Source organism: Bradyrhizobium sp. ISRA430, assembly GCF_029909975.1.
Taxonomy (GTDB): domain Bacteria; phylum Pseudomonadota; class Alphaproteobacteria; order Rhizobiales; family Xanthobacteraceae; genus Bradyrhizobium.
In genome coordinates, this window is sequence record NZ_CP094516.1 from 7387088 (window position 1) to 7502430 (window position 115343).

Annotated in this window: 98 protein-coding genes, 2 tRNA genes and 6 pseudogenes (2 of these 106 running past the window's edge); 77 read left to right on the forward strand and 29 right to left on the reverse strand. The window is 57.6% G+C overall.

Annotated elements, in window-relative coordinates; genetic code table 11:
* From MTX21_RS34780 to MTX21_RS34790, 3 genes are all read right to left on the reverse strand, one after another.
* Positions 1-1404: the 5' portion of a hypothetical protein gene (locus MTX21_RS34780; protein WP_280968983.1), read on the reverse strand. 405 nt of this gene lie to the left of the window's left edge; only the first 1404 of its 1809 coding nucleotides appear in the window; the start codon lies at positions 1402-1404; its stop codon lies beyond the left edge, outside the window.
* A gap of 321 nt (positions 1405-1725) precedes the next feature.
* Positions 1726-3006: a carbohydrate porin gene (locus MTX21_RS34785; RefSeq protein WP_280968984.1), complete on the reverse strand. Its 1281-nt coding sequence runs from the start codon at positions 3004-3006 to the stop codon at positions 1726-1728.
* Between the two features lie 633 nt (positions 3007-3639).
* Entirely contained in the window at positions 3640-3999 is a 360-nt protein-coding gene (locus MTX21_RS34790) for a hypothetical protein (RefSeq protein WP_280968985.1), read from the reverse strand.
* A 197-nt stretch (positions 4000-4196) separates the two neighbouring features.
* On the opposite strand from MTX21_RS34790, the gene MTX21_RS34795 reads away from it, so the two are divergent.
* Positions 4197-5003, forward strand: coding sequence for a hypothetical protein (locus MTX21_RS34795; protein WP_280968986.1), 807 nt, complete (start codon positions 4197-4199; stop codon positions 5001-5003).
* Between the two features lie 413 nt (positions 5004-5416).
* On the opposite strand, the gene hemN is transcribed toward MTX21_RS34795, so the two are convergent.
* Entirely contained in the window at positions 5417-6751 is a 1335-nt protein-coding gene (hemN, locus tag MTX21_RS34800; protein ID WP_280968987.1) for an oxygen-independent coproporphyrinogen III oxidase, read from the reverse strand.
* A gap of 955 nt (positions 6752-7706) precedes the next feature.
* On the opposite strand from hemN, the gene MTX21_RS34805 reads away from it, so the two are divergent.
* From MTX21_RS34805 to MTX21_RS34825, 5 genes are all read left to right on the forward strand, one after another.
* A tRNA-OTHER gene (locus tag MTX21_RS34805) sits at positions 7707-7767 on the forward strand.
* 4 nt (positions 7768-7771) lie between these two features.
* Positions 7772-7845, forward strand: a tRNA-Thr gene (locus tag MTX21_RS34810).
* A 66-nt stretch (positions 7846-7911) separates the two neighbouring features.
* The gene (locus tag MTX21_RS34815) at positions 7912-8586 is read left to right on the forward strand and encodes a hypothetical protein (protein ID WP_280968988.1); all 675 of its coding nucleotides are present in this window, start codon (positions 7912-7914) and stop codon (positions 8584-8586) included.
* Between the two features lie 39 nt (positions 8587-8625).
* Complete coding sequence (locus MTX21_RS34820; RefSeq protein ID WP_280968989.1) at positions 8626-8958, forward strand: hypothetical protein; 333 nt, start codon at positions 8626-8628, stop codon at positions 8956-8958.
* Positions 8959-9181: 223 nt separating this feature from the next.
* Entirely contained in the window at positions 9182-9328 is a 147-nt protein-coding gene (locus MTX21_RS34825; RefSeq protein WP_280971336.1) for a hypothetical protein, read from the forward strand.
* 530 nt (positions 9329-9858) lie between these two features.
* Here the strand turns inward: MTX21_RS34825 and MTX21_RS34830 are convergent.
* Positions 9859-10518 (reverse strand): hypothetical protein, encoded by a 660-nt coding sequence (locus tag MTX21_RS34830; protein WP_280968990.1) that lies wholly within the window; start codon positions 10516-10518, stop codon positions 9859-9861.
* 554 nt (positions 10519-11072) lie between these two features.
* Positions 11073-11336, reverse strand: a complete 264-nt coding sequence (locus tag MTX21_RS34835) for a hypothetical protein (protein WP_280968991.1) — start codon at positions 11334-11336, stop codon at positions 11073-11075.
* 571 nt (positions 11337-11907) lie between these two features.
* Here MTX21_RS34835 and MTX21_RS34840 point away from each other — a divergent pair.
* Positions 11908-12654: pseudogene (locus MTX21_RS34840) on the forward strand (IS256 family transposase); the annotation flags it as partial.
* 77 nt (positions 12655-12731) lie between these two features.
* Here the strand turns inward: MTX21_RS34840 and MTX21_RS34845 are convergent.
* Positions 12732-14093 (reverse strand): IS1182 family transposase, encoded by a 1362-nt coding sequence (locus MTX21_RS34845; RefSeq protein WP_280965647.1) that lies wholly within the window; start codon positions 14091-14093, stop codon positions 12732-12734.
* Positions 14094-14165: 72 nt separating this feature from the next.
* On the opposite strand from MTX21_RS34845, the pseudogene MTX21_RS34850 reads away from it, so the two are divergent.
* Positions 14166-14624: pseudogene (locus tag MTX21_RS34850) on the forward strand (transposase); the annotation flags it as partial.
* Between the two features lie 223 nt (positions 14625-14847).
* Here the strand turns inward: MTX21_RS34850 and MTX21_RS34855 are convergent.
* Together MTX21_RS34855 and MTX21_RS34860 are read right to left on the reverse strand one after the other, a co-directional pair.
* A pseudogene (locus tag MTX21_RS34855) lies at positions 14848-15966 on the reverse strand (IS630 family transposase).
* Between the two features lie 445 nt (positions 15967-16411).
* Positions 16412-17128, reverse strand: coding sequence for a sulfite exporter TauE/SafE family protein (locus MTX21_RS34860; RefSeq protein ID WP_280968992.1), 717 nt, complete (start codon positions 17126-17128; stop codon positions 16412-16414).
* 1357 nt (positions 17129-18485) lie between these two features.
* Between MTX21_RS34860 and MTX21_RS34865 the strand changes: the two genes are divergently transcribed.
* Complete coding sequence (locus MTX21_RS34865; protein ID WP_280970893.1) at positions 18486-19214, forward strand: LuxR family transcriptional regulator; 729 nt, start codon at positions 18486-18488, stop codon at positions 19212-19214.
* A 361-nt stretch (positions 19215-19575) separates the two neighbouring features.
* Here MTX21_RS34865 and MTX21_RS34870 read toward each other — a convergent pair whose 3' ends face one another.
* The 3 genes from MTX21_RS34870 to MTX21_RS34880 form a co-directional block, all read right to left on the reverse strand.
* Positions 19576-20301: an outer membrane beta-barrel protein gene (locus MTX21_RS34870; RefSeq protein WP_280968993.1), complete on the reverse strand. Its 726-nt coding sequence runs from the start codon at positions 20299-20301 to the stop codon at positions 19576-19578.
* Between the two features lie 841 nt (positions 20302-21142).
* A complete protein-coding gene (locus MTX21_RS34875; RefSeq protein ID WP_280968994.1) occupies positions 21143-21388 on the reverse strand; it encodes a hypothetical protein in 246 nt (81 codons plus the stop codon).
* 655 nt (positions 21389-22043) lie between these two features.
* Positions 22044-22424, reverse strand: a complete 381-nt coding sequence (locus tag MTX21_RS34880) for a NolY (RefSeq protein ID WP_280968995.1) — start codon at positions 22422-22424, stop codon at positions 22044-22046.
* A 1582-nt stretch (positions 22425-24006) separates the two neighbouring features.
* Here MTX21_RS34880 and MTX21_RS34885 point away from each other — a divergent pair.
* Positions 24007-24228: a hypothetical protein gene (locus MTX21_RS34885; protein WP_280968996.1), complete on the forward strand. Its 222-nt coding sequence runs from the start codon at positions 24007-24009 to the stop codon at positions 24226-24228.
* Positions 24229-24729: 501 nt separating this feature from the next.
* On the opposite strand, the gene MTX21_RS34890 is transcribed toward MTX21_RS34885, so the two are convergent.
* From MTX21_RS34890 to nodD1, 5 genes are all read right to left on the reverse strand, one after another.
* Positions 24730-25842 (reverse strand): branched-chain amino acid ABC transporter substrate-binding protein, encoded by a 1113-nt coding sequence (locus tag MTX21_RS34890; protein ID WP_280968997.1) that lies wholly within the window; start codon positions 25840-25842, stop codon positions 24730-24732.
* 337 nt (positions 25843-26179) lie between these two features.
* Positions 26180-26893 carry a MerR family transcriptional regulator gene (locus MTX21_RS34895; protein ID WP_280968998.1) on the reverse strand — a complete coding sequence of 238 codons (714 nt, stop codon included), beginning with the start codon at positions 26891-26893 and terminating at the stop codon, positions 26180-26182.
* 121 nt (positions 26894-27014) lie between these two features.
* Positions 27015-27224, reverse strand: a complete 210-nt coding sequence (locus tag MTX21_RS34900) for a hypothetical protein (protein WP_280968999.1) — start codon at positions 27222-27224, stop codon at positions 27015-27017.
* Positions 27225-27868: 644 nt separating this feature from the next.
* Positions 27869-28849, reverse strand: a complete 981-nt coding sequence (gene nodD2 / locus MTX21_RS34905) for a transcriptional regulator NodD2 (RefSeq protein ID WP_280969000.1) — start codon at positions 28847-28849, stop codon at positions 27869-27871.
* A gap of 641 nt (positions 28850-29490) precedes the next feature.
* Complete coding sequence (gene nodD1, locus MTX21_RS34910; protein ID WP_280969001.1) at positions 29491-30435, reverse strand: transcriptional regulator NodD1; 945 nt, start codon at positions 30433-30435, stop codon at positions 29491-29493.
* Positions 30436-30889: 454 nt separating this feature from the next.
* On the opposite strand from nodD1, the gene MTX21_RS34915 reads away from it, so the two are divergent.
* From MTX21_RS34915 to MTX21_RS34975, 13 genes are all read left to right on the forward strand, one after another.
* Positions 30890-31216: a hypothetical protein gene (locus MTX21_RS34915; RefSeq protein WP_280969002.1), complete on the forward strand. Its 327-nt coding sequence runs from the start codon at positions 30890-30892 to the stop codon at positions 31214-31216.
* 54 nt (positions 31217-31270) lie between these two features.
* Positions 31271-31903, forward strand: coding sequence for a NodA family N-acyltransferase (locus MTX21_RS34920; protein WP_280969003.1), 633 nt, complete (start codon positions 31271-31273; stop codon positions 31901-31903).
* Between the two features lie 44 nt (positions 31904-31947).
* Positions 31948-32559 (forward strand): chitooligosaccharide deacetylase NodB, encoded by a 612-nt coding sequence (gene nodB, locus MTX21_RS34925; protein WP_280970894.1) that lies wholly within the window; start codon positions 31948-31950, stop codon positions 32557-32559.
* 16 nt (positions 32560-32575) lie between these two features.
* Entirely contained in the window at positions 32576-33952 is a 1377-nt protein-coding gene (gene nodC / locus MTX21_RS34930; RefSeq protein ID WP_280969004.1) for a chitooligosaccharide synthase NodC, read from the forward strand.
* Positions 33953-33963: 11 nt separating this feature from the next.
* Positions 33964-34593 carry a nodulation methyltransferase NodS gene (nodS, locus tag MTX21_RS34935; RefSeq protein WP_280969005.1) on the forward strand — a complete coding sequence of 210 codons (630 nt, stop codon included), beginning with the start codon at positions 33964-33966 and terminating at the stop codon, positions 34591-34593.
* A 13-nt stretch (positions 34594-34606) separates the two neighbouring features.
* On the forward strand, positions 34607-36316 hold the full coding sequence (nodU, locus tag MTX21_RS34940; protein ID WP_280969006.1) for a nodulation protein NodU: 1710 nt from the start codon (positions 34607-34609) through the stop codon (positions 36314-36316).
* A gap of 1 nt (position 36317) precedes the next feature.
* The gene (gene nodI / locus MTX21_RS34945) at positions 36318-37238 is read left to right on the forward strand and encodes a nodulation factor ABC transporter ATP-binding protein NodI (protein WP_280969007.1); all 921 of its coding nucleotides are present in this window, start codon (positions 36318-36320) and stop codon (positions 37236-37238) included.
* Between the two features lie 3 nt (positions 37239-37241).
* On the forward strand, positions 37242-38030 hold the full coding sequence (locus tag MTX21_RS34950; RefSeq protein ID WP_280969008.1) for an ABC transporter permease: 789 nt from the start codon (positions 37242-37244) through the stop codon (positions 38028-38030).
* Positions 38031-38303: 273 nt separating this feature from the next.
* Positions 38304-39413: a nodulation protein NodZ gene (locus MTX21_RS34955; RefSeq protein WP_280969009.1), complete on the forward strand. Its 1110-nt coding sequence runs from the start codon at positions 38304-38306 to the stop codon at positions 39411-39413.
* Entirely contained in the window at positions 39410-39598 is a 189-nt protein-coding gene (locus tag MTX21_RS34960) for a hypothetical protein (protein ID WP_280969010.1), read from the forward strand. The genes MTX21_RS34955 and MTX21_RS34960 overlap by 4 nt, the downstream gene beginning before the upstream one ends.
* Positions 39599-40249: 651 nt before the next feature.
* Positions 40250-41086, forward strand: coding sequence for an SDR family oxidoreductase (locus tag MTX21_RS34965; RefSeq protein WP_280969011.1), 837 nt, complete (start codon positions 40250-40252; stop codon positions 41084-41086).
* Positions 41087-41261: 175 nt separating this feature from the next.
* Positions 41262-43076, forward strand: coding sequence for a nif-specific transcriptional activator NifA (nifA, locus tag MTX21_RS34970; RefSeq protein ID WP_280969012.1), 1815 nt, complete (start codon positions 41262-41264; stop codon positions 43074-43076).
* A 434-nt stretch (positions 43077-43510) separates the two neighbouring features.
* Complete coding sequence (locus tag MTX21_RS34975) at positions 43511-43918, forward strand: carboxymuconolactone decarboxylase family protein (RefSeq protein ID WP_280969013.1); 408 nt, start codon at positions 43511-43513, stop codon at positions 43916-43918.
* A gap of 377 nt (positions 43919-44295) precedes the next feature.
* Here MTX21_RS34975 and MTX21_RS34980 read toward each other — a convergent pair whose 3' ends face one another.
* Positions 44296-45267, reverse strand: coding sequence for an SDR family NAD(P)-dependent oxidoreductase (locus MTX21_RS34980; RefSeq protein ID WP_280969014.1), 972 nt, complete (start codon positions 45265-45267; stop codon positions 44296-44298).
* 118 nt (positions 45268-45385) lie between these two features.
* Between MTX21_RS34980 and MTX21_RS34985 the strand changes: the two genes are divergently transcribed.
* The 6 genes and pseudogenes from MTX21_RS34985 to MTX21_RS35005 all read left to right on the forward strand — a co-directional run bounded on the left by MTX21_RS34985 (position 45386) and on the right by MTX21_RS35005 (position 53380).
* Positions 45386-46315: an AraC family transcriptional regulator gene (locus tag MTX21_RS34985; RefSeq protein WP_280969015.1), complete on the forward strand. Its 930-nt coding sequence runs from the start codon at positions 45386-45388 to the stop codon at positions 46313-46315.
* A 305-nt stretch (positions 46316-46620) separates the two neighbouring features.
* A pseudogene (locus MTX21_RS40175) lies at positions 46621-46893 on the forward strand (hypothetical protein).
* 375 nt (positions 46894-47268) lie between these two features.
* On the forward strand, positions 47269-48804 hold the full coding sequence (locus MTX21_RS34990; protein WP_280971418.1) for an MFS transporter: 1536 nt from the start codon (positions 47269-47271) through the stop codon (positions 48802-48804).
* A gap of 4 nt (positions 48805-48808) precedes the next feature.
* The gene (locus tag MTX21_RS34995; protein ID WP_280969017.1) at positions 48809-49861 is read left to right on the forward strand and encodes an HlyD family secretion protein; all 1053 of its coding nucleotides are present in this window, start codon (positions 48809-48811) and stop codon (positions 49859-49861) included.
* Positions 49862-50975: 1114 nt separating this feature from the next.
* Complete coding sequence (locus MTX21_RS35000; RefSeq protein ID WP_280969018.1) at positions 50976-51719, forward strand: ferredoxin reductase; 744 nt, start codon at positions 50976-50978, stop codon at positions 51717-51719.
* A gap of 1031 nt (positions 51720-52750) precedes the next feature.
* A complete protein-coding gene (locus tag MTX21_RS35005; RefSeq protein WP_280969019.1) occupies positions 52751-53380 on the forward strand; it encodes a LuxR C-terminal-related transcriptional regulator in 630 nt (209 codons plus the stop codon).
* A gap of 431 nt (positions 53381-53811) precedes the next feature.
* Here the strand turns inward: MTX21_RS35005 and MTX21_RS35010 are convergent, their stop codons facing one another.
* Positions 53812-55185, reverse strand: coding sequence for an alginate export family protein (locus tag MTX21_RS35010; protein ID WP_280969020.1), 1374 nt, complete (start codon positions 55183-55185; stop codon positions 53812-53814).
* 393 nt (positions 55186-55578) lie between these two features.
* Here MTX21_RS35010 and MTX21_RS35015 point away from each other — a divergent pair, with 393 nt between their 5' ends.
* The 21 genes from MTX21_RS35015 to MTX21_RS35115 all read left to right on the forward strand — a co-directional run bounded on the left by MTX21_RS35015 (position 55579) and on the right by MTX21_RS35115 (position 76518).
* Positions 55579-56433, forward strand: coding sequence for a fumarylacetoacetate hydrolase family protein (locus MTX21_RS35015; RefSeq protein WP_280969021.1), 855 nt, complete (start codon positions 55579-55581; stop codon positions 56431-56433).
* Positions 56434-56464: 31 nt separating this feature from the next.
* A complete protein-coding gene (locus MTX21_RS35020; RefSeq protein ID WP_280969022.1) occupies positions 56465-57382 on the forward strand; it encodes a glyoxalase in 918 nt (305 codons plus the stop codon).
* 120 nt (positions 57383-57502) lie between these two features.
* A complete protein-coding gene (locus MTX21_RS35025; RefSeq protein WP_280969023.1) occupies positions 57503-58246 on the forward strand; it encodes an SDR family NAD(P)-dependent oxidoreductase in 744 nt (247 codons plus the stop codon).
* Between the two features lie 17 nt (positions 58247-58263).
* On the forward strand, positions 58264-58650 hold the full coding sequence (locus tag MTX21_RS35030; protein ID WP_280971337.1) for a nuclear transport factor 2 family protein: 387 nt from the start codon (positions 58264-58266) through the stop codon (positions 58648-58650).
* A gap of 116 nt (positions 58651-58766) precedes the next feature.
* Entirely contained in the window at positions 58767-59336 is a 570-nt protein-coding gene (locus MTX21_RS35035) for an NAD(P)H-dependent oxidoreductase (RefSeq protein WP_280969025.1), read from the forward strand.
* Between the two features lie 62 nt (positions 59337-59398).
* Positions 59399-60337 carry an L-lactate dehydrogenase gene (locus MTX21_RS35040; RefSeq protein WP_280969026.1) on the forward strand — a complete coding sequence of 313 codons (939 nt, stop codon included), beginning with the start codon at positions 59399-59401 and terminating at the stop codon, positions 60335-60337.
* A gap of 85 nt (positions 60338-60422) precedes the next feature.
* Positions 60423-61538: an adenylate/guanylate cyclase domain-containing protein gene (locus tag MTX21_RS35045; protein WP_280969027.1), complete on the forward strand. Its 1116-nt coding sequence runs from the start codon at positions 60423-60425 to the stop codon at positions 61536-61538.
* 154 nt (positions 61539-61692) lie between these two features.
* Positions 61693-62601 (forward strand): LysR family transcriptional regulator, encoded by a 909-nt coding sequence (locus MTX21_RS35050; protein WP_280969028.1) that lies wholly within the window; start codon positions 61693-61695, stop codon positions 62599-62601.
* 289 nt (positions 62602-62890) lie between these two features.
* On the forward strand, positions 62891-64648 hold the full coding sequence (locus tag MTX21_RS35055; protein WP_280969029.1) for a CocE/NonD family hydrolase: 1758 nt from the start codon (positions 62891-62893) through the stop codon (positions 64646-64648).
* A 72-nt stretch (positions 64649-64720) separates the two neighbouring features.
* Entirely contained in the window at positions 64721-65170 is a 450-nt protein-coding gene (locus tag MTX21_RS35060; RefSeq protein ID WP_280969030.1) for a DoxX family protein, read from the forward strand.
* 174 nt (positions 65171-65344) lie between these two features.
* Positions 65345-66508, forward strand: coding sequence for an amino acid ABC transporter substrate-binding protein (locus MTX21_RS35065; RefSeq protein WP_280969031.1), 1164 nt, complete (start codon positions 65345-65347; stop codon positions 66506-66508).
* Positions 66509-66559: 51 nt separating this feature from the next.
* Positions 66560-67426: a branched-chain amino acid ABC transporter permease gene (locus MTX21_RS35070; protein ID WP_280969032.1), complete on the forward strand. Its 867-nt coding sequence runs from the start codon at positions 66560-66562 to the stop codon at positions 67424-67426.
* The gene (locus MTX21_RS35075; RefSeq protein WP_280969033.1) at positions 67423-68382 is read left to right on the forward strand and encodes a branched-chain amino acid ABC transporter permease; all 960 of its coding nucleotides are present in this window, start codon (positions 67423-67425) and stop codon (positions 68380-68382) included. The genes MTX21_RS35070 and MTX21_RS35075 overlap by 4 nt, the downstream gene beginning before the upstream one ends.
* Entirely contained in the window at positions 68379-69110 is a 732-nt protein-coding gene (locus MTX21_RS35080) for an ABC transporter ATP-binding protein (RefSeq protein ID WP_280969034.1), read from the forward strand. The genes MTX21_RS35075 and MTX21_RS35080 overlap by 4 nt, the downstream gene beginning before the upstream one ends.
* Positions 69103-69810: an ABC transporter ATP-binding protein gene (locus tag MTX21_RS35085; RefSeq protein WP_280969035.1), complete on the forward strand. Its 708-nt coding sequence runs from the start codon at positions 69103-69105 to the stop codon at positions 69808-69810. The genes MTX21_RS35080 and MTX21_RS35085 overlap by 8 nt, the downstream gene beginning before the upstream one ends.
* Positions 69811-70957: 1147 nt before the next feature.
* Complete coding sequence (locus MTX21_RS35090) at positions 70958-71797, forward strand: fumarylacetoacetate hydrolase family protein (RefSeq protein WP_280969036.1); 840 nt, start codon at positions 70958-70960, stop codon at positions 71795-71797.
* Between the two features lie 61 nt (positions 71798-71858).
* The gene (locus tag MTX21_RS35095) at positions 71859-72992 is read left to right on the forward strand and encodes an ABC transporter substrate-binding protein (protein ID WP_280969037.1); all 1134 of its coding nucleotides are present in this window, start codon (positions 71859-71861) and stop codon (positions 72990-72992) included.
* A 166-nt stretch (positions 72993-73158) separates the two neighbouring features.
* The gene (locus tag MTX21_RS35100; RefSeq protein ID WP_280969038.1) at positions 73159-74043 is read left to right on the forward strand and encodes a branched-chain amino acid ABC transporter permease; all 885 of its coding nucleotides are present in this window, start codon (positions 73159-73161) and stop codon (positions 74041-74043) included.
* Between the two features lie 3 nt (positions 74044-74046).
* Entirely contained in the window at positions 74047-74979 is a 933-nt protein-coding gene (locus tag MTX21_RS35105; RefSeq protein WP_280969039.1) for a branched-chain amino acid ABC transporter permease, read from the forward strand.
* 7 nt (positions 74980-74986) lie between these two features.
* Positions 74987-75769, forward strand: a complete 783-nt coding sequence (locus MTX21_RS35110; protein ID WP_280969040.1) for an ABC transporter ATP-binding protein — start codon at positions 74987-74989, stop codon at positions 75767-75769.
* A gap of 2 nt (positions 75770-75771) precedes the next feature.
* Positions 75772-76518, forward strand: a complete 747-nt coding sequence (locus MTX21_RS35115) for an ABC transporter ATP-binding protein (RefSeq protein WP_280969042.1) — start codon at positions 75772-75774, stop codon at positions 76516-76518.
* Positions 76519-76537: 19 nt separating this feature from the next.
* Here the strand turns inward: MTX21_RS35115 and MTX21_RS35120 are convergent, their stop codons facing one another.
* The 4 genes from MTX21_RS35120 to MTX21_RS35130 all read right to left on the reverse strand — a co-directional run bounded on the left by MTX21_RS35120 (position 76538) and on the right by MTX21_RS35130 (position 79777).
* Positions 76538-77203, reverse strand: coding sequence for an FCD domain-containing protein (locus MTX21_RS35120; protein ID WP_280969043.1), 666 nt, complete (start codon positions 77201-77203; stop codon positions 76538-76540).
* Between the two features lie 467 nt (positions 77204-77670).
* Positions 77671-77838 carry an iron-containing alcohol dehydrogenase gene (locus MTX21_RS40180; protein WP_341510448.1) on the reverse strand — a complete coding sequence of 56 codons (168 nt, stop codon included), beginning with the start codon at positions 77836-77838 and terminating at the stop codon, positions 77671-77673.
* Positions 77839-78008: 170 nt separating this feature from the next.
* Positions 78009-78638, reverse strand: coding sequence for a CE1759 family FMN reductase (locus MTX21_RS35125; protein ID WP_280969044.1), 630 nt, complete (start codon positions 78636-78638; stop codon positions 78009-78011).
* Positions 78635-79777, reverse strand: coding sequence for an LLM class flavin-dependent oxidoreductase (locus MTX21_RS35130; protein ID WP_280969045.1), 1143 nt, complete (start codon positions 79775-79777; stop codon positions 78635-78637). Before MTX21_RS35130 ends, MTX21_RS35125 begins: the two co-directional genes overlap by 4 nt.
* 422 nt (positions 79778-80199) lie before the next feature.
* Between MTX21_RS35130 and MTX21_RS35135 the strand changes: the two genes are divergently transcribed.
* The 3 genes from MTX21_RS35135 (at position 80200) to MTX21_RS35145 (ending at position 84175) form a co-directional block, all read left to right on the forward strand.
* The gene (locus MTX21_RS35135) at positions 80200-81789 is read left to right on the forward strand and encodes a Na+/H+ antiporter (RefSeq protein WP_280969046.1); all 1590 of its coding nucleotides are present in this window, start codon (positions 80200-80202) and stop codon (positions 81787-81789) included.
* A 202-nt stretch (positions 81790-81991) separates the two neighbouring features.
* Positions 81992-82966 carry a transporter gene (locus MTX21_RS35140; RefSeq protein WP_280969047.1) on the forward strand — a complete coding sequence of 325 codons (975 nt, stop codon included), beginning with the start codon at positions 81992-81994 and terminating at the stop codon, positions 82964-82966.
* Between the two features lie 609 nt (positions 82967-83575).
* Positions 83576-84175: an NAD(P)H-dependent oxidoreductase gene (locus tag MTX21_RS35145; protein ID WP_280969048.1), complete on the forward strand. Its 600-nt coding sequence runs from the start codon at positions 83576-83578 to the stop codon at positions 84173-84175.
* A gap of 36 nt (positions 84176-84211) precedes the next feature.
* Here the strand turns inward: MTX21_RS35145 and MTX21_RS35150 are convergent, their stop codons facing one another.
* The 3 genes from MTX21_RS35150 to MTX21_RS35160 form a co-directional block, all read right to left on the reverse strand.
* Positions 84212-84973 carry a glucose 1-dehydrogenase gene (locus MTX21_RS35150; RefSeq protein WP_280969049.1) on the reverse strand — a complete coding sequence of 254 codons (762 nt, stop codon included), beginning with the start codon at positions 84971-84973 and terminating at the stop codon, positions 84212-84214.
* 252 nt (positions 84974-85225) lie between these two features.
* Positions 85226-86734: a malonyl-CoA synthase gene (locus MTX21_RS35155; protein WP_280969050.1), complete on the reverse strand. Its 1509-nt coding sequence runs from the start codon at positions 86732-86734 to the stop codon at positions 85226-85228.
* 89 nt (positions 86735-86823) lie between these two features.
* Complete coding sequence (locus MTX21_RS35160; protein ID WP_280969051.1) at positions 86824-87609, reverse strand: enoyl-CoA hydratase/isomerase family protein; 786 nt, start codon at positions 87607-87609, stop codon at positions 86824-86826.
* A 97-nt stretch (positions 87610-87706) separates the two neighbouring features.
* On the opposite strand from MTX21_RS35160, the gene MTX21_RS35165 reads away from it, so the two are divergent.
* Both MTX21_RS35165 and MTX21_RS35170 read left to right on the forward strand, forming a co-directional pair.
* The gene (locus tag MTX21_RS35165) at positions 87707-88369 is read left to right on the forward strand and encodes a GntR family transcriptional regulator (RefSeq protein WP_280969052.1); all 663 of its coding nucleotides are present in this window, start codon (positions 87707-87709) and stop codon (positions 88367-88369) included.
* A gap of 41 nt (positions 88370-88410) precedes the next feature.
* Positions 88411-89922, forward strand: a complete 1512-nt coding sequence (locus tag MTX21_RS35170) for an aldehyde dehydrogenase family protein (protein WP_280969053.1) — start codon at positions 88411-88413, stop codon at positions 89920-89922.
* 320 nt (positions 89923-90242) lie between these two features.
* Here the strand turns inward: MTX21_RS35170 and MTX21_RS35175 are convergent, their stop codons facing one another.
* The 3 genes from MTX21_RS35175 to MTX21_RS35185 all read right to left on the reverse strand — a co-directional run bounded on the left by MTX21_RS35175 (position 90243) and on the right by MTX21_RS35185 (position 93187).
* Complete coding sequence (locus tag MTX21_RS35175; protein ID WP_280969054.1) at positions 90243-90587, reverse strand: VOC family protein; 345 nt, start codon at positions 90585-90587, stop codon at positions 90243-90245.
* Between the two features lie 233 nt (positions 90588-90820).
* Positions 90821-91789 carry a PDR/VanB family oxidoreductase gene (locus MTX21_RS35180; protein ID WP_280969055.1) on the reverse strand — a complete coding sequence of 323 codons (969 nt, stop codon included), beginning with the start codon at positions 91787-91789 and terminating at the stop codon, positions 90821-90823.
* A gap of 42 nt (positions 91790-91831) precedes the next feature.
* Positions 91832-93187: an MFS transporter gene (locus MTX21_RS35185; protein WP_280969056.1), complete on the reverse strand. Its 1356-nt coding sequence runs from the start codon at positions 93185-93187 to the stop codon at positions 91832-91834.
* A 267-nt stretch (positions 93188-93454) separates the two neighbouring features.
* Between MTX21_RS35185 and MTX21_RS35190 the strand changes: the two genes are divergently transcribed.
* The 22 genes and pseudogenes from MTX21_RS35190 to MTX21_RS35295 form a co-directional block, all read left to right on the forward strand.
* Positions 93455-94429, forward strand: a complete 975-nt coding sequence (locus MTX21_RS35190; RefSeq protein WP_280969057.1) for a LysR family transcriptional regulator — start codon at positions 93455-93457, stop codon at positions 94427-94429.
* Between the two features lie 178 nt (positions 94430-94607).
* Positions 94608-95774 (forward strand): Rieske 2Fe-2S domain-containing protein, encoded by a 1167-nt coding sequence (locus tag MTX21_RS35195; protein WP_280969058.1) that lies wholly within the window; start codon positions 94608-94610, stop codon positions 95772-95774.
* A gap of 44 nt (positions 95775-95818) precedes the next feature.
* Positions 95819-96130 (forward strand): hypothetical protein, encoded by a 312-nt coding sequence (locus MTX21_RS35200; protein WP_280969059.1) that lies wholly within the window; start codon positions 95819-95821, stop codon positions 96128-96130.
* A gap of 806 nt (positions 96131-96936) precedes the next feature.
* Positions 96937-97284 carry a hypothetical protein gene (locus MTX21_RS35205; protein WP_280969060.1) on the forward strand — a complete coding sequence of 116 codons (348 nt, stop codon included), beginning with the start codon at positions 96937-96939 and terminating at the stop codon, positions 97282-97284.
* Between the two features lie 244 nt (positions 97285-97528).
* Complete coding sequence (locus tag MTX21_RS35210) at positions 97529-97927, forward strand: hypothetical protein (RefSeq protein WP_280969061.1); 399 nt, start codon at positions 97529-97531, stop codon at positions 97925-97927.
* Between the two features lie 160 nt (positions 97928-98087).
* On the forward strand, positions 98088-98591 hold the full coding sequence (locus MTX21_RS35215; protein ID WP_280969062.1) for a MarR family transcriptional regulator: 504 nt from the start codon (positions 98088-98090) through the stop codon (positions 98589-98591).
* 748 nt (positions 98592-99339) lie between these two features.
* Complete coding sequence (locus MTX21_RS35220) at positions 99340-100278, forward strand: transporter (protein WP_280969063.1); 939 nt, start codon at positions 99340-99342, stop codon at positions 100276-100278.
* Between the two features lie 223 nt (positions 100279-100501).
* Positions 100502-100942, forward strand: a complete 441-nt coding sequence (locus MTX21_RS35225; RefSeq protein ID WP_280969064.1) for a nuclear transport factor 2 family protein — start codon at positions 100502-100504, stop codon at positions 100940-100942.
* A gap of 176 nt (positions 100943-101118) precedes the next feature.
* Positions 101119-101711: pseudogene (locus MTX21_RS35230) on the forward strand (IS66 family transposase zinc-finger binding domain-containing protein); the annotation flags it as partial.
* A 1134-nt stretch (positions 101712-102845) separates the two neighbouring features.
* Positions 102846-104648: an FAD-dependent monooxygenase gene (locus MTX21_RS35235; RefSeq protein ID WP_280969065.1), complete on the forward strand. Its 1803-nt coding sequence runs from the start codon at positions 102846-102848 to the stop codon at positions 104646-104648.
* Between the two features lie 170 nt (positions 104649-104818).
* Complete coding sequence (locus tag MTX21_RS35240) at positions 104819-106156, forward strand: ABC transporter substrate-binding protein (RefSeq protein ID WP_280969066.1); 1338 nt, start codon at positions 104819-104821, stop codon at positions 106154-106156.
* An 18-nt stretch (positions 106157-106174) separates the two neighbouring features.
* Positions 106175-106894 carry an ABC transporter ATP-binding protein gene (locus tag MTX21_RS35245; RefSeq protein WP_280970895.1) on the forward strand — a complete coding sequence of 240 codons (720 nt, stop codon included), beginning with the start codon at positions 106175-106177 and terminating at the stop codon, positions 106892-106894.
* Positions 106891-107595, forward strand: coding sequence for an ABC transporter ATP-binding protein (locus MTX21_RS35250; RefSeq protein WP_280969067.1), 705 nt, complete (start codon positions 106891-106893; stop codon positions 107593-107595). Before MTX21_RS35245 ends, MTX21_RS35250 begins: the two co-directional genes overlap by 4 nt.
* A 7-nt stretch (positions 107596-107602) precedes the next feature.
* Positions 107603-108469 (forward strand): branched-chain amino acid ABC transporter permease, encoded by an 867-nt coding sequence (locus MTX21_RS35255; protein WP_280969068.1) that lies wholly within the window; start codon positions 107603-107605, stop codon positions 108467-108469.
* Positions 108470-108561: 92 nt separating this feature from the next.
* Positions 108562-109560 (forward strand): branched-chain amino acid ABC transporter permease, encoded by a 999-nt coding sequence (locus MTX21_RS35260; protein ID WP_280969069.1) that lies wholly within the window; start codon positions 108562-108564, stop codon positions 109558-109560.
* Between the two features lie 30 nt (positions 109561-109590).
* The gene (locus MTX21_RS35265) at positions 109591-110457 is read left to right on the forward strand and encodes a fumarylacetoacetate hydrolase family protein (RefSeq protein WP_280969070.1); all 867 of its coding nucleotides are present in this window, start codon (positions 109591-109593) and stop codon (positions 110455-110457) included.
* Positions 110458-110478: 21 nt separating this feature from the next.
* A complete protein-coding gene (locus tag MTX21_RS35270; protein WP_280969071.1) occupies positions 110479-111441 on the forward strand; it encodes a VOC family protein in 963 nt (320 codons plus the stop codon).
* Between the two features lie 58 nt (positions 111442-111499).
* Entirely contained in the window at positions 111500-111742 is a 243-nt protein-coding gene (locus tag MTX21_RS35275; RefSeq protein WP_280969072.1) for a transcriptional regulator, read from the forward strand.
* Between the two features lie 130 nt (positions 111743-111872).
* Positions 111873-113600, forward strand: coding sequence for a class I poly(R)-hydroxyalkanoic acid synthase (gene phaC / locus MTX21_RS35280; protein WP_280969073.1), 1728 nt, complete (start codon positions 111873-111875; stop codon positions 113598-113600).
* A 35-nt stretch (positions 113601-113635) separates the two neighbouring features.
* Positions 113636-114358, forward strand: a complete 723-nt coding sequence (gene phbB, locus MTX21_RS35285; RefSeq protein WP_280969074.1) for an acetoacetyl-CoA reductase — start codon at positions 113636-113638, stop codon at positions 114356-114358.
* Positions 114359-114428: 70 nt separating this feature from the next.
* Positions 114429-115129 (forward strand): annotated as a pseudogene (locus MTX21_RS35290) (CoA transferase subunit A).
* 9 nt (positions 115130-115138) lie between these two features.
* Positions 115139-115343 carry the 5' portion of a 3-oxoacid CoA-transferase subunit B gene (locus tag MTX21_RS35295; protein WP_280969075.1) on the forward strand. Its footprint extends 452 nt past the window's final position, so the window shows 205 of its 657 coding nt (coding positions 1-205); its start codon is at positions 115139-115141; its stop codon lies off the right edge, out of view.

The following is a 115343-nucleotide window of genomic DNA, read 5'->3' on the forward strand; positions in this document are numbered from 1 at the left end:
CGAGGGGTCAGGGGGATCCTCCGATTGCCGGTGAAGCTCGTTACGCAACTCCTTTTCCAGCTGCTGAAGCTCCTCTGAAGGCAGGGAAACTGGCAAGGGGATAGCTTGGTCATCAAGATGGTCGCGCAGGCGCCGAAGCTGCTCCTGAGGAAGCTGCTCTGGATCGACCGCGACCTGTCCGTCGAGGAGAGCCGACGGGACAGGTTGATTGTCGTGTCCCTCCTGATGCTCCTCTTGCCGACTAGCTTCGTACGACGCGCGGTGCTGCGCAGCGGCGCTGTCGATGCGTGTCGGTTCTGTCAGTAAAGTGCCTTCGGGATTGATGAGCGCCACGTTCTGAGGGGAAGGATTGAGCTTAGCGCGAGTACGCCCCGGACGCACGATGGGCACGACGCCCCCCGTCGACCGAAAGGTCCGCAGATGCTCTAATGCTTTAATGAGTCTATTGCTACTAGAGGCACCGCTGAACTCGCGCACGTCACTGCCATCGCTCAGCGATTTGCCGTCTAGCCGAGCAACAATGCTTGGTTTATTTTTTGCGAAGAGCCAACGGCTATAGCCGATAAGAGAACCTGCATGCTGCTTCGCCGTAACGGAGGCCGTCCCGCCCGCAATAAGCGCCTCCTCAAGCCTGAAGATATCGGCAGCATCCTCCGGATAAAGAGGTCGCCTGTCCCACTGCCCCCGGACTATGACGCCCGTTGAGGCGATCGGCATTGCTCCGCCACTTCCTCCTGAAGCGGCGCTTGCGGTCGGTTTCCGATATACCAGAACTTCTTCCAGATCGTTCAGCGTCCTCTGTCTTTTCGCTGCTCTCGATTGAGCTGTGTCATGTTCATGATTGATGGGGAGCTCCTCACTTGCCAGGAGATTGCTCTGGGCCCGTGGATCGATCGCCTCATCCGGGGATTGCCGGCCATCGTTAGATGCGTCTTTCGCTGAGGGGAGCGCGCGCGGTCGCCCGCGACAAACCAAATGACCGGAATCATGATACGCACGAAGGACGCTTACGCCTGTCTTCATGAGGGCGTCATTTGGAAAGTAGGTATCTAGGTGATTAACCAGGGACTGGTGGTTCCTTAGATCAGTCGTTTGGCCACGGGCGCGGAGATCATTCGCCAGTCGACGAAGTGCCTGAGTATAAAGCCTGACCGTATTCGGTTGCGGATTCTTCTGATCCACATAGTGAGCAATCGCCTTGTCGATAAGGCCCCGGTCTTCTGTAGATAGATGGGGATAGAAGCCTCGATCGCCAACGGGAGCGGGTTCGGCCTGCTTTGCCTCAGCCAAGTGCTGCTCAAAGCCGTCTTGTCCGGCCTGGCTCGTCTGCGGCTCTTGCGGCACGTCGTGCTGCACCTGCGACCAATCTGGCACGTTAAACGGGTCAAAATCTTGCGGGTCCACGCTAACCTCACTCCAGGATCACCTGAACAGGTCTGCCTAGTCGAGCAAGCTTTCGAGAACCTGACTTGGCTATGGTTCCGCAGCGGAGAGTTATCGCGGTGACTAACCTGGGAAATGACCGCGTTCGGGACCAGCTTCTCCTGAACACTCCGCCTCGCCTTGCTTGGGGTCCAACGAGATCTTTTGTCCATAAGCTCTTACAGCTGGCGCACCCCTAGATGGGCTCATCTCGCGCAGATGCAGCCGGTCTCCTCAACAAGTTCGCGAAGCTCAGGTCCCATGCGTCACGAGATGGCGGAATCAGGATGGCGTCTGCCATGATCAGAAGAATATCAACGTAGATACCAGCAGATTGAGCGCGTGTTCAGTTTGGGGCGTGTGCGTGATGCTTGTGGGGTTATGAATGTATGATAGTCCCACGCCTGCATATATTCCCGGAGCAAGATGGGCGGTATATGTTCCGGTGATTGCCGTGGTATCACGATGCACAAGCTGGCCTTTAGCCAGGGCAGCATCCACCGCAAATTTGCTCCAGCTCGTGTTACTAGCAACGATTGCAATCAGATCACTGGGCCGGCTATCAAAAGGCCCTTTCGCATAAAGACGAAGCTCGTAATATTGGCTGATCCTGTTGAGGTCAGGCGGAGCTCCCATGATGGAGAAGCCGCCATAGATGCCGCGAGACGGCGTCCCACTCGCGTCAATCTGCCAGAGCTGCCTGTCCGCAGCGATGTAGTGAAAATTATTCCCACTCTCCCTTTGTTGCTTGGGGTCCGCCAAATTCGTGTAGCGGCTACTGTTCAAACCAACGCCCGCCCGCAGCCACGTGTCGGCTACGCCGGGAGCAGCCTTGCTCTTGTAGCCGGCTTCTTCAACGAGAAGGATGCCCGCATTGGCCGTGCTCCAGTTCAAGCCGGTGGGATTCTCGGTTATGTGGGCATAGGCACCATCTGGGCTGATTGAGCGCTGGACGGAGACCTTGTTGTACAAGCGATCGTCAAAATTGTACTTCAAGTTGACCGCCGGCGTCGGCGCAGCATTGGTGCTCATCCCTGCCTGGAACAAGGCAGACATGTTCGATCCTGTAATTCCTCCGAACAATGTGCCGGTGAACTCATTTTGGTTTCTGAGGTAGCCAAGTTTGAGTTCTAGCGTCCTGTCGAAGAAAGTCTGGTAGTAGGCGAGCGTATTGATTCCCACTCGATCTGGTCCCGGGCGCTCCCACGTCCAGTATTGCTGCTCGGCTCCTACGACAATCTGTCCGTCGGCAATGCCAAACCGGCTGAGATCGTAGGTGACGATCATGAAGTTTGCCGACGCGAAGGTCGGATTCTGGCCCATATAGAGCTGGTTTGCGATAGTGCTTCTGGCTGCATTCGGCAGCTGGTTGTTTGCAAAGCTGTTGTGTGTCCAGCCGATGTAGCCAATGCCGACATCTGCCAGCGCCGATCTAACGCCGTCCGTGTCCTGATCAATCGTGTCCGCAGGGCCAGGTATGTTGAGCCACATCCCTTTTTCACGCAGATTGTTGTACCTTTCGAAGGGATCTATCGTCTTTTGCCGTCTCGTCTGAGTAGCCTTGTCCGCATTGCCGCGCTTCACGAAAGGCACTCCGGGACCTGCTGCTGGCGGCGGGGCAGAAGGGCGGATTGTCTGACGGATCAGGTCGATCCGGAGCTTTGCGGCCCGATCGGAAGTCTTTCCTCTTTTGCTGGCCTGATCCACAGGGTGGTTACTAGGATCGAGTCCGCTCGCGGTTTGTGCCAGTACGGAATTGCCGACCAGACAAACCGCTAGCGAAAGCGCGACAACAAGCCCAGATTGCTTTCCCCTTGGCCTGAAATTGAAAGAAAGTGCTGCCGTAGCCGAGTATGTCCGAGGCGAGGTCGTCGCAAGAAGGCAATCACGCATGGCGTACTTCGGGTCCATGTCTGCCGGCCATGAATAGATTGAACTGCGGCCTGATTGGCCCAGAGTGAGCTCCCGGCGTTTTCGCGTCCGAGGGCAAGGGGGACGAGCCAGAACTCGATCCATCCGAAGAGAACCACCAAGGCTTCCTGAACCTCTCAGCTCGTGGCGCGATGATGATCTGGTCCGAAACTTTGCTTGTGCATGACGCCGGTGCGCCGAGAGCCAGCTGAGAGCGCAGGCTCGGCAAATGCTCACGACGAGCGCGCGGGGGCTTGCTGTCCTGGCCACCAAAACATTGCGAATGTCCACCCTGCTCACTGCGAGTCAGGCGAGCCTGGCGGTGTCGCGCATTTGCATCGAAGGCGGCTTTCTGGACGAAACAGCAGCTGCCGGGAAGCAAGGCTCGCCGTGCAAGAGGCTTGGCTTCACGAAGCGCTTCGTTGGGATCGTTGTCAGCGAAACACGATACAATCGCCAGGCTTGAAGGCCGAAGAGCCTTTGAATTTGCGCGCGCGGCAACCACAGCAGAACATCCAACGTGATGGCCCACGAGGCCGGAGGAATCAGCCATCGAGCGGCTTCGGCGGGTATCGGCGAGCCGTTGCTGGCTGCCGTCAGCGCGGCACAACCTGTCTTGCATCCGAATCCTTGACGAGCGCGGCGTTCGTTGGTCTCGCTTGCCACGAGCCCATCATCTCGAACAATCTGCCGGAATTAGTAGTTGACCAGGTGCAGTGCTTGCCGGTCCAATCGGCCATTGCGGCTCGGCCGATCAGCCGTGGCGCTCACGTGGCGCTTCCCGGATGAAGTTGCTGGTCTCGGCAAGGCGTGAGGCGGGGCTCCATCGTACACACTGCAGAATCAGTTGACGGTTTGCATTCGTGCCGTGGCACGCTAAGAAAATCTGCAAAGTTCTTCTGAATGATGAGAAAAGCGCCATCGCCGGCGAAGATGAGTACCATTGCTCGCTGGTGACGCTATCATGGAGAACGCGCAAATTGTCGCGTTGCGTTGCTCAAGAAGTAGCGTTTCATAGGAGCAGGGCAGCCGACGGCAAGCTCGCCAAGATTGATTATTGTCGACGCTGGCAGCTCCTGGAGCGCGTGAGCATCGCAGGCTATCGCGTCGACAAAACAAGCCTGGTGGAATGGGATCTTGAGCGAGGGACAATGGACTTGATTGATCAAGCGGCCGCTTCAGACTTGCGGCCGCCCTTGCACGGGCCGTCAAGACGGATTCTCCCGGTTTTGGTGCTCCCGCTTGTCCTCGTTGGCTCGTGTGCTGCTGGCGCCTGGCTTTGGGCTGACCTTGAAGAGTTTGTCGAGGCGCCGGAAGCCCAGGACGTCGCTTCAACGATGAGCCTGTCACTGGAGGACAGGGCATCCTTGTTTGAGATAAAGTGGGCACAGCAGAAAACTGGCGATGAGATCGCAGTACTCAACAGCCGGATCAATGCCCAGCGGGATGACCTCAAAGGGATCCTGGATCAGATCACCATGCTGACTTCGCGGATCGATTCGCTGCAGAGTTTAACAGCTGTCCCTTCTGCTGCTTCCGAGCCTCCTTTGTCGTCAGCCCGGGCTGTTTCGAGCGCCGCCAGGAAACGCTTCGGGCGGTCCAAACCACAGGGACCTATTTCCGTCGGAGGCGCGCCAGTGATCGCCGGACCGAAGACAGCCGAGCCTTGAGGTCTGAGACGCTGCAGGCGTGGTCGAGTCTCCAACTGTGCTCGAGGAGGCGGGCCGTAGCTTCGCAAAGCTGGCTCCAGCCGTAAAATACCCGAAGCTTGTGCGGGCGCCGGCGTCTCCAGCGGCATGTCGCTGAAGCCGTCACGATCATAGAGCACTCAAGGGGAGGTGGGGCAGAGCACTTTCCGCATGATCGAGGCGTGGCTCTGAACGGCGGAGCGCGCTGCGCCTCTCCTTACAATCAGCTCCCTTTTTAATCAGCCTTCGACAGTTTTGAGACCATATCTGAACGGTCGTGTCATCACACCGCCGCCGCATCCTCGAAATCTGGCCTGTCTGCCCGAGGCGCTTCTTCGGATCGCTCCCTCGCCAAGAGCTTAGAGGTTTGGGATCTGCTCACATGCGTGGCTGAGTTAATAGGGGGTACGGTCGAGATAAGTGTCGAACGCGGCAGCAACAGCGCGAATGACAAACCGGTGCTCCTGCTTGACCCGAATGAATCCCTCTTCAATCTCCACTATCCCGTCTTCGGCAAGCATTCCCAGGCGGTCGGCCGAATCGAGAAGAGGCATCGGATCAAATCCGTGAGCAGCACAGATTGCTGGTACGTCGACCTGCAAATCGCACATCAGACGCTCGATGATTGCGGCGCGGAGGCGATCTTCGGCGGTGAGACAGTAGCCTTTTGAGGTTGCCAGACGGCCAGCCTGAATGTGTTGGTGATAGGAGGCGGTTGCGATCTCGTTCTGGACGTAACCGTCACGCAGACGGCCGATGGCTGACGGACCTAAGCCGATTACGGTTTTGCAGGTATCAGCCGAATAGCCCAGAGAGTTGCGGCGCAGCCGACCAGCTTTCTGGGCCAGCGCGAGCTCGTCATTGGGCAGGGCGAAATGGTCGAGCCCGATCTGGCGGTAGCCGGCCGAGACCAGCGTATCTGCAATAGCCGCGGCTTGCTCAGCGCGGGCGACATTATCCGGCAGCGCCGTCTCATCGATCTGGCGCTGACGCTTCATATAGGAGGGGACGTGAGCATAGCCGAAAACCGCAAGCCGGTCTGGCCGCATGGCCAGAGCTGTCCGCGCGGAGTCCACGCAGGACCGCACCGTCTGATGTGGCAGTCCGAAGAGAAGGTCGAAATTGATGCGGCTTATGCCATGCTGGCGTAGACTTTCGACGACCGAAGCTGTGAGCTCCTCGCTCTGGACTCGGTTGACCGCCCTTTGGACCACGGGGTCGAAGCTTTGCACGCCGATGCTCGCGCGGTTGATCCCCGCCGCTTCCAACGTTTCCACCATCTCGGCCGTGACCCCACGCGGATCGATTTCTATGGCGATGGTAGCTGATTTGCTGAATGCAAAGCAGTGGCGCAGAAGTTCCATCAAGGCCAGAAAATCGCTCGGTGCAATGGTGGTCGGCGTCCCGCCGCCGAAATGCACGTCGCTCACCGGCAGAGCGCGCGGCACTTGCTCTGCGACCAAGCCTATCTCGTCCCGCACTGCTGCCAAGTAATTGCGGACCGGTCGCTCGCCGCGAGTAAGGCTTGTAGGGAAGCCGCAATACCAACATATAGAGCGACAGAACGGAACGTGGATGTAGAGCGATACGGGCTCGTCGGGCGGCAGCCGCCTCAGCCATGTCTCACAAGTTTTGGCACCGACCATCGCGGAGAAATCCGGTACGGTTGGATAGATGGTGTACCAAGGCAGGCGAACATCGCAATACTTGTTTAGAAGGGAGATCTGCAAGACTTCACTTTCCCATGCTCAAACAGCATGAAGCTGACCGATGCCCTCTCTTGTGTCTTTGCGTTATGTCAAACCCGCCTAGTGGTTTCTGAGATCTGGTCCCGTTTTCGATGTTACTGCCAACGCAGCTTAGGGGCAGTGCAGGGAGTGAGAGCCGCTCGTTGGCGATTATCGGGACGTTTAGGTATGAATGTTCTCCTGCGAGCAGGTCAAAGCGGCTAGACGAACCCGACGAGCCTGCGCGAACGATCAATCGCTCATCCGAGGGCACGTCGTCTCGCATTCGCTGACGGCCAGTCATTTTTGCGACGAAAACATGGACCTGTAGGTCTCACCAGGAGCCAGCTGAGCTTGCCGCTGGATCTTCAAACCGCCTTTTTCAAGCAAAAGCCGTTTTGGTTGCTCACAGAGTTTAACGGATGCCTCCCATCAAAGGCCGGCGTGCCACGGAAGTTAAGTTGGTCGCTAGATGAGAGCGCGAGGAGCGCAATAGCAAAACGTGACGCGACGTGCGATTCAAGTCTTTTGGCGCAGCTGACGAAAACAAGTATTGATCCCTAGTATCGAACGCATGAGCCTCAATTCCGCCACGCTGGTTGTCTCATTGCCACAAGCATCATCACGGATGTACTGATGATGTTGGGGCGACCCCAGCGCACTTTCAGCCCCCCGGCGAAGTGCGTCGGGGCGCCTTGCTTCAGCGGCGTCTCGTCGCTGTCTAATGCAGCTCATCAACTCACAACGAATTTGGACGTCTTGCTGATGGCAAAGCGAATCCCGGCCAGATGCATCGGACGAGACACTATCTGCAATAGTTTCTATTCTGCTTCATCAACTGGGTTGTTTTCTTTTTAAAATCGCCTTTGCAGCTATCGATCCCTGCCAGATCGCGCATATCTATTCAGGCAGCGGACGTTGTTGGCCGGGATAATCCCGGCCGTTTGTCAATTTCCTCGCCGGCGTGGCGCAGCGCATGGTAACGACGAAGGTCGCTGGTTCAAATCCTGCCGCCGGCACAATGCCCGCGTAGCGCACTGTAGAGCAGCCCCTTCGTAAGGGGCAGGTCGGGGGATCAACCACTCCCGCGGGCTCCAGTTGCACGCCATTATGGCTCTAGCAGCGGTTGATCACGCCCTGGGTGAGGGTGTAGCCTGAAACTCATGAGAATTTTGAAGAAGATTGGAAACCGCATCCTTTGGCAATTGCCGCCATCGGAGACGATTACGGGATACGAAAACCCGGAACTCGTTGATTTGATCGTTCAAAAGACGAAGCGTCTTTTGGATCAGCCGATCGCGCCATGGCCTGAAATGGCGAATTTCAGATCCGTCCTGGATTTCGGCGGAAGCTGCGGCATCCACTATTTCCGGGCGAAATCAACCTCGCCCGAAGTGCGCTGGGCCGTCGTCGAGACGCCCGCCATGGCTGAGCGCGCCAAACAGTTTGAGAGCGACGGGCTCAAGTTTTTCACCAGCATTGCCGGGGCTCAGAATTGGCTCGGCGAGCCGGATGCGGTGTTCTCGGAGGGCGCGCTCCAATTTACTCAAGATCCGGAAACCCACCTCGCGGATCTCTGCGGACTTGGTGCATCGAGTATGATCTGGCAGCGTGTTTCGCTCTCGCGGAACGGACGGCAGGTGTCACGTCAGTCGAGCCTCCTCTCCGAAAATGGACCTGGGTTTATCGTCTCGCGCAAGCGCGTCGAATACCAAATCATCCGGATACCGGAATCTGTTTTTTTGCAGCCCATCGGGACTACGACCTGCTGTCCGCGCAAGGTTCGCAAGACGATCGTTCTGGCGAGACTTTCGTATTTCGACGAAAGCGCGCGCTAGCTCGCCGAAGCCATCAAGGCTCAAGCGCAGGCCTTCGAGATGGTGAACCAGCGGATCGAGTTCTATCACGAGAGCAATATCGAGAGGCTGAAGGATCTTGTCACGGTCGTCGGTTCGCAGGCCGAAGCGGTGCGAGTCAATACCGGGATCGTCACTGAGCTCGCAACAGCATTCAGTCCGCTCTGCAAACCTGACGGACACGAAGGCCAAGGTCGATCTCTTGTCGGGCAAGATCGAAGGGGTGTTGTCACGGAGGACTCGATGAACCTTCGTTCGATCCTGCGCAAGATGCGCATCCTTTATCCGTTCGACGTCGAAGAGGTCGACCAGGCAGAAGCAGAGAATGCTCTGCGAGACCATGACCCGCGATGAGCCGCAGGTATCCGAGAGGCGCAAGGCAAACTCTTGGAGTCGATAGCGTACTCGCGGTTGTCGAGCGAGACGGCGAGCAATCCGGACATTTTGGCCGGACTGGTCCACGACATGAAGTCGATGAGGGCTGGCGCAGAAAAGGGGACGCATTGAAATGCTGATGTCATGATCCCTCGAAGGGACGTTCGGAACGCTGTTCGTTTTGCTCCTCTTCGCGTGCTTCATGTTTGGCCTCTACATTGCGCGCGAGGTCAGGAAGAACGGCTTTCAGCGCATGCGATTGCAGGCCGCCATTTCGATTTTCGTGTTCGCGAGCGGGGTCTGCATCATCACCGGCCGAGGTGGTGGTGGCTACACACGACACGGATAGAGGGCGAGCCCATCCTTCATCTCGGCGCGATCGTCACGGTTCTCGGCATCATCTGTGTCATCCGCGTGTTCGCCCCCGATGACTGGGGCCGGAATGTCTGGATAGGCTCAGTGCTGTTCGCGATCGCGACGGCGGTCCTGTTTTTCTACATCTGACGGTGGATCGAAGAAGCGAGGCCCGGCAACAGAGGCGAATCCGAACCGGGCCTCGCGACCGCCGATCACCTCGCGGGATAGACCGGCGAGCAGGAAGGATGTCGCATGGCAAGCTGCCTTTGTGCGCGATATGCGCTTTTTGACGCGAGATTACTGCAGACCGTCCCGTCAGCGGGCAGCTTTCCTGCGCAGCGCATGCCTGCGCTGTAGATAACTGCCGGTCCTCCTCGGCGCCGGCAGACCCCGGGGCGATGCGCACGCATCACTCCTCCCTTGGACCTCCACCCCGCAGCCCGAAAGGGTTGCGGGGCTTTTTTTGTGCCCGCGCGCGAGCTGAATGCGAGGCTTGACTAGGTGATGGATTAAAGAGCTACGCTAAGGCGCCCGCTCGTCGGATTTGCTCGGTAGCACAAGCCAGTAGGACCGGCCGTTTGAACGTGGGTCGCTGTTGTCGCTTCTGGAGAAGAAGACATGGCCAGGTTGCAGCGAGTAGCGTCCCAGACCATGCTCGGAAACCAAATAGCCGCGGGCATGAGGCCATGCGAGCGGCTTATCATCCTCATATAGCACAACCGGCGATGACTGCGTGTCGTTGTCATCGTCGGCATAAGCCTCGAATTGCTGGGGGATGGGCGCCGAATAGACAAAGCCATCTGGATAGATCCTATACGGCGTCGGAAGTTTGTAGGCGCCCGGGGACGGCGGCGGTTTCGGCGGTAGATAGTCGCGCTCGCTGTATGTGACCAGCAGTATATTCAAGAGCGCAATGCACAGTGCGGATACGATCGGCCAGAATGGCACCGTCCTTTGCTTGGCAGTTTGACCGGCCGCTTCTTCTTCAAACCTATTTGCGAGCGTCGATAGAAACTCTCTTGCGGCCGGGTCGCAACCAGTAGCCATTTCCCGAGCCTGCAATGCTAGCTTTAAAAGATTATACGCCATGAACTGTTCAAAATGTTGTCGCTCGATCTGCAATTGCGAATAGGCGTTTGGTTGCTTCGACACCAGGACGGCCGATTCGCTAATCGTCTTCACGCTTCAGAACGGCAGCTTCCAAAGGAAATAGAGAAGCGCAGCGAAGGCTCCCCAATCAATCTTAGCTTGATAGTCTACCACCTGGCTGTCCGGTGCACGAAGAAACCCCAGCCGGGGCTGGCGCGGCTAGGGCTTCGGATGCGTGCCCGTGTTGAGGCGGACACCGCCGGAGCCTAGCCGCCCTCAAACGGTGCTTTTCGGCGGAAGGATTCGCTCTATAACGAAAAACTGCGCAAGAGGCGTCAAGCACGCTCGATGCCTACATCGATGTTACCTCGGTTCTGGAACACGAGGTCCACCGGCTCGATTTGGAGGGCGAGAAGTTTCCGGGCGAGGGCGTCGACGCCCGCCAACTCTAGCGAGGCGCAGCCGTGCGACCTCCACAGATCATCAGCCGGGGTCCTGATCCGTTTATGGATCATTTGCTCGGCTTGTCGGACGGCTAGCCATCGTACTTGACCTCGTGGATCCAATCCTTGCCGGCTGGCACAACCTTCCTGGCTTCCGGCTTGCAGAACTCGAATTGTTTAGCCATGCCAGAGATTTATGCGCGGTCAGGCTAAAAGCGAGTCCGCTCCGTTGAGAATCCGGACGTAGGTTCCGCTCTCATGCATGAAGAGGATTTTGCGCTCGACCAGCAGATCCAGGCCGGCCCGATATTCGGCGGGGCTGCCCTTGTCGCGGAACAGGAAGGGATAGTTGATCTTCTCGATGTGCAGTCGCCCATCCTGGACCGGCTGCACCTCTCGGCAGATCTCGAGTAGCCGGCGCGCTGCGGCTTCCGGCTTCGCATACGGCCGATCCGCGGTCATCTTCATGCGCCGATCCCCGGTGCGCGGTGCGGATGTGGTCGGTGACCGTGGTGTTGGTGATCTCGGCGCCGCAGAAGCAGTGCGAACGGCCATCCCGGGTCTGCGCCGGCATCCGGCAATGCTCACCCCACATCCGGTATTTCCACGCCGTGGCATCGCGATCGTCGCGCCAAGCGTCGTAATTTGCCTCGGTCAGAGTCGGCTCGAGCTCCTTCCACGGTCGCTCGAAAGCGGCGCGGGCGGCCTCAAACGAGGCGGCCGTGCCGTTCCTGTGTGTCTTGACCGCTGTGCCTGGATGGAAACCCCAGCTTCGTGGCCGAGGGGCTCATTGCCGCGCCTTCGCATCCATGTCATCTCGAATTGCCTGCGACTTTCTGGCGCTCAGCACATCATCTTTCCCTGACATTCTCCATGAGAACGGGTCGTGTCCCCAGTGATGGTGTAGCTCGGTAGAGCAAAGCCGTCCGCACGCGCGCCCTACAATAGCGCCGTAGCGGGCGGACGGCTTTGCGGTGGTCACCGGCGATTCGCCGGTAGGGTCGGGTTGCTGACACCAACCTGATTCGAGGAACCACCGATGACCGACGAGATGATGAACCTGCGGACGCTCGTGGAGAAGACCCCTGATGCGGATCTGCTGCGCGAGATGATCGGCTTTGCCGCCCAGCGCCTGATGGAGCTGGAAGTGGAAAGCCAGACCGGAGCCGCCTATGGCGAGAAGAGCCCCGAGCGCCTGGCCCAGCGCAACGGCTACCGCGACCGCATTTGGGAGACCCGCGCCGGCGCGGTCGAACTGCGCATCCCCAAGCTGCGCAAGGGCTCCTACTTCCCCGGCTTCCTGGAGCCCCGTCGCATGGCCGAGAAGGCGCTTACCGCGGTGGTGCAGGAAGCCTACGTGCAGGGCGTCTCGACCCGCTCGGTCGACGATCTCGTGCAGGCCATGGGCATGAGCGGCATCTCCAAGAGCCAGGTGAGCCGGCTCTGCGCCGAGATCGACGATAAGGTGAAGGCGTTCCTCGCCCGTCCGATCGAGGGCGACTGGCCGTATTTGTGGATCGACGCCACCTACGTGAAGGTGCGCCAGCAGGGCCGCATCGTCTCGGTCGCGGTGATTGTCGCGGTCGGCGTCAACAGTGACGGCCGGCGCGAAGTTCTCGGCATGGATATTGGCCCGTCCGAGGCCGAGACGTTCTGGACCGCGTTCCTGCGCAAGCTCGCGCGCCGCGGCCTACGCGGCGTCAAGCTGGTCGTGTCTGATGCCCATGAGGGCATCAAGGCCACCGTCGCCAAGGTGCTCAACGCCTCCTGGCAGCGTTGCCGCGTGGGGTCGTTGAAGAAGTGGCCAATAGATTTCGCGCGATGCAGCGACCGGCCCCGTCGTGGCCCTCGCATCAAAACCCGCTACGGGGCGATCTGAAGCCGCAAACGCACTATGAGGACAATCCAAGGCAGAATAAGCGCAAGCAGAGCGGCTGCCAGCCGCTTCAGATTGATGGCGGCGGCCGTCAGGTAGGCTTGGATCTTCATGTTCGGTAGACCGCGCCGTATGGCGCGCGCTAGTCCGTGCCAGGTTTTGGCTTCGCCGTGGAAGCCCTCTGAGCGCCAGCGATGGCGTTGATAGAGCCGTCGATCCTGCTTACTCCATCGCTCGCGACGGCGGCGGGCGCGGAGCAGTGCCGGATAATCGTCACCGACAACGACCGCTTTGTTAACTCGCCCTTTGGATAGGCAATCGCCCTTGAGCGGACACCGGGCGCAATCCTTCGCCTTCGAGTAAAAGAAACGGCCGTGCTTGATGGGCCGCGCGGGGCGCAAGATACGTCCTCGCGGGCACTTCAAGATGTCGTTCTTGGCGTCGTACCGGAAGCGTCTGAGCGGTACGCGACTCTTGATTGGTTCGGCTTTAGCTGGGATCAGGGCATCGATGCCGCGCCGCTCGAGCGCACCGTAGACTTTAGCGTAGGCATATCCCGCGTCGGCGGTGACCACCTTGATGTCGATGCCCGCAATCGCTTCAACCTCATCGACTTGCGGCTCGATCATCTCCCCTTCGTTCGTTTGTCCAGTCGTGACCGCGACGTCCAGAATAACGCCGACCTTGTCATCGACGGCAGTGTGCTGCTTGTAAGCGGGCTCCAGCCGCCGGTTTCGGGCATTGGTGGCCATTGTCGCATCCGGATCGGTGGTGCAGATCTTCTTGTACTTGCCGCTTTGCCGGCCCTTCCTCTCAGCCTCGCTTTCATCTTCGCTTTGATTCTCGCTCAGCACATCCACCACATGCTGCTCGGTGAGGCTGTCCCAACTCACGTTGGCGCGGATCAGCGACGCATCGATGTGAACCACTTCGGCTGTTGCGATCTTGGCCTTCAGGCAGGCCTCGACCGTGCGTTTAAAGATCCTACGGAATCGCTCTTCGCCCCAGCGCTGGCGGATGCGCGTCAGGCTGGAATGGTGCGGTAGCTGCTCGTGCAGGCCATAACCAGCAAACCAGCGAATGGCGATGTTGACCTGAGCCTCACGCATCAGCTTGCGATCGTGTACGATGCCGGTGAGCAGACCCGCGAGCATCAGGCGTACCGCGGCTTCTGGATCGATGCCTGGCCGACCGTCGTTCGCGCAATAGCAGTCGGAGACCTCTTCCCTTAGCCAAGATAGGTCGAGCACACGATCGACCCGCGCCAGCACGTGCTCATCTGGGACGAGCTGTTTGAGCGAGCCAGTGATGAAGAGCTCCAACTGATCCCGCTCCTTGCGCCCCAGCATCTCGTTTGCTCCGCCGATCGCGAATCGCCGACGAAAACGAAATCAGCCAATTGCAGCTTTTTCAACGACCCCCGCGTCCACTTCATGCGCAACGCGCTCGCGCATGCCGGCAAGAGCGGCCGGCGTGTCGTCTCCGCCTTCATCGCCACCGCGTTTGCCCAGGACGATGCCGAGGCCGCAAAGACCCAATGGCGAAAGGTCGCCGACCAGCTCCGCCCCAAGCTCCCCAAGCTCGCCGGCTTCCTCGACGAGGCCGAGACCGATGTGCTCGCCTACATGACCTTCCCGCCCCAGCATCGGACCAAGCTGCACTCGACCAACCCGATCGAGCGCCTCAACGGCGAGATCAAGCGCCGCACCGAGGTGGTCGGCATCTTCCCCAATGAGGACGCCATCGTTCGCCTCGTCGGTGCGATCCTGCTCGAGCAGAATGATGAATGGGCCGTCCAGCGCGCCCGCTACATGACGCTGGAAACCATCGCGCCGTTGAGCGATGATCCCGCCGTCAGCTTCCCGGCAATCGCCAGCTGACCTGTCCGGCCCTCGCCGGCGAACGCGGTGTCCCACCGCCAGTTACACCACGCCTAGGGACACGATCTGAGAACGTAACCGACACACGCGCGGGAAATGAGATTGCGCGGCGTTGCAGTTCTACATTGAAGTAGATCTTCCAGCCCCTTACCACTCTTGAGGAAGTCGAATGCGCCCCTGGCGCGATCCGCAGGCTAGCGAGAGCTTGGCCGATCGTCTCCCACTAGTGTCCTGAACCAGAAGTTCGCAATATCGCGTTGTGTTCTGCCGGAACATTGTGTCGGCAGAAGCGCTCGATGGAAGCAAGGATGTCATCGGCGGATTTAGTCCATCGGAACGGTTTGGGATCGACCGTTGTGCCGCTCGATGAACGAGGTGATGTCAGCCCTAAGGGCTGCGACGCTGCGATAGACGCCGCGCCTGATCTTCTTATCGGTAAGGAGCGCGAAGAAGCGCTCGACCTGATTGAGCCATGACGCACTGGTCGGGGTCAGGTGCACATGCCAACGCGGCCTTTTGGTCAGCCATTTCCGGATCAGCGGGGTCTTGTGGGTGGCGTAGTTATCCATGACGAGATGGACGTCAAGTTCGCGCGGCACGGCGGCCTCGATCTCGTCGAGGAACTTGCGGAACTCGGCGGCACGGTGGCGTCCATAGCACTTGCCGATGACCCGTCCGGTCGCAATGTCGAGGGCGGCGAACAGCGATGTGGTGCCGTGCCTTTTGTAGTCATGGCTCCTTCGAGCCGGCTGGCCGGGACGCATCGGCAACATCGGCTGACTGCGATCCAGCGCCTGGATTTGAGACTTCTCGTCCACACACAGAACGATGGCGTGCGCCGGCGGCGAGACGTAAAGGCCCACGACACCGCGTACTTTGGCCACGAAGTTCGGATCGGTCGAGAGCTTGAACGTCTCCAGCCGGTGCGGCGGAGCCCGAAGGCCCTCCAGATACGTTGCACCGTCGACACTGACAGGCCGCTGGCCTACGCCATGCCGCGGGAGCTCCAATGGGTGGCATTCTCGGGGCAGTTCTCCAGCGTCCTGACGATCACCGCTTCAATGCGGGCATCGTCAATCGTGCGCGGTGCCCCCGGAGCGCGGCTTTCGTGCAGCCCGTCCACGCGCCGCTCCACAAAGCGGCGCCGCCACTTGCCCACCGTCTGCCGGTCCAGGCCCAGCTTGGCCGCCACTTCCGTGTTCTGACCTCCCTCTGCGCAGGTCAGCACAATCCGGGCTCTCAAAGCCAGCGCCTGCGCCGTCTTCCGCCGCGTTGTCAGCGACTCCAGCTCGGCACGCTCCTCATCGCTCAATGTCAGGGGGGCAAGTTGCTGGACCGCCATCAGATGCTCCGTCGCTGTTTGCCTCCCTCTTGGCACAGCGATGCGAATCTACTGCGAATCTACGATTGCGAACTTGTGACTCGGGACACTAGGTGCTCTTCTTCCTGCAGTTACTGCGCGCTAGATTAAAGTGCCGCGCAAGCCATAGACGAGATGAGGTACGCCTCATCCGCGCGCGCCGACAACATTGACCCTCACGCCAAATGGGAAGCGCAAACGGATGTGACTAGGCAAGGACCGCTCGGCTCATGACGATCAGCTGGGATGCACGAGGTGATCCGCCCCATCGTCGCTCGACCCTACAGCTTTTGTGGTCGCGTTGGCGGCTTTCAGAGTTAGGCAAGGCGCGCGGACCAGACTTAAGCTGCGGCCTCCATCATGTTGCACCCCGATCTGACTATGCTGGAACTCCTGCCAATCCCGCGAAGGATGGGAGTTGAGACTTTCAAGCGAGAACCAACTGGATGCCGGCAACGAGCAGAACCGCCACGAGGATAAATCTGATGCCTGCCGGGTTCAGGCAGTTCAGGCTGACTACCGTTCCAGCGACCGCACCCGCCAGCGCGGAGATAGCGTAAAGAGCCAAATCCGGAGAGGGAAATTGGCCGCTGAAAAGAGCTCCAACGAAGCCGACTGTGGAATTTGCCAGAATAAAAGGGGGCGATATCGCGACGGTCTGCTTCGGTGATGCCAAATTCAGTGTGATGAGCGTCGGCGCGAGGAACACTCCGCCGCCCACGCCGGTCAGACCGGAAACCAGGCCAAGAGCCGCGCCAATGCTCACGCTCGCCGTGAGCGGAGTTTCGCAAACACGATCGGCAGCGCGTCCCCGCTGCATAATCATCACTGCGCTCGCCAGAAGAAGAACGAGCCCGGTGAGCGTCTTGTACATGTGGTCCTCGAGCACAATCAAGCCACCGGCAAGCGACGCTGGCATCGACGAAAAGAGAAGCGGGCGCAGGATTGCCCAGTCAACGACCTTGTTGCGGTTGAAGAGCCACGTAGAATAAGCCGCGACGACAATGTTGAGACCAAGCGCCGTCGGGCGCATCTCTGTCGATGACATACCAAAAAATGCCATTAGCGAGAGGAATGCAGTGCCACCAGCCTGGCCAACGCTCGCATACAGCAGTGAGATGATCGCGAAGAGCAGAGAAGCCATGCTTCACCGATCTTGGCGGCGATCTTCGCCGTTTTCCACCGAGCCCATCATGATTCGTGCATCAGGTGCGGTCTAATTGTGTTTCTGCTTGGGGACGGATCTAAGCGCTTCGCGGGGATCGCTGGCCGGAGGTGCAGTCAGTTCTTATCGAGTGCCATGTGTGGACCGTCTCATCAATTGCCGAAGTTGGTACTTGACTGGCTGGAATAGGGCTGCGGTTAGGCCGTGAGGAGGCGCCACTCGAGGGGGTCGCCCATGTGAGCTGCATTTCTTGGTGTACTCACCTCGTGCCGCGCCTCGCAATGGTGCTGTCGCCTTTCCTCCGCATGTCAGAAATGCTTCGACGCACCTACCTCGCACCCAACCGTGCGCGTTCGAAGCCCTTTCTGCGACGTTTGATTTTGGTGAAATCAACAGTTGGTATGACACTTGCTAGTCTGGCGCGGGTCCTCTCCCTGCTGGAGAAGCGCATGCAAAGTGTCCTCCGCATCAAGCAGATCGCGCGGCTACGAGTATCTCTCGTTGCGCCTTTGACGTGGCCCGTTTCTGCACGTTCGGCTCGTTTGTGCCAAGCCTGCCGGACGGATTCGGTGAGACGCCGCACAAGGATGCGAGGAGTATGGCTTCTGCCTCGACTGTCCCGTGTTGCTCACCGATCGCGTCACCGGCGCCGTCGCACGGCGGAGGATCGGCGAACGGTTAGCGATGGCAATTCGCAAGATCGGGAAAAGACATGACTCTGTTGTTCTCTTCGTCCCTAAGCAGAGAATGGATGCTGACAGGGCGCTCCTCGGGTCCCGCGCCGGCAAGCCGCTCAAGCTTAGCTGTATCGCGCAGATCAAAGCCCAGGATCTCGTCGTGCTCGGCCTCGAGACAAACCAAAGCGTCGTTCGAACGCGAGTGCGGTTTCTCGCCATGCAAGCTCAACAGAGCCGAGCCTCTAGCCGCTGGAGCTGTGTGGTTCTTGTCGACAGCACAGTCCAGGACCCGCGGACCTTCCATCACTGCCGGCATCATCAAAGGGGACACTGTTGGGTTCGGATCGATGGCACCGTCCTTCAACACGGATGACGGGCAACGATCTCCGATTGCGCCAGTGCGCTATCGGCGAACTGGACCGATCACTTCCGCTCAGCCTCGGAGCAGAGATGATGGCGCTATCTCGGGTGTTTGATGCGATCATGCCGGCGCATTCGGCGGCAGGGCAACGAATGGCGCCCGGCACAGCGCGAGCGCTCAGACTGCACGAATAACTAACCCTCGACTTCAGCTCATGGACTGGAATTTGGCTCCGTCTGAAACAAGCGCAATCGAACACTACGACGGGGAGCTCGATCGTCGTACTGAAGCGCCCATCATGGACCTCTTTAGTTTCACAGAATGCGCGAACCAGACACATTCGCTCAAAGCGCTGTTTGAGCTTCTTGTAGGCTGTGCCACCAAGGAAGGCTTCAGTGAAGTCGCGTACGGCGCTCTCAACTTCATTGAGCCACTTCGGCTGGCGGAGTATCCACCTCCGACTGTGGCTGTGAAGTGGCCGCCAGACTGGTGCGACCGATACTTCAAACGCAAGTACCACACTATCGATCCGGTGGTCCGGCGAACGCCGATGCTTTCGCGCCCTTTTTTGTGGGATCAACTCGCCGACCACTATCAACTTCAACCGGACGAGAGACGCGTACTGGACGAGGCGAGAGAGGCGGGGCTGAAGCACGGCATGAGCGTGCCGTTGTTTGGCCCGTTGGGGCGGATATCTGTGGTGTCGTTTGCATCTGCGTTCGACGATGCTGATCCTCAGGACCGCATCGGCCATCTCAACGCGCTGGCCTGTCTCTTTCACACCGCTTATAGCGAGATCGCTCGTCCGTGCAATGATGATGGTTGCGAAAGAAAAGTGGCATTATCGAAGCGAGAGATCAGTTGCATGCGGTGGGTGGCGGAGGGGAAATCGTCATGGGAAATCGGAATGATCCTGGGAATCAGCGAGAATACAGTCAACTTTCATGTCAAGAATACGATGCGGAAGCTGGGTGCGACCAGCCGAATTCAAGCGGTCGCTATGGCTATTCGCCTCAATGTTCTTTGAATTTTGAGGAACGGGCGCCCACTGCCAAATCGTTGGCTTCCAGCTTCTGGCATGTTGAGCATGGCACCTTCAGCGAGCTCGCAGACACGACGCTCCTCGGGGCAAGTCCGCTATCTCACGCTGCGTGAGGTTGTGGGACTTCATGAGATCGATGAATTTTCGAATCGACTGACCTGGTCCCCCAGTGTGTTGCGGGCATCTCGGCAACACAGCATCCAGCCGGTGGATCCATTGCTCAGACGAGCTCGCACCTGGTGCTTCGGAACTGGGATCTGGGGGTCGGCAGCGAGAGGAGGAGCAGCCAAGGAAAGAACCCCGACCGGTGGTCGGGGTTCCGATTCACGCAACCGCGTGGAGGTCTCTATTTGGCAAAGGGCGAGCCAAACTTGTAATTGAGCCGTGCCGTGATGAGATCGACGTCCTGGTGGGCGCGGTCAGTGCCGAGAAACGCTGGAAAGCTTATGTTGCTGCGCTGCATGAACAAGTGGTTATACTCGACGCCAGCTGACCAGTTCGGCGTGAGGCTGACTTCGGCACCGGCGCCCAGCACGCCACCCCAACGCACATCATTGCTGTTGCCAAGCTCGGTGCGAGAAGCTACCGAGTTGAGGTGATAGGTGTTGCTGGTCACCGCAGCACCACCCTTTCCATAAAGTAGGATGGCATTGAACGCGTAGCCGATATGCCCCGTGAGTAGACCGAACGCATCTGTCGTGGTGCCAACGGTGTTTGCCGGAAAGGCGGTGCTGACATTGGAGCCGCTGAAGTCGGCCCAGTTGCCCTGACCTTCGATGCCGTAGACCATGTTGAAGATGTGCCAACGATAGCCAATCTGGCCGCCAATGGTCCCGCCAGTCGAATTATGGCAGCCCTCGGGAGTGACGCCATTGAAATCCCAGCAATTGTGGCTCGTTCCCCAACCGCCATTGACACCGATATAGTAGCCGGACCAGTCGATAATCGGGGCTGCGACCGGCAGCGGTGGCGCCTTAACCTTGACGGGCTGCCCGGCCAAGTCCGTGCCGAATGCGGGAGCGGCCACACTGAGTGCGCCGAGGCTTGCGGTCAGAATCAGAAAAGTCTTCATTCGAGTTCGTTCCTTTCGATGTCCCCCCGGCGCCGTGCGTTTAACAATATGATCGCGAATTGCTGTAACTGCCGCACAACATGTCTTGGAAAGAAGTGGAGCCAATCGCACGCCGCGTCAGATTGTGGAGCGCGCAACGTGCCATGCACTGGCTCGACCGAAATGCTGGGGCCTGATACTGGCGCGCTTCGCGCAGATGCTTCTTTGAATACGATCCGTTCGTGATGGCCTGTGACGGGACGCAATGCTGCGAGCTGTTTGGCTCCCGCTGTCGCTGACTAGCGACAAGGCCAGGCTGCGCCAACACGTCCCGTGCATGCTCGTTATTCAGAGAGTTCGGCAAATGAAAACCGCTGATCGAGGACGCCTCTCGTGCGCTCAAGCTCATTCTTCCGGCAGGACGGTCGTGCTGCCGCTTGCAATCGTGAGCGATGCGGCGATGATCGATCACAGGCCTGGATCGCTTTGGCTCAGACTAATCACAAGCTTAGCACGATGTTCCTCAACCTCGACCTCGATCGACGGATGTCAAGAAGCCGCTGCGGCTGCGCTTGACGAGGCTCTTGCTTGAAGTTGCGCAAGCTCGTGCCAAGCCAAAGGTCAGGCGATAAACAGGTATGGCCTTTTTCTGGCGCCAGCGAATATTAGCGCGGCTGTCCCGTCTCGTCGCCGACTTGCTCTGGGTTCCAGGTTACTGGTCTGGGGTCACCAGAAGAGCTGCATAGGCCACAGTCGTCGCGAACGTGCTCGTCTTCAGCGGGGCTGAACATGAGTGGAGGAAGGTCAGCTCCACCACGCTCTGCCCCGGTTGTTTTCCCGCCGCGTAAGGTCCCCAAGCGCCTTATTGCTCGGTCGACGGCGCCAGTTCAGCCCGCAAGCTGCGTATCGCCTCGTTTGCCAGATTCAAAGTATTCCGTTCGCCCTTCCTTATCGAAGACTCTAGGAAAGTGCACAACCGGCTATGGAGGATCGTCTTGCGATTATGCGCCAGCAACGGATCCTTCTCAACAAAGCGCCATGCCTTATCAAATGCGACGCTCACGATAGCATCTTGCATCTGCACTTGCTCGGATAACAACTGATCCATCTCAACACTCCACGACGTCCTGATACAAGGAAGTACCTTCGCAAAAGCCAACCGAGAGTCTGTGGTTTGTCCCAGCAAGTAAGACATCAGAGCCGCAGTACGCTCGGACATCGAGCTGCTCTCGATGCTTCAATGAATTTATAGATGTTTGTTGTAGTTCCGATGACCCCGAATGTCGTATTGCCAGGCGCATTCGAATAATTCTGAAACGGTTGAAACGAGCTTGCGTTGTTCGCGCGGATTGTTGCCGCAGTCCTCTTGTTGCTCGGTATCGGTCAATAATCGACGATCGGCACCATGCCAATCACGACTAAATCCGAACATGATGAAAATGGATCGTTCCGCTCGTTTCGCAGTCTCAAGCAAGGAAGCATTTCTGGAAGCGCGAGGCGTTTTCCGGACACTGCTTGTTTGCTTTCTGACATGTGTCCGCGGGCCGTCGTCCTTTGCTCGATCCTGCGCGGCCTCCTGCTCTCGGCGGGCTCCGTTTCGAGCATGGTGGCGAACAGTTGTGATATGGAAAAGCCAGCGGTACCGGCGCGCTTATTGGCCGGTGAGCCCATAGACGTCAAGTCGCCGATCCCTGGTGCGTACGGCCGTAGCAGTCAGCCCAGCGATAGACGTTCGATAACCGCGCCATCAACTGCAGAAAAAGCTAAATGAAATCTCGGTCGGCTGCTGCACGTGACAGAATTAGTTTCGCAATCTTCATTTGGTTGGCGGGAGTTCGCAGCTCTGCCGGCAATGCCGCCACGGCCTGATCGAGAAGGCGTCCCAAAACCTGAAGGTCTTCTGGGTAGTAAACGCCACGGTCTCGCGACAGTTGCCTCGTTTGCTGGTCGCCGGTGCTGCCCCCGGTTCTCGTATCGCCGAGCTGGCCGAGCTCCAGTTCCGCCGTAATCATTTGGTTTGTGAGTGCGTTTAGCAGTCGGATCGCTTCGAGCTCGTTGCCTTCTTCGCGTATGAGGGCGGCCACGATGTCGAGTTGCAGGTCGATGCGATCCTCGAGGTCCTCTGATCGCGGGTCAAGTTCCACGGTGTTGCTCCAAAGTAGTTAAATGCAGGCAGCGGCTGAGTAACGGTTTGTCGTGCTTTCCCGTTCGCGAGACGGCAGGCTGGCGATAGAACGAATGGCTGCTGCGCAAGGCAAAGTGCGCACGCACGGTCGCCGAACGGAGAGGGTGGCAGGCATGTGCCGCGAAAGGACCGCAAAGGTGGAATGGAAGGTATAGAACGCTGCGAACGCGTTGAAGATGCCCCGTCATTTGGTTGGACCGTCGAGCCGGTCCAGTGCGTCGGGCAGTGGCAGTGACTCCAGCCAGCGGGGACACCGCTGATGACGGCAAGTCGAGAAGTGCGGCCCGAACTGCTGCGGGATTGCTTGCCGCCTGACATAGCGATCCAGACGTAACCGGAGGCCTCGACAGGCAGAGCCCCATACAGAGCGCTTGGCGCTGGACGAAGCTGTTGCTGAGGTGCGCGCCGTTAGCCGGTCCAGACCGGCCTCCTCATCATGCCAGAAAAAAATGCCCCAGCCCATACCAGGCAACCCAGAAATAACTTCCGCCACATACGTCTGCGGTTTCTCTCTGCATTGGTTGCCAGGCGCTGCCTGGCACGGTGAGGGCGCGGATGGGCTCCTGGAAGGTGGGCGCGCTGAGAGACAAGACCGGCAGATCGCGCACGTCCACGCCTCGTTCCGATGGTGATGTAAGGAGTTCTGATAAGGGATAACCGCGCCGGGATATGGTCGAAGAGCGCCGGCGCATAGAATGAGATGGGGTGGCGTCAGTCTGTAGGAAGTCGGTGTGGGGGCCGCCCGCCGACGAAGACTGGGGACGCGAGCAGAGTGAGACTCCACGATCACACGACGTGCAGGGGTGGGCAGTAAGATCGCGAGGCTGGTCTCGTCACACCGATCGACATCAGTGCCTCGTCCTGGCCGGAGGATATGTGGCTTGCGCTTAGCGTGGTCGGATAGCTGACTGCACTGCCTTGTTTGAAGGCCGCGACAGCGACGCATCGTCGATGCTGCCCGCCTGGTCATGGCAAAAAGTCCAGCCCGCACCGGCGTGGAGGGCAGTTCGCCTGCCCGAATTCTATGCAGCGCACGCATTTACCTTGGCCAAGCAGTGTGCGTGAGAGTCGATCTTCTTGCAGGGCCTTAGTATGATTGCAAAGGGGGAGGCGCCAGCGCGATAGATTGCGCGCCAGACGTTGCGATTAGCCATCCAACCGCATTTGCGCCGCACGTGCGTCGATTCCAAAGATTGATGGGTGTCGTTGGCGATGCAGCCACGAGAACCTTCAATTGGCCTGTGACTATGCTGAAAGCAAAAAGGGTCCATTGCTCACACGACATTCGTGAGATGTGCTTTCCGGAAACCGGCGATCGACTTATGGGTATTTGGCCGAAATTGGTAAAATCGAAAGTGTTGATGGGATGCATCCAGTTCGTGGATCGCGCACGAATCTCATCTCTTACATCGAACGCGGGTCAGTTAGTTTTTTTCCTGCCCTCTTGGTGCAGCGATGACCGGCCATGATTGAGAAGACAGAAAGGTCGCAGCAGTGACCGCTGGCAAATACCTGTAAATTGGACTCCAGATGTCACGAAGGTGCCAGAAAAAATCCTCGATCCCCATAAGCCGAAGGCCATGGAGTCTCGTCGGCGACTATCCACCAGCTCCGGCCTCCCGCAGATGCAGGATGACCCTGAGCAATCGCGGGCCTTCATTGAAAAGGCCCGCGAGATCGAAGCGGACGAAGAGCGTTCGGCTGCGGATGAGTTGATAAAGCGGTTCGCAAACACTCCTAATCCAAAGCTCGCCCCCAAATAGGAGCACCTGGCGGTCAGATATCGCCGAGTTTCTCCATAATGGTGTGTACCGGACGACCCTCAACCATGAGCGCCTGTGGCTTCCCGTCTGAGAAGTTGGCAGGCCAATCGAGCGTCAGGCTCCATCTGGTGCGTGGATCTGAGCTTGCACCATGTGAGTGGGTCACGAGAATGCGCAAATGGGGGTCCGGCCGTTACTTTGATGGACGTTGGCGAAGCGCCTCCACACCAAGCATGTGCTCGACCAGAAGCATCGTTAGCCGCTTCAGAGGTCCTGTGCCTGCGAGCCAGATCAGCTCGGCACGGCTGCTATTTGTCTATCATCGGACGTAGCGTCTCGCTCAGGTCGACATCGGGTAACTCTGCGACCGCTGCAACGAATGCGAAAAACGCTCCGAAAGATGCAAGTATAAGAGAGCTTGCGAGTATCGCTGCTCCAACGAGCTGAGTGCGTCTCATCATCCGTGTCACTTTGGATTTGGAGAGACGGCGTTGATGCCAATCAGTTCTGCTCGACAGTTTCAACACGGCCGTCTTGCCAGCGGTAAACCAGAAAACCAGGAGCCGCATTGTCTCCCTTTGTATCGAACCGGACTGGGCCAATCACGGTATCGATCGGCCGTGAACGAAGTGCGTTGGCGACGCGCGCAGCATTGAAAGAGCCGGTCCGGTTCACCGCCTCTGCCCATGCTTGCACGGCTGCATAGGCGTAAAGCGTGTAGCCTTCAGCGGACAGGTTGGAAGCTTTGAGTGCGGCCACCACGCCGGCCGCATTGGCATTCCTGGCGGGGTCCGGCATGAAGGTAAACAACGTGCCATTTCCAGCGCTGCCTGTAATGGCCCAGAATTCAGAGGTCATCAACGGATCGCTCGCCATGACGATGAGTCCCGCTCTTGCTTCTGACGCCTGGCGTACAAATAATCCGATTTCGGTATGATAGCCGCCAATATAGGCGACGCGCACCCGATCCTTCTTCATTCTTGAGACCAGCGCCCTGTAATCCTTTTCACCGGCTACATAGCTTCGCCGAATGACTTGTTCACCGAATCTCTGAAGCTGTGCTTCTACCACGTCGGCGATACCCTTGCCTGCGGTGCTCTTGTCGTCGAGCACTGCGATCTTGTCGTTAGGGTAGTTCCGGTGAATGTACTCAGCGGCAACGGTGCCCTGTTGATCGTCGCGGCCGCAGATCCGAAAGACAGTCTCAAGGCCGCGTTCTGTTAGCTGAGGATTTGACGAGCCTGGTGACACCTGAATGATCCCTGCTTCGGCGTAGATCTCGGAGGCCGGGATCGACGAAGAAGAACAAAAATGGCCAACGACTAGCCGGACCCGCTCTGTTGTGAGCTTATTCGCGACTGCGACAGCTTGCTTCGGGTCGCAAGCGTCGTCGGCGACACTCAATATCACCTTGGTATCGAGAAGTAGGCCAGAAGCGTTCAACGCCTCGATCGCAGCAGCCGCACCATCGCGCATTTGCGCACCGAACGCAGCGCTGCTTCCACTCATTGGGCCAGCCACGGCAATATTGACGTCGGAGCCGCGCGCAACCGAGGCGAGGGCGCAGAAGAGAAGCGCTACACTCGCAGCAGAAGCGCAACGTCCATTTAACATTGTAGAGCCCCAATGCTCGCCTGAAGTGAACCGACAGCAGCTGTGATCAGAGGTGCCTGCACGTCGAGGCTGCCTGCCAAGCGAAGCTTGCGTTATGTCGGCCAGATTGCGACCACGGTAGAACCTACAATTTGACGTTACGTGCGGTTCAAGCCCCTTTTGAAGGGAGCCTCGATCAATGCGTCAGGCAGCGCCGATCGGCGAGGTCATGACGACTGTCCGTTTGAGTCCATAAAACTGTCGGCCCGCATCAGAGTCGCCGATCAACCAAGCGTCATTGTGTTTTCAGATTGCCAGGGCCGATCGGCAATGCCGTGCGGAGCCGGTCATGAGGACGTCAGTACGGCTGATCCTCCAACCCGCCAAGGGCGAGATCGAGATATTGCATGAGGCAGGGATCCCAACCAGCCAGACTACGGGGGGCGCTTAATCGGGCAAGTACCTTCAGGATCATCGAAACGCGTGAATCGGCGCCGGCGATTTCGCTGATCAGCAAGCGTGCTGCAACTGCGACAGCCTTCGCCCGCTCGCCGCAAGGATGCTCGCCCCGATCCATACAATCACGCAGGTCGTCGCGGATCCGCCGCCACCGCTCCTCGCGATCTGCAGCTAACTTGCAGGTGCATCGGGACGTCTGACTACGCGTCTCGACCCGCGACATGGCATTTAGGGTGGCAGGCAGCTCATCCACACTTACCTGGATCTCACTGTCGATGGTCATGTTGCGCAAACGATCTCGCAACAGAGTCGCTCGAGCGACTTGAAGTTCTATCCGCTCTAGATGTTTGCGCAGAAGGTCGGTGAGTGAGGTCGTGCCCTCCATAGCTTTACGGATCTCGACAAGGGAAAAGCCAAGCTCACGTAGCGCCCGAATCTGGTGAACCCGTTGCACGCTTTCGCGGTCGTACATCCGGTGGCCGCCGTCAGTACGCTCTGAAGCTGCTAGGAGCCCGGTGTGTTCATAATGGTGCAGCGTGCGTACCGTTACTCCGGTCGCCTCTGCAAGTTCGCCAATGCGCCATCGACGCCTTCGTGGTGTAGCTTTGCTCATGTTGTTCAATTTCAAAGCCTACAACCTGACGTCACGTGTGATTCAAGCTATTTCAAAGCTCTAGCCGGATCGTCTTCCATTCCAGCGCGAGAGTGGTGACTATCCTCAGAATGGCGGGGGATCAACCCTGAGGAGAAATGGTGATCAACAAGTTCGTCAGGCATGCCAGTTGAGCCTCGCCAGCCGCTGTACGCTCCAGGATGAGTTTGGCGATTGCTGTGCGATTTTCCGGATTTTGCATCGATGGGGGTAGCGCGGTGACCGCACTATCATAAAGGCTTCCCAGGACGGAAAGCTCTTCCGGATCGAACACGCCGCTGCATTGCTCCAACGTTCAGCTCCTTGTTTGTCATTGCGTCATGGCAGCGCACGTCGTCAAGACGTTTGGCTGCGATAGGGCCAAAAGAAGTCAGACCCGCGGCGCGGAGCGACGAAGATGCGATGTACTCCCGGGTGATGCGACAGGGCAACACGCGTGCGCGATGCTTGCTTCGACAGCGCAAGAGATCGTGGTCATGTGCATGATCGATGACCACCACGCTCACTGTGCGTGGTGGTACGACTCCTAAGAAGCCGAAGCATCTCCGCTCATCGGGAGCCACTACTGATTCGGAGAGTTGACGACGACATCCCAGCGCCGATCCTGCTGTATCGAGGCAGGTGCGCCCGGCGGCCTGGTGCAACGTACGTCCCTGTCTCTAAAACCAGGCCAACAGTCCGAGCCGCCGCTCGCACGTGGAGCCTCATGCCAACGTGCGGAAGACCTACACAACGTCGTCGTGATAGCCGTCCGCTGCGGCGATCTTTATAGAGCGACCATGAATTCCAGTGAGGCGAGCCTAAATTTTGTGCGTTGAGACATTCGTTGGGATATGAGGTTCGCAGATCTTGCGAACGTCCTTACGACAACGGCTGGCCTGGCAAGGCGTTGATCGATCCGAGTGATGTCGAGGAGGGGAGCGCACATTCTATCTGTTAGACGGATCGTGCGAAATCTCCGGCAGCATCCGCTCGTTCCGAAGTGCAGATGATGGAGGGCTCTTGTCCAGCTGCCATGCGGGTAGCCTCCTGCAACAATATCTCTCGCATCCACAGGCTTTCCGGGTCGCTATTGTGAAGCACAGGCCATTGGACCGCCTCAGTGAAGGCGGGGAATGGCTGCGGAAGCTCGGCAATCCGAAGAGGCATCGTTCCTTGGAAATGCTTTACGAGCCCTAATGGCATCGTCCCTATGCGGTTCGTGCCTACCAGCAGTGGCGGGATCATGCTGAAGCTCTGCACGAGAATGTCGATGCGCCGATTGAGACCGAGATCGAGTAGAAAGGATTCCTCGACCGGCGTCTTGCGCGAACCTCCGAGCTTAACCGCCACGTGGCCCATCGACATATACCGATCAAATGTAAGCCGCCGTAGTAGTTGGCTGTTCGTGCAGCAACCTACGCAGACGAGTCTCTCCTCGAATAGGGCCGCCCTGGGGTGCGCGCTGGACATGAATAATTCCGGCAAGATAACAAAATCGAGTTCGCCGCGGCGGAGAAGCTCATCGTGCTCATCGGTGAGCGCCACCAGTTCGAAGCTAACGGAGGGCGCTTCTCGCGCGACGCGCTCCACGACATTTCGAAAGAATACGACGGTTATAAAATCAGAAAGGCCGATCCTGAATCGCCGGTTCGATCGAGCTGGGTCGAACACGTCCCGCGCAATAATTGAGAGCTCAATCTGCGTTAGAGCCTCGCGCACTGGAGCTGCGAGTCCTTCCGCGCGTGAGGTCGGGACAAGTTCCCGGCCCCTCATCCCAAACAGCTCATCACGGAAATAGGAGCGCAGCCGGGCAACGGCTGCGCTCATGGCCGGCTGACTGAGGTTAATCTTGCGTGCCGCTGCGCTGAGGTTGCGCTCAGTCATCAGAGCATCCAGAGCGACGAGAAGATTTAGATCCAGGCCTTTGAAACGCATGTCTTCTTATCCGGCACGAACGCAATTGCGACGCATATAACGAGCAGTGACGGCTGCGTCTGGAGAGGTCCTATTGGCTCGCCCGAATGGACATCGTTTCCATCGTGCGATCGCGAAAAGACGCTCGTGCAATGACCGCAACAATGGAGAGCAAGGCGGTAGGCCGACCAGCAGCGGCCGGAAACCGTCAGGAGTCCCGAAGCTGATCGGTCTCGCCGCTTCCGGCGAGCCACGCAACAGGACCCGGTCAGTTGGTTAATGGCAGATCAACCCAGTGTTCGGCCAGCGCCGTGAGTTCGCCAAAGCGCCCAGGCGACGGCGGCGTAGCGCAGCGTTAGTCACGGCGGCCAACCTACAACCTGACGCAGTGTGTGGTTCAAGCGATTTTATCGGGCAAGCCAAACATTATCGTACTGGAGGAGGCGTGTTCTGCCGCGATAGTGCCGGGCGTCGCCTGTTTGCAGTTCAAGCGCATCAAACCTCACCTGCGAGGTCACCACGCTCACCACTCGGCAAGTCTTCGCAACCGATCGCCGTCTCTGGCAGCTTCGCCCCAGAGACGTTGAAGTGACGAAAGCGGCCGAGCACGTCGAAGGATTGTTAGCGTTTTTGGAACGTGCCGAGAGCGGCTTATGGTGAGACTAGCAGCGCCTGCGAGTTGGAGGCTCCTGATGCCCAGATGCCATGTTGGATGCTTCCTCCAGCAATATCCGCCGCATCCAAATACTCGCCGGGTCGGTATTGTGGAACGCAGGCCACTGCACAGCCTCGGTGAATGTGGGCAGGGGGAGCGGTGGTTCGACGATCCGCAGTGGCATCCGCTTTTCGAAGTGTCTGGCGAGTCGTAAGGGCATTGTGCCAATGCGGCCTGTGTCTAACAATATGGGCGGAATCAGGCTAAAGCCCTGCACAACGATCTCAATGCGTCTCTTGACGCCGTGCTCAAGCAGATACCATTCTTCGAGGTTTGGTCTGAGCGCCCGTCCGAACTTGGCCGTAACGTGCCCCATCGAAATGTATTTCTCGAACGTAAGCTGCCGCGATAGCTGCTTGTTCGCGCGGCATCCCACGCATACGAGGGTCTCGTCGAACAGCGTCGCCTTAGGGTGCGCGCTCGACATGAACAGTTCCGGCAGAATGAGAAAGTCGACCTCGCCCCGGCGGAGCAGCTCATCGGGCTCATCGGAAAATGGCAGCAATTCGAAGCGCACCGCGGGAGCTTCCTGTGCAATACGGTCCACAATTTTGCGAAAAAAGACGATCGTCATGAAATCGGAGAGAATGAACCTGAAGCGTCGGCTCGACTGAGTCGGGTCGAACGCGTCCCGCGATATGATCGAGAGTTGGATGTGCAGCAGGGCCTCGCGAACCGGACCTGCAAGCGTCTCCGCGCCAGGTGTCGGGACGAGCTCGCGACCCCTCATGGTAAATAGTTCATCGCGGAAATAGGTGCGCAGCCGCGCGATCGCAGCGCTCATAGCGGGCTGGCTCAGGTGAATTTTGCGCGCCGCCGCTGTGAGGTTGCGCTCCGTCATCAGAGCATCGAGCGCAACGAGAAGGTTTAGATCAAGTCCCTTGAACCGCATGTTGTGAGTCTATCCATCCTGTGGATGTGTTCCATCTGAACAATCGATTTTACCAAATTGCGGGATGTTGGATAGCAAACATCAGTTTGGAAAACTAATCAGGCATACCACGATGGCTGCCGCTCGTTCACGCGGGCTCAGAGAAAAACGCCTGGACGTGCGAGCAGTCGCCGCATGCGTTTCGAGGCCGGCCATGGGCGCGCCGTGTGAGCCGCGTCGCTTCTTCTCGGTGCGAAGCTCGCTCGATCGAGATGCCAGGCAGATCTCCATAAACCTTGGTATGCGTGCTCCATCCGTTTCCATATTGGAGGTTTACCCGCGTACACTTGAGAGCGCGTTCAGCTGCATTCTAGTGTTCCGAAATAGCGGCAGGCGCAGATTGCGGATGCCAAGTAATTCAGGCGGCTCTCTCCCAAATGACTCGCCTGTCCACCGCATTCAGGGCGCGTCGAAGATGCATAAAAACCAGTTTGATCTGATGCCACTCCGGTGCGCCATCGATGAGGCCCCGCGCATCGAAGGCCAGCCCTCAGACCTCAAAACGTCGACAGCGATGCTAGACGAGGCGGAAAAGCTCCGTGGTGCAGACAGGTTCTGGCTGGTCCGATCACCTCGTCGGCTTCTTCCAGGATATCTCGCGCAGGGCATTGGCCGGATGACGAGCGCGAACCATGCGATCGCTTCGTCGCAAGCGAAGGCGAACGGGGCGCTGTGGGCGCGGGGTGCCGAACTCCAAGGCATGGCAGCGCATTTCAGTGATGATCAGCGCTTCGGTGACTAGCGAGTTCACGTGACCATCTCCGCTCTTGATTCCACCGGCGCAAGGAAACCCGCCATGAACATTGCCGTATCCGGGGCCGCGGAAGCTCCTTCTGCACGCGCTCAAGTGCAGTGGAGACGTCGCTGGGAAAGCGAATTGCAGCTCACCGATCATGCCGAACTCGCCGATTTCTTCCGCAAGAGTTACGGGCCGACCGGTGCGTTCAATGCGCAGCCATTTGAGCGCAACCGAAGTTGGGCCGGGGCGAGGCCTGAGGTCCGCATTATCGGCTACGACGCGCGCGGGGTAGCTGCTCATGTCGGGCTACTACGCCGCTTCATCAAGATTGGTGGGGTCGATCTACTCGTTGCCGAACTGGGCTTGTATGCGGTGCGCCCGGATCTCGAAGGGCTGGGAATCAGCCACGCAATGCGCGTGACGTATCCGATACTGCATGAGCTTGGGGTGCCATTCGGCTTTGGTACGGTTCGGCCTGCGCTTGAGAAGCATATGACCCGACTGGTCGAAAGGCGGGGGCTCGCCACCCTTATGTCTGGCATTCGCGTCCGCTCCACGCATCCGGATGTCTATCCCAATTTGTCGCCGATCCGCATCGAAGACGTGATCGTGGTGGTTTTCCCGGTTGGACGCGCGATAAGCGAGTGGCCGGCCGGGACGATCATCGATCGGAACGGGCCTGAGTTGTGAAAGAGCCTTTCACCTTATCTGCTGTCCGTTGCGACTACGCTGACGTGAGCGGAAGTCGCCCCGTCTATTTGACCTTTGATGATGGGCCAAATCCATTTTGCACGCCAGAGGTGCTCGATGTGCTGGCGCAACATCGGATTCCGGCGACGTTCTTCGTGATCGGCACGTACGCGACCGAACAACCTGAACTCATTCGACGAATGGTCGCGGAAGGGCACGAGGTTGCGAACCACACGATGACGCATCCGGATCTATCCAGATGCGGACCAGCGGAGGTACGCGATGAAGTGCTGATGGCGAGCGAGGCGATCCGTTCGGCGTGCCCGCAGGCCTCACCCAGGCACATGCGAGCACCTTACGGCAAGTGGACACAAGAGGTGCTCGCTGTGTCAGCGAGCTCTGGTCTCACAGCTGTGCACTGGTCGGTCGATCCGAGAGATTGGTCCCGCCCCGGGGTTGATAGAATTGTGAATTCAGTACTGGCGAGCGTTCGCCCGGGTGCAATTGTGCTCCTGCACGACGGATATCCTCCTGATGAGGAGCGACCGTGCACTGATGCCACGCTGCGTGATCAGACCACGAAGGCGCTGTCACATCTGATCCCGGCACTACAACGGCGCGGGTTTGTAATCCGTCCACTCCCTCAACTTCACTGAAAAAAACTGACACCCTATGGACCTGCTCGCTACAACCAGTGCTGTCGCTGTTTCGTCTTATGCGCTGCTCTCGACGATCTACAAGAGCGCGCAAGCGCTTTATGCCCAGCCGGCGATTAACTCGTCGCTGCAGGACAACCTGGGACGATCGGAGGCGGTCCTTCCCAGTGTAGACGTCATCGTGCCATGCTTCAACGAGGATCCAATCACGCTCGCCGAATGTCTGGAGTCGCTTGCGAGTCAAGACTACACCGGAAAGCTACAGGTCTATGTGGTCGACGACGGATCTGCAAATCGCGACCTTGTCGCGCCTGTACACAAAATCTATGCGAACGATCCGAGGTTCAGCATCATCTTGCTGGCAAACAACGTTGGAAAACGCAAGGCGCAGATCGCTGCAATACGCAGCTCATCCGGGGACCTGGTGCTCAACGTCGACTCGGATACGATACTTGCCGCTGACGTTGTCACGAAGCTGGTATCGAAGATGCATGACCCGCAAATCGGTGCGGCCATGGGTCAGTTGATAGCGAGCAATCGCAGCCAAACCTGGCTGACCAGGCTGATCGATATGGAATACTGGTTGGCGTGCAACGAAGAGCGCGCGGCGCAGGCGCGTTTCGGTGCCGTCATGTGCTGCTGCGGCCCATGTGCCATGTATCGTCGCTCCGCGCTCGCCTTGCTTCTTGATCAATACGAAGCGCAATTCTTTCGTGGGAAGCCGAGCGATTTCGGCGAGGATCGCCATCTAACGATCCTCATGCTCAAGGCGGGATTTCGCACCGAATACGTCTCGGACGCGATCGCAGCAACGGTCGTCCCGGACAGCCTCGGGCCATATCTACGTCAGCAACTCCGCTGGGCCCGCAGTACCTTCCGGGACACGTTCCTTGCATTACGCCTGCTGCCAGAGCTCGATGGCTATCTGACGCTAGACGTTATCGGGCAAAATCTCGGCCCGTTGCTTCTCGCCCTTTCATCACTGGCTGCGCTCGCACAGCTCCTAATCGTCGGCTCTGTGCCCTGGTGGACGGGATTGACGATTGCAGCAATGACAATGGTCCGGTGCAGTGTGGCAGCCCTTCGTGCTCGCGAACTGCGGTTTCTCGGCTTCTCGCTCCACACACCGATCAATATCTTTCTCTTACTTCCTTTGAAGGCCTATGCGCTTTGTACATTGAGCAACAGCGATTGGCTATCGCGCAAGGTCGCCAATGTGCCGGCCGAAGGGGAAAAACAGTCTGTCATCCTGCATCCGAACACTGGACGAAGTGCTGCAAGTAAATGGGGAATGTCTGGAACAATTCGTAAGGCGGGGTTTTCGCACCGTCCATCGAGCCTGACGGCAACGAAGAGTGTTTGCGGTCGCGATCGTTCGACTGCCTGCAAGTAGGTGATTGGCTCATGATCCTGGACGCAAACCATCAGCTATTAGAGCGAGAGTTGGCTGTCGACGATCCATGGCGCCTCGACAGTAGTTCTTTCGAGCAGGAGCGATACGCGCAAATGCTCCGGATGTCGCGTTGCAATGGAGATGTCGCGTATGCCCTCGAAGTGGGATGTGCAGCCGGTGCGTTCACGGACATGCTGGCGCCGCTATGCGAACGACTCACCGTGGTCGATGTCATGCCGCAGGCGATCGAGCGAGCGCGACTACGGACCCGGAAGTGGTCACATATCACGTGGGTAAACTGCGACATTCAGCGGTTCTCGACCACTGAGCAGTTCGATTTGATCGTCGTGGCCGAGGTTCTCTACTACCTCAACGACATTGTCGAGATGCATGCGGCTATCCGCAACCTGGTGAGTATGCTTGCGCCAAATGGAGCTCTGATTTTCGGGTCCGCACGTGATGCCACATGTCAACGATGGGGTCATGCTGCGGGTGCCGAAACGGTGATCGCTCTCTTCAACGAGAGCCTATCGGAGGTCGAGCGTCTGCACTGCCACACCGAGTCGGTCAACGAAGACTGCTTGATCGTCCGGTTCCGGAAGCCGGGTCACTCGTCAGAACAATCAAACGTCGGTCACTAGACCAGGGGGTCGTATGCGCATCTGCGGCATCAAGTTAACACATGACGGGGCAATCGCTGTCGTGGAGGACGGGCGGCTTGTCTTTTGCACCGAGCAAGAGAAGTGCGGCAACGGTCCACGCTATCAAGCCGTCGAGAATCTCGATGCAGTCGTGCTCGCCTTGGCGGAGCATGGCCTGGATCCGCGGGATATCGATCAGTTCGTCATCGACGGCTGGGATGGGGAGATTGAGTCGCAGTTCCAGGTCCTAAGTGGAGCTGTGCCGATCGCGCTGAAAGGGGCGCCATATGTCGAGCGCCATGCTGAGGGCCTTCTTGATTCCGTCGACGGCTTTGGCCTGATCCTCGGAGGCAAGGTGTTTCCATATAAGAGCTACCCGCACGTCACGGGCCACGTCGCGTCAGCATATAGCACCAGTCCCTTTTCCAGCGCGGGAAAACCCGCGTTCTGTCTGGTATGGGACGGCTGCATCTTTCCACGTCTTTACTATGTCGAACCTCGGGGGGCACGGCTCATTGCATCGCTGTTTCCGATGATCGGCCATGCCTATGCTGCCGCGGGCCTTCACTTCGGCCCTTACAGGCAGCCGAACTGCTCCAGTTGGGATTTGGGCATCGCCGGCAAGCTGATGGCTTACATCGCGCTTGGCTCTGTCGACGAAAGCATCGTGGCAGTGTTTCAGGAGCTCTATGAAAAGCGCTTCGCCGCTGACACGGAGCAGGCTCGTCGCTACCGCGCGGACATCAACAATGCGGAATCGTCTCTTGCAGCTATGCACGACTTCTTCGAGGCAAGCGCATTGCGCCTGACGGGCAAGCGAGCGGAGGACGTCCTTGCGTCGTTTCATGTGTTCGTGGAAGGTCTTCTTGTCAAGGAAATGGCGATGGTTCTGCTGCGACACTCGTCGCTTCCGGGAGCGCGAAATCTATGTATCGCCGGAGGTTGCGGTCTCAATATCAAGTGGAACAGCGCGCTTCGTGCGACGGGATTGTTCGACGATGTTTGGGTGCCGCCGTTTCCGAATGACAGTGGCTCGGCAATCGGCGCTGCTTGCGGCGCGATGGCGGCGCAAAATGGCTTCGGGCCATTGGAATGGTCAGTCTACAGTGGTCCGGCCCTGCAGGACAGCGAGCTTCCGCCGGATTGGGAGGCGGCGCCGTGCAGTCTGCGTGAACTTGCGGCGATTCTCGCCGAGGACAAGCCGGTCATCTTCCTTTCCGGGCGCGCCGAGCTTGGGCCGCGGGCTTTGGGCGGCAGAAGCATTCTTGCAGCGCCGACCTCCCCGGCAATGAAGGATCATCTCAACGACATCAAGCGTCGCGAGCACTTCCGGCCGGTGGCGCCGATCTGTCTGGAGGATAGGGCGCCAGAGATCTTTAGCCCAGGTACGCCAGATCCTTACATGCTGTTCGATCACCAGACCCGGGCGGAATGGCGCGACAAGGTCCCCGCTGTCGTCCATCTTGACGGCTCGGCGCGGCTGCAGACAATCTCCCGCAACTCTCCGCACAAAGTCGCCGCGCTTCTCGTCGAATTTGAGCAACTCACGGGGATTCCGCTGCTCTGCAACACGAGCGCCAACCTGCACGGACGGGGATTCTTCCCGGATGCTGCCGCGGCCTGCCAATGGGGGCGTGTCGAGCATGTGTGGTGCGACGGCCTGCTCTGGACCAAAACGGTCGTCAAGAAGCCATCGTCTGCGGAACGACTTCTGTCAGCCTAAGATGAACATGTCCACGGTAGCGATCGACCTTGCCGGCGTGAAAAAGTCATTTGGCGACAAGGTCATCGTCAATGAACTGTCGTTCTCGGTTGCGCGCGGAGAATGCTTCGGCCTGCTTGGGCCAAATGGAGCTGGCAAGAGCACGATTGTGCGTATGCTCCTCGGCATGATTTCGCCGGACGCAGGCAAGATTACGGTCCTCAATGAGCCTGTGCCTGCCCGCTCTCGTGTGGCGCGTGTGCGCATCGGCGTGGTGCCGCAGTTCGATAACCTTGAACTCGAGTTCACCGTGCGAGAGAATCTGCTTGTGTTTGGCCGCTATTTCGGCATGAGCGCTCGCAAGATCGAGGCGGTCGCGCCATCGCTGCTCGAGTTTGCGCGCCTCGAAAGCAAGGCGGACGTGCGCGTCTCCGAGTTGTCCGGTGGCATGAAGAGGCGGCTGACACTCGCGCGTGCCCTGATTAATGATCCACATCTACTCGTGATGGACGAGCCTACAACTGGTCTGGATCCGCATGCACGCCACCTGATTTGGGAACGCCTGCGAGTTCTGCTTGCGCGTGGCAAGACGATCCTCTTGACCACTCACTTCATGGAAGAGGCCGAACGCCTATGCGACCGGCTGTGCGTGCTTGAGAGTGGATGCAAGATCGCCGAAGGCAAGCCCGACGCCTTGATCGACGAGCATATCGGCTGCAACGTGATCGAAATCTATGGCGGTGATCCACTTCAGCTCCGTGAGCTGATCAGGCCTTATGCGGGGCACATCGAAGTGAGTGGAGAAACGCTTTTTTGCTATGCGCCATACCCGGAGCAGGTCCGCGTGCACCTGCGGGGGCGAGCGGACCTTCGCGTCCTGCAGCGCCCGCCCAATCTCGAGGACGTGTTTTTGCGGTTGACCGGGCGCGAGATGGAGAAATGAGCGATGGGTGAAGCTTATGCGGCGGTTATGCCCGCTAACGCATACAACTGGATCGCGGTATGGCGTCGAAATTTTCTGGCATGGAGGAAAGTCGCGCTTGCATCGCTTCTCGGCAATCTCGCAGATCCGATAACCAATCTGTTTGGTCTCGGCTTTGGCCTCGGACTCATCGTGGGACGGGTTGAGGGGACTTCGTACATCGCTTTTCTGGCGGCGGGTATGGTCGCGATCAGCGCCATGACATCCGCGACCTTTGAAACCCTATATGCGGCCTTTGCTCGCATGGATGCCAAGCGCACCTGGGAGGCAATCCTGTTCACACAGCTCACGCTTGGCGATATCGTTCTAGGTGAACTGGTGTGGGCGGCTAGTAAGTCCGTTCTGGCCGGGACAGCAATCGGGATTGTCGCTGCCACGCTGGGTTATGCATCCTGGACGTCCATTTTCTGTGCGATACCAACAGTCGCCCTTACTGGCCTTGTCTTCGCCAGCCTGGCAATGGTCGTCATAGCTCTTGCGCCAACTTACGATTACTTCGTGTTTTACCAGTCGCTCATTCTTACGCCCATGGTGTTTCTGTGTGGCGCGGTCTTTCCGGCAAGCCAACTGCCCAGCTCATTTCAGCACTTCGCCGGCTTGTTGCCGCTCGCACATTCGGTCGACCTCATTCGCCCGGTGATGCTTGAGCGCGGCGCCGGCGACGCTGTGCTGCATGTCGGTGCGCTTTGCTTGTACGCGGTGTTGCCCTTCTTCGTGTCGACGGTCCTGTTTCGCCGCCGCCTGCTGCGTTGACATGAAATTCCGCCAAAACGCCAAAGTGAATTGATGCCTTCTCACGATGCTCTTTTGCGATAGCTCGAGGCTACTCAACCCGCCAGAGCAGCAGCTGCATGGCTTGAGGGCTATCGTACGTTCGCTGCTATCGGCTGCATGTAAGGGAGCCAGGCCATCCGACGCACAGGGTGGCATCTGGCATCCGACTGAAATCGGGCACGTCGACGCAACACCGCTGAAGAAAATACGCAAACTGTTGAAAGAACGCGGCTCACCAGGGATAGCGCTGCTATGAAGTTCTACCGACGCAGCTCGCCGGCACCGCGATTTCAGGCCATGGCGTCGGACGAGATGAGTGAGATGTCTGCAATGACGTCTCTTGTCCAAACAGGAGCCCGGGAAGAGGCAATGCAGATGGCTAGCGGTTCGAGGAATGACCGGTTTGTAGTTTCCCGACGACGTACGGGGTTCGGCGATTGCTTGTGGTCACTGGCGGCAGCCTGGCGTTTTGCAAAGCAGACAGGACGGACGCTAGCCATTGATTGGCGGGGATCTTGTTATCTCGATGAGCCATTCACCAATGCCTTTCCAGTCTTCTTCAAACCGGTTCAAGGCATTGCTGGCGTGCGGGTGATTTGCGACGACGAGATCAATCAGTGTTCATTTCCGGGACCATTCTTCCCCGCATGGTGGAACAAGCCTTCCATCGATTGCGTCTATCGCCCGGACGAGCAGATTTTCCGGGAACGCGACGAACTCGACCAACTATTCCAAAGTCAGAAAGATAGTGACGCTAACACGGTTGTGTGTGACGCTTGCCTGATGTGGCGCTGCGATCAGGAGGCCGAACGAGAAATCTTTCGGAGCATCAAGCCACGACCTGAAATTCAGGCTCGGATTGATGCTATCTACCGCGAGCACTTTGAATCGTGCAGCGTAATCGGCATCCATGTCCGGCATGGCAACGGCGAGGACATTATGGGGCATGCTCCCTACTGGGCTGACCCGGAGCGCGCCTTGCGACAGGTCTGTAATGCCATTGATAAGGCTAGGGGGTTACCCCACGCAAAACCCGTGAGGGCTTTCCTGTGCACGGACAGCGCGCTCGTCCTTGAGAAGGTTTCGACTATATTTCCTGATGTTTTCACGATCCCAAAAAGGTTCCAGGCACCTCAGACCGGCCCATTGCACAACGCCGCGCTCGGAGCCGAGGGCGGCTTTTCCGCCCTCATCGACATGTATCTCCTTGCGCGCTGCGACACCGTGATCCGTTTTCCCCCGACGAGCGCCTTCACGCGCTATGCGCGTCTCTTTGCCCCACGCGTTATAGAATTCGATTTGAACGATCCGAGCCGCTTGATCGTGATTGAACAAACCTCGCAAGAGCTCGTGACTTCATGAAAGCCATAGCCCGCCTGATCGATCTGATTGCCGCTTTTTGCATCCAGCAGTATTGGCAGATCTTTTCGGGGCGGCAATTGTCTGCCCAAAGTGATGCTCTGCCGGGAACTTCCACCGGAGAACAGACCGACGCGGCAGCCGAATATATTCCGCTGAAGTTCGACGTCGACAACAATGACCCTTAACTTGCCGCCGCCGCGTTAAAGAGGTGGAACACGTCTACGTCGTCGCCCCGGGGCGGATCCGCAAGTCGAAGCTAATCGGTGGTCGATCGCGGATGAATATATCGAAAGGGTCTCCGTTCAGCCGGCGAGTCTTGGCGGTCGGCACTCGCTGGTGCGGACGGGCGCTCTCGAGATCCACTATTTTGAGGAAAGAGTCAGTACGCCAGGTCGTGGTCCGGAATCAATCTGCCCGGCGATGTGCCAGTGCTGGACACAGCAGAGCAGGGCGCCATGAAGTCAGCATCAGTCGCCGACGAAACTAACGTACAAAGCTGGTAACGTCAGCTTTTCAGTTGAGGCGGCTACTGGCCACGGCCGCTATCCTGATCGATCGTTGCCTCGGCGAGAGGCGCTGGCCATCTTTTGGCTTTTCCGGTTGTGCGATCAGGAAAGAGAGCGCGGCTCGTAGCCTTGTGTTGACGCAGGCGAGTGTGCTCGCGACATTACGTAGCTGATGCACCATCGCTGTCACAAAGCACACGCACCGCGTCTTGAACCCGCCAAGCATTCCGCGTGCGCGACATTAGGACGCAAAACGGAAGCGGATTTACATGCATCGCAGTGGCCCAAATCCTGCTACGCGTGCGGCGCGCAGCAGGAGAGGAGGCGGGCGTGGGTCTGGATCTGCCAAATGACGATCTGATCAAAGGCCCGGTGCCCGAAACACATTTGGGTTGCCCCTTTCAGGCCGATAAACCCCGTGTTCATCGCGGAGAACAGAAGGCGATGTTGCTCACCGGAGCATCGCGCGGAATTGGGCATGCTACCGCCAAGCTGTTCTCGCAGGCGGGCTGGCGCATCATTTCTTGCGCGCGTCAACCGTTCGACGGCGAGCGATGCCCCTGGGAGGCAGGGAACGAAGATCATGTCCAGATCGACCTCAGCAATCATCGAATGCTGCCGCGCGCGATCACTGAGGTCAAGAAACGCTTGGCCGGTGCACCTTTGCACGCGCTAGTGAATAATGCCGGTGTCTCACCGAAAACGCCCGCGGGCGATCGATTGACGTCGTTGACGACGTCAATCGAGACCTGGATGAGGGTGTTCCATCTCAACCTGGTGGCCCCGATCCTGCTGGCGCAGGGTTTGTTTGACGAGCTAAGAGCCGCGTCAGGATCGATCGTGAATGTGACTTCGATTGCGGGCTCGCGGGTGCACCCGTTTGCCGGCAGTGCCTATGCGACGTCGAAAGCTGCGCTTGCGAGCCTCACACGCGAAATGGCCCACGATTATGCGCCGCATGGCATTCGCGTGAATGCGATCGCGCCCGGCGAAATCAGGACGGACATGTTATCGCCCGACACAGAAGCGCGTCTCGTGCCAAGTATCCCGCTTCGCAGAGTGGGAACCCCGGATGAAGTGGCCAAGGTCATCTTCTTCCTGTGCTCGGATGCGGCGAGCTATGTCACGGGGGCCGAGGTGCCGATCAATGGTGGGCAACATCTGTGAATCGGCCGGCCAGCTGACTTGAGCTGCAGCAGCGGTACTTATGTTCTCCGCTGACGACGCGCACGCAATCCGCAAAAATGAAATGAAGGCACACCGTAAGTTTACCGTCGTGCCATGAAAAGGTGTTACGGTTCTATGTCATCTCGTCAACACTTGGCGTTAGATCGAGAGTGACATGCAAAACGAAGCTCGCCAACCAGGACAAGGCACCAGGGAGGATGATCAAGACAACGGAGACCGCCTCATGCTGGATATCCCTTCCTCACTCGAAAGACCTGCCTCGCAACCTGAGCCGGAGGGTAAGCTCTCGGGGGAGCCGTTGCGTGAGAGCGCGCTGACCGGCATCTTCGAAATATCGAAAATACTCACCGCTCCTTGTCGGCTCGAAGTCACGTTGGCCAACGTTGTTGGTCTTCTGCAATCGTTTGTGCAGATGCGACACGGCATCGTCTCACTGTTCGACGACGACGGCATGCCGGACATTACAGTGGGCGCCGGCTGGAGCGAAGGCAGCGACGAACGTTACCGGATGCGACTGCCGCGGAAGGCAATCGACGAGATCATCGCGACGGACAGGCCTCTTGTCGCCGAGAACGTGGCCGCGGAGCCGGTATTCAGCGCTGCCGACCGGGAAGTGCTCGGCGCCTCTGATGATATGCCAGTGTCGTTCATCGGGGTTCCGATTCGCATTGATCCGAAGGTCGTGGGTACGCTGACGGTCGACCGTATCCGGGACGATAGGTCGAGTCTCCGGCTCGACTACGATGCGCGACTGCTCGCCATGATCGCCAACCTGGTGGGACAAACAGTGAAGTTACATCGCCTGTTCGCCTGCGATCGCGAACGACTGATGGCGGAGAAAGACCGGCTACAAAAGCAAGTACTAGAGCTGAGGCAACCCGCTCGGGAGCGCAAGAAGCTACACGTCCATGGGATCATTGGCGACAGTCCGGCGCTGCGCGGGCTGCTCGAGAAGATTGCGGTTGTAGCCAGATCGAACAGCACGGTTCTGCTGCGTGGCGAATCCGGTACCGGAAAGGAACTCGTAGCCAAGGCCATTCACGAATCATCGTCCCGCGCCAGGCGCCCGTTCGTTAAGCTGAATTGCGCGGCGCTTCCTGAGACCGTCCTGGAATCCGAATTGTTCGGTCATGAGAAAGGCGCCTTTACCGGTGCGTTCAGCTCGCGCAAGGGGCGCTTCGAACTTGCTGACAAAGGAACGCTGTTTCTTGACGAGATCGGCGAGATCTCAGCTCCGTTCCAAGCGAAGTTGCTGCGCGTTCTGCAAGAGCAGGAGTTTGAGCGCGTCGGCAGCAACCAGACTATTAAGGTCGATGTTCGAGTGATAGCTGCGACCAACAAGAACCTTGAAGAGGCCGTCGCAAGGAGCGAGTTCCGCGCGGACCTTTACTATCGCATCAGCGTAGTTCCCTTACTGTTGCCGCCGCTGCGCGAAAGACGCAGTGATATTCCGCTGCTTGCCAGGGAGTTCCTCAGAAATTTCAATAACGAGAACGACCGTACTCTGACGTTGGAGGCGAGTGCGATGGATGTACTGATGAACTGCGGCTTTCCGGGAAATGTCCGCGAACTCGAAAACTGCATCGAGCGGACAGCGACGCTGTGCGCCGGATCATCGATCGTGAGAAGTGACTTTGCATGCTGCCACGGCCAGTGCCTTTCCGCGATGCTGTGGAAAAGCTCGTCGGACGAGAGGCCAGACCAGCCCGCACCCATGCCACCGGTGCCCGCAAAGTCCATCATTCCGCTAGCTGAAGCGACCCAGCCTGTCGGCGGCGAACTGGCCTCACTGGGGCCTCCCGGCACCGTTCTCGTTAGTGGCGCGAAGATGGCCGATCGCGAACGTGTCATTGCGGCCATGGAAAAATCTGGCTGGGTGCAGGCAAAAGCAGCGCGCCTGCTCGGACTAACGCCGCGCCAGATTGGCTACGCGCTGAGGAAATATGGAATCGAGATAAAGCGGTTCTGAACGACGACATCGGTCGGAACTGCTACTGCCGAATAGCTGTACGAGGACGATCTCCGATAGGCAATCTCATCGCAATCTGAAGGGAATGGATCCGCCCTCGGGGGCGACTTGGCCCCGAGCGAAATCACCGCGCCCGCTTGCGGGACGAGTCGTTCGATCGGCAGTACCGTGAATTCGCGTCGGCGGTTCTCGAAGGTCGGACGCCGCTGGCGTCCGCGGCGGAGGTGCATCCGGTCGTCCGTGTGCTTGAAGCGGCCTTGCAATCCTCGCTGCAGAACGGACCGGTTCAACTTCGAGGCTGATAGTCTCGAACTTCGCGATGAAAGGCCACATCACCGTCGTCCACCAGGTGTGGAGTGCTCGCGAATGATCGGGGGCGCTTCACGCGATAACCGACCTCCAACAGATGATCTGACGTCAGAAAGGAATCGTACATGAGCGATCGATCGAGTACGACACTATTCGAACGCGGACTTGAGGTCCGACGTGCAGTGATTGGTGCATACGAAGTCGACCGATCTCTCGCTAGATCGGACGCGTTCATGATGGCGTTTCAGCGGATGGCCACGGAGTGGTGTTGGGGGGCCGTGTGGGCGCGCGACGGTCTGGATCGACGGACGCGTTCGATGCTGAACTTGGCGATTCTGACGGCCTTGGGCCGCCCCACGGAACTGAAGTCGCATGTCCGCGGCGCTGTGAGAAACGGTGTGAGCAAGGAAGAGATAATGGAGATCCTTCTCCATGCGACCGTCTACTGCGGTATTCCCGCCGGCGCCGAGGCGTTCAGATCGGCGCACGAAGCCATAGAAGAATTGAAGGAGGCATCTGATACAACCAAATAGGAGGGGGCGCGCCTACCGCTTCGACTTGCTTTGCCACTCCGTTTGCAAGCGCCGTCTGGAAGTTTGCGACGGGGTGCGCCGTGCGAAGCTGTTGACGAGGCGAGCCAACATTAGAAGTCTCGGCATATTTCCGGCGTGCGACGCGCCGGAGACCTAAGCTCTCGGTGAGAGACAATAGCGTTGAGTGTGGCACGAAGACCATTGGCACATCGGCCGCCACATAGGCGCTTTGAGCGCCGTTCGGATTCTATTTTCTTTGCGCGACGCGACGGCGTACGACCTCTAAGAGCGGTCGGCTTGGTTCGACGCCAAGCCGCTCCGTCGGTATCGATACGAGGATAGATATAGGGAGATAAGAGACGGTCCGCGAAAGCGCCTTATCCGTTGTCGCCGAACGCATTAATGCCGGTGAGTTCGGCCGAGAGCGCCCAGAGGCGGGCGGCTTGGTCCGGATCGCTCGCGTAGCTGCGCACACCTTCGAAAGTGGCTTTATCTCCCTCGGCTGGAGGAGCGACATCGCAATTCTGACAGTATAGGCCACCCAGGTCCTTCAGTTGCGGAGACGTCGCGGCCCATACCTGAGTTGCCGCTCCTTGTTGCGGCGTCTTAAACGTCGGATCAGCAGGATTACCGTTCGTGTCGATCCATCCGCGAGCGACCATCTCTTCCTTCGTCAGATGTCGTTGCAGGGGCGTGAAGATCTTACCTGGATCCAATGAGAACGCGCGTACACCTTCGCTCTTACCAAGCGCATCAAGATGCAGCGCGAAGAGCGCGTTTGCGGTTTTAGCCTGTCCATAAGCTTGCCACTTGTCGTAACCGTTAGCGAACTGCACGTCATCCCAACGAATACCCGAAATGTGATGACCGGCAGAGGATACCGCAACAACCCGTGCACCTGCGCCGCCGGTAATCGCCGGCCATAGTCCGTTCACCAGCGCGTAGTGACCTAGATGATTAGTCGCGAACTGGGCTTCCCAACCCGGGCCAACGCGAGTTTCGGGGCATGCCATTACGCCGGCATTGTTGATCACAATGTCGGCGTGTCGACGCGAATTGACAAAGCGCTTCGCAAAACGCCGGACGCTATCTAGATCTGAAAGATCCAGTTCGTCGATCTCGATGGTTGGGAGGTCGGCCAACGCATCTCGGGCAGCCGCAGGTCGCCGGGCGCCGACAAGAACGTGAGCGCCGGCTGCCACGAGCGCGCGCGTTGTCTCCAAGCCAAGGCCGGAGTGACCACCGGTCACGATGGCAACTTTTCCCGTCAAGTCATTATCCTCAAGTACGTCCCTAGTGGTTGTCCGTGGTCCAAAACCTGAACCGAGGGGGGCCTGTTTGTAAGACATCTCAATCCTCGCGAGCACATAGTTGGCGGACGATCCGCGTAGCGGGAACGACTACCGCATGGAAATCGTGCACTCCATGCGCTAAAATCCGATCTTCTTTCGTGATCGTCCGGATCGTATGTTTGACTCTCTTTCCGCCATCCTCTCCCTGCTGAGACCACGCACCTACGTTTCCGCCGGCCTTGATGCGGGCGGTAACTGGTCGCTGAGCTTCCCATCGCACGAAGGCATCAAGTTCAATGCTGTCGTGCGCGGATCATGCTGGGTCTCCGTGGACGGCCACAACGAAATCATTCACCTCGAACATGGTGATTGCTTTCTGCTAACACGAGGACGGTCGTTTTATCTCACAGCCGATCCATCCCTCGATCCGGTTGACTCGCGCCCGATCTACAAAGCCGCTGAAAACGGCATTGCGACGTGTAATGGAGGTGGCGAATTCTTCCTCGTCGGGGGGCGCTTCGCTTTCTCAGATGATTACGCCAACGTGTTATTCGGTGCACTGCCCCCGATCGTTAAGGTGAGGGAAGCCTCTAATCAGGCATCGGTGCTGCGCTGGTCGCTCGATTTGTTGGCGTCGGAAGTGCGCAGTCGACAGCCGGGCGGCATACTCGTAGCGGAGCATCTTGCGCACATCATGCTGGTGCAGGTATTGCGACTCTACTTGGCGTCGCCGACGAGCGTCGGTGTCGGATGGTTTTTTGCCCTGTCACATCCGAAGATAGGTGCGGCTATGAATGCCATGCATTCTGATCCAGCACGTAATTGGACCCTGGAACAACTCTGTCATCTGACGGGCATGTCGCGGTCGACCTTCGCGCAGAAATTTCGGCAACTCGTCGGCACGTCGCCGATCGAATACCTTACCCGCTGGCGAATGCTTGTCGCCAGCAATCGGCTTCGTAGCTCGAATGAAAATGTCGCGGTGATCGCGTATTCGCTTGGATATGAATCTGAGAGCGCTTTCAGCACCGCCTTCAAAAGAATGATGGCTTGTTCACCCCGAGAGTATCAGCGCCGAACGCTTGCGACAACAAGTGGCGCCTAGTCCGTGGTGGTGGTTGTCTACAGTCACGAGTGTGATCTCGTGTGAGAGAAGCCTTCGTTTTCGCTCAAGACCTGTTGTTAAACTATGGGGTTATTGCACGATTTTGATCAGAAAAGCAGCGGCAATCGGGGGACGCGATCGGCCTCCTGGCGGTTACCTCTTGCACCGGCCCTTGGGAAGGCCTTGATAGAACGAATCATTCGAGGAAGGACGCGCTTTGGCGGACTTGTGATCTTATCTCCGCTCTGCCGAAGCTGCTCGCCAGTTAGGGGTGAGCGGGAAGGCAGTGCGGCTATACGAGGCGCATGGCTTGCTCCGGGCCGCATCTCACCTTCCGGGGCAAGTCCGATGGTGAAAGAACCTTTGGAGCTCCCCAAGGCTTCCTGGATGTGCGCTACGGCAACGCCGACAGATCGGCCTGCGCCGAGATCTCATGGGAAGGGCACGGCTAGAATGATCTGTTCTGTGGTCGCGGATGGGACATGATGTGCACCGTGGGCAGGCTCGTTGCCTTCTACATCCACGATGGCGACGATTCAGCCTTCGTTTGCGAACTCAGTTCTTCAATACCCTGCTAGACCGATCTATCGTCGCGCGCGATCGAGCCTAAATACGCAATGTCCGTTATCGCGTCATCTCGGCCAGTGTTGTCCTAGCGAAGCGAACGCGGTGTTCGCGACGGCGCTGCTGTTAAATCGTCCATGCGGCGCTATCGTTTCCGCTAGACAAAGAAGCGGCCGCTTGGCGGTGCGCGGAAGCAAGAATCCAGCCGATCTATGTGCCTCTGCGCGCCGGGTCTTCCTCGAGCATCAGAAAGCCGAGCCCAAACAGCGGTTGCGGCAAAGCGCAACGAGGGAGTTAAGACGTTAATGTCTTTGCGGCTTTTCGGGCCCTCATCGGGAAGACCATTCTATCTAACCGCGTCGTATTTCTGCGCCTCCGTGCTGGTGTGGATGACGCAAGGGTTTGGTATGAACATGACTTCGGTCAACATACCGCAGATTGCTGGCGCGTTCGGCGCTTCGATATCAGAAGCGACATGGCTGAATGCAGCCTACATGGCTCCTAATGTCAGTCTGTCCATTCTGCTTGTCAAGATACGCAATCAGTTTGGGCTAAGGATGTTTACCGTCGTGAGCATCGTCAGTTTCTCGGCTGCAGCGTTGTTGCATGTTTATGTGGTTGACCTCAGGACGGCTGTCATACTGAGGTTCTTCGCGGGCATTGCGGCTGCACCGATGTCCACGCTAGGCATGCTCTACATGATGGAAGCATTTCCGCCTGCGCTGAAACCAACTTGGGCGATAAGTCTATCCCTCACTTGTTCAACGATCGGTAGTACCTTCACGAGACTGATCTCGACGTCGCTGCTGGATTACGGCCAGTGGAAAGCGCTCAGTACCATGGAGCTCGGGTTGGCGCTATGTTCGCTCGCCGCCGTATTAGCGCTCCATCTCACGCCTATCGCTCGTGAGAACGTGCTCGAGGTCTGGGATTTCGTTAGCTATCCCTTACTCGCCATCGGCTTTGGTTTGATTGCTATCGTTCTGGTCCAAGGCACGAACTACTGGTGGTTTGAGGTCCGCTGGATTGGAGTATGCTCCGCAGTTGCCATTGCTTCGATATGCGCAGCGCTGCTCATTGAGCTTCACCGATCAAGGCCACTGATCGATCTCCAATGGCTCACTCACCCAATCGTCTTGCGATTCGCGGTAACTTTAGTTCTCTTTCGCTTCGTCCTGTCGGAACAAACGGCGGGAGCGTACGGCCTATTCCGATCGTTCGGCCTACTGGGCGAACAGAGTAGGTCTCTTTACGTTGCAATAATAGGAGCCACGATACTTGGCGGACTCCTGTGTGGTGCGATTATGGAGGCCAAGCGTACGGCGTTGCTCCCCGCGCTCGCACTCGCCTTAATTAGTTCGGGGGCCTACGTAGATTCTCATTCAACAGTCCTGACGCGTCCGGAAAACATGTATCTGAGCCAAGCTCTGATCGCGCTCGGTGGGATCCTTTTCCTTCCTCCGGCCTTGTCGGCAGGGACGGCGCTTGCTCAGAGCAGCGGTCCGATGACGATGTCCAGTTTCGTGGCCGTTTTTCTGCTGTCGCAGAACCTGGGAGCGCTCGCGGGAAGCGCCGCATTCGGCAGTTTCGTAGTGGTTCGAGAGAGAGTTCATTCGAGTCGGCTAATTGAGCCGGTTCTGCAATCAAATCCCATCGTCGCTCAGCAACTCGATCGGATTAATAATGTCTATCGCGGGGTGCTACCGGATGATCGCCTTAGGAGTGCGGAAGCTGTGGCCAATGTGGCGCGGCGCCAATCGCAACAAGCGACAGTGCTCGCTTACAACGACGCATTTCTACTCATAGCGCTTTGTGCTGCGGGGACCTTAGGAATCCTCGTGCTGGGGATCATTTTGGGATATCGGCCGTCACGGGTGGAATCAACAACGGTGACCAACGACGCGCGGGTGTCGAGTAATTCGTAAGCACATGGAAAAATGGATAAAAACGATACTTGTATCGCTAATCGCTGTCTTTGGCGTGCTATTACTACTTCACGCATGGCAATTACCGCCCTTTCGGACGCAAGTCGTCGTGACGGAAGATGCCTATATCCGCGGTCAGGTTACTATAATCAGTCCGCGGGTCTCGGGTTATGTGACCCAAGTACCGGTTCTTGATTATCAACGGGTCAAGAAAGGTGATCTGCTGGTCCAGATCGATGATCGTATACTGAGCCAAAGGCTGCTACAAGCCGAAGCCGATCTTGCACAGCAGAGGGCCGGCCTGGCCGTATCGGAACAGAACAAGCGATCGGCGGAAGCCAAGATTCGTGCAAGCGAGGCCCTGGTCGCGAGTGCGAAGGTCGCGCTTGACACGGCACAAGCCAACTTTGACCGCACTAGCAGTCTTGAGGGACGAGGCGTGGCCACGCAGGCATCGCTCGATGCGGCTAATTCGACGCTTTCCGCTGCGCGAGCCGCCGTCGCCCAGGCGCAGGCAGCGGTTGATGTAGCTCACCAGGACTTGGCCACGATCATCGTAAACCGCTCGTCGATTGAGGCGGCGATCGATAGTGCGCAGGCAACCCATCGACTGGCCGAGATCGACGTCGAGAACACGCGCATCATCGCGCCGCGGAATGGTAAACTAGGCGAAGTTGGAGTGCAAATCGGTCAATACGTGACTGCAGGCACGCAACTGATGTCGATCGTTCCCGATACGAAATGGGTAGTTGCGAATTTCAAGGAAACCCAACTTTACAATATGGAGGTTGGGCAGCCGGTAACTTTCAAAGTCGATGCTATTCCAAATGTCGTCTATCATGGACGCATTCAAGACTACTCGGGCGCGACCGCGGCCGAATTCAGCATCCTAAAGCCTGACAATGCGACGGGAAACTTTACGAAAGTCGCGCAACGCCTGTCGATTCGGATTTCGATCGACCCCGATCAACAGCATCTCGAACGATTGCTTCCAGGTCTGTCCGTCGTCGTAAGGACGGACAAGGCCTCGGAACCATTCCTCTCAAGTGAACAGTAGTTGGCCTGCCGGCGCAGTCCTCGGCAGCCCGACCATCGCGATCTGGTTCTTGCGGCTGACGAAGGCGCGAGCGGTCGAACGACGATAATTTGTTTCGGGCTGCGTTGGCGGCAAACTGGTACTCGACATCTGACGCGTGAAGTGCGTCGACGCTCCAGCCAACGAGGACGTCGCCATTGCGAGCGACGTGGCGTGAGCTTCGGAGGCCGGACGATAGCGAAGCGACCGAGACGCTTCACGTGCACAAATCAAGTCTTCTGAGTTCTCTCCTCCCCTAGGTTCTGTTAGCAAGGCTTGTTTACGTCCTTTGGACTTTGCGAGTGAGGGTCTGCCAGGCCCTCCATACAAACGCGAGGAAGCCGCGCACCCCGCGAGACAGGGCATCGAAGTCTGCCTCAGCGCGAGCAAGCTGTCCCAGTATCTGATCGGAATGCCAGATCAAAATCTGTCCTAGCGATGTCGGTACAATTCGTCGCGTCGTACGATCGAATAGGCGCGCGCCCAGCAGGTCTTCTATTTCGCTGAGACCGCAAGAAATTGCGGATTGTGAAGTATGCAGCACCTGCGCACAGCGGCTCATACTCAGCTCGCGCCCCACCCCCTCTATCAACCGCAAGTGCCTGATCGTCAGTCTCTGTCTGAACTTCCCAGCATTCACCCATTGGACAGGAGCATCGAATCTATCACCAAAAGGTCGGACGCAAATCCATATCACGCCAGATATGAATAGGTACGCAAATGTCAAACCGTGAGGAGCTAGATCAAGGGAGAAGGGGACCTATACTGGAGAGAGCGACCTGACCGGTACCGAAGTCGCGGCAGCGTACGTCGAAGGCGGGGCCTCTGGAAAGCGGCATAGGGAGACGAGATGCCATGAGCAGTCTGAACGCGGTGCACTGGTGGATAGGGGGATAAGCCGGTATCAGCTATGGATATTCACGGTCTGCTTCCTTATCTCGCTGGGTGATGGGCTAGATTCGCAAATCATGAGCGTGACCGGGGCGGTCATGGCCCGAGATCTCAGTTTGGCGCCGGTCACCTTACGAAGCGGCTCTGTGAAGCTCGCGAACACCGCTGTGTAAGCGCGTCGAATAGTTAATGATAGGCAACGATCGTGACTGCAGCGTCGGCGCACCTCAAAGTAAGGGTCAGCAACATCTGGATCGAAGCACTAGACGTCGCTTCATTCGAGCTGCGCCCCGCGTCGGGAGACGAGCTACCCTCGTTTACCGCGGGGGCCCATATCAATGTTCATCTGCCTGGGTCGATGACCCGCAGCTACTCTCTTCTGAACGACCAGTGCGACAAGCACCGCTACGTCGTTGCCGTCCGAAGAGACGAACAAAGCCGCGGCGGATCGGTCTACATGCACGATTGCATCGCACCGGGTAGCGAACTGATCATCAGTTCTCCAAGGAACAGTTTTCCACTGGTCGAGGACGCGAAGCACGTCGTGTTTATCGCCGGCGGGATTGGCATAACACCGATTTGGGCGATGGTGCAGCGCCTGAAGTGTCTAGCTCGATCTTGGGAACTTCACTACTGCGCGAAGACACATGGACATGCCGCCTTCTACGAAGATATCAAGAGACTCTCGCGTGTGGACAATGCAACCGTCAACTTCTATTTCGGAGAGAGCAATTCCCGGAAGATAGGCATATCTTCAATCGTCGAGAGGGCGGACTCAGGCGCCCATCTGTACTGCTGCGGGCCCATCAAGATGATGAGGGACTTTCGCGAAGCGACATCGAAGTGGCCGGCGCAACAGATCACACGGAATACTTCGGTGCGGAGCCGCGAGAAGAAGCTTCACACGGGTTTGAGGTCCAACTTGCCAGATCGGGTAGAACGCTCCTAGTCGCTCCTGGCAGGAGTATTCTGGACACGTTGCACGCTCTCGGGCTGGATGCTCCCCACTCGTGCAAGGAAGGGGTGTGCGGAGCCTGCGAAACTCGCGTCCCCCGCTGGTACGCCCGATCATCGCGACCTGGTACTTACAGCGGACGAACGCGCGACCGGTCGAACGATGATGATCTGCTGTTCGGGGTGCCGCGGCGACAAACTGGTCATTGACCTATAGGAGGTCCGCGTTGACGTTGCGGCCTTCCCGAAAGGCCGTTTCCCTCGCCTTGGTCTCTGCTTGCGTTAGCCCGCAACTTTAACGCTTCGTCGTGCGCTGTCGGTCCTCAACGCTGTCGCCTGCGCTACGCACCGTTCCATTTAGCTGAACGCGGAGTTCTGTTAACGTGACTTGTTTACGTTTCGAAGTTCGCGAGTGTTGGATGAGAGGAAAGCTGCCTCCCTGCAACCGCGAGGAAAACACCCGTGAGGCTTGATTGGAGAAAATACCGGGACAGAGGCCTTGTGGGCATGAGCCCCACCGAGGGAAGGTCGGGCCAAGAGCAAAAATTTGACTGGAAGACGATATAGTTGATCTCTCTACCAGTGGACCTGACACGCAAGCGCGATGAAACTATCGCTATATTCAAAAATAAACCCGTCGAAAGTGGCGCATCTAATCGGGAAATAATACTGGCGCTCGGAGCCGCAACTTCGCGCACAGGTCGACAAGGATCGCTGATCTTAAATTCAGTCGGGGCCGCACTTCGAGATCTGCACTCCTTGTGCCAGCCTCTCACAGCTTGGGACCGGAAATGCCGAGATCTCGGCTATGGTGGTACGCAGGGCGTTTGGTGGGTAGGTCAATTTCCACAAAGCGAAGCCTTCGTTCAGGGAGCACTGGCTGACGGACAAGCTGAGCATGATCAACATCGGCGAGCACTTCGAGTGTTCCGGGCATCTATGCCAGTTGGCCTATCATCGAAGTCTGCATTCCCGTTGTGAGCCACGGCGCGTCTGGGAACACAAACAAGTACGGATGTGCGAGTGATGTCGAGTTCACGCAGTGCCGATGGTTCGAGCGTGCTGCTGTACGTCGACCGAAGCGGCAACGACCACGAATTGTTCGACATTCTTTCAGGCGCTGGCCTGCTGGTCGCGCGCTGTGACGAACCATCCGGTCTCCAGGTCGGAGTACGAAACGCTCAAGCAGGCTGTATCGTAGCCGACCTGGCGGGCGAAGCAGGATCTGCCGTCGACCTGCTTGCACGCCTCAGAAGTGGCGGATGCACGGTGCCCATCATCATCGTCATGGAGCGCGCGGATATCCCAACGGCGGTGAGGGCGCTGCGGCATGGAGCGGCGGACGTTTTCAAGAAACCCGTTGCACCTGAAGATCTGGTGCGGGCAGTCGTTGGGGTTTTAGGCGTACGCCGGCCCTACGTGAATAAGATGCAATTTCGGGGACGGCCACGCCTTACACATCGAGAGGGCGAAGTGCTGTCGCATCTAACAAGTGGAAAAAACACGAAAGAGATCGCCCGGATCCTTGGGTTAAGTGCGCGCACGGTGGAGACCTACCGGAGTAATCTGATCAGAAATCTTGCGGTGCGGAACACAACGGAGCTCGTGCGCCTTGTGATATCACGGGAAGTCCTGCAGCCGCTCTTTCAAAGATGAGCGCTCCTGCAGCCCAGCTCGCTGACGCGAGCGGACCCAAGCTCAGCGGCTTGCAATTACTTGGACTAAGTCGCAGCGCAATCTTGCCGCGCAAAAGCCAGCGAGTTTGTCGTTTTCTAGCCCAAGCACGCTCTTGCGCTCGATCTAAGATGCTTTGGAGTGGAGCGCTGGGGTGGAGCAATCCTCTATAACGACAAGGACGATGCGTCGGAATTCCCAGACCGGATGTTGAATTCTGAGGGGTCTCTTAAAGTTGCAACATCAAGGAGCCCAGAGGGCTTGCCCAGCGATCCAGCGGCGGGACCTGGTTGGATTAGCTTGCTGGCCCGCTTTCCGCCTTGGGCGTGCTGCTGCCCACGCTGGGGGAGATCAATCCAGTGCTGACGAAATCGGGAGTCTTGCTTCAGCACGTCGATACAGCATCTCGACGTCTAAAACGAATACGCAGCTGAGATGTAGCTGAAGCTCGAGTTATGGCCGCCAACCTTTAGGAGGGACCTGCTTACGTCCACGTAGACGTATCCGGCATTGATCGAGACGTGACGGTCTGCTTGCCAGAAGAGGTCGATGGAATACTGCGTGCTGCTGTATTGTCCCGGAACTCCTGCCGTCCCGGCAATCGGAATTCCCACGGACGTGTAGACGGCATCTTTGATTGTTTGTCTCCAGATGAAGTCGCAGGCCATCGTTATCTTCAGTTGATCGGTCGGCCTGAGAGTGAGCGACGGCTGCAAGTCGGCAACATTGGAGGCGCCGATCAAACCGGCTTGATTAAAATAAGCGAGCTTTGGAAAAAATCCGCCGTAAGTGCCAAGCTTGCCATCTTGCGGATTGCTGTCCCCACTGCCGACCGTCGCCTTGAAGCCACTCCGAGCCTTCCAACTGCCGACAGCTGACGTATAGCCCGTATCTGTCGAAAAGCCCCAAGCGCGGATTTCCTGTTGGCCAAAGCTTCCGAATTGCCCAAGCGCTTCCCAATCCCAGTCCCATGGGGCGGCGCCGCCGAAAACGCGTGCGCCGATGGCGTGTCGCTGCTCTACGCCCGCTCCCGCGCTAAACAGTGCATTTCTATTCTCGAATCCGAGGTAGTAGAGGTCTAGCCCAGAGTTGGGGATCACGCCTTTTGGCACCGTGGTGTACAGGCCCCAGAACGCTTGCGAGGGACTGGAGTAGTCGTCGAAAGCTCCGGCGTGCAGCAAGACCGGCCGTGTGACAAACGCGTCCAGCCGAACATCAGCGATCGAGCCGCCGATGCGGAAACCATCGAAAGCTCGGCGGACGTTGGGGGCGTCCCTTATCGAGACCAGGCGCTGTGCGCCAAACGCCAGTTCCTGACGACCAATCCGCACATCTGGATCAATATTCGCATTTCCAGTCACAGGAAGCCGAATATCGAAAAACGCCTGCTGCACGTCAGAAACATCGAAATAGGGCGGCGCAGCAAGATCTTTTCCCGGAGCAAGATGACTTCCAAGCTGCACAAATCCGCGAACGCTGTCACCAGCGTGCAGGTCTGCATGCAAAAGTACGCGATGCAACAGGTAGCTATCGCCGGTTTTCCCTGGAACACCGAAATTTCCTGCAGAATAGCTCTCGAAGCGCTCTCGCACTTCACCGCCCAGGCTCAAAAACCAGCTCGGGAAGCCAAGCGGAATGTACTTGATCGCATCCCATGGATCACTGCGTTTCGTCGGGTCACTCAAGTAACGATAGTCTTCATCGTAACGCAATGACTTGAGTGCAGGTGCCACCGTCTCCTTCACGGTCGTCTGTTGCGCAAGCGCGGCGGTCGTTCCGCTGAACATGGTGCCGAGCAGGAGGAAACCGAGCAGGATGCAAGCTCTGGCTCGTGGCCGTCCGTCTATCGCAGGTGTCACGAGGACGATCGAAGTCCAAATGCGGCGGGCACTTGCAACATCGTTCTCGCTCCATCGTGGATCTGCGGCGAAAGCACGTACGGAATTCGCATATGTAACCAGTTCCAACCGGGACGTTTAAACCTCAATCCGGTCAATGCGATTGCGCGAGCTGTCCGCTCGCCGACATTACAAGGGATTCGTACTGACCGGAGACATCTTGGTGTTCGCCGTCGCCGAACACGGGGTTCGCACGTCGAGCCCGAGGATGTAATGCCTCAGCTTGACGCTAGGTTCTCCCGCTGGCAAATCGGCCGGCACGTCATTCCGAGGAGACTAGGCGTGCGGTTTGTCAGCTACCGAAAAGATGAAAGAGAAGGTTTGGCCGTCCGCAAGGGTGGCGACCTGTTGGATCTCGGCTCAAAAAGCCTACTCGAGCTCTTGGCTGAGGGGCCGGGCGCGTTGGCTGCGGTGGCCAATTCGGCAGGAAAGGCGCTCGATCCAGCCGGCCTTCGCTTCCTTCCGCCGATTTCGCGCCCGCCCAAGATCATCTGCGTAGGTCTGAACTACGTCGATCATGCCGCGGAAAGTCCTTACAAGAACGTTCCGGATTATCCGCCATTTTTCCCCCGCTTCGCTTCGAGCCTCGTCGGACATGATGAAGCCATCCTTCGCCCTTCGGAGTCCGAACAGCTCGACTTCGAGGGCGAGCTCGTTGCTGTCATCGGAAGGGGAGGTCGACGGATATCCCGCGCGAACGCGCTCGACCACGTTGCCGGCTATTCGATCTTCAATGACGCATCTATCAGGGACTATCAGTTCAAATCGCCTCAATGGACGGTCGGCAAGAACTTCGACGGGACAGGTGCCTTCGGGCCTGAATTCGTGACGGCGGACGAATTGCCCAGGGGCGCCGCTGGCCTTCGCCTAGAAACGCGATTGAACGGTCAAGTCGTCCAGTCTGCCGATACGCATGATCTCGTCTTCAGCGTTGCCGACCTGGTCTTTTTCGCCAGCGAGGTATTCACCCTGGAGGCTGGTGACGTGATCGTAACCGGCACTCCTGCCGGAGTCGGCTTCGCGCGCAAGCCGCCTTTGTTCATGAAAGATGGTGATGTCTGCGAGATCGAGATCGAGGGTATCGGCATTCTGCGCAATCCAATTAAGGACGAGCCGCAAGCATCCATCGCGGCCTAATCAAGTCTAATTAAATCTAGGGAGGACTTCCGTGACCCCACTCGTGGTGCGCCAGAGTTACATGTCCTTGAACGTGCAGGATCTAGATGCCTGTGTAAAGGATGCAATCGATATCACGGGGCTCCAGCTGGTCGAGCGCAGCGATGCCAAAGCCATATTGAGCTCCGGTTCAAAGCACGCCGAGCTCGTCCTCTACCAGGCGACTCAAAACGCGGCGCGGTGCGTCGGACTGGAGGCGCCGGACGCTGGGTCAGTCGATCGGGCCGCGGTCAAGATTCGCGAAGCTGGATTGCGTGTATTGAGCGAGCAGCCGTCGCTCGACTGCATTTCACGCTCCGTGACATTTGCCACGTCAGAAGGGCACGTCATCGAGGTTCACACGCCAATGCCCGAGACGCAACGGCGTAGATATCCCGGGCCGGGCATTCATCCGAAAGGAATTTGCCATGTGAATCTGGCTGCGCGTGACCCGTGGACGATCTACACAGAGCTCAGCAAGGCGATTGGTCTCAAGCTATCAGAGCGTACGGTCAACAACGAATTGATTTGGCTCCGCGCGGCGGACGGGCGTCACCACACGGTTGGGATCGCGAAGAGCGGAGAACCGGGGCTGCATCACTTTGCGTGGGAGTTTGCGCAATTCACCGATTTCATGAGACTAGGTGACCTTCTCGATGCAGTCGATCGCTCAATGGTATGGGGGCCGGGCCGACATGGAGCCGGCGACAATCTGTTCACGTACTACGTTGACCCTGCCGGCTTTCTCGTCGAATGCTCTTCGGAGATGGAGATCATGCATGATGGTGCCGATTTCCAGCCGCGAGTGGTGGATTGTCCGCCCGACCTATCCAACGTGAAGCTCGTCAACCGATGGGGGACTGTGCCGCCGCGTGCCTGGTTGGAACACCATTCCCACTTCGCTCCGTGGGAGGCCCTCCAGAAGTCGTAGCAGGCATCTTTGTCGCGGGGCTTGGGATCCTAATCGGTTAGGTGAGTTGAAGATCGACTCCGGCGCCATGCTCAACGATTAGCGCGCAAGACTCGTCGATTATCGAATCGAGTGGCAAATATGGCTCTCTACGGGAAAGTCGTCGTCGTTACCGGCGCGGAATCCGGGATCGGAAGGGCTGTTTCGCTCGCATGCGCTGCCGACGGAGCGACGGTCGTTGCTGCTGGCTTAATGCTGGAAAAACTTGAGTCCACGACAGAAGAAATCCGGCGGCGTGGAGCGAAGGCGACGGCGGTCTATGCAGATATTTCAAATCCAGAAAGCGTCTCTAACCTGTTCGAGGTGACGCAACGCTCGTTCGGTAAAGTCGACGCCGCGGTGGCGAATGCCGGCATAATAGGCGACCAGACGCCGGCCATCGACTTGAGCTTGGATAATTGGAAGAGGACCATCGAAGTCAATTTGACGGGCACGTTCCTCACCGTCGCTGCGGCGGCAAGGATTCTGGTAAGGCAAGGTGCAGGCGGATCGATCCTGGCTACGGGGTCATCGGCTGCCCTCAGGCCGGTTCCCGGCCTTATGGGCTATGCGGCAAGCAAAGGAGGGGTGCATGCCATGATGCATGCCCTCGCGATTGAGCTGGCTCCGCACCGAATCCGTGTAAACACGCTAGTTCCGGGGACCACCTCCACCGAGGCGACCCGCAACATGCCGGGATATTTGGAAAAGGCTGCCCAATCGCTGCCGCTCGGGTCGGTCGTGGAAGCGGACGAGTTGGGACGATACGCCGCGTTCGTGCTCGGTGATTCATTGCCTCACATGACGGGAAGCCAGCTCAAACTCGATGCCGGTCGAACGCTCTGAAAGGGACGAGAACTCATATGCAGGCTCCTACAGCGACTACGGAGATTAAGACACTTGAAGATCGTCGCTACAAGGCAATGTTGAACAACGACGTCGCCACGCTCGATCAGTTGCTCTCCGATAAGCTCGTATACACGCATTCTAACGGTCAACGCGACACGAAGGAGCAGTATCTGGGCCACGTCGAATCGGGTCATTTCAAGTACTTCGCAATAGCGAGGCCCGAAGAGGAAATACGCGTGTTCGGTGACATGGCGATGGTCGTGGGACGGATGGTCGCGCGAGTTGCGGTCGCCGGCTCCGAAAGGCAATTGGACAATCGCTCGCTCGCGATCTGGATCCGACAAGACGGTCAGTGGAGCCTGCTTGCCTATCAGCCCACGCCCATTCCACGGACCACCTGATACGACACTTTGCGGCGGCGTGGCGAAGGGGCCGGCGAAGAAAAGTCGCCGCCACGGCAGATAAACATCAATAGGACCTGTCGCGGGCTGCCATGCTGTAGTAGGAGCACAAAGTTATGGCCGAAAGCAAGAAACTCAACGTGCTCGGCATTTCCGGGAGCTTGCGCAGGAAATCCTACAATTCCGCAGCTCTCCGAGCGGCATGTGAATTGGCGCCGGCTGGAATGACAATTTCCCAAGCCGAAATCGGCGACCTGCCTCATTACAACGAAGATATCCGGGAAGTCGGTTATCCTGCGGCGGTCGCACGCTTCCGATCGCAAGTGGCGGCAGCGGACGCGGTCCTATTCGTATCTCCCGAATACAATTATTCGATTCCGGGAGCGCTGAAGAACGCGATCGATTGGGCTTCGCGGGGTCCCCTTCAACCGTTCAACGGCATGCCGGTGGCGATTATGGGAGTGAGCGGGGGAATTCTTGGGACCTCCAGGGCCCAGTATCAGTTGAGGCAGATGCTAGTCTACCTTAACGCCTTTCCTGTCAATAAGCCCGAAGTGATGATCGGTCAGGCGACGTCTCGATTTTCCGAGGACGGGCGTCTCCACGACGAGCCGACAAGATCCATGGTCTCCGAACTCTTGCAATCGCTGATGTCTTGGGCCCAAATCATAAGACGAACGGGCTGACTAAGAAGGGTCCATGATCCAGCCCGATCGCAGACCAAAGTGACCGAAGGTCGGAGGTTCTCATGAAGGTTGGTCTCGTTGGCATTGGAGGAGTGGGTAGGGCTTGCTTACTGGCCTTGGTGACTTCCAGCAGCGCACAGGAGATCGTGGTCGTCAATAGGGACCGGGCGCGAGCCGAAGGCACCGTTACGGACATCCAGTATGGTGCAGCCCTCATTAGACCCGTGAAGCTCTTGGCCGGTGAGTATCCCGATCTTCAAGGCGCCGACCTTGTGATCGTGACCGCAGGGATCAACGAAAGGACTGGCGGTGCAACGGACAGGAACGATCCCAAGGGGCGCTTGCGCCTTCTGTCCGCAAATGCAGAAATCTACCGTGATTTGATACCGAAAATCCTGAAGGCGGCTGCAGACGCTATTCTGCTCATCGTGACGGATCCACCAGATGCGCTTGCCGATCTCGCGCGAGAGACAGCGGGGCATGAACGCGTACTGAGCGCCGGCACCTTTCTCGATACTCAACGCTTCCGATTCCATCTTGCGGAGCAGTTCGGCGTGCATCCATCGGCGGTCGAGGCGCAAGTCGTCGGCGAACACGGGATTTCGCAGGTGTTTCTGTGGTCCTCCGCTCGCATCGGCGGGGCGCCTATCCGAAAATTATTTGAAGGAAAAAGCAATCCCGACTTCTCCGACTTCAAACAACGCATCGAACGGGAGGTCCGATATGCCAACATAACCATTATCGAAGGCAGTGGGGCCAGCCAACTCGGGATCGGGCTTGTGACCGCTCGGCTCGCAAATGTCATTCTCCGCGACGAAAGGCTGGTGCTCCCAGTGGGCTCCTATCACCCAAACTACGGTACGACTTTGTCGCTTCCCACGATGTTGGGGCGGCGGGGGATCATTCGCACCTTCGATCCTGATATGGACGATGGCGAGGCAAAGGCGCTCCAGCGGAGTGCTGAAGTACTGCGCCAAGCCGTTCAGCAATCGAGAGTTTAGCCGTGACTAATCCCGCGATCGTTTGATCGACATGGCGAAGGCTCAGTAGAGATCCAGCGTGCGGCATGACTCAACGAGAGAGTGGTTGATCGAAGAGGGTCGCTATCTTCAGAGACCAGAAGCGCTGTTGTCCGGCGTCATTGATCACCTGTTGGCGAGCGGTATCCCGCTGTCCCGAGTACGGCTGTCTCCGCGCGTATTGAGCCCCGTCTCCTGGGCTACTGGGCTTCTATGGTCCCGGCGCTCCGGGAGCATCGAGAAATACGAGGTCCCTCACGACATCAGCGAGACTCCAGGGTTCGCCGGCAGCCCTTTTGACGTGATCTATCGAACCGAACGTCCTTTCCGCAGACGCCTCGATCGAATTCAACCTCGTGATCATCGCATGCTGGCCGCTTTGAAGGAAAGCGGCGAGACGGACTACCTTGCGATTCCGATGCGTTTTAGTGATGGCAGTTTGCACGCCGTGAGCTTTTCGACCGACCGCGAATCAGGATGGAAGATCTCGCATGTCGCCGCTCTTGAGGACGCCGCGCAGGGTCTTGCCATTGCCCTCGAGCCTATGGTGTTACGAAGGCAAACCCGGGAGCTCTTGGCGACCTATATCGGTCGCGAACAGGCCAGTCGCGTTTTGGACGGTCATGTTCGTCGGGGTTTTCACACCACTCTAGAAACTCCGATGATGTTCGCGGATGTCGCCGGATTCACCAGAATGAGCAACGTCGAGCCGATCGACAAGATAGTTGCGCTCTTAGACGACTATTTCGGTGCCCTATCTGATGCAGTTTCCAAGCACTCGGGAGAGGTTCTGAAGTTCATAGGCGACGGCCTGCTTTCCATTTTTCCCCCATGTAATGGTGAGAGTCCTGATATGGGGCGCAGACGGGCCTACTCTGCACTGTTGGATGCGCGTGAGAAGCTTGGCGCTTCTGGTCGATCGCTCGCATTCCGAGTGGCTTTACACTTTGGGCAGGTGGCCTACGGCAATGTGGGCGGCATCGACCGTCTCGACTTTACTGTCGTGGGTCCAGCAGTAAATCTCGCAAGCAGATTGCAGGCGGTGGCAAAGGAGATTGGCCGCGAGGTCTTAGCCACCAGAGAGTTCGCAGCTAACCTCGATGAATTCGAGGCGATTGGATCCGTTAAAGTGCGCGACTTCTCAGATGAGATTGAGCTGTTTGCGCCGCGTGTTTGGCCTTGAATTTGGAAGAAGGGGATCCCGCAAGCGTCGATCGACATCCGTGGATTGCAAGGAAATAGGAGAATGCCTCCATCCTTTCGTATAACGGGGCGGGCGGGAAACCGTATCTGAACATATGACCTAAAGTAAATTGTAACCCAGCTGAGAGGCTCCGATGCATTTTCGCAATCTGGACTTAAATCAATTGGTGAGCCTTAATGCGTTGTTGACGGAGCGAAGCGTTACGCGCGCGGCCGAAAGATTGTACGTGACCCAGTCCGCGATGAGTGCTGCACTGGCTCGCTTGCGCGTCTATTTTGGTGATGAGTTGCTTGTCAAAGTTGGTCGTCAAATGCAGCTTACGCCGTTTGCGGAACAATTATCTGGGTCTGTTCGCGAGGTGATTATCCGTGTGCAGACGGTTATATCAGCGAGACCCCAGTTAGACATTTCGAAATTATCTCATGAAATGCGCATCGTGGCTTCTGACTTCGTCGCGAGCGTACTCCTGCCAAGCGTGTTGCGAAGGATCAGTCGAGAAGCACCTGGATTGCAGGTGGAAATACTGCCGGTGATGGGCACTCGATTCTTGGAGCAGCTGGAGCGTGGAGAAATCGACATCTTGATCATTCCAGAAGCATACGCTTCGGAGGATCTCCCGTTCATGCCGTTGTTCTCGGAAAAGTATTGTTGCATTGTTGATGCTGACGCTGCTCCCCTAACATTGTCTCTGGAGGGGTACTTCAGTATGAGGCACATAGCTGTAAAGCCGTTCATGTATGATGTGGATCATCTTTCCTTTGAGGAACGTCACATCAGGCAGTCTGGAAGGCGGCGGCAGATCGATGTCACCGCACCCAATTTCACACTCATGCCGGAATTGATTGTCGGCACGAAGCGCATCGCGACGGTCCATACGCGTCTAGCACAGCAATATATCAAGCATTGGCCGCTCAAAATCCTGCCGTGTCCGATAGATATCCCGCCGTTAGTCGAGGGCATTCAAAGCCCACCACATCTGGCTGGGGTTTATGCCGTCACTTGGGTGCGAGGCCTGCTGAAAGAAGAGGCTCTGAATCTCTGACGGGCCGATCTACCTGCCGCCTTTCCGGTTATCAGGAACGTAAGATCGCAAGCGCGGTGCCTGCCATCCGACCGAGCCGAAGCGGACGCCATGACCCGTCCACTTAGCTTCGCCAGTCCTCAATGAGAGAACAGCCCGATGCATAAACGGCATTGATGCGTCGGAGCGATAACATTCATTTTCCAACGATTCACTCTCCCAGTAAGAACGCGGCATAACGAAGGCTCGCGTTGGGACTACTAGTCCCGCGGTGTGCTGTTCAAACATTCAGGAACAGTGGGAGGTGCAATTGACCGAGGATAGAGCGCAGAACCAAATCGTCCAAGACCTCGACGTCATGGTGCCAATGCGGGACGGCGCCAGGTTGGCTGTCGACGTGTTTCGTCCCGCGGAATCTGGAAAATACCCGGTCCTCTACGCCTGTGCCTTGCATAACAAGGATATGCAGCATCCCGGCATGGCTGACGTCATTCCACCGCAGCCTGCGCACTCCTCATTGTGGTTTGGCCCGATTGAGGCCGGCGACACGCGGCGGCTGCTCAAGAACGGCTATGTGCATGTGATCGCCCAATCTCGTGGTGTCGGGAAATCGGAAGGCGAATTTATGCAGGAGGAATGGGATCATTATGATCTCATAGAATGGATCGTCGCCCAGCCTTGGTGTGATGGCAGCGTCGGGATGATCGGAATTTCGGCTTTCGCCGGTGAGCAGTGGCGATCGGCGGCGCAGCAGCATCCAAATCTGAAGGCGATCTTTCCTTACGATGCGTGCTCGGCATACGGGGAGATCTGGGGCTTCCGTGATTTTCATCCGGGAGGGGTGATCCAGACAATGCCGTATCTCTTGGACGTTTTCAGTTGCGTTCACGAAAGTAGAGGAATCCCCCAAGTGCTGCCCGAACCCCACGAGACGTGGTGGAAGGAGGCAATGGCGAACCCCGATTACAAGATGTACGCCAACCTCTACAACATTCTTACCCAAAAAGGGCAGCGTTCAGGCTTGATGTATCAGGTGATGGTCGATCCTTACGAAGATGAGGCGACACTGACGAAGGCTGAGGAAAAGTTCAAGAAGATCCAGATTCCGTTTTACACGGGGTCCGGTGCTTATGCTTACACGTACAAGATGCATTGGCAGGGGGCGCAGCACTATTTCCAGAACTGCAACGCGCCGAAGAAGTTGATTTTCACCGGCCCGGCGCATGTTGAGCGTCCATTCCATTCGTACCACGATGAAATTATCCGCTGGTTCGACCATTGGCTGAAGGGAAAGCAGACGGGCATCATGGACGAGCCCGCTGTCAAGTATTGGGTCATGGGAGCCAACAAGTGGCGGACCGGGGCCGACTGGCCGTTGCCTGAGACGCAATGGAAGAAGATGTTTTTGAGCGGTTGGGAGCGTTTAACTGAGGAGGCGCCCGAGCCCTCTAGCCACACCAGCAATGCTGACAATGAGCCGGACTCGTTCGTGCAAATGCCTCTCACTAAGACGAGGAAGATTCAGAAGTTGCGCTACATGACGGACCCGTTGCCCGAGGATCTTCTCGTTGCCGGTCCGATTAGTCTGACGCTCTACGCCGCAATCGACGACGATGACACGAACTGGATCGTGGTCCTGAAGGACGTGGGCCCGGACGTGTCCGTTGTGACGGCCAGAGAGGGAGAACGTGACGTCCCGACCGACCTGAAGGAGCGGGAACTTACGCGAGGCTGGCTGAAGGCATCCTATCGAGCGCTGGATGAGGCGAGATCAAAACCATGGGCGCCATTCCACAAGTTGACGAGGGAGGCGCGAAAGCCCGTGGTGCCAGGGGAGATCAACGAGTACAAGATTGAAATCTTGTCGACTGCCAATCAGTTCAACAAGGGGCACCGAATCTGCCTCGAAATCATGAGCATGGATGTTCCGACGGGCGTCTGTGCCATGACGAACGTAGAGTACGCTCCGTATCACATCTGCCGAAGCAAGACGGTTGTTCACAAGGTCTACCACACCGCTGACCATCCATCTCACTTGCTGCTGCCGATCATTCCGGCGGAGAAGTAGATCGGTTCAGGCGCTCTTCGCTCCTGGCTAAAGTCATGTTCATCTCATGGTTTCCCTCTCAGAGACGTCGATATGCAGCGCGAGCCATATGTCCGTTCTAATGATGTTGCATTGCTGATCGCGAGAATCTGCCTTGCGGCACTATTTCTGTTCGGTGCGACCCGAAAACTCGGGAATCCAATCGGTTTAGCGCCGTTGATCGCCGCGAAGGGGTTGCCGTTTCCGGAGGTGCTTTCCGCGCTTGCGCTGCTTGCCGAGATCGGTGGGACCGTGTTGCTCTTGACGGGCTTCATACCAAGATTCACGGCGATCGGGCTTGCTGTGTTTGTGGTTATGGCGACGTGGATCGGACATAGCTTTTGGACGTATCCGCCCGAAGCTCAAGCTGGGCAGGTGATACATCTCTTCAAGAATGTCGCGATCATTGGCGGCCTGGTTCTCTACCTGGCGAGTGGTCCTGGTAGGTTCAGCCTCAGCGTAAAGCGGACACCTCTGGTCGGCGCTCGCGGACCGAACATATAAGTGCCGGCGGCGACCAGCCGAGAAATCCAAGGAAACTTCATGACGAGGGGTCGGCGTTCCGACTGAAAATGCCGCTCGCCGGCGTATGCGAACGAAATGAGAGTGTAACCGAGGAGGAAGATGATGCGATCGATGCTGCGAAGGGCGCAGACAGCTACGATAGTTGGAAGCCTGATGATCGCAGGCAGTTTCGCTGCTGTCGCGCAGGAGAAGGTTCGTATTGGTTACGTCATTTCCAAGACTGGTCCCAACTCGGGCGGGGCAATGACGACCCAGGTGCCCAACTACAAGCTCTGGATAAAAGAGCTCAATGATCGCGGCGGGCTGAACGTTGCAGGCAAACGGATAGCGATCGAGCTAATCGAACATGATGATCGGTCCAGTTCGGAGGAGGCGGTACGTGCCACCGAACGGCTTCTAACGCAGGACAAAGTCGATCTAATGCTGGCTCCTTGGGGCACAGCTATCAACCTCGCTGTCGCGCCACTCTACGCTCGCTCCGAGCGTCTTCTGATCACGCCAACCGCCATCACCGACAGGGCCCCAGAGCTGGCGAAGCGCTGGCCGCTCAGCTTTTGGCTCTCGGGTACAAGCGCCTCGTACGCCGACGCATTGGTGGAGCAACTCAAGCGGTTAAGAGAAGCTGGAAAAATTGATGCCGGTGTGGCTATGGTTTCTGTCGGCGATGGCTTCGGCATTGATCTTGCTGCCGGCTTTCGTGCAGCGGCGAAGAAAAATGGGTTCGAGATAAAGTTCGACAAGACCTATCCTGCAGGGACACAGGATTTCGCGCCCATCGTGAATGAGATGAAGGCGAAGGACGTGAAGGTCTTCGTTGCCTTCTCTTATCCGCCGGATACGATTGCGCTTACCGAAGAAGCGCAACTGCTCGATTACAATCCGAGCGTCTTCTATATTGGAATCGGTGGGGCGTTCCCGCTCTATCGCAATCGCTTTGGCAGCGCTGTTGAAGGCGTAATGACGCTCGGCGGCATCGATCCCAAAAGCGACGATGCCAAATCCTATATCGCACGCCACAAGGAAGTGACCGGCCAAGAACCTGACCGTTCTGGCAGCTTCACGATGTATGCTGCCCTACAGGCGCTCGAGCAGGTCATTGCTGAGGTCGGTCTCGATCAGAAACGTATTGCCACCCGCCTGAAGGAAGGAACATTCAAGACGATTCTTGGCGAAGTGTCGTTCGCCGGGCAACAAATGACCAACGCGCCTAAGGTCGGCCAGTGGCAAAACGGCGAACTAGCCGGGTTAGCTCACGATGGAAATTCCGGTGCGACCGAAATGGTCTTTCCAAAGCCGGTGTGGCGGAAGTCCAACTGAGGCTTAGCGCCCAATCTATGACCTGCTGGTTAGCCGGATATGGGAGTTCCCATGTTACTGAACGCCGTCCTGTCCGGCATTTCGCTCGGTGCGATCTACGCCATCACTGCAATGGGCTTAACATTGCAATACGGTGTCGCTCGCATCATGAACCTCGCCTACGGCGAGATGATCGTCGTTGGCTGCTTCGTGGCTTTCGTGCTGTTCAATCATTTCCAGCTGAGCCCGCTCATCACTGGAACGTTGGTCGCGCCGGCGATCTTTGGACTTTCTTGGAGCATCTACCGCGGAATGTTGGTGCCGCTTGTCCAGCGAGCGCCGGACGCCGGTGCGCTCGAGACGGATTCGATTCTCTTCACCTTTGGACTCTCGTTCGCGATCCAGGGGCTACTGCTTGTCCTGTTCGGTGGCAACTTCACCAGTTATACATACCTGAGCGTACCGGTTGCCATATTCGGTGCGGTCATGGCAGCTAATCGCCTCATAGCGTTATTTTGCTCATTGGTGATTGGTACTGTGCTTTGGTTTTTCTTGACGCGGACGCGGAGCGGTACTGCGTTGCGCTCAGTGGCATCCGATGAAGTCGGGGCATCCCTCGTCGGCGTCGATATTGTACGTGCCTCGGCTCTCGCTTTCGCATTGGGCGGTGCAGTTGCCGCGCTTGGCGGCGTACTGTTCAGCACCTTTATCACTTTTTCCGCGCAGCTTGGCGTGACGTTCACGATGAAGGCGTTGATTGTCGTGATTATCGCTGGCGTTGGCAATATTGCCGGTGCGCTGCTGATTGGTTTGCTGCTTGGTCTCGTCGAAGTGTTCGTTACAGCCTTCCTTGATCCAAGTCTTACGATTGCTGTTGTGTACGCCGTGTTCATCCTGACCCTGATGTTCTACCCGCGCGGCCTCTGGAGCTCGACATGAATAAAGCATTCTCTGCTTTGGCTTACGGATGGGTGGTTGCATGCTGCGCGTTGGTGGCTCTTCTCCCGCTTTTTATCGGAGATTATCACCTGTCCTTCGCCATCAACGCGCTGAGCTATATCGTCATGGCAACGGCTTGGGGGCTGTTTTGTGGTCCTACGAGGTACATTTCTCTCGCTAGTGCGGCCCTATATGGTATCGGGGCGTACACAGTGGCTGTTCTGGGCGAGTCCATGTCTTGGCCGATCGTCCTCTTGGTTGCGGCTGCAATTGGAGGCGGATTGTCGCTTTTGATCGGGATGGCGACGTTGCGGCTTGCCGGCGTCTATTTCGTCATCTTCACCTTCGGTGTGACCGAATTGGTTCGGCAACTCGTCAACTGGTACGAGATCAAGGTCACCCATTCAGTCGGACGTTATGTGTTTCTCGAGACCAGCCAGAGCCAAATCTTCTGGCAGCTTCTAGCAATGGTGGGGATCATATTTACGGTGGGCATCGCGCTCAACCGCTCGCGGGTCGGTTTCGCATTGCGCCTCATTGGTGGCGATCAAGTCATGGCTGGACATTTCGGAGTGAATACCACCAGGACCAAACTGGCGCTTTTCGTCGCCAGCTCAGTATTCATCACCCTGACTGGTGCCGTCATGGCTCCGCGCTGGACATATGTGGATCCGACGATCGCCTTCAATTCCGCGGTCTCATTTCAGATCTTGATCATGGCTCTATTGGGTGGAACACAATCGCTCTTCGGTCCTCTGATCGGCGTAATCCCGATGACCATCTTGTTTGAACTGCTGGGCACAAAGTTTCCCAATCACTACACCCTGCTGATTGGTATCATTTTCATGATCATTGTTTATCTATTGCCCGACGGCATCTATGGTTTCGTGGCGCGTCGCGGCAGACTGCTGCTCGCGCGCCTAATGCCAAGGTCTGAGCTGGAGGCCGTCCGTTGAAAGCGCCTTTACTTGAGCTTGATCGCGTAAGCAGAAGATTCGGCGGGCTGCGGGCAGTCAATTCTGTCACCTTTTCCGTCAACCGTGGCGAGATACTTGGCTTGATAGGTCCCAACGGTTCCGGAAAAACGACTGCAATGAACTTGATTTCGGGGGCTTTGCGGCCGGACGGAGGACGCATTGCCCTTGACGGCACGGACATCAGCGGGATGGCTGCCCATGCAGTTTTCCACGCGGGCATTGGACGAACGTTTCAACTGGTTCGGGTTGTTCAGCATTTGACGGTGCGGGAAAATGTATTGGCCGGCATTGCGTTTGTCGCGCACCGGCTTGGATTTCGCGAGATGGAAAGACGCGTGCAAGAGTGCCTAACTCGGGTCGAGTTAGAGAGTTCGCTCGACAGGCCAGCCTCCGAGCTTACTTATATCGACCAAAAGAGACTGGAACTTGCGCGCGCAATTGTCGCTCAGCCAAAACTCTTGTTGCTCGACGAATGGCTCGCCGGGCTCAGCACTGCCGAGTTACATACGGGCATTCAGCTTATTCGCAGCCTCAATCAGAAGGGCAGCACGATCATTATGATCGAGCACGTAATGTCGGCAATTTCCAATTTATGCGACCGCTGTGTGGTGATGAACGCTGGTGTAAAGATCGCGGAAGGTGCTCCGCAGCAGGTGCTAGTCGATGCCGCCGTCCGCAGTGCCTATCTGGGGACCGAGAATGCTTGAAGTTCGTTCGCTTTCTGTATTCTACGGCCAGCACATGGCTCTGCGCGATGTGGCGCTCAGGTTAGACCGGAGCCGGATCGTGGTGATCTTAGGCTCCAACGGCGCTGGTAAGTCGACCTTGCTCAAAGCCCTTATGGGATTGGTGCCCACCCGGTCTGGTGCGCAGGTCAGCCTGGAGGGCCGCTCCCTACTCGGGTTGCCCACCTGGCAATTGGTCGAAGCGGGAATCGCTTTGGTGCCGGAAGGACGCCGTTTGTTCGGCGACATGACCGTGCGAGAAAACCTCTTGATGGGTGCTTATCCTAAACGCGCGGCAAAAGGCGCGAAGGACAGGCTGGAGTTCATCCTTTCGCTATTTCCGCGCCTCGGCGAACGGCTCGGCCAAGCCGTTATCACAATGAGTGGCGGCGAACAGCAAATGGTCTGCTTCGGTCGTGCGCTCATGACCGCACCGAAGTTGCTCATGCTTGATGAGCCGTCGCTCGGGCTTTCTCCATTGTTGACCCAAGAGTTGTTCAGCGCCCTTCCTCGGATCATCGCCAGTGGAGTGAGCGTGTTGATGGTGGAGCAAAATACTCACCTGACATTGCGGTTTGCCGACTACGGGTACGTGCTCAAAAATGGCGAGCTGGTCGGCCAAGGAACTGCGGCAGAACTGCAAAAGGACGAGACCGTGGGCAAGGCCCTCCTTGGTATCTAGCATCATCGGTGGTCTACAATGGTTGCTTGCACTCCGACCCTGAGTGGCGGCTCGAGAACGAACCCATCACGGGTGATAGATGAATTCCGGCGATCACAAGGAACTGTTGGTCGATGCGCTACACAATGAACAGGTGGTTGTGGTATCGGCGCCGGGCATCCATTCACGGGACGACGAATGCTCGACCGGGGTGACCTTGCGCGAGAACGTTGGGTTCTACGTTCGATTACGACAAGGGATGTTGGAGCCTCAAGTGGTCCATTTCGATGGATGAACCCTACGAAGTTTGTGCAGGCCGAGGGGCGAAGCGAAGGGAAGCTCCTTGAAACCAAGAAACTGCGGCGGCGGCTCTCGGCGTTGCGGAGCGGGCCAAAGTCGTTTGCGGGTGGGGGGCGCCCGATCGCTATCGTGAAGCAGCCTATCGATACCAAAGACGCGCCTCTACCGGGCTCTTAGGGGCAGGTTTGCGGCGCAGGAGCATCAAGGAACGACCGCCTCTACCCGAAGCTCGCGTATTCAGGCAAGCGGGGACAAAGGGAAACGCAGCCGCCAAGCGCAGCAAGTTCGATCGGCTGCTTCTCAATTTTCAGTTCTCGCTCCTCACGCTTACGCGCGGACGCGCCGGCGACCCTTGTTCGGATCCACTCTCGTGGTCATGGCAAACTTGGCAGCCAAGGGCAGCAGTGTCCCATCCGGTGAAAATATATAAACTTCATCAAGCGCGGACCGATCGCGGATCCCGGAGCGTTATGGGAATTTCAGCGGAGGAATGGAAAACCCGCTGCGGCGTGGCCTCGTTGCGCCGCCATCACATGAAAAGGGGCCAAAAGGCCGCTATCCCTTGGTTTGAACTTTCAATATAAAGTCACGGATTATATATCTTTCTGTTGACGGGCCGCGCCATGATGCGTAGGTTTGCGGGCACACGAGAACGGCGCTGCGCCGACACGCAGGGGAGATAACGAAAGGCGTCATCTGCACAGGTCCGCTGCGCGCGCCTGCAGTCAGTTGGAAGTTCGGAGGCAAGCGCAGACCGCGTCGATCTGGCTTAGCCATCAATCGGCGGTTTTCTTTTTACTTACCTGCCCCGAAAGGAGGTCTGTCGCCTCCGCTTCAGTGCAAGAGTCTGGATAACACGAGGCAAATCATGCGCTATGTTGGGTTTCTAAAGGACGGGCAGCGCTGTATTGCGCGCCAGGATGGTTCTCTGATCCGGTCGCTCGGACCAGTCGATGCATTCTACAAGGAGCTCGCCGTCGGAAAGATCCCCGCAGATGGGGAGATCTTCGAAGCCTCGAACGTCGAATTCGCTCCTCCGGTCCCCCGCACCTCGCGCATTTTCTGCGTCGGCATCAATTATCGCGACCATGCCGTCGAATCTCTCGATGTCGCGGGTATTGAGCAGCCGAAGTTCCCAATGGTGTTTGGTCGTTGGGAGTCGACACTCGTAGTGGATGGTACTCCCGTTCCGGTACCTCCTAAAGAGGATGGCCTCGACTGGGAAGTTGAGCTCGCCGTCATCATAGGCAGGCCTATCTGGGCTGCTACCGAACAGAATGCCATGCAAGCTGTCGCAGGTTACACGGTTTTCAATGATCTGAGCGCCCGCGCCAAGCAGCTGGAGACGCGTCAATTCACGCTGGGCAAAAACGCCGATCGGTCCGGTCCAATCGGGCCGGTCGTCGTAACAACGGACGAGATTGCCGACGTCAATAACTTGCGAGTCACGGCGCGCGTCAACGGCGAGACGGTTCAGGACGCCAACACACGGGACCTGATCCACACGATCCCGAGAATTATCAGTTACATCACCGATACAGTGACCCTGCAACCTGGCGACGTCATTGCAACCGGAACGCCAGGTGGCGTCGGTCTGGCAATGAAGCCGCCGCGTTTTCTGAAGCCTGGCGACATAGTCGAAGTGGAGGTCGAGGGGATCGGCGTTGTCCGCAATCCCATCGTAAGCCGCGAGCAGATTGATAAGTAGCCTAAGAGGACTGCCATACATCAACAGACAACGCGCAATGAAAGGGGGAGGTAACGACGTGATGTCAAATGGATTTCAAGTCTGCGCTGCCGTTCTTCTGGCGGGCGTGGTCGCGTTTACCCAGGCTCAGGCGGAGGAAATCAAGGGTATCCCGATCAAGATTGGAGTCATCCTCCCTCTGACGGGCGGTGGGGCGTCGATTGGCCGTTCAGAACTGAACGGCGTTCTTCTGGCTGCGAAGCACATCAATGCCCGGGGCGGCGTCAACGGGCGACTAGTTCAGATCATTCACGAGGATGACGGCACCAATCCGGATACCGCTATCACTAAGGCGAACAAGCTTATCTATACCGACAAAGTCGTCGCGCTACTCGGTGCCAGCCAAACCGGGTCTTCGGTGGCCATCGGCGCGATCACCGACTCTCTACAGATGGTGCAGATCGCATTCTCCGGTCTTGGCCCGGCAGTGGAGAAGGAACGAAAGTGCGTGCTCCACATCGCGCCATCACAGGAATTGAACGCGCGTGCGCTCCTATCCTACGCCAAGGACAAAGGGCTAAAGAGGATGGCAGCACTCTACGACGCAGGCTACGGCCGCATCGTCTTCACCGAACTACAAAAATTCGCCGGTCAATATGGCGTCGAAATCGCCGGCAGCGAAACGTTCGAGATCGCCGCGACGGACACAACCACACAGGCGGCAAAGCTGCGTGCGATGAATCCGGACGGTTTCTTCGTTGTCGGTGTTACCGGCACTCCAGTACGCAACCTTCGCGCTTTGCAGATCAAGCAGCCGATCCTTTCGGTGCTTGGGCAATCACCCTATCATATTGTCGAGGCGATGGGATCCAATGTCAGCGATGTCATTTTTCCCGAATACCTCGTTGCCGAAGACCCGCTGCCGCGTCAGACGGAGTTTGTGAAGCTGTTCCATCAGGAATACGGCAAACCGCCGAAAGCGATCGAGGCATGGGGCTGGGACGCGCTAAACGTCCTTGTCAGGGGCCTCGCGAGCACCGGTCCCGAGCCGGCCAAAGGCAAGCTATGCGAGGCTGTTCGCGGCAAATTCGAAGGGGTCAACGCCGACTATAACTTCTTGGCGCCCGACATGACTGGCCTCAAGCTGTCGGATTACGTGTTCTCGCGTGTCGTCAACGGCAAATTCACGCGCATGGACTATCGCATCGCCGACTGAGACAGCTCTAGGTGCCCACAGCATTACCTTGGCCAGTCACGATGTGACAGGGGCATCCATCCACTAAGGTCCGGCGTCCGCGGTCGGCAGACGTCAGAATCATTGGCGGAACGCGAACACTCCTGGTCGCTTCCGGAAAACGACACTCGTACGACGAAGGTGTATCGTGACGCTGGGCCTGCTGATTCAATCTATCATCGCGGGAATCATGAACGGTGTCGTCTATGCTCTGATAGGTCTTGGCATCGCCGCGATCTACAAGGGCAGCGGAGTCATCAATGCGATGCAGGGCGAGTTCAGCATCATTGCAGCAATATTCGCCTCTTTGGCCGTCTCCGCGGCAGGATGGCCTTATCCGGTTGCCGCTCTTGCCGGCATCGCCAGCGGTATGGTCATCGGACTAGTAGTCGATCTGGCCTTTGTCCGGCACATGCGAATACGCAATGCTGCGCACGATTCATACCTTCTCCTGATCCTAGGATTGGCAATCACGCTCGCGGCTCTTGTTCTCCAGTTCGCTGGCTCCGGTAGCTTCAGTCTCCCGGCCTATGAACCCATCGAGGTGTGGATCATTCTAGACGCTGTCCTGCAAAGCCAAGCGCTCTGGCTGATGGGTTTATCAAGCCTGGCGATCGTCGCGGTCCGACTATTCTACCGACACACCATGCTGGGCATGCGAATGATGGCCGCTTCCATCGACGACGAGGGGGCGATGAGCATCGGCGTCAATGTGTCGCTGATGCGCACGCTTACGTTCACATTGGGCGGCCTCCTCGGCGCCATTGCGGGCGTGTTGATCTCAACTGTTCTGCCCGTCGACCACCAGATCGGGCTAATCCTGACGCTCAAGGGCTTCGCGGCAGCGATTCTGGGTGGGCTGACCAACCCGATCGGTGCGGCTGTCGGAGGCATCACGATCGGCCTCTTGGAGTCTCTCGCCATTGTCTCGGTTTCTTCGGCCTACAAGGACGCGATTACATTCGCGATGCTGATCCTCATCATGATCTTCCTCCCGAACGGAATGCTCGGCCGTGGTCTGCGTAGGAGCTGAACGATGCGTCTCGTAATCAGGCCTGTCCTTACTATAGCCGCTATCTTGGCGCTCGTCCTGCCGCAGCTATTCGACCGCGAGATCGTCGACATCCTCGTCTTTACGTGCATTTACTCAATCGCTGGTCTCGGCGTCGGCTTGCTGCTTCGGACTTGCGGTATCATCAACGCCGGCCAGGCGCTGTTCTATGGGGTCGGCGCCTACACGACGGCTTATCTTTCGATCCACTATGGTGTGCACTGGCTTGTCGACATCGCCGGCGGTGCCCTGCTGTCGGCGACGATAGCCCTTCTACTCGGTTGGCCAATCCTGCGTCTGCAGGGGTATTTTCTTACACTTGCCACCATCGCCCTCGGCATCATTGGTCATTCGTTGTTCTTCGAGTGGGTAGGCATTACTGGTGGCGAACTGGGGATTGGCGGGATACCGACAATCGTAATCGCCGGCAATGCACTTAACACCCCGATCTCCTTCTACTATCTCACCGTGGCGGTGCTCGCCGCATGCCTGTGGATTGCATCCAATCTGATCAACAGCCGCACCGGCCTGATGCTGCAGGGAATGCGCAATGACGCCGACGCTGCTGCGAGCCTCAGCGTGGACAATCGCGGGCTAGAGGTGCGCGTCTTCGTGTTAAGCGCGATCTTCGGCAGCCTCGCCGGTAGCCTGTTCGCACATTACACGTCATTCGTGGGCGTCCACTCCTTCGATATAGTCAAGAGCATCACGTTCTTGTTGATCCCGGTGCTCGGTGGCGCGCAGTACCTTGCGGGACTGGTTATCGGCGCGCTCTTTGTCACTCTCGCACCTCACTACCTCGGCGCCTTCGGACATATTCACCAAGTGTTGTTCGGTCTCGCGCTGGTCCTCGTGGTTACTCTGATGCCGGGCGGCATAGCCGGCACAGTGCAGCAGGTCATCGGCAGAAGGAACTGAGGTTGCGATGCTACAGGACGTCCATGTCCAAAATGGTTCGCCTGATCTGCGCATCGCGGGAGTATCGCTCGCGATCGGCGGCTTCCGTATTCTGCGTGAGGTGAGCATCGAGATCGCGAGCAAATCCATAACCGGGCTGATAGGCCCGAACGGCTCAGGCAAGACGACATTGTTCAACGTCGCCTCGGGCTTCATGCGGCCCCAAGTCGGTCGTGTCGAACTCTACGGTGCAGACATCACTGCTCTCTCCATCCAAGAGCGATGCCGGCGTGGCATGGTGCGCACGTTCCAGACCCCAAAGGTCTTCGAGGAAATGACTGTTCTCGAGAACATCATGGTTGGCACCTCTAAGCTGACGAATAGCTCGATGCTTGGGGACATGTTTGGCACCCCACACTCAGCGCGCCAGAAGCGACAGATGTTGGAGATGGCCGAGACAGAGTGCCGTCGCTTTGGGCTTGAAGCGTTCAAGTGCACGCCGGCAAAAAAACTGACCGGCGGTCAGCGGCGCATCCTTGAGATCGCGCGCGCCAACGTCGGCCAGCCGCGGATCATGATGCTGGACGAGCCGTCGTCTGGACTCAACGTCGAGGAAATCGAACATCTTAGGGAGTGGATTGCCCAACTTAACTCAGACGGCATGTCAATCTTCTTGGTCTCGCACGACATGGACCTCATGAATGTGGTGGACCATATATATGTGCTTAACTTTGGAGAGATCCTAACCAGTGGTACGGTGGCGGAGGTCAAGAATGACCGCCGAGTCCACGAGGTCTATTTGGGGATCTAGTGATGCTTCGATTGGATTCAATCCGGTCCGGCTATGGCCTACAACAGATTCTGCAGGGTGTCTCACTGTTCATCGCTCCCGGCGAATCAGTCGCTCTAGTAGGCGTTAACGGAGCCGGCAAAACTACTCTTGTCAGGACGTTGATGGGCTTCAACCGGGCGAACTCGGGGCGTATCCTAAAAGATGATGTAGACATCACGCCGCTCCCTGCGCACATGCGGCCATCCGTCGGCCTAGCCGCACTGCTTGAGAACCGAAGACTGTTCGGGCCCATGTCGATTCGCGACAATCTTCGTATAGCTCAGGCCGAGGGGAATTCACGCGCAGCGAAGCGACGCTTCTCTTGGGACGACATTTGCGACCTATTTCCATTGGTGCGAGACCGGCTCCACACGCCGGTTGGCCTGCTCAGCGGCGGCCAACAGCAAATGGTGGCTACGGCTCGCGCGCTGCTGCTGCAGCCAGATTTTCTGATTCTGGACGAGCCATCGACGGGTCTTGCGCCGCGAATCGTCAAGGAGATTTTCACGATCTTTCAGCGCCTGCGCTCGACGGGGCTCGGCATCTTGCTGGTGGAGCAGAACGTGCGCATCGCAATCGAGGCAACCAACAGAGCTTACGTTATGTCTCTTGGCAAAATCGTGCTGGAAGTCGGTGACGAAGAATGGCGCAAGTTTGATTCCGATAGTCGACTCGCCGATGTTTATCTGGGGCGGTCCCCGCGCGAAACAAACGATGGGATAGCGTGACATAAGGAGTTAGGGTCAATCATTTTCCCCGTGTCCTCTCGATAAAGTCGACCACTGCTCGCGTGGTCGCGCGGTAGTGCGATCGCAGTAACGCGCAAGCAAGATCAGCGTCGCGGGCGAGCGCAGCATCGAGGATGGCCTTGTGCTCCCCTGCGATATCACGTCGAACCTCAGAACTTAAGATGGCGTATGCGCCGATCTGGCGGTAGCGGGAGCTGTGATCAATCAGGGTCCGTATGAAGCGCAGCAGCCATTTCGATCCGCAGGCGCTGACCAACTGCAAGTGGAACTTGCAGTGCTGCGCTTCCCATTCCGGGTTGCTGGCCAATGGCCCTCCATCCAGCTTCGACTGGATGTGCGCTAGTTGATGATGGATGGCGAGCAGGTCGGATTCCCACTGGAGAGAACCCGTCTCGACGGACTTTCGCAGCGCAGCACACTCTAGCTCCGCGCGCTGTGTTTGGATGTCTAATACCTCCTCCTCCGAAATCTCGGTTACGCGGAACCCTCGCTGGTCCTCGGCCGTGATGAGCCCGGTTGAAGAAAGCCGTGACAGCGCCTCACGTAATGGAATCGCGCCAGCTTCATACCGATCGCTAAGTTCTTTCACAGTCAAACGGGCGCCCGGCTGAAGCACGCCTGTCAGAAGGTCTTGCCGCAATCGGTCGGTCAGAATTGAAGCCATTGTTCGTCGGCCAACAGGCGAAAGCCCGACCCGGGATGCCATGGAATGCTGCCTAACAGGTCCGTCTTCTCTAGCTACCAGGATTCCCGTGCAGTGAACCCGGCAAGCGATCACACATCGACTCAAAGCAATCTTGAAGAATGCGCCGACAGGAAGAAAAAGTCAATATAAACCGCAGGATTATATATATTCCGGTTTGCAGCGGCTGAGTCGGTTGCTGCCCCGCTACAGTGATCTTTCAAGTCTCCACAAATTTGCTCGCCTTCACGGCTGGCTTGGACATGCCGAAATTCTTCAGCAAGCGTAAAGCCTCGCAAGGAAGGAAACATCGAATCCTTTCGCTTGAATCTTTGCCGAAAGTCAGAGGCGGGAAAAAAGGGCGCTGATGGCAGCCGACGCGATCCGCGCGACCACAAGTGGGCTGTTCGACGTCTTGGGCAAGATTTCGGGATCGGACTGCGTTGTCTTCACGCCGTCCTGGATTTGACCGGGATCGGCGTCATTTCGGAGCCGGCGTAAGTCGTGGGAATGGCGGTTTGAGAAAGGCCAGTGTGCAGCGGGAGGGCTTTTCCAAGTCCGATGGTCGATCCGCCACCCGCCGCAATGATGCCATCCGTTTCAAGTCGGATGCGCACTTGAGGGCCTCTTCGGTCACGCCGACGGGCGTGTGCATGACCGCGCCGGCAAACAATCCTGCAAATGTTCCCTGAGACGTTGGGCCATGTCGCGCCCCAGCCGCTCGTGGCACGGGGGCGTCAGGACCAAAGCGCGACGGATGGTGGTATCTCCTTTCGATTGCCTATTGTTAAAGGTCCCGTTCAGAGATCGCATGTGGATCATCGAGCCCACGGAGGAGGCGTTGCATCTCGTTCAGATCATCAGCGCCTTCGACGAACCGCTGTCGTGCGCCACATGAAACGATCAATCGCACGAACTCTGCCGCCGCCTTTTCGATGCGCCCGCTCAGAGTCAACGAGCCCGCTCCTCCGAAGTCGTCGGTTGCGGCGTAAACGGCGGTCGGGGAAACCATCGTATGCAAGTAGGAGAACATCGGCCGCAACGCATGTTCCAGCACCAGAGAATGGCGCTCGGTGCCGCCGGTGGCGCCGATGAGCACAGGCATATCCTTTAGCGTCCCTTCGGGAAGCACGTCGAAAAAAGACTTGAACAGCCCACTGAAGGACGCATTGAACGCCGGCGTCACAGCGATCAGCGCGTCCGCGTCGGCAAGGGTTTCGAACACTTGCTCCAGATCGGACGTCGCAAAGCCGGTCAGCATCATGTCCATGACCGATCGGCCGTACTTGCGCAACTCGAACACCTTCAGCTCGGCAGCGGGTAGGTTCGCGCGCACGGCTCCCGCCAGCCGGTCTGCCAATAGCCGCGTCGAGGACGGCTCACGCAGTCCGCCAGCCACCACTGCGATAGTAGTCATGAGCGCCCCTCCGCCTCGGGAAGCTCGACCTTGAGCGCCGACGATCCCTCTTTCTCCGCGGCGCGCTTTTCCTTGGCGGCCACTAGCGAGATGTGCGTGGGGGCGCCAGGTACGTCGGCGGGACGGCCGATCGCGAACTCCTTGCGCAGCACCGGGACGACCTCCCCACCGAGCAGATCGAGCTGCTCGAGCACGGTCTTGAGCGGCAGGCCAGCGTGGTCGACTAAGAAGAGTTGTCGCTGATAATGGCCAACGTAATCGCGAAAACTCAGCGTGCGATCGATGACCTCTTGCGGAGAACCGACAGTTAATGGGGTCTGAGACATGAAGTCCTCCAGAGACGGGCCATGGCCGTACACCGGCGCGTTATCGAAGTACGGACGGAACTCGCGAATGGCATCCTGGCTGTTTGGCCGCATGAAGACCTGACCGCCGAGACCTACGATCGCCTGCTCCGGCGTTCCGTGGCCGTAGTGCGCAAAGCGTTCGCGGTAACGTTGCACCATTCTTTGTGTGTGCGATGGCGGCCAGAAGATATGGTTGGCGAAGAAGCCGTCGGCATAATATGCGGCCAACTCGGCAATCTCGGGCGAGCGGATGGACGCATGCCAGACGAACGGCGGCACGCCATTTAGCGGCCGCGGCGCGAGCGTGAATCCTTGCAGGTGCGTACGGAACTTGCCCTCCCAGTTCACGACCTCATTGTCCCAAAGGGACCGCAGTAGCGCGTAGTTCTCAACGGTGAGCGCGATCGCGGCGCGGATGTCCTTGCCAAACCACGGATATACCGGCCCGGTGTTGCCGCGCCCAAGCATGATGTCGACCCTGCCGTCCGCGAGGTGCTGCAGCACGGCGAAATCCTCGGCGATCTTGACGGGGTCGTTGGTCGTGATCAGCGTCGTGGACGTCGAGAGCAAGAGGTTTTTGGTCTGCGCGGCAATGAATGCGAGTAGCGTGGTGGGCGAGGAAGGAACGAACGGCGGGTTGTGGTGCTCGCCGGTGGCGAACACGTCAAGGCCAACCTCATCAGCCTTCTTGGCGATCTCCACCGTAGCCTTGATCCGTTCGTGCTCGCTCAGCGTACGTCCGGTGAGCGGGTCGTTGGTGACATCGCCAACGGTGAAGATCCCAAACTGCATTCCACTCATCGATGTATACTCCTCGGCGGCGAAGTGGGATTTGATCCTTTGCGGTCTCGGCCTGCCGGTCGACGGCGAAATGCCAGACTGGAGGATCGCTGACAACGGCAAACGAGATGCATGAACTTTTCAAGGGTAATCGGCTCGTTCGCAATGGCTATTGGCCCACTACGTGACACAAGGAGGGCGCGACTGTTCGCTGTGATGAAACACCGAATTCGAAACCGCCTGGCTCTTCGCTGGCTTTAAACCGGCTAACTTGTGGCCGCCTGGGCGGTCGTCCGCACATCCAGGGACAGCCAAGAGGACGATCAAAAGGCTCTCCTCAGTAGGCTCTTTTTGGCTGGCCCAAGCCGGTCATCGGCCAGAAGATCGTTTTTGCCGAGGCGGTGCCTGCTGGATGACGCAAGAGTTCGTGCACGATGACGCCTCAGTCGCGCTTCGAGATCCTTCTCGTCCTGCTGATGATCGCTGTCGTGCTGGAGACCCTTGCGTCGCGGCTGAGGCTTCCGCGTGCGTCGGTCTTGATGACCGGCGGCATCGCCATCGCGCTCGTTCCAGGGCTTCCTGGCATCGAGTTTGATCCGGACCTTGTTATGGTCCTTTTTCTTCCGCCGCTTCTGCTCGCCAGCGCTTATTTTACCGTCTGGACCGATTTCCGCGCGAACCTCAGGATCATCTTCCAACTGGCGACGGGCGCTGTCGTGCTAACAACAGTCGTTGTTGCAGTTGTAGCGCATTGGCTGAAGCCTGAATTGCCTTGGTCTGTCTGCTTCGCTCTTGGCGCGATCCTTTCACCGCCCGATGCGGTTGCGGCCAAGGCCGTCTTGAAGCGGTTCCCGCTCCCGCGGCGCGTTGTCGTTCTGCTTGAAGGAGAAAGTCTCGTCAACGATGCATCCGGCCTGGTCCTGCTTCAGCTTGCTGTCACAGCCGCGATGACCGGCACGTTCGGGATAGGGCAAGCGAGCATGACATTTCTGTATGTGGCCATGGCCGGAATCGGCATCGGACTCATGCTTGGGTACCTGTCAGCGTCCATAGCTCGCCTTCTCGCCGATGCTCGTCTGACGGTCATCTGGACTTTTCTGTTGGCCTGGGCGTCTTATATCATCGCCGAGGCCGCCGGAGCATCAGGAGTCCTGTCAACGGTTGCTTGCGGCCTCATTCTTGGCCGCCATCAGCATAGGACATGGTCTGCTGCCGCGCGCACGCAAGCGCGGGCGGTCTGGGACGTGGCCGAGTTCGTGATGGAATCACTCCTTTTCATCATCATAGGCTTGTCCCTGCGTGGCGTGGTTGAGCGCGCCGGCGGTCAGTGGAGGACGATCGTCGACCTTCTTCCGGCGATTGCGGCAATTCTGGCTGCACTCATTCTGTCCCGCGCGGCGTGGATTTTTCCAGCCACTTACCGCGCGCTCGTTCCGTCGCTCAGGCGGCGCGATCCGTATCCACCTGCGACCATTCCCGCGCTCATGAGCTGGGCCGGCATGCGGGGCGTTGTAAGTCTCGCCGCGGCACTGGGCTTACCCGCTGACCTCCCGGGACGAGACTTCGTTCTGATCGTGACCTTTGGCGTGATCGCCGGAACGATCTTTGTCCTTGGCGGAACCCTCACACCGCTTGCGAGGGCCATTGCGGGTCGCGACTTTGTGCTCGAACAGGCGCCGACGTTGACTGAGAGCGATTTACGCCTGAGAATCGCGGAAGCCGAGCTTCGGGCCGTCCGCGATCACAGCCATAACCTGAATGGTGCGCACGCTGACCGTATCATTGCGCAGTACGAATGGCGCGCCAAGGTCGCCCGCGATCAAGGCGCCAACTCCAATAGGAATGACCATGTTGGAGGAGAGCATGCGCGAGCCGTACTTTCAGCTGTCACGGCAGCCCGAAAGGAGCTTCTCGATCTTTTCCAAGAGGGATTGGTCCACGATAGTCTCCTTCACCAATTCGAGGAGGAGCTCGATCTGGAGGAGCTCTCGGCACGAAAAATAACGGCGCGCGGCGATTACTGACTGCTCCGCTTCCTTCGGGTAGCAAGGGGTGGCTGTTTCGTTAAAGCGAACTCTGCGTTCTTTTTTGATAGCCTTTCGTCGCCTCAAGGCGCGTGAGAGTAGTACAGCCTTCGATGCAGCGCGCTGGTAGACCGCTACGCGCTGCAGTGGTTGGATGGGTGGACAGGACAACTGTCAGATGGCGCGCAGGTCGAACCGGTCGATGATCACGTTGGCGGTTCCTGTCACCGACAGCGCCTGCGCCGCTCGTCGATCCGCGCTTCATATCCTGACGGGTCTGTGGCTCGCGGGCGCAATAGTGAGCACGCCTAACGTCGGTCGTGCCCAGTCGGCCATCCCGCAGCCCTCCATGGGTCTTGGCACCTTTAGTTTCCTCGACGGCGATGGCGGCCCCGGTTTTACATTTGAGACGGTCGGCAGCGGCTATCAGGCTTGGCGACTCAATGATACCCAAGGCGGAAAGGTGCCGGGCCGAAACCAGCAGACAATCGCGGGCATCAATATCCACCCGATTTACGTTTCTGAATTGAAGCTGCTCGGCGGCAATCTTGGGTTCGATGCGGTCATTCCGCTTGTTTACCTTCATAACGATTTCGCCGGCTCCGATAGCACAAATACGAGCGTCGGAGACGTCACGTTCGACCCCCAGATACAATGGAGTCAGCTTTCTCTACTCGGGCGGCCGTTCTCGATGCGCTTTGGGTTGCAGATCGTAGCCCCGACGGGCTCTTATAATCGCGATCGCCCTTCAAATGTTGGGCAGAATATCTGGCAAATCTCGCCCTATTACGCCTTTACGTGGCGCACGACCGAACTTTGGGAAGTCAGTGGCCGCCTGATCTACGACTGGAGCGGCGAGAACCGTGATCTCGCGAGGTCGTCTGGGACACGATCAGCGCAGCCAGGCCAGCAAGCAGCCTTCAGCCTATCTGCATCATATGCGCTGTCCGATCAATGGCGGGCTGGGATTACCGGCTATGGCTTTCAGCAAATCACCAACACCGAAATCGATGGGACCGCGCTGCCCGGGTCACGACAGCGCGCGTTCGGCATCGGACCCGGGCTCGTTTGGTCTAGCTCGAGTGCAAAAGTCATCGCCAACGTCTTCAAGGAATTCGGCGTCGAAAACCGGCCCCAAGGCTACCAAGCTGTTCTGCGCCTCATAACACCGTTCTGAGGTCCGCGAGTTTCGATTTGGAGAGTCTGCGATGAGTTGGATGCCAGCGGTAAACCCCATTCTCGGCTCCGTCTTGTGATGATGGTCTCAAGTTCATGATTATCCCTCAGGTACGAGACCTGGAGGCTTATTGGATCGGCGTGCGAGTGGTCGGCGCTGACAGGACCGACCGATGCTGATCAGCTAATCAACACTTCAACTGCAGATCTCGTTGCTGAAACCAGGCGTCTCATAAAAGACCAAGGTATTGATTTAGCCTGGACGCCGTCGGCGGACCTCTGTTCGAACCGGCTCTGAAATCGTTGCGGCGGGGGTGGCCGTCAGGTCGCTATTACGAGCGTCGACAATCCGCGTGTGAAATGCCCGATACTCTAAAACGGTTGAGCGACGAGAAGAGGGCGGCGCGGCGGGAAGCAGTCTAACTCGGAGTTCGACTGCTTCGAACAACGGAGTGCGGCTGCGCCTGTTATTGCGGTCTAGTTTGTCATAGTTTGGGTGGAGTCAGCGTCGATTTCGCTCGAGACCTGCGCTCGAAGAATGACTGCGAATTGATTGCTGCAACCCAATGCATCGCGGGCGGATTCTGACATCCGTAGGAAAGGCCATCTCGTGACCAAACCCAAGATTGCTATCATCATCGGCTCAACCCGCAACACGCGGTTCGCCGACAAGCCGGCACAATGGCTGCTCGAACAAGCTCAGAGGCGGGATGAGATGACTTTCGAGCTAGTTGATCTGCGTGATTACGATCTTCCGTTTTTCAACGAGGCGGCGTCCAACCTGTGGCTGCCTTCGTCGGATGAACGCGCCGTAAAATGGCAGCGCAAGCTCGCGGATTTCGATGGATATATTTTCGTCGTGGCGGAGTATAACCGCTCGATCACAGGAGCGCTCAAGAATGCGCTCGATCAAGCCTACAAAGAGTGGAATCGAAAGCCGATGGCCGCCATGGGCTATGGCGGGGTCGGGGGCGCGCGTGCAGTAGAACATCTGCGCAACATCGCGGTCGAGCTCCAAATGGTGCCGTTGCGCCACGCCGTGCATCTGTCAGGCGGCGAATTTCTCAAGGTGTCGCCGATTGGGCAGAATGCACCGATGTCCGAGGTCGATGCGGTCTTGCAGCCTTCCTTGAAGTCCATGCTGGATGAATTGGCTTGGTGGGCAAACGCCACGAAGGCCGGGCGCGAGCAGGTGGTGAAAGCAGATTGACCTAAAAAATAGAGGGCTTTGGTGAAGCGATGCCGGTTATCTGGTGGTCTGTCCCGCATCAACGATGAAAGTCTGTCCGGTCGTGAAGGATGACATGGGCGAACACAGAAACAGCACCATACCCGAGATCTCTTCCGGCTTGCCCGCACGTTCGAACAAAGGTCCTGAAAGCACCTTTTTGCGCATAACAGGATCATCCAACCATCTCCGGGTCATCCCGGTCTCGACCAAGCCAGGCGCCAAGGCATTTACACGAATGTCGTCTTTGGCATGATCCACTGCGGCCGCTTTGGTCAGTCCAATGACTGCATGCTTGGCGGCCACATAGGGCGCCATTCCGGGATCGGCGATTACTCCTGCGATGGACGCGGTATTTACGATGGCGCCGCCTCCGTGTTTGGACATGTGCAGGATCTCGTGCTTCATGCAGAGGAAGACACCTTTAAGATCCACCGCGATCACTTTGTCGAATGTCGCTTCGTCTACTTCCGCAAGCGGAAGCGTCGGTGGAAGCACGCCCGCGTTATTGAACGCACAATCCAGGCGTCCGTAGCTGCCAAGTGTTGCCTCGACCAACGCTTTCACATCATCTTCTTTTGAAACATCTACTTTGACGAACAAGGCCTCGCCACCAGCCCCTTTGATTGCTGCAACCGTCTCTTCACCCTGTTCACTGAGGTCACCAACCACAACTTTTGCACCTTGTCGCGCGAACCCCAGCGCCGTCGCCCGACCAATTCCCGTGCTGCCGCCGGTAATCAATGCAACCTTGCCGAAATAGTCGAGAAGCTCGCTCATGGTTCAATGTTCCCTTGCCGAATGTCCAGCTTAAGCCCGGACTGGCCTTTGCCTTAAAGCAAGATATCAGGCCCGCTGCATGTGGCCGACTAACCTTCGTTTCCATTGTTTGGCCGTGCCGAACACAGGGTTCTAGGGACCCGACTATAAGTAGAGAGCTGCTCGTCTTTCCGGATCAAATCGAGCTGTTCGCGCCCCGCAGCTCGCCTTGATTGGAGAGGATCGGCGAGCCGAACGACCATCGTAAGATGCTCACTGATACAGATCCTTGTTTTGTTCGCGAAGGATATTCTTCTGAACCTTACCCATTGTGTTGCGCGGCAACTCGCTCACAAAGATCACTTTCTTAGGCACTTTGAACTTTGCCAAGCGGCCTTGCAGATGATTCAGGACGTCTTCCTCGGTCAACGTGCAATCCAATTGGCGTATTACAATCGCGGTAACGCTTTCACCGAAATCGGGGTGAGGACAGCCAATTACGGCAGATTCCACGACTCCTGCCAGAGCGTCGATTTCTGCTTCGACTTCTGCGGGATAGACATTGAAGCCACCGCTGATGATCAGATCTTTGGCTCGGCCAACGATTGTGAGATAGCCCTTCGCATCGAAGCGGCCGATATCGCCTGTAACAAAGAAACCATCAGGACGAAATTCGGCCTTGGTCTTCTCTGGCAGGCCCCAGTACCCCGAAAACACGCATGGACCGCGGACTTCGATTATTCCCGCCTCTCCATGCGGCAGCTGACGCCCGCTGTCGGGATCGACGATGCGTAGATCTATGTCCGGCAATGGAACTCCGACCGTGCCGGCGATGCGCTCTCCTTCGTAGGGATTCGATGTAGTTATGTTGGTTTCGGTCATTCCGTATCGTTCGAGTATGGCGTGACCAGTTCGTCTTTTGAACTCAAGGTGGGTTTCCGAAAGCAGGGGGGCCGATCCAGAGGTGAAAAGCCGAAAACCGGAGCAAGCCTCCTTCGTCAGAGCCGCATTGTTGAGCAACCGCGTGTAGAAGGTTGGAACGGCCATCATCGAGGTGGCCCTCGGAAGAAGGTCGATAATCCTGTCCGCATCGAACTTCTGCATGAAGATCATTGATCCGCCTGCCATCATCAGCGTGTTGCAAGCCACAAACAAGCCGTGCGTGTGGAATATTGGCAATGCGTGGATCAGAACGTCTTTGCTCGTGAAACGCCAATATTCCTTGAGGGTCCGCGCATTCGACGACAGATTGCCGTGAGTGAGCATGGCCCCTTTTGATCGGCCGGTTGTCCCAGATGTATAAAGGATGGCAGCAAGATCACCTTTGGAACGCTCAATATCAGCGAAGTCGGGCCCGAGATCTGCAGCAGCTTCAGAAAGAGTGCCCTTGCCTCTTGCGTCCAACGTCTCGACCCAAGAAATGCCGTTGCGGTGCGCCATCTCGACGATGGTATCGCGCCTCTTAGGGTCGCAGACGATGAGCGCAGGCTTTGCGTCGCTGACGAAATAGTCGAGTTCAGTAGGCGTATATGCGGTGTTCAATGGGAGATAGATCACGCCGGCTCGAAGGGCACCGAGGTAGAGCATCAAATTGTCGATGCTTTTGTCGACTTGAACAGCGACGCGATCTCCCGGCTTCAAGCCGCGCGCAGTCAGAACATTGGCCATCTGTCCCGACCGCGTGAGCATATCCCCATAGGTCAAAGATCGATTGTCGAGGTCTTCGATAAATGGGCTGTCGACGGCAGGAATGCTTTTGCGGATAAGATGAAAGAGGTTCATGGTCGCGCCAAACTGGATTCATTAACTTTCGAATCGCGTCAACTCGAACCGAGATGGTGTTCGTTTCGGCAGGTCATCGTTTCCTTGATTCACGGGTCGGCAAATCTCGGTAGACGGCGCTCTATCCAGGCCCGTAGTCCTTCCTGCGCGCTTGACGACGTGAGACTATCAAAGAATCTGACATTGATGGCGCCCGCGTCACCTGTGCCGCGCGCGATGGCGTTCAGCGACGCTTTTAGTCCCCGCAAAGAGACTGGAGACCTTTGCGCAAGCATCAGCGCGATCGCGCTCAAACGGGGTTCAAGAGCATCGGCCGCGGTGATTTCGTTGAGGAAGCCGATCCGAAGCATTTCGGCGCTGTTGATTTGATCGCCCGTTAGGAAAAGGCGTGTCGCCTCGGATAGTCCGAGCCGCTCTACATATCGCCTCAAGCCTGAATGGTAGTACTCGATACCCAGTCGCGCAGGGGACATAGTGAGACATGCTCCTTCCACTGCAATTCGAATGTCACACGCCAGCGCAAAGTCGGTAGCGCCACCGTAGACATTGCCATTGAGGCCGCAGATCGTTGGGATGGGGAGCGCTTCGAGCGTATCGCAGAGCGATGCGAAAGCTGCCGTGGATTCGCGAGCACGGTCGCTCGACAGCGTTTGCAGATCAAATCCGGAACTGAAACTAGGTCCACGCGCGGTGATCACTACGACCCGAACGGCTCTTCGAGCGGACAACTCGCGCAACATCACCGCCATTGTCTCGATGTCCGCTGGCTCGAAACGATTGTGCTGATCGGGGCGATTCAGGCGGATGCGCGCGACCGCGTCCTCGATCTGCAGTGTTGGGTGACCGGCCGGGCCATGCGCCCTTTGTTCGCTCATGATATTTTATTTCATGGGTATAATATCTTTGTCAAACGAAAAAAAATATGTAAATACTCCACGAAGTGGCCACCACGGCGAAGACCAGGGGCGCGGATTGCAGGCTAAGAAGCAGTATCGGACCGACGAGATCAGGACGTGGATACGTGGCGAGATCGAATCCGGAGCGCTCTTGCCGGGGGCGCGTCTGGAGGAGCAGCCGCTGTCTGAGCGCTTTGGCGTTTCCAAGACGCCCGTCCGCGAGGCCCTCATTCAGCTTTCGTCGGCAGGCCTGGTGGAACTGCGGCAGCGTCGTGGAGCCGTCGTGACGCTCTTGAGTGTCGACCAAGTGATCTCGATGTTTGAGGTCATGACCGAGCTCGAAAGCGTGGCGGCCAAGCTTGCCGCCTCTCGCATGTCGGCGGACGATCGTGATGAGCTAAGCAAGATACATGATCGTAGCGAAGAGTTCGTTCGGAACGAAGACTTTGGTCAGTACGACGCTCTGAACAAGGAATTTCACGAGCTGATATATCGGGGATCCGGTAATCACTACCTGGAAGCCAGCGTCAAGGATATTCGAGGGCGACTGCGCGTCTACCGCAGATATCCCTTCCAAAGACCGGGACGGATTCTCCAGTCCTTCAAGGACCATAGTGACATCGTAAGCGCAATTATGAAGGGGGACGGCGAGACCGCAGCTCGGGTGATGCGTGATCACATCAGCATCGGTGGACGAGTATTCGCCGATTTGGTCATCGAGATGGTGCGATATTCCTGATGCGGAGGGGAGCTCCTTGAGTTGCCGCGGCATTGAATTCGATGGGCGACGGGCAGATCGTAACGGAGGAAAATTTGAACAGTTCGCTTGACGACAAGAAGATCCGACGACAACTCATGCTTATCGGTGGCGAGTGGCTCCCGGCGCGCACGGGGGAGGTGCTCACGGTCGAGAATCCAGGTCGGCGGCAGATCATCGCGACTGTTCCGCGCGGAGGGGTCGAGGATGTCGATCTAGCGGTCGCGAAGGCGCTTGCCGCCTTCGATTCTTGGCGAAGAACATCGGCGGCCGAACGCGGTCGTCTCCTTCTTGCCATCGCCGATAAGATCGAATCCGACCAGGAAAGACTTGCTCGACAGATCGCCGAAGAGACGGGAAACGCCCTCAGAACGCAGGCCCGGCCGGAAGTGAAAAGCTCGGCTGGGATCTTTCGCTATTTTGGAGGGCTTGCGTCCGAACTTAAAGGCGAAACCCTACCTCTTAGCCATGATCTTCTCAGCTTTACCCAGCGCGAACCGTTGGGCGTTGTGGCCGCCGTGATTCCCTGGAACGCACCATTCCTTTTGGCGGCGGTTAAGATTGCTCCAGCGCTCTGCGCCGGAAACACCATGGTCATGAAGACGGCCGAAGATGCCCCGCTTGCTGTGATGGCCCTTGCAGAAATCTGTTCTCAATTTCTTCCTCCGGGAACGCTGAACGTGCTAAGCGGGACCGGGCAGGAATGCGGAGCGCCGCTGCTCAACCATCCGCTGGTCGCCAAGCTTTCATTCACCGGGTCAACGGCGGTCGGCAAATTGGTCATGGAAGCCGCAGCCAAGCGCATCTTGCCGGTCTCGCTCGAACTAGGTGGAAAGAGCCCCTCGATCGTCTTTCCGGACGCTACGGACGAATGGGTTGTCGAAGGCATTATTGCCGCGATGCGCTTCAGTCGACAAAGCCAATCTTGCACTGCTGGCTCCCGCTTATTCCTGCACCGGGATATCTACGACAGCGTTCTGGAGCGACTCGTCGAAGCGTCTTCCAAACTCCGTGTCGGCGATCCCCTGGCCGAGGAGACTGATATAGGCGCGATCATCAACGAGCGGCAATTCGCCCGAGTTTGCAACTACATCGAAGATGGATTGAAGCAGAGCGGATCCCAGCTCTTGTGCGGAGGACTGCCTGAGAATGACACGTCGCTACCCCGAGGCTATTTCTTAAGGCCGACCATTTTTGGCCAAGGCACCAATGCATGGCGCTTGGCGCGCGAGGAAATCTTTGGACCTGTACTGGTCGCGATCCCGTGGAGAGACGAACAAGAGGTCATCAAGATGGCCAACGACACGCATTACGGGCTTGCCGCCTATGTGTGGACCCACGATATCGGCAAGGCGCTAAGAGCCGCGAGAGACATCGAAGCGGGCTGGGTACAGATCAACCAAGGAGGCGGACAGCTTCCAGGTCATTCCTATGGCGGCTACAAACAGAGCGGCTTGGGCCGCGAGTTTTCGCTCGCGGCGATGCTCGACAGTTTCACACAGACGAAGAACATAACGGTGAATCTCACCCGCTGAGTTCGCCGTTGGAATTGGCTATCACTTCGCGGAGTTCTATAGACAGCCTCTCGGTGGAAAGTCCGCTCGGTCTTGGTGGCAAAGTAAGTCCCTCCTAGTTGGCAGTCCAAGCTGACGGTCTCTCCAGAGGGGGAGCCTGCTCACCACGGTTCACGATCGCTTCAACGCGTGGCTTAAGCGTGTGGTGAATACCTGGATCAACGGTTACGTCGTCGTTTCGACGACGTGTGTCGAGTGCGCATTGCGGGAAATGCCAGGCTTGTAAACCGATAGTCCTTGGGCCTCACTGCTGACCCGGAACATGCCGGGGTCCTCGGAGACTAGCCGGCAGCATCCAACAGCGTGATTATATTACCGGCCGGGTCGCTGACTTCAATTTGCCGCCTATGAGACCATGGTTCTGCCAGGCTCTCGCGCGATAGATGACCCTGCGATACGAGATACCTGAGGCATTCATCAAGTCCGTGAACATGAAACCTGACATATGTCCGCGATTCCAGAAGGGGGGCCAGAAGAGAGACTAGTTCAACTAGTTGCCCCTCGCCCGAAAGAAAAACTCGCTTATCTCCAGCCCGTTCAACTTCTCTGAGGCCGAGGCCGTCGGAATAGAACCATGCCGTGGCATCCATCCTGTCTATCGGCACAAAAATGCGAATGGTATTCATCAGATGCATCCTTGTTTGCGATGCCGCGAGCTCGGCGGGCGTGTCATTCTCCTACCGAGCGTCGCACCATCAAAGCTTGGAATCGCATGGGCTTGAACTCGTCAGGACCGGCGATGTTCTTGTAGGCGAGCACATTGTGGCCACGTCATCGTATCGACGCGGTCTTAATCGATGGGATGAAGATGCCGTCCCTACACATAGCACAAAACGCGAAAGGCGTTTGTACTCGCACATCACAGATCGATAACCAGCTTCGAGCTGAGACTGCCCGAGCAGCATATCATCATGGTTTCTCCGCGTGCGCGTTCGGACGCGGTTAGCACAAGATCGCGATGGTCGGGTATGCCGGCCAGGACACGAGTCTCGCAACTGCCGCAAACTCCCTCACGGCAGGAATAGGGCGCGTCCAAACCGGCCTCGATCATGGCCTCAAGGATCGTCTTCCCGGGTCTCACGGTAAGCGTCTTGCCAGACTGCGCTAATTCGACGTCGAAGCCGCCGGAAGGCTCGCCGACCGCGGCGCCAGCGAAGTATTCGAAATGCACGGTTTTTGCCGGCCGCGCGGCGGTCGCGCCGCGGAACACGTCCATCATGCCTAAGGGTCCGCAACAATAGAGATGCGTATCTGAAGGGAGCGGCGCGATCAGCGAGCCGACATCAAGCATGTCGTCGCGGACGCCTCCATCAAAATAAAAGCGGACGCGGCTGGACGTTGTCGAGTTGAACGCTCTTAGATAGTCGTAGAAGGCTGCGTGAGCCGGGCTGCGCGCGCCGAAGTGCATCTCCCAGGATCGGCCGATCTGTTCCAGCCGCCGGACCATTGACAGGATCGGTGTGACTCCGATCCCGCCAACGATGAACACAGTATGATGTGCGTCTTCCACCAAGGGAAAATGGTTCCGCGGCGCGCTGATCGTGAGCGCGTCGCCCTTTCCCAGGCGATCGTGCATATAGCGCGAACCGCCTCGACCGTTTGCATCGCGGCGTACGGCGATGACGTAGCGGTCGCGCTCATTCTGGTCGTTTAACAGCGAATAGCTGCGGATCTGCAGATCGGGAAGATAAACTTCCACATGCGCACCCGCCGTGAACGGTGGCAAGATTGTACCCGCTCGCGGCCGAAGTTCGAAGGAGAGAATGTCGGTCGCTTCCGGACGGACTTCAGCAATCACGGTTTCGATGGGATTCGCGGCTACCGTCACGACTGTCGATCCTAAGCTTATTAGACCATGACCGAGGTTGCTTTACTCCGCTGGGGAGGCCGCTGCCGCGGCGGACCGCCGCTTAATTAGAATGCTCATCAGCCATACACAAACCACATTGGCGAGTGCGATCAGGCCCAGCGAGAGTGTCGTTAGAGGCGTGGACCAGCCGGCGGCGAACATCAAACCGACCAGCACTGGGCCCATGGAGCTTCCGACGCGGCCGAAACCTGAACTCCAACCGATGCCTGTGGACCGCATGAACGTCGGATAGATAAGGGCCGATACGCCGTAAAGACCGCTCAACCCGGCCGGGATCAGCAGGCCGGCAAGCGTCGACATGATGCAGACCTCGATGAAGCTCGGTACCGAATAGCCGATGAGCGCGGTCGCCAGCGCTCCGCCCAGGAACATTCCGGACAGCAGCCAAAATAGCGACGAGCGAAATCGATCGAACAATTGTCCGGCGACGACAATGCCGATGATGCCGCCGATATTGTTGAATGTCAGCGCAAGCGATCCCTCGGCGATCGACATGCCAGCTTGCTTCAGTAGCATGGGCGTCCACACCAGAGTTCCGACTAGCACAAGATAATTGATGAAGAAGGCAATCCACAGCAGGCCTGTCATCGGGGCGCGCCGTTCCGTAAAAAGATGCCGGACCGGGGCGTCACGCTTAATCTCCTCGTTGATCACGAATCGAGTTGTCGCTTCATAGCCTCGGTTCGGCGCGAGCTTCTGCAGAACAGCACGGATCTTGTCGACATCGAAACCGCGAGTAATCATGAAGCTAAGGGATTCCGGCAACGAGGCATATAGCAAAAGACTGATAAGAAGCGAGAGCGCGCCGCAGACCTTGTAGACCGTCTGCCAATCGAAACTACTGAGCAACCCAGCACCGAGCAGGCCAGCGAGAATGCCGCCGCAGGGAACGGCGCCAAGGACGACAGCAACGACGCCCGCTCGATTGCGCTCGGGCGCGTATTCAGCGGCCAGTGCAAGATAGCAGGGCACCGCACCGCCGATGCCGAGGCCAGTAACGATGCGCAATGTTAATAGAGTGCTGAAGCTCTCCGCCCACGCCGTCGCGAGCGTTGCCGTACTGAACAGAAGGCCGCAAACGAGCAACATCCGCCGGCGTCCCCAGCGATCGGAAAAGAAGCCGATCCCAAAAGCGCCGATCAGCGCCCCCCATTGCGATGCCGATAGAAGTGGCCCTAACGCGCCGGGCGACAGCTTCAATCCGCGAGCGATCATCGGGCCTGTCACGCTCATGATCTGCGAGTCGAGGCCGTCGATCAGCGAAATCAGGAAGCAGATCGCGAACAACCACCATTGATAGCCGCTCACTTTTCGGTCGATCAATGCCGAGACGTTGACAACTTCCGCAGTCGCCATGGCCGTACCCCCGAAGGTCTGGTGTTGCGTTTCTATTCTCGTGTGCGTCCACACATTGTGTCGAGTTGAACAGCCGCTGCGCATATCGCTTGGCAGCGCATGCGCTGCCGCGACTCTTCGGCAAGCATGAAACTTATAGAGCCGTCGCCCAGAGGGGAACGCCCGTGACTTTGAGATTCTCGCAAGGATTTATATCAAACGCGATATGGATAGTAAGGTCTGGCCATCGTGCTAAAGTTCTGTGTTGCCGAGTGAGAGGAGGCCCTCGTGAAGTTCAAACAAAAGTTGACGGTGCGGCATCTGCGGCTGATAGAGGCGGTCGGGCGCGAGTTGAGCGTAAGCCGTAGCGCAAATGCTCTACATACATCGCAGTCGGCGATCTCTCGTGGTCTGACCGAGATCGAAGAGCTCCTCGGCGCAAGGTTGTTCGAGCGCACTACCAGGCGTATCACGCCGACAGCGGTCGGGCAGTCCCTAATCTGGCACGCACAGCAGATCATGGCGCAGTTCGATCGCGCTGAATCGGATTTCGATGCTTTATCACGGGGAGTCGGCGGTACCCTGACGGTCGGAATGATGGGTGCATTCTCGCCAACGGCTCTCGTGGAGGCGATCAAGCTCGCGACAGAGCAGGCGCCAAAATTGACAATCCGAATCCGCAGCAACTTCGCCGACGGGCTGATTGCGGACCTGACGAGCGGCAAATGCGATCTGATCGTCACCCATTTTGACGTAAGGCAATTTGGTAACGAGGAACTGTTGGTCGAGGTGCTCTACAATGAGCAGGTGGTTGTGGTGGCGGCGCCGGGTCATCCATTCACGCGTCGACGAATGCTCGACTGGGCTGACCTTGCGCGAGAACGTTGGGTTCTGATGCCGATTGAGACATCCACGCGGCGGGCGGTCGAGCGCAACTTGCTAATGCATTCGCAAAGCCGCAATCCGGTTTTCGTCGAAGCACTCGAATTGCATTATGTCCTTTCGTTGGTACGTGATGCGGGAATGCTAACAGCGCTTCCCACAGCGCTGGCCCGGTGGCTCGATCGCGAAACTAATATGGTGCGCTGTCTTCCGGTGGCAGACGAATTGTCGCCATGGGCCGTCTGTGTAGCAAGACTGCGCTCGAATAAAAGCGGGAGCGCCGAAAACCTCTTCATAAATTGCCTGAAGACGGCGACGGCTCAGAACCCAACGCCGGGACCGGGCGCTCAAAAGCGCAAGAGGCCCGCGACAAGTAAATAGGCTTGCACTCCGCCTCTCCTGAGAAATCAAATTCATATCCGTTACAATATAAGTCATTGCGTAAATCGCAGCGATTTCGATCTATTCGACGCCAGTGCTGGTTCCTATAACTTTGCGAGCAGCGGCACGATCGATCCCGCTTGATAGCGAGGATATGATCAGCAATAGGAGGACGGCGATGGATGGACGAACGACACAGCTCAAAAGCAAGGGCATGGATTACGCGCTCGCGGGACCCGATACGGTCGGTGGACGTTTCTTGCGCAAATTCTGGCAGCCCGTTTACATGTCGAAGAGCCTGGCGCGCGGAACGGCGCGACCGATATTGATCATGGGTGAAAAGTTCACTCTGTATCGCGGTGAGTCCGGTCGGGCTTTCGTAGTCGACCACCGTTGTGCGCATCGCAACACACAATTGTCGACGGGTTGGGTGCGTGGTGATTGCATACGTTGTTTCTATCATGGCTGGACATTCGACGGCAGCGGAGCATGCGTGGAGCGACCAGGGGAGTCGCCTTCAGGGGCGGCATCGGGAGTGCGTGTTGCCGCTTACCCGACACGAGAGCACATGGGGTTGATTTACGCCTACTTTGGCGACGGCGAACCGCCAGCGTTCCCGCCATTTCCAGAATTTGAAGGCGAGGGAGTGATCGACAACATAGTGGAAGAGTTTCCCTGTAATTGGTTTCAGACTTACGAAAATCAAGCGGACGAAGCGCATCTGTCGTTCGTGCACAGTCCGAGTGGTTCGCATCAAATGCTTGGCCGTGATGAGATCAAGGTGCCAGAAACATCCGCGGAAGAAATGCCATTTGGCATGGTGCGATATAGCAGCGTAGGCAACGGCAAGCGCCGCTCGACGCTATATCTATTTCCAAATACGATGCGAATCATCATTCCACCGTTCAGTGGTCTGACATTCGGCGGTTGGCGTGACTCTTATCTGACGCTCGTGCCGACGGACGACGAGAACCACATATTGTTCATGACGCAGTTTGTGCGCATACCCGAAGAAGATCGTGCTGCGTTCGAAGAGGCGCGTGCTGCTAACGATGAGCGGATTAAATCGGCGCGTAAGATATCGGACATCGCCCACGATATTCTTGACGGCAGGGCGGTTCTCGAGGATTTCCGCGATCATCCGCGCTTCCTATTGATCGAGGACGCGGTGGCCCAGGGTGGCCAGGGAGCAATCGCGGATCGTAGCCTTGAACATCTCGGCCGCACGGATGTCTGCATCGTTCGGATGCGGCGTCTGTTCGATCGCGAGCTGGAAGCGATCTCCCAAGGTAGGCCGATTAAAGCCTACGAGTATTCGGGCGAACCGCCGGAGCTTGGTTTCTGAGGCGCGGCAACCAAATCACTCGCGACGATACAACGGAGCAGATGATGATTACAGCAATCGTGCGTTACCGATTACCCTCGCACATTGGGCGCGAGGATTGCAAAGCGCACTTCAAGAAGATTTCCAAGAGTTTCGGGGAGGCGAAGGGACTGATACGCAAGCAGTTCATCTGGAGCGAGACCGGAACCGCGGGCGGCGTCTACCAGTGGGAGACGCTCGCCGACGCCAAGGCATTCTACCAAGGCCCATGGCTCGACGGGATCCTCGAACGTTACGGCATGTATCCGGAGATCGAATATTTCACAACCTTTGCAGTCACCGAAAATCCGGGCGGAAAAGTAACCGTGCTGGACTGAGAAAGTTCGGCGTCATTTCAGGTGCGATACGCGCACGTGCCCACCTGAAGGACGCCGCTGCCCATTCGCAGACGATTATGCGGAGCGCTCTTACGACGGGCGCTTCGTTTCTTGGCGTTCCATTCCTAAGCCGATCTCGAGCGACACGGAGTTGCACGACAAAAGCACGTTGGGCCTCAAGTGACGCATTTCGATGGAATGACTCTGTGAAAAATGCGCCAAGTCCGAGTGGCTCCGAAGCGAGAGAAGGGCTTTCGAAGCAAAGAAGAACTCACTGAAGGCGCCGGCGGGATTGAGGCCTGCCCAAGGAGGCGACCCGCCTCGGGTCCGAGTCTCAACGAAATTGCGATCCGTCCATGATCTAGAGTCATTCACGTGCTCGCAATAGATCGTGCGCATAGCAGTGGCCGTGAATTCAAGCTCTCGCTACGTCCCAGAAGGCCGCCTTCACAATCAAGTCGATGAATCATATTCTAGTGACGCAGCACGTGCCTGGTATTCGTCGCTCCCTTCAATGTGCTGGCGGACGAGACCCGCAGTCTTGCGGAGGTCTCCATTCGCGCCTGCGCTTTATCGGCGTCGCTCCCGGGCCCTCCTGGCGTATCGATCTCCCCGCTGCTCTGTTTTTTCAATTTCGTGCAGAAATTTACATATTTCGTGCAGGATGAACGGTGCGCTCGTTGTCTATTCTCTCCCAAAAATGGCCGTGGACTATATGGAGCGGTCCCGCGACAGGGAGAGGAACCTTTGAACGTTCTGGCCGATGGACCGATCGGGCTGCTTTACCGCGAAGTTGGAGAGCGAGCGTGATTAGGGTTGCCAAGGCAGAGGCCAAGACCTGCTGGTACTGCGAGAAGCCTCGAAGTGCGACCGCGCGGCGCAATGATCGCGCCGTTTGCGCATCGTGTAACGGCTTCATGAAGCAGGGTGTGATTTGCATCGGCGTGGGCGTTGCGCTCGAACAAGACACGCCAAGTGACAAGACTTACCGCGACGGTCATTGGTGCGTGCTCTCGCTCGACGAGTACACGAACAGATTTTGCAAAGAGCCGCCGAAGTGGCGCGTTGCGTTCGTCACGCCTGAGGCGTGGCACAAGACGGGCCTGCCCAAGGTTGGGAGGCACGGCGCATCGTACAGCGAGAACGCAACTTAGGGCCGGAGTACTTGGAGAGCTTGAGCGCCGATGCCGAAGAAGCCACCATTGCTTAAGCGGCACGCACAATTCGCTGAGTGCCGGGCGGAGTACGCAGCTCTGGCGCATGCTGGTGTGCGATTCATTGATCTCACGTTGAATTCAGCGGCGCCTCGGCAAGCACTCGCGTGTGACCATCGCCATACAGAAATGTACTGCCACGCGCCAGAAGTGTGTCCAGCCGTCAGACGTGCGCGGTGTCTCCATGCCGATCGATAGGGTCAACCACGCCTCGCGTGAGGGAACGACCGAGACGAAGGTGCAGGAATCACCTCATCTCGGTGAGCACAAGCGAATGCTGCGTGGTACTGAGCTCCCGGTCGGGCTCCAGGGCAAACCGATGTTCATCGACCCGCGCGTGACGATCCTCAACGAGCCGCTTGCAACTGCTCTGGTCAATGTTTGGCACGCCGACCGACCCCGACAGCCCGTTTTGGTTCCGCACGATTCTGTAAAGAAGCTATTCCATCCCGACGAAGGGTGCTGCGCGACCAAAGGAAGCAACGTCGAACGATTCGGACGGGCTCGAGGTGTTTGGACATTGTTCCGCCGAACCGCCGACATCATCGGTCGATCGCTGCGATACTACCCGGCGGGCGACTAGAACAACTCTGCAACGCGATTGCTCATGACGAAAACTCGATACCGCACAGCAGTCGCCGAACATCTCACCGAAATCATTGGTCCTCACGCCCGCGGTGTCGGCCGAAATGCAAGCTCGTAGCACATCCTGTCATTGCCGTTCCAGGCCATCCTGCTCCTCCATGGTCGATCAATCGGAGTTTGATTTCCGCCTCGGAAGCCTCATCCATGATGTCTCCCGGCTGCGACGGCTTATGTTCGACCGGGCCCTGGCACCTCTTGGAATTACGCGCTCGCAATGGTGGGTGCTTGAATTTATAGCGCGCAACGATGGCTTGCCGCAGACCCGACTCGCCAACGGTCTCGATCTGGGAAAGGTCGCCCTTGGAACATTGATTGATCGTCTTGAGGCGGCAGGCTTTGTCATTCGACAAATCGATCCGGCCGATCGCCGGGTTAACCGGGTCTATTTGACTAAACAGGCACTGCAATTGTTGGAGGGGATTCGAAAGAATGCTGAGACTTTCGATGGCGCGGTACTGAGAGACGTACATGAAGAAGAGCTGGAAGCCACCTCGCGCGCGCTCCTGGCGATCAAGCAAAATTTGTTGGCTTTGTGTGCAAAAACGAAGGCCGAGGAGCCTGTCACTGACAGACGTGATTGCGATCGGAGGGATCGGCAATAGGTGGCGCTTGTTGAAGTAAGCGGGAGCTGACACGACAGGTTGATGCATGACAGCATAGCAAAGTATGCTCCCATGGCAGCAGGATTGGCTACCCGGATTATCGTCTGGAATATCGTCGGGTGTGCGAACGTGGGCCAGTCCTTCGGCCAACGCCACTCGTGTTGCTTGTTGCGGTCGCTGATTGTCTCCCTTGCTGCTACCTCGACAGAGTGCGCTCTCCGAGACAATGGCTAGAAGGTAAGCGTGTTTTTCTCAGCGCGCCCTGGCTTCGCAGCCGGCCGCGGCAATTCGGTGAAGCTAGTGTCGGTATCGCTGCCATGGCACTAGCGCCCCCGATCGACGTGTCCGGTCGCTGGGGAAAGATCGATCAGCGAGTGCCTCGAACCCAGCGTGCATACTCCTCTAGGGACCGGGTTCGACACAGTACTCACAGTAGCCGAACGATTCCTCTCAACAACCGGTGCGAGCCAACGTTCTTAGTGCGTTAGCTAACTATAAGACATGCCTAGTTGCCACGCGCTGCCGAAATCACAACGCGGCGGTCGTTTCAAAGTTGTCCTTTCATTTAGCTGAAGTCATGAAGGTAGCGGCGCGGGCCCGACCTCTCTTTCAGACGATGTCGCGTCGACGACGCCAGCAAGCGAGTGAGCGCGGTTCGAGCGCTAAGCTCTGTACTGGTTGGAAGTCTTAACAAGGGGGACTGGAAATGAGAGTTAGGAAGGCCCTGATTGTAGTTGCGAGTATCTCGATGAGCTTGAGCGCCGCGAACGGATACGAAGCGTCGCCCAGCCAACAAAAGAGTGGAATTTTTATTGGAGCAAGCGCAGGGGTTCCTCCGGAAGGAATCTACATGTTCAACCAATTTTTCACATACCAATCTAATATCGTTGGACCTGTGACCGGGGTGATTGGAAACAAAACCGGCTTCCAGGCGGCGGTCGACGTTCAGGGATTCCTGTTCGTGCCAGGATGGACGGTTCTGGGAGCTACGTACGATGCGGTTGTAGTAGTGCCGTTCGTTACGCAAAGCGCAGGCAGTCCGTTGAATGCACAGGCTTCCGGGATGTACAACACATATATAGTCCCGGCGGAACTAAGCTGGAAGATCGCGGATACTGGCTTTCAAGTTAAGACCGGTCTCGGGATGTTTGTGCCTGATGGGACAATTACCGGTCCTGGAGGCACAGGAAACATCGGAAAGCCGTATTGGACGTTCCAGCCGGAAGCGATCGTATCGTATTTGAAGGATGGTTGGAACCTGTCCGCAGCCATCTACGGAGAATTCAATACCGCAAATAGGATCACTGGTTATAGGACGGGCAACATCCTGCACGCGGACTTTACGGCCACCAAGACCATAGGCAACTGGACCTTCGGACCCGTAGGTTACTATGTCGGGCAAGTCAGCAATGACAAGTCCAGCGCCTACTACGGCAACTTGATTCAAAACGCGAACAGATACGACATATGGTCGGTCGGCGGCCTTGTAGGCTACAATTTCGGACCCGCAAATTTTAGCGTGTGGGCGACACAAGAGGTCTCCGCCCGCGCGTCGGGAGCAACTGCCGGTGGCCCTGTGGACGTATCTGGCATTGCGAAGGGATTCACTGCGCTCGCAACCCTCAGCTTTCGGCTTTGGGGTCCAGACGAAGCGCCCGTACCTAAGAGACCTTTGATCCATAAATGATCTCCGAGTCCGCAACGTCGCGACATTCGTCCCAAATACTGAGATGTCATGATCGTAACGGGGAAGGTTGGTCGCAAGACGCCGATCAGGATGCATACAGCACGTTAGCGACGTCCCTTGCTCCGTACGCTGGGAAATCGAAAGTGCCGCAGGCGTAGAAATAGTCGGCGCCTGGGTTGCGAATTCAGCTGAGGTAGTATTCTCAATTTACCAGGAGGTAGTGATGGCGGTAACAACGCAGACGATGACGGACGAGCAACGTAAATCGGTGGCGCTGGAGTATCTCAAGCGTCTCGACCGGGGCGATGACATCTTCGAACTTTTCGCTGATGACGCTCAGTTATATTTCCCGAAGTTTGGGGTCGTCGATGGTGTCCAGGCAGTCAAGAATGTGTTCGCGTCGGTCGGGGAAATTATCGCGGCGGTTAAGCACGACTATGCCAATTTCAATTATATCCACCAGGGCGACGTTGTCGTGGTGGAGGGCACCAGCTCTGGCCGAACCACGAACGGGCGCGAGTGGCGCGCCGGCCTCACCCATGCCGGTCGCTGGTGTGATGTGTTCGAGATTCGTGATTTCAAGATCCAGCGCCTGTTCATCTATCTCGACCCTGACTACGGCGACGAGGACACCGCCCGCTATCCTTGGTTGACCAACAAATAATGTTTTGAGGACTGAGGATCGCGAGATGGGTACTTCGGCGGTCTCGGCGCGAGGCCGCCGATCACCAGAAAGGTACTTCGGCGACCTCGGCGCGAGGCGCTCCCGCATCAGTCGAGCTTCAGCGGACTGTCCTGAACCGTATCGCTCCGGCAAGTGATCCGGATGACATTGTCGCTTTGAAAGAGGCACTCGCGGTCGAGCGCGCGAAGTTTGGAGATCGCTGCCGAGCTCGCGGTCGCCCGCGAAAGCGTCGGAAGACGAAGCGCTGATGGCTCAGCAGAAGCTGCAGATCGCCAAGTTAAACCATCAGATCTAAGGGCAACCGTCGGAGCGTTCGGCGCGGCTGATCGAGCAGTTGGCATTGGCACTCGAAGGGCTGGAAGCCGACGCCACCGAGGACGAGCTGGCGGCGGAATAGGCCGCGGCCAAGACCGGCGAGGGTGCGGGAAGTTATCCGCAAGCGCGCCGAGCGCCCGACCTTCCCCGACCACCTCCCCGGGACCGGGTGGTCATCGACGGGCCGACCGCGTGTGAATGCTGCGGCAGCAATCGCCTTCGCGCGAGGACGTGACGCGGACGCTGGAAGTGGTGCCGCGCCATTGGAAGGTGATCGAGACGTTCCGGGAGAAGTTCTCCTGCCGCGACTGCGAGAAGATCAGCCAGGCGGCGGCCCCGTTCCATGCCATCGCTCGGTTAGGCTGGCCCGAGCCTCCTGGTGATGATCATGTTCGAGAAGTTCGGTCAGCATCAGCGGCTCAACCGCACGTCATTCGGCTTGACTATCGCCGATCAACTGTTTGGAAATCAAACAGTTGCTGGGGCGGACCGCCAATGAGCGATGACTCTAATTTGGCGTGTGAATTCGACGAGCCTCGACCTTAGCTTCGATCTCTGCTGCGAGTCAAAGTTTACTAGGCGGCAGAGCTCGCCCTGTTGGGCGAGACAGATGCTGTGCTCCAGCATCTCGCGACGCAATCGGCGGCACCATGACGGGTAAATTGTCGGTTGCTCAGTTGGTATCGAGCTGATTGCGGCTGCGCTCGCCAAAGCGGCTCATCGCTCTCGAGCACCCAAATCGTAGGTTAGATGCGGCCCGCACGCAAGTTTTAGAAGCGACGCGTGACCCCTCATTCGATGGAGATGCTCGCCTGCCTTTCAAGGGCACAGCAGGTATATTGAACTGTGCGCTATCAGAGAGGCGCGGATGCCAAGACGCGCGATCCCGATGCTAACGAAAACCATAGCGGACATTGCACTCGCCTGCGGTTTCAAGCACGAGAGCGTCGGACGCCAATGTTGCAGCGTTGCAAGGCGTGACCCCGGCCCGCAATCGGATCTACGCGGAGACAGATCGGGACCGGGACTCGATCGGATATGATTTTTTCAATTTCGTGCAGTTTCCAGTTGATTTCGTGCAGGCCGGAAGTCGGAGCCGTCGCTAACTTCCACCTACAAGAAATTGGGAGAAAACGTCATGAGCATCGATGGCATGGCCATAGCGCCTGCGCGCCCCTCGCATTCGAGCCGTCTGAAACAAGGCTCGGCCACGTGTGCTTACTGCTCGCAACAATAGCGCGGTGTTCGGTTCGGGAACGGCCGTGCCGCTCGACACGGATTTCCTGAATGGGAGGACATGGAGATGCGCGTCGGTGCGGGAGTCGTCCTGCTTTCAGATGTCGCTGGCGTCTCTATGCTCGTTGATGCGGTCAGTCGTCGCGAGGCGCAATGAAGTTCACCATGCTCGGACGATGCCGCGTCGGGACGCCTGGCTGATCCAACTTGGTGTCGACATCATGGATGCGTGCCGAGCCGATTATCTTTCGTACCGTCACCGATTGGGCCGGAGTGAGGGCCCACCGCGACTCGGAAAGCAGGGTGACCAAGCCACCAAACAGAGGACGACATGAACACTTCAAGCAAACCTTTGATCGAGACTGACGTTCTCGTAGTCGGCAGTGGTCCGGCCGGTGCGACCTCAGCCGCGTTGCTTGGCATGTATGGCGTAAAGCACCTACTCGTGACTAAATTCGGATGGCTGGCTGATACGCCGCGCGCTCATATCACTAATCAGCGAGCGATGGAGGTCCTCCGTGAGCTGGGCGTCGAGCAGAAGGTCATCGCTCAGGGAACGCCACAGAATTTAATGGCTAACAATGTTTTCTGCGACAGCCTTGCCGGCGAGGAATTTGGCCGCCTCTATTCGTGGGGTAACCACCCGACGCGCCGCGCCGAATACGAGCTGGCGAGTCCCACCAGCATGTGTGATGTGCCGCAAAATCTTCTCGAGCCTATTCTGCTGGAAGCTGCCGGCCAGCGCGGAACTGCGATCAGATTCAATAGTGAATTCGTTGATCTGGTCCAGAATTCCGATCACGTCACGGCGACGATCACCGATCGGCTATCTGGCGAGAGCTACCAGATCCGCGCCAAATATCTAATCGGCGCCGACGGCGCGCGTAGTCGTGTCGCCGAAGTTGTCGGCTTGCCGATGGAGGGTCAAATGGGACTCTCTGGCAGCATGAACATTGTGGCTCAAGTCGATTTGACCAAGTACGTAGCCCACCGTCCAAGTGTACTTTACTGGGTCCTGCAGCCTGGAGCGCGTATGGGCGTCGGGGCTGGCGTCGTGCGCATGGTACGTCCTTGGAACGAATGGCTGTTCATCTGGGGTTACGACATGGAACGAGGAGCCCCCAAGATCAGCACGGACGATGCAGTGCAAATCGTCCGTAACCTGGTCGGTGATGAGAGCTTGGAAGTCACCATTCGCTCGACCTCGACCTGGACAGTAAACGAAATGTACGCCAGCAACTACGCGGCGGGACGGGTCTTCTGCATGGGTGATGCTGTGCACCGCCATCCGCCGACTAATGGGCTCGGTTCCAATACCTCGATCCAGGACGCCTACAATCTGTGCTGGAAGCTGAAGCTAGTGCTCGAGAACCGGGCATCGCCCACGTTGCTCGATACGTACTCCGCTGAGCGGCAGCCCGTGGGTAGGCAAGTCGTCAAGCGCGCCAATAAGAGCATCAGGGATACAGGGCTGATTTTCGAGGCGCTCGGTCTTCTATCATCTTCTGATCCCTTGAAGGCGCGAGAGACTATAGAGGCGCGCAAGGCGCCGACGCCAGAAGGCAAGAATCGACGGCGCAGCATCTACCAGGCGATTGCGAACAAGAGTTATGAGTTCAATTGCCACGGCGTCGAGATGAACCAGCGCTATGCTTCGTCAGCCATAGTATCAGATGCTTCGCCTGAGCCGCCATTCCTACGCGACCATGAACTTCACTACCATCCCACGACTTGGCCGGGCGCACACCTTCCGCATGCGTGGGTCGAACAGCGAGGCAAGCGGAAGTCTACACTGGACCTTGCAGGCAAGGGCCGCTTCACGCTGCTAACTGGTATCGGCGGCGGGTGCTGGAAGGATGCAGCGGTCGCCGTCGAAGCGGCTTACGGACTAGAAGTCGATGTGGTCAGCATCGGTCCCGCAGGGTGCGATGCGCTCGATATCTATGCAGACTGGTACCGATTGAGTGAAGTCGATGAAGACGGTTGCGTCGTGGTCCGGCCCGACCTGTACGTGGCGTGGCGGGCAAAAGAAGCGATTCCGAATGCGTCTGACGTGCTGGTCGAGGTGTTCGGGAGGGTGCTCGGCCGGCGAACAGAAGTCACTGATGGGCCAGAGGCCGTCGGAATCGCTTGAGCACAGGGTAGGACTCTACGGATCATCCATCCACGCCATTCGAAAATCAGGGCAGAGGCAAGATGCCTAAGCCGCCGAATTGCGGTCCAGGAGTCCATTTTCATGATGAAAGACGTTCACACGTGTCAACAGATGTGGCGCCGCCGCAGCGGCGACAGGGAGGATCGATCATGAACAAAGACAGAGGAAATGCCGCAAACGGACGCAAAGTACCGCGTCCGAATCGACGCCGAGTTTTGCAGGGTCTTGTCGGCACAGCCATCGGCGGGACATTGACTGGGTTCAGCTCAGCAGTTCAAGCCGCAAAGCCCATCAAAATCGGCTACGTCTCACCTAAGAGTGGACCATTAGCCGGATTTGCGGAAGCCGATGAGTTCGTACTTACAGAATTCCGAAAGTCGCTCAAGGACGGCATCAAGGTCGGCTCACAAACACGTCAAATCGAGATCGTCGTCAAGGATAGCCAGTCTAATCCAAACCGCGCTGCGGAAATGGCCAAAGAGTTGATAACCCGTGACGACGTTTCTCTCATGGTGGTCGGGGCTACGCCAGAAACCGTAAACCCCGTTGCGACGCAATGCGAGCTAGAGCAGATCCCCTGCATCTCAAGCCTCGCGCCTTGGCAGACCAATTTCATTGGTCGCCAGGCGAATCCAGCAGACCCGAAGAGCTGGAAGCCGTTCGACTACACGTATCACTACTTCTGGGGCCTCGAGGACGTCATCGACGTATTTACGGGGATGTGGAGCCAAGTCTCGACGAACAAGATGGTGGGGGCGCTCTTTCCGAATGATGCCGACGGCAATGCATGGGGTGACCCAAAGATCGGTTTCCCGCCGGTGCTCGCCAAACAGGGGTACAAGTTCACCGATTCCGGTCGCTTTCAGAATCTCACGGATGATTTCAGTTCACAGATTGCGGCTTTTCGCAATGCAGACGTGGAAATCGTCACCGGCGTAATTATCCCACCGGATTTCACCACCTTCTGGAACCAGGCGCGTCAAAAGAGCTTCAAACCGAAGGTCGTATCCGTCGCTAAGGCGCTCCTGTTCCCGACTGCGGTACAGGCACTGGGTAAGAGTGGCAACAACATCTCTACCGAAGTTTGGTGGACGCCAACGCACCCCTACAAATCCAGCTTGAACGGCACAAGCGCGGCAGAGCTTGCGAGAGGCTACGAACAGGCTTCGGGCAAGCAGTGGACCCAGTTCATAGGCTTCGTGCACTCGCTTTTTGAGGTAGCCGTAGACGCGATCAAGAGATCCGATGATTCGGGCGACGGCGCAGCGATTTCAAAAGCGATCGGCGCGACTAAGCTCGATACGATCGTTGGTCGGATCGAGTTCGGATCCGACAGAGTGCCGTCGTTCGCTGCCAAGAACATCGCCAAGACACCACTGGTCGGTGGCCAGTGGCGCCTTAAGGGCGATAAGTACGACATGGTCATTACCGAGAACAGACACGCGTCTCAGATACCGCTCGGTGGCGAAATGCAAGCTCTTAGCTGAGAGCCGGCTCGTTCGGGAATATTCATGCTTGAACTCAACACCGTCTCCAAACGGTTCGGGGCAATCGTGGTCGCCGATAACATCGATTTGCGAATCTCCGAGGGCGACGCGCTGGGCGTGATCGGTCCCAACGGCGCGGGCAAGTCGACCCTATTTAACCTCGTCACCGGAATGGTGCGGCCGGATTCAGGTCGCATTATTCTCGACGGTAACGAGATTACACATCTTTCGCCCCAGGATCGCTGTCGCGTCGGCATCGGACGATCGTTCCAGATCCCACAGCCTTTCGACCATCTCTCGGTGTTTGAGAATCTTTCGGTCGCCGCATTGTTCGGCGCCAACATGCCTGAAGCCGCGGCCGTTCAGCATTGTGGGCGGATCCTTGTCCTAACGGGCCTCGAAGGCAAGGCAAATCGTTTGGCCGGTGCCTTGCCGCTCCTCGATCGCAAGCGATTGGAGTTGGCTCGGGCGCTCGCCACGCACCCGCGCGTGTTGTTACTGGATGAAATTGGTGGCGGCCTCACGGACGCCGAGTGTCACGAGCTGGTCGAGACGATACGCACAATCCATCAACAAGGTGTCACCATCATTTGGATCGAGCACGTGGTCCATGCACTAGTTGCCGTAGTGCAGCGCCTCGTCGTGCTGAACTTCGGTAAAATTGTCGCGCTTGGCCATCCATCTGAGGTGATGCGCTCTCGAGAGGTTCACGCCATTTATATGGGAGTACCTGCATGAGCGCGCTCGTCACAGCCGCAGCGCTCGATGCATTTTACGGCGATTTTCAGGCGCTGTTCGGTGTCGATTTTGAAGTGCGTAAGGGCGAAGCTGTTGCGGTGATCGGGGCCAATGGCGCAGGCAAGTCGACGTTGTTGAAATCAATGGCTGGTCTGGTGCGCAACCGTCCCGATACCATCCATTTCGTCGGCCGCGCCATCGGCGACAGCTCTGCAGCCAGTGTCGTCAGACTTGGGCTCGCGTTGGTACCAGAGGGGCGGCATCTGTTTCCCTCGCTCTCCGTCGAAGAGAATTTACTGATCGGGGCCTATGGCGGCGAGCGGACGACCCCCTGGAATGTGGAAGCAGTCTACAAGATGTTTCCAGTCTTGCACGAACGCCGCCGCAGTGCCGTGACCGTTCTCTCCGGCGGCCAGCAGCAGATGGTCGCAATAGGCCGCGCGCTAATGTCAAATCCGTCCGTTCTGTTATGCGACGAGATCAGCCTTGGGCTCGCTCCCATAGTCGTCGAGCATATCTACCGAATGCTGCCGAAGATTCGCGAAAGCGGCACCGCAGTTGTGGTGGTTGAGCAGGACGTCGCCCGCGCCCTACGTTCTACGGACCGGTTCTACTGCCTACAAGAGGGTCGGGTGACGCTACAAGGCCGATCATCCCAAACAGACAACGACGCGATCCGGGCAGCCTACTTCGGGATGTGAGGTGAAGATGAACGGCATTGAGACGATCATCGAAGGCGTACTCCTCGGCGGCGTCTATGCACTGTTTGCGCTTGGATTGTCGTTGATGTTCGGAATCATGCGACTGGTAAACCTCGCCCACGGCGATCTGATTGTACTTGCCGCCTATCTCATGCTGGCCCTAACCAATGCGCTCGGTTTGCCTTTGATCTTAGCCGCTTCTCTCATCATTATCGTAATGTTCGCTGTTGGCTTCCTTCTGCAGCGCCTTGTGCTGGAGCGCGTGCTCGGGGACGATATACTTCCGCCGCTGCTGGTCTCGTTCGGTCTCTCCATAATCATTCAGAATGGGCTGCTGCTCGCCTACGGCGCTGATAGCCATCGGCTTCAGGGAGGCGCGTTCGAATCCGCTTCGATTGCTTTGGGGCCGGACCTGAATATCGGTCTCGCGCCACTCACAGCTCTCTTCAGCGCAATTGCCGCGGTCGCGCTCTTGGAATTGATCTTCTATCGCACGTCGCTTGGCCGAGCGTTTCGTGCGACCGCCGACAATCCAATAGTCGCTCAACTAATGGGCATTGACGAGCGTACGGTATACGCCGTCGCCGTCGGCTTATCCTTGTCGATTTCCGTCATCGCCGCCGTGACCTTTGGTATCCGCGCGAATTTCGATCCGTCGATCGGTCCAGCACGACTTCTATATGCGTTTGAGTCGGTCATCATCGGCGGTCTTGGCAGTCTATGGGGTACGCTCGCGGGCGGCATTGTACTCGGCCTTGCACAGGCTATCGGGGCACGCATCAATCCGGAATGGCAGATTCTGGCAGGGCATTTGGCGTTCCTCGCGGTTCTGGTAATGCGCCCGCGGGGACTTTTTCCGTCGAGGCGGCAATGACTCTTGCAAGCGTTCAAGCTCCAGCTATGTCCGAAGGGACTATGACTTGTTCTCCTGTGTGGCGTGTTCAGGTCGGCACTCGGCAATCTACGATGGCCGCAATCCTTGCTGTCGTCCTCCTGGTCGCGCTTTGCGCATTGCCAGCAATTGCACCGCGAAATCTGATCCAGGATCTGATCTTCGTCTTCACAGTACTTTCGCTCGCGCAATTGTGGAATTTGTTGGCCGGTTGGGGCGGATTGGTTTCAGTGGGTCAGCAGGCATTTGTCGGTGTGGGCGCTTACTCATTGTTTGGCGCGATCCTGATCGTGGGAATGGATCCGTTGACCGCGGTGATCCTCTCTGGGGCTATCGCAGCCGTATTGGCCGCGATATTGGGGCCGTTGCTGTTTCGTCTCGAAGGACCGTACTTCGCAATCGGCAGCTGGGTGGCGGCGGAGGCTCTCCGCCTTGTCTGTGCTCAGTTTAAGCTCCTTGGAGGAGGTACCGGCATCTCGATCGCGCCGAACGAACTGTCGCAGATGATCGGATTGAAGACGGTTCAATTCCTGTTTGGCTTGCGCCCCGCAGCTGCACGGGACGTGCTGATGTATTGGTCTGCTCTTCTACTCGCCATCGGGATAACGGTAGGCATCTATTTCTTTGTACGTTCTCCCATGGGGCTTGCGCTCGCGGCCAGTCGAGACAATGCCGCAGCAGCACGCAGCGTCGGTGTCCGTACCGGCCGCATCCGCTATTTTCTCTGGATTGCTATTGCGTTTGCCACCGGCATGGTCGGAGCGCTTGTTTATTTGCAGAAGGCGCGACTCTCGCCTGATGCCGCCTTCAGCGTCACGGATTGGACGGCCTACGTGATTTTCGTCGTGGTGATCGGCGGGGTGCGTACGATCGAGGGCCCGATACTTGGCGTTCTGATCCTGTGGGCGCTCACCTTCTACCTGTCGCAGTTCGGCAGCCTCTATTTGGTTATCCTCGGCGGACTCGCCGTCTTTACCATGCTGTTTATGCCGAGAGGCGTATGGGGAGAGATTACCCAACGTTACCAGGTGCGCTTGCTCCCGACGCAGCGGGTGTTGCAACGGTTAACGTGATTGATCTCGAGACAAACCGGAGACAAAACGATGCGCTTCGTGTCAGTTGCTTTGAATGGACGGCGAGGCCTGGCTGTGGACGCCGGCGCCGGAAGATTTGTCGGACGTTACTCCGGCGACCCTGAATATCCGGGCGACCTCAACAAGCTGATCGAAGCAGGTCATGCGTGCTTATCAGCGGGCTTTAACCGACTGCTCAATGGCCCTGCGATCGACATGTCGTTGGTCCGGCACCTCCCGCCGATCGGAAACCCAGGAAAGATCATTTGCGTCGGGCTGAACTATCTCGACCATACCAGCGAGAGCGGCTTCGATCAGCCGGACTATCCAGCCTTATTCACACGTGTGAATTCGAGTCTCATCGCCCACGGTGACCCGATCGTGCGTCCATCTGCCTCGGAGCAACTGGATTACGAGGGAGAGCTTGTTGCAATCATCGGCCGATACGGCCGTCATATCCCGCAGCGAGAGGCGCTCGACTATGTCGCCGGGTACTCGATATTCAATGACGCGTCGATCCGCGACTACCAAAACAAAACGCCGCAATGGACGATCGGTAAGAATTTCGACAGTACTGGCGCATTCGGCCCCATTTTCGTAACTGCGGACGAACTGCCGCCCGGTTGCTCAGGACTAAAACTGGAAACGCGCCTCAATGGAGCGATCGTTCAGAGTGCAGCAATCGACTCGATGGTATTTGACGTCGCAACCCAGATATCAATCATCAGCGAAGCGATGACGCTGGAGCCGGGAGATTTGATTGTCACAGGAACCCCTTCCGGCGTCGGAGTGGCGCGCAAGCCGCCGTTGTGGATGAAACCAGGCGACATCTGCGAAGTCGAAATCGAAAAAATCGGCGTATTGCGAAATCCCGTCGCCGAGGAAGCCGGCCGGTAGCAAATACGGCAGTGAGGAAACATGACCCAGATCAAAAGTTATGTCCAGCCAACACGGCGAGCCGGAGAACTCGGAGTCCATTCGATCGATCATTTCAGTCTGACTGTTCCTGCGCTAAAGGATGCCGAGCGCTTCTACTCGTCATTTGGTCTTGATGTCCGCACCGAAGGAGCCGGTCTGGCGGTGAGAACTCACGGTGCTTCGCACTGCTGGGGCATCGTCACCGAAGGCTCACGGAAGAAGCTTTCTTATTTATCCTTTGGTGCATTCGCCGACGATCTTCCGAGGTTTCGCGAACGTCTGAGGTTAAACAATGTTCGCCAACTCGATCCTCCGGCCGGCTTCGAATCCGATGGGATCTGGTTTCGGGATCCAGATGGGCTTCTGATCGAGATCAGAGTCGGGGAAAAGACCTCCCCTAATGAGAAGCCCGCTTGCTTCAACGAGCAAGGTCTCGTCGGCGTGCAGAATGCCCCAAAACGTTCCACAGTCTCGCCAGTCAGACCGCGACGCTTGGCGCATATCCTGATCTTCGCATCCGACGTTTCGCGCACGATCCAGTTTTATGGATCGGTACTCGGCTTGAGACTGTCGGATCGATCAGGCGACGGGATCGCGTTCATGCACGGGATTCACGGTAGCGACCATCATCTTATTGCCCTGGCCAAGTCTACTGGTCCGGGATTGCACCACCTAAGCTGGGATGTCGAGTCCATCCATCAGATCGGCATGGGCGCCATGCAGATGGCCGACAAAGGGTTCTCGGCGGGATGGGGGCTCGGCCGCCACGTGTTGGGATCGAATTACTTTCACTACGTTCGGGATCCGTGGGGAAGTTATTCGGAGTACTCATCCGATATCGACTACATTCCCGCTAACTATGATTGGAACGCGGAAGATCACCCTGGCGAAGATGCGTTCTACGTTTGGGGACCGGTCCCTCCAGCAGATTTCGCGCTCAACTATGAGGCTGCGACCCCGTGAGCGCTGCGTGCAAGAATGCGAGCGAAGATGCTTGGCTCTCGATCGGGCGGGAGGACCAATGCTGGTGATTACACGTCAAATCAAGGCAGCGCGGTCTCTCTTGGGCTGGCAGCAATATGAGCTCGCGCTGCAGTCAGGAGTTGCGATTTCCACGGTTCGCAGACTCGAGGGTCTCGAGGATGGCCCCATTGGCGCACACTTCGAGACGATCGAAAAAATACGGAACGCTTTCGAAAAGGCTGGCATCGAGTTCATTGGCAACCCGAACCCAGGAGTTCGCTTGAAAGGAGAGTCCTCGTAAGCGGGGCAGTGCTACGTAAGTCGGCCTCAAAAGTTCAATCACTGGACAGGCCGGCAGACGATACGAACATTTACGCGGTTAGCGCGACCGTCGCGTCGTTGATTGCGCTCTGAGCGAGGAGAAGATCACCATGCGTAGTTCAAGCGACTTCAATCTTGTCAGCGTGCTCAAGAGTTTCCTCGAGACCGGAGAGGATATACTCCATCGATTCGATCAAGCATGCTCAGGCAGCGCGCAACGCGAAAGGGACGCGCCTTCCTTGGGGGCCTTGCCGTTCCCTGATGCACAGAAAAGGTATCTCCTGCCAGCGGAGCATCTGTGGGAAATGTGGAGAAGCATCGTTCTCTCGAGCTTCGGTCTCGAAGTGAAACCATCAGCAGCGGAGCGAAAGGCAGACACCCGCTTCAAGGACGCTATGTGGAGCGAGATCCCGTACTTTGAGACGCTCAAGCAGACCTATCTCGTTGGAATAAATTCTCTGCACGAACTCGTTGAACACGCGGCGGTCGATCAGCGGACGAGGATGAAGCTACGGTTCTATGCTCGCCTTTATGCGGAAGCTATCAGTCCGAGCAATTTTGCTGCGACCAATCCCGAGGTTATCCGGGAGGCTGTACGCTCCCGTGGCGAAAGCCTGATGAATGGCGTCAAGAATCTGATCGAGGATATTCAGAAAGGTCATATTACGACGACCGACGAGGGTTCATTCACAGTCGGAGGGAATCTCGCGGTCACTCCTGGTTACGTCGTGTTCGAGAACGAGCTCATCCAACTTATCCAATACGCACCCGCGACAGAAGCCGTCGGCAGTGTGCCGATCCTGATCGTGCCGCCTTGCATCAACAAGTTCTATATTTTTGACCTCACTGAGGATAACTCGTTCGTTCGTTATCTGCTCGGGCAGGGGCACTCGGTGTTCCTGATTTCCTGGCGCAATCCGGATTCGGCGCTCGGGCATCTAACGTGGGATGACTACGTCGAACTCGGCGTGCTTCAAGCCCTCAATGTTGTGGTCGAAATCGCCGGAAGTCCGAAGGCTCATGCCCTCGGATTCTGTGTTGGGGGGACTATACTTGGATGCGCTGCGGCGGTGCTCGCCGCGCAAGGAGAGGAGAAGCTTGCAAGCCTGACGTTGCTGACAACGATGCTTGATTTCGACGATACCGGAGATCTGGGCCTCTTATTAGATGAGCCATATGTGTTGGCATGCGAAGCTAAGATTGGCAAAGGCGGATTGCTGCCCGGCAAGGAGCTCGGTCTTGTCTTTTCAATGTTAAGGGCCAATGACCTTATTTGGTCGTATGTGGTGAATAACTATTTGAAGGGAGCGACCCCAGATGCCTTCGATCTACTCTACTGGAATTCTGATTCGGTAAATCTTCCAGGGCCGATGTACTGCTGGTACATCCGCAATACGTATCTTGAGAACAACATCAAAAGTCCGAACAGGACCACGCAATGTGGTGTCCGTATCGATTTGTCGCGCATCGCGGTCCCGACCTATCTGCTCGCCGCTCGCGAAGACCACATCGTTCCCTGGCGCACGGCTTACGCGACATCGCGGACAGTCGGCAAGCGTACTCGCTTCGTGCTGGCGGCAAGCGGTCATGTTGCCGGGGTGATCAATCCCCCTTCACGCAACAAGCGCAACTATTGGGTCAATGAAGAGCTCTCGCCGACAGCCGAGGCATGGCTGTCCAACGCGGAAGAGAGGTCTGGCAGTTGGTGGCCCGATTGGGACCAATGGCTGAAAAAGCAATGGTCCGGCACCAAGCCGGCTCCGACGGAATTCGGAAATGCGAGATTTCGGCCAATCGAGCCAGCGCCGGGCCGTTACGTCCGAGTAGAAACAGAATGAGCCGTTCTCGATGATGCAGCGGATGGGAGGGTTGAATGCGTGTTGCATTAGTGACTGGGGGGACCCGCGGAATTGGGGCAGCGATCTCAAAGAGCCTCCAAATGCAGGGCTTCAGAGTTGCAGCGAGCTATGCAGGCAACGATGAGATCGCTCGCAACTTCAATACACAGACGGGCATCGCGGTCTTCAGGTGGGATGTTGGAGACTACGATGCCTGCGCGGACGGAGTAGCGAGGGTTGAAGCAGAGATCGGCCCGATCGAAGTGTTGGTCAACAACGCGGGGATCACGCGTGATGGCTTTCTTCATAAAATGACGAAGAAGCAATGGTCAGATGTCATCCGCACCAATCTGGATTCCCTCTTCAATATGACGCGCCCGGTGATCGAGGGGATGCGGGCACGTTCCTGGGGACGCATCATCGTTATCTCATCGGTCAACGGACAAAAGGGCCAAATGGGGCAGGTGAATTACTCGGCCGCGAAGGCCGGTGACATCGGCTTCGTCAAGGCGCTTGCTCAAGAAAACGCCGGTAAGGGCATCACCGTCAACGCGATTTGTCCTGGATATATCGGCACGGAGATGGTGGCGGCAATCGAGCCGGAGGTACTCAAAAGCAAGATCCTGCCTCTTATCCCCCTGGGACGTCTCGGCGAACCCGAGGAGATTGGCCGTGCGGTCGCATTTCTCGCTTCCGAGCAGGCCGGCTTTATCACGGGTTCGACTATTTCTATCAATGGTGGCCAGTACATGGCGTAGATGGTCGCGCGAAGAAAGTTGTGATCGACGAAAAAGGGCGATCGGGAACAAAGCACCGCAGGAGCAGAGAATGAAAAAGGTCTATTCGGACGCGGTAGGTGCCCTCACCGGACTGTTGCGGGATGGAATGACTGTCATGGCCGGTGGCTATGTGGCATTCCGGAGGTGCTTATCGAGGCAGTGCGACTTTCGGGCGTAAAGGGTTTGACCGTTGTATCGAACAACGCGGGCATTGACGGCGTTGGGCTTGGTGTTCTTCTTGATACACGACAGATCAAGAAGATGATCTCCTCTTATGTCGGTGAGAACAAAGCGTTCGCACGGCAGTATCTAGCAGGCGAGCTGGAAATTGAATTCAATCCCCAGGGAACGCTTGCGGAGCGTGTTCGCGCAGGAGGGGCCGGTATTCCGGCGTTCTACACGAAAACGGGGGTAGGCACGGTCGTCGCTGAAGGTAAGGAATTGCGCGAATTCAACGGCGAAACCTATGTGATGGAGCAAGGCATCGTTGCTGATCTCGCTCTCGTCCACGCTTGGAAGGGCGACACGGAAGGCAACCTTGTCTACCGGAAGACGGCGCGTAATTTCAATCCGGTGATGGCGACCGCTGCGAAGGTAACGGTCGCAGAGGTCGAGCATCTTGTCGACTCTGACGAGATCAATGCCGACCATGTCGTTACGCCTGGCATTTACGTTCAACGGATAGTCCATGTGCCGAATATCCGGAAATGTATAGAGCAACGCACGACGCGCGACCGGCACGCGGCCTAGGAGAGCATCATGCCCTGGAACCGCGAACAAATGGCCGCGCGGGCTGCCAAAGAACTCGGCGACGGATTCTATGTGAATCTCGGTATCGGCATTCCGACCCTGGTGGCGAATTACATTCCCGCGGGGCTTAGCGTTCAGCTTCAGAGCGAGAATGGTATGCTCGGTATGGGACCGTTTCCGTATACAGGGGAAGAAGACGCCGATCTCATCAACG

What these genes read in the sequence shown, in the direction of transcription:
- MTX21_RS34985 (WP_280969015.1), top strand. Translation starts at nt 45,386, where the DNA reads ATGTTTGACTCTCTTTCCGCCATCCTCTCCCTGCTGAGACCACGCACC.
- MTX21_RS35240 (WP_280969066.1), top strand. Translation starts at nt 104,819, where the DNA reads ATGAACAAAGACAGAGGAAATGCCGCAAACGGACGCAAAGTACCGCGT.
- MTX21_RS34860 (WP_280968992.1), bottom strand. Translation starts at nt 17,128, where the DNA reads ATGGCTTCTCTGCTCTTCGCGATCATCTCACTGCTGTATGCGAGCGTT.
- MTX21_RS35275 (WP_280969072.1), top strand. Translation starts at nt 111,500, where the DNA reads ATGCTGGTGATTACACGTCAAATCAAGGCAGCGCGGTCTCTCTTGGGC.
- MTX21_RS35155 (WP_280969050.1), bottom strand. Translation starts at nt 86,734, where the DNA reads ATGAACCTCTTTCATCTTATCCGCAAAAGCATTCCTGCCGTCGACAGC.
- MTX21_RS35025 (WP_280969023.1), top strand. Translation starts at nt 57,503, where the DNA reads ATGGCTCTCTACGGGAAAGTCGTCGTCGTTACCGGCGCGGAATCCGGG.
- MTX21_RS34955 (WP_280969009.1), top strand. Translation starts at nt 38,304, where the DNA reads ATGAAGTTCTACCGACGCAGCTCGCCGGCACCGCGATTTCAGGCCATG.
- MTX21_RS35175 (WP_280969054.1), bottom strand. Translation starts at nt 90,587, where the DNA reads ATGAATACCATTCGCATTTTTGTGCCGATAGACAGGATGGATGCCACG.
- MTX21_RS35110 (WP_280969040.1), top strand. Translation starts at nt 74,987, where the DNA reads ATGCTACAGGACGTCCATGTCCAAAATGGTTCGCCTGATCTGCGCATC.
- nodD1 (WP_280969001.1), bottom strand. Translation starts at nt 30,435, where the DNA reads ATGCGGTTCAAGGGACTTGATCTAAACCTTCTCGTTGCGCTCGATGCT.
- MTX21_RS35185 (WP_280969056.1), bottom strand. Translation starts at nt 93,187, where the DNA reads ATGGCGACTGCGGAAGTTGTCAACGTCTCGGCATTGATCGACCGAAAA.
- MTX21_RS35225 (WP_280969064.1), top strand. Translation starts at nt 100,502, where the DNA reads ATGGCGGTAACAACGCAGACGATGACGGACGAGCAACGTAAATCGGTG.
- MTX21_RS35010 (WP_280969020.1), bottom strand. Translation starts at nt 55,185, where the DNA reads ATGTTCAGCGGAACGACCGCCGCGCTTGCGCAACAGACGACCGTGAAG.
- MTX21_RS34895 (WP_280968998.1), bottom strand. Translation starts at nt 26,893, where the DNA reads ATGAGCAAAGCTACACCACGAAGGCGTCGATGGCGCATTGGCGAACTT.
- MTX21_RS34870 (WP_280968993.1), bottom strand. Translation starts at nt 20,301, where the DNA reads ATGAAGACTTTTCTGATTCTGACCGCAAGCCTCGGCGCACTCAGTGTG.
- MTX21_RS35210 (WP_280969061.1), top strand. Translation starts at nt 97,529, where the DNA reads ATGCCGATCGATAGGGTCAACCACGCCTCGCGTGAGGGAACGACCGAG.
- MTX21_RS34980 (WP_280969014.1), bottom strand. Translation starts at nt 45,267, where the DNA reads ATGTCTTACAAACAGGCCCCCCTCGGTTCAGGTTTTGGACCACGGACA.
- MTX21_RS34865 (WP_280970893.1), top strand. Translation starts at nt 18,486, where the DNA reads ATGGACCTCTTTAGTTTCACAGAATGCGCGAACCAGACACATTCGCTC.
- MTX21_RS34825 (WP_280971336.1), top strand. Translation starts at nt 9,182, where the DNA reads ATGTTTGGCCTCTACATTGCGCGCGAGGTCAGGAAGAACGGCTTTCAG.
- MTX21_RS35215 (WP_280969062.1), top strand. Translation starts at nt 98,088, where the DNA reads ATGGTCGATCAATCGGAGTTTGATTTCCGCCTCGGAAGCCTCATCCAT.
- phbB (WP_280969074.1), top strand. Translation starts at nt 113,636, where the DNA reads ATGCGTGTTGCATTAGTGACTGGGGGGACCCGCGGAATTGGGGCAGCG.
- nodI (WP_280969007.1), top strand. Translation starts at nt 36,318, where the DNA reads ATGAACATGTCCACGGTAGCGATCGACCTTGCCGGCGTGAAAAAGTCA.
- MTX21_RS35130 (WP_280969045.1), bottom strand. Translation starts at nt 79,777, where the DNA reads ATGCAGTTTGGGATCTTCACCGTTGGCGATGTCACCAACGACCCGCTC.
- MTX21_RS35115 (WP_280969042.1), top strand. Translation starts at nt 75,772, where the DNA reads ATGCTTCGATTGGATTCAATCCGGTCCGGCTATGGCCTACAACAGATT.
- MTX21_RS34875 (WP_280968994.1), bottom strand. Translation starts at nt 21,388, where the DNA reads ATGGATCAGTTGTTATCCGAGCAAGTGCAGATGCAAGATGCTATCGTG.
- MTX21_RS35140 (WP_280969047.1), top strand. Translation starts at nt 81,992, where the DNA reads ATGATCACGTTGGCGGTTCCTGTCACCGACAGCGCCTGCGCCGCTCGT.
- nodU (WP_280969006.1), top strand. Translation starts at nt 34,607, where the DNA reads ATGCGCATCTGCGGCATCAAGTTAACACATGACGGGGCAATCGCTGTC.
- MTX21_RS35265 (WP_280969070.1), top strand. Translation starts at nt 109,591, where the DNA reads ATGCGCTTCGTGTCAGTTGCTTTGAATGGACGGCGAGGCCTGGCTGTG.
- MTX21_RS35035 (WP_280969025.1), top strand. Translation starts at nt 58,767, where the DNA reads ATGGCCGAAAGCAAGAAACTCAACGTGCTCGGCATTTCCGGGAGCTTG.
- MTX21_RS34835 (WP_280968991.1), bottom strand. Translation starts at nt 11,336, where the DNA reads ATGAAGATGACCGCGGATCGGCCGTATGCGAAGCCGGAAGCCGCAGCG.
- MTX21_RS35235 (WP_280969065.1), top strand. Translation starts at nt 102,846, where the DNA reads ATGAACACTTCAAGCAAACCTTTGATCGAGACTGACGTTCTCGTAGTC.
- MTX21_RS34920 (WP_280969003.1), top strand. Translation starts at nt 31,271, where the DNA reads ATGAACATTGCCGTATCCGGGGCCGCGGAAGCTCCTTCTGCACGCGCT.
- MTX21_RS35120 (WP_280969043.1), bottom strand. Translation starts at nt 77,203, where the DNA reads ATGGCTTCAATTCTGACCGACCGATTGCGGCAAGACCTTCTGACAGGC.
- MTX21_RS35150 (WP_280969049.1), bottom strand. Translation starts at nt 84,973, where the DNA reads ATGAGCGAGCTTCTCGACTATTTCGGCAAGGTTGCATTGATTACCGGC.
- MTX21_RS35195 (WP_280969058.1), top strand. Translation starts at nt 94,608, where the DNA reads ATGGATGGACGAACGACACAGCTCAAAAGCAAGGGCATGGATTACGCG.
- nodC (WP_280969004.1), top strand. Translation starts at nt 32,576, where the DNA reads ATGGACCTGCTCGCTACAACCAGTGCTGTCGCTGTTTCGTCTTATGCG.
- MTX21_RS35250 (WP_280969067.1), top strand. Translation starts at nt 106,891, where the DNA reads ATGAGCGCGCTCGTCACAGCCGCAGCGCTCGATGCATTTTACGGCGAT.
- MTX21_RS35170 (WP_280969053.1), top strand. Translation starts at nt 88,411, where the DNA reads ATGGGCGACGGGCAGATCGTAACGGAGGAAAATTTGAACAGTTCGCTT.
- MTX21_RS34890 (WP_280968997.1), bottom strand. Translation starts at nt 25,842, where the DNA reads ATGTTAAATGGACGTTGCGCTTCTGCTGCGAGTGTAGCGCTTCTCTTC.
- MTX21_RS35135 (WP_280969046.1), top strand. Translation starts at nt 80,200, where the DNA reads ATGACGCCTCAGTCGCGCTTCGAGATCCTTCTCGTCCTGCTGATGATC.
- MTX21_RS35095 (WP_280969037.1), top strand. Translation starts at nt 71,859, where the DNA reads ATGTCAAATGGATTTCAAGTCTGCGCTGCCGTTCTTCTGGCGGGCGTG.
- MTX21_RS35005 (WP_280969019.1), top strand. Translation starts at nt 52,751, where the DNA reads ATGTCGAGTTCACGCAGTGCCGATGGTTCGAGCGTGCTGCTGTACGTC.
- MTX21_RS34820 (WP_280968989.1), top strand. Translation starts at nt 8,626, where the DNA reads ATGGTGAACCAGCGGATCGAGTTCTATCACGAGAGCAATATCGAGAGG.
- MTX21_RS34990 (WP_280971418.1), top strand. Translation starts at nt 47,269, where the DNA reads ATGACGCAAGGGTTTGGTATGAACATGACTTCGGTCAACATACCGCAG.
- nodS (WP_280969005.1), top strand. Translation starts at nt 33,964, where the DNA reads ATGATCCTGGACGCAAACCATCAGCTATTAGAGCGAGAGTTGGCTGTC.
- MTX21_RS35085 (WP_280969035.1), top strand. Translation starts at nt 69,103, where the DNA reads ATGCTTGAAGTTCGTTCGCTTTCTGTATTCTACGGCCAGCACATGGCT.
- MTX21_RS34915 (WP_280969002.1), top strand. Translation starts at nt 30,890, where the DNA reads ATGCATAAAAACCAGTTTGATCTGATGCCACTCCGGTGCGCCATCGAT.
- nodD2 (WP_280969000.1), bottom strand. Translation starts at nt 28,849, where the DNA reads ATGCGTTTCAAAGGCCTGGATCTAAATCTTCTCGTCGCTCTGGATGCT.
- MTX21_RS35070 (WP_280969032.1), top strand. Translation starts at nt 66,560, where the DNA reads ATGTTACTGAACGCCGTCCTGTCCGGCATTTCGCTCGGTGCGATCTAC.
- MTX21_RS35255 (WP_280969068.1), top strand. Translation starts at nt 107,603, where the DNA reads ATGAACGGCATTGAGACGATCATCGAAGGCGTACTCCTCGGCGGCGTC.
- MTX21_RS35160 (WP_280969051.1), bottom strand. Translation starts at nt 87,609, where the DNA reads ATGAGCGAACAAAGGGCGCATGGCCCGGCCGGTCACCCAACACTGCAG.
- MTX21_RS34845 (WP_280965647.1), bottom strand. Translation starts at nt 14,093, where the DNA reads ATGCTGGGGCGCAAGGAGCGGGATCAGTTGGAGCTCTTCATCACTGGC.
- MTX21_RS35030 (WP_280971337.1), top strand. Translation starts at nt 58,264, where the DNA reads ATGCAGGCTCCTACAGCGACTACGGAGATTAAGACACTTGAAGATCGT.
- MTX21_RS35075 (WP_280969033.1), top strand. Translation starts at nt 67,423, where the DNA reads ATGAATAAAGCATTCTCTGCTTTGGCTTACGGATGGGTGGTTGCATGC.
- MTX21_RS35090 (WP_280969036.1), top strand. Translation starts at nt 70,958, where the DNA reads ATGCGCTATGTTGGGTTTCTAAAGGACGGGCAGCGCTGTATTGCGCGC.
- MTX21_RS35200 (WP_280969059.1), top strand. Translation starts at nt 95,819, where the DNA reads ATGATTACAGCAATCGTGCGTTACCGATTACCCTCGCACATTGGGCGC.
- MTX21_RS35040 (WP_280969026.1), top strand. Translation starts at nt 59,399, where the DNA reads ATGAAGGTTGGTCTCGTTGGCATTGGAGGAGTGGGTAGGGCTTGCTTA.
- MTX21_RS34950 (WP_280969008.1), top strand. Translation starts at nt 37,242, where the DNA reads ATGGGTGAAGCTTATGCGGCGGTTATGCCCGCTAACGCATACAACTGG.
- MTX21_RS34815 (WP_280968988.1), top strand. Translation starts at nt 7,912, where the DNA reads ATGAGAATTTTGAAGAAGATTGGAAACCGCATCCTTTGGCAATTGCCG.
- MTX21_RS35105 (WP_280969039.1), top strand. Translation starts at nt 74,047, where the DNA reads ATGCGTCTCGTAATCAGGCCTGTCCTTACTATAGCCGCTATCTTGGCG.
- MTX21_RS35220 (WP_280969063.1), top strand. Translation starts at nt 99,340, where the DNA reads ATGAGCTTGAGCGCCGCGAACGGATACGAAGCGTCGCCCAGCCAACAA.
- MTX21_RS35125 (WP_280969044.1), bottom strand. Translation starts at nt 78,638, where the DNA reads ATGACTACTATCGCAGTGGTGGCTGGCGGACTGCGTGAGCCGTCCTCG.
- MTX21_RS34960 (WP_280969010.1), top strand. Translation starts at nt 39,410, where the DNA reads ATGAAAGCCATAGCCCGCCTGATCGATCTGATTGCCGCTTTTTGCATC.
- MTX21_RS35270 (WP_280969071.1), top strand. Translation starts at nt 110,479, where the DNA reads ATGACCCAGATCAAAAGTTATGTCCAGCCAACACGGCGAGCCGGAGAA.
- MTX21_RS35060 (WP_280969030.1), top strand. Translation starts at nt 64,721, where the DNA reads ATGCAGCGCGAGCCATATGTCCGTTCTAATGATGTTGCATTGCTGATC.
- phaC (WP_280969073.1), top strand. Translation starts at nt 111,873, where the DNA reads ATGCGTAGTTCAAGCGACTTCAATCTTGTCAGCGTGCTCAAGAGTTTC.
- MTX21_RS34975 (WP_280969013.1), top strand. Translation starts at nt 43,511, where the DNA reads ATGAGCGATCGATCGAGTACGACACTATTCGAACGCGGACTTGAGGTC.
- MTX21_RS34995 (WP_280969017.1), top strand. Translation starts at nt 48,809, where the DNA reads ATGGAAAAATGGATAAAAACGATACTTGTATCGCTAATCGCTGTCTTT.
- MTX21_RS35050 (WP_280969028.1), top strand. Translation starts at nt 61,693, where the DNA reads ATGCATTTTCGCAATCTGGACTTAAATCAATTGGTGAGCCTTAATGCG.
- nifA (WP_280969012.1), top strand. Translation starts at nt 41,262, where the DNA reads ATGCAAAACGAAGCTCGCCAACCAGGACAAGGCACCAGGGAGGATGAT.
- MTX21_RS35065 (WP_280969031.1), top strand. Translation starts at nt 65,345, where the DNA reads ATGATCGCAGGCAGTTTCGCTGCTGTCGCGCAGGAGAAGGTTCGTATT.
- MTX21_RS35260 (WP_280969069.1), top strand. Translation starts at nt 108,562, where the DNA reads ATGGCCGCAATCCTTGCTGTCGTCCTCCTGGTCGCGCTTTGCGCATTG.